Source organism: Streptomyces sp. NPDC054796, assembly GCF_053611545.1.
In genome coordinates this window covers 169,175-280,374 of sequence record NZ_JBSHAO010000003.1, presented here as the reverse complement: position 1 = coordinate 280,374, position 111,200 = coordinate 169,175, and the positions used below count along the sequence as shown (strand labels likewise).

Genomic DNA, 111,200 nt, shown 5'->3' with positions numbered 1-111,200 from the left:
CACTCCGGCCTTCTCGGGCGGTATCGCGGACATGACGGCGTTCGCCATGGCGGGCATGGACAGCGCGATGCCCGCGCCCATCACGACGAGCCCCGTCAGCAGCCCCGCGTAGCCGTCCGGCGAGGCCAGCACCGCCACACAGGCGAGCCCAGCGGCCAGCAGCCCCATCCCGGCCACGATGGTGCGCGGGGTGCCCAGTGCGGCCAGCACCCTGGCGCCGACGCCGGAGAAGTTGAGCAGCACCGTCGTCAGGGCGAGCGGTGCCGTGTGGAGACCGGCGCTGAGCGGGCCGTAGCCGAGGACGAGCTGGAGCTGCTGGGTGAGGAGATAGAGCGAGCCCGCCATCCCGAACGCGACGAGGATGCCGCCCGCGACGGCGCCGACGAAACGGCGGTCGCGGAAGAACCGCATGTCCAGCATGGGGTGTTCGACGCGCAGCTCCCAGCGCGCGAACCCGGCCAGCACCGCCGCGCCGACCAGCGCGGGCAGCAGCACCCGCGCCGAGGTCCAGCCGTGCACCGGGCCCTCGGTGATCGCGTAGACGACCCCGACCATGCCGACGGTCGACAGCACAGCGCCCACCAGATCCGGCCGCTCCCCCGCGCCGCTCCGCGACTCGGGCACCAGCCTGGCGACCGCGAACAGGCCGACGGCCACGACGGGAAGGTTGACGAGGAAGATCGCGCCCCACCAGAAGTGGTCGAGCAGCACCCCGCCGATCAGCGGCCCCGAGGCGAAGCCGAGCGAACTGACCGCGCCCCAGATGCCGATGGCCTTCGCCCGCTCGGCCTCGTCGAAGACCTGCATGACGACGGCGAGCGTCGTCGTCATCAGCAGCGCGCCGCCCACGCCCATCCCCGCGCGCGCCGCGATCAACTGGGCCGAGGACTGGGCGAGCCCGGCGGCCAGCGAGCCGACGCCGAAGAGCGCGAGCCCGGCGAGGAGCATCCGCTTGCGGCCGTAGCGGTCGGCGGCGTTGCCCGCGGTGAGCAGCAGCCCCGACTGCACCAGCGCGTACGCGCTGATCATCCACTGGGTGTCCGTCGTGGACGCGTGCAGCTCCCTGGTGAGGGAGGGCAGCGCGACGTTCAGCACCGTGTTGTCGAGCAGCACGGTGAGCTGCGCGAGACACACGACGCCGAGGATGAGCCAGCGGCGCGGGTGCGGGTGCGGATGCTTATGGGGGGACGGGTGCGGTGTGCTCGCCGCGGAGTCCGCGCGCGGTGCGTGCTGGGTCAACGGGGCTCCTCCCGTACGGCGTATAACCAAGGTGCTCTACACCGTACGGGAGCCGTGCGCGACGGAAAACCCGGTTTTCCGCCGAACGCGCGTCAGGGCCGGTCCCCCGGAGGGGCCCGGCCCTGACGTCCGACGTGTTCCGTGCGACGTGTCGGGGGCGCTCAGCTCTTCTTGGTCAGGTCGTAGAACGTGGCCTGGCCGACGGTGACCTTCTTGTAGTGCTCGGTCACCCAGGAGCTGATCTTTGACGCGGTGCCCTGGTCGCCGCCTGGGCCGCCCTGGGAGCCGCCGATGAAGTAGTGGATCTTCCCTTCGGCGACGTACTTCTTGAACTGGGCGAGGGTGGGGCTCGGGTCGCTGCCGTTGAAGCCGCCGATGGCCATCACCGGTTTTCCGGTGGCCAACTGGTAACTGGCCGCGTTCTGCGAGCCGATGGCCGCGGCTGCCCAGGTGTAGTCGTCGGCGTCCTCGCTCAGCTTGGCCTTGGCCTTGGCGCTGACGGAGGCACCGTTGAGCAGTCCGCCCATGCCGCCACCCATGCCACCGCCGCCCATGCGGCCCTCGCGGGCTCCGGCGCCGCCGGGCATGCCCTGCCCCTGCTGCCCTTGGCCCGGTCCGCCCTGCCCCTGCTGGCCCTGACCGGGCTGGCCGCCCTGGCCCGGCATCCCCTGCGGGGGCCGACCCTGCGCCTGAGCACCGCCCTGGCCCTGCTGCTGGCCCTGGCCCTTGCCCTGCTGGCCCTGCATGCCGGGCGGTCCGCCCCGCATGCCGCCGCCTCCGCCGCCTCCGGGGCCGCCGCCCATGCCGCCGGGTCCGCGGCCCGACGAGGGTCCCGCCGTGATGATCGAGCCCGTGTGCGGGGTGTCCACGGTGCTGAGCGTGTACGCGACGGGCCCCGCGACCGAGGCCGCCAGGCCCAGCGCGGCGACGCCGGCACCCACTCGACGGGGCAGCCGCGAGAGCCCCAGCAGCGCGATCGCGGCGACGGCACCGGCGACGAGCACGGTCCAGCGCAGCCACGGCAGCCAGTCGGTGGTACGCCCGAGCAGCACGTACGACCACACGGCCGTGACCGCCACCGTCAGCGCGAGCGTCCCCGAGGCGAGGAGGTGTGCGCGACGTCGCCACAGCAGCACCGCGCCCATGGCGACGAGCGCCGCGATGTAGGGGGCGAGGGCGATGTTGTAGTACTCGTGGAAGATCCCGGACATGAAGCTGAACGTCGCCGCCGTCATCAGCAGCGCTCCGCCCCACAGCAGGAACGCGGCGCGTTCGCCGTCCGTACGGGCCGCCTTGCGCGTCACCACGAGGCCCGCTGCCAGCAGGATCAGTGCCGCTGGCAGCAGCCAGGAGATCTGGCCGCCCATCGACTCGTTGAACAGCCGCCCGATGCCGGTCTCGCCCCAGCCGCCGCCACCGCCACCGCCGCCGGGACCGCCGCCCCCACCGGGGCCGCCACCGGGCGCGCCGCCGCCAACACTCCCGGTCTCGTTGCCGGTGATGCGGCCGAAGCCGTTGTAGCCGAAGGTCAGCTCCAGGAAGCTGTTGGTCTGCGAGCCGCCGATGTAGGGACGCGAGGCGGCGGGCCACAGCTCGGCCAGCGCCACCCACCAGCCGCCGCTGACCACCATCACCAGCCCCGCCAGCGCCAGTTGCCCGATGCGGCGCGGCAGCCGGGCGGGCGCGCACACCGCGTAGACGACCGCCAGCGGCGGGAGGATCAGCCACGCCTGGAGCGTCTTGGTCAAAAAGCCCAGCCCGAAGCAGAGCCCGGCGCACACCAGCCACCTGATGCGCGCGTCCTCCAGTGCCCGCTGCACGCCGTACAGCGCCGCCACCATCAGCAGGCACAGCAGCGCGTCGGGGTTGTTGAAGCGGAACATCAGTGCCGCCACCGGGGTCAGCGCCAGCAGACCGCCCGCCAGCAGACCGGCTGCCGGGCCGAAGCGGCGGCGGACGGCGGCGAACAGCACCGCCACCGCTCCCACGCCCATCAGCGCCTGGGGCACCAGGATCTGCCAGGAACCCAGCCCGAACAGCCGCACCGACAACCCCATGGGCCACAGCGCGGCCGGGGGCTTGTCCACGGTGATCGCGTTGCCCGCGTCCAGCGAGCCGAACAGGAACGCCTTCCAGCTCGCCCCGCCCGCCTGCGCGGCAGCGGAGTAGAAGGAGTTCGCGTAACCGGAGGCACCCAGCCCCCACAGATACAGCACCGCGGCGACAACGAGCAGGCCCCAGTACGCGGGCCGCTCCCAGCGGGGCCTCACCGCACGCGCGCCCGCCGCATCCGTGCCGTCTGTTCCATCCGTTCCGTCCCGGTCGGCACCGAGCGGGGGCCCGGCCGGGTGAGTGAGGGTGGTCATGCGGGGGTGCGCTCCTTGTCGATTCCGTCGGCGCGGTTTCCGTCGCCGTACGGGCTGTCGCCGTACGCGTGGTCCGTGTCCTGGCCCAGGCCCTGGTGGATGCCCTCGGCGGTGTGGCCGCTGTCCATGCCCTGCCCCTGCTCGTTCTTGGCGGAGAAGACCCAGGCGCGGAAGAGGACGAACCGCAGCACCGTCGCCGCCAGATTCGCCGCCACCAGCACCGCCAGCTCCGTCGCATGCGAAGCCCCCGGGCTCCCCGCCGACAACGCCGCCAACGACCCACTCGTCAACGCCAGCCCGATCCCGAACACCACCAGACCCTGCGCCTGATGCCGCACCACCCTTGAGCGACCCCGCACCCGGAACGTCAACCGCCGGTTCGCCGCCGTATTCACCACCGCCGACAGCAGCAACGCCAACCCGTTCGCCGCCTGCGCCCCCACCCCCAGCCGCAACAGCGAGAACAGCACCAGATACAGCAGCGTGCTCACCACACCCACCGCAGCGAATCCCACCAACTGCCGCGCCAGACCCCCCGGCACCCCCACCACCCCACGATCCCGCGGATCATCCCCGAACGGCCGCGCCAACCGCCCCAACGGCAACGCACCCGACGCCAACGCCCGCCCCACCCGCCACACACCCCGCAAGTCCTCCACCGCCGTGGCCACGATGTCCACCCGCGAATCCGGGTCATCCACCCAGTCCACCGGCACCTCATGAATCCGCAGCCCCGCCCGCTCCGCCACCACCAGCAACTCCGTGTCGAAGAACCACCCCGAATCCTCCACCAACGGCAGCAACCGCTCCGCCACCTCACCGCGCACCGCCTTGAACCCGCACTGCGCGTCCGAGAACCGCGCCGCCAGCGACCCCCGCAGAATCAGGTTGTACGAGCGCGAGATCACCTCCCGCTTCGTCCCCCGCACCACCCGCGAACTCCCCGCCAGCCGCGACCCGATCGCCACATCCGAATGCCCCGAGATCAACGGCGCCACCAACGGCAGCAGCGCGTTCAGATCCGTCGACAGATCCACATCCATATACGCCCGCACCGGCGCGTCCGAAGCCCCCCACACCGCACGCAGCGCCCGCCCCCGCCCCTTCTGCTCCAACCGCACCGACTCCACCTCGGCGAACGCCCCCGCCAGCCGACGCGCCACCTCCGGCGTCCCGTCCACACTCGCGTTGTCCGCCACCGTGATCCGGAACCCGTACGGAAAATTCCCCGACAAGAACGCGTGCAGCCGCCGCACACACGCCTCCAACCCCGCCTCCTCGTTGTAGACGGGGACGACGACGTCCAGGACCACCCGGTCCGACGAGGCGGCGGGCACATGGCGACGGGCGGGAAGCGTGCTGGTCAGCGCTCCGGCATGAGTGTCTGTTCGCATGCTCCAGAGGCTCGCGAAACGGTCTGTCAGCGCCTTGTGGCGAAGCTGTGCCCCAGCTATGAGTTCCGGCGCACGCCGTGCGCGGTGTCCGTGCCCGCGCCCATACCGGTGCCGGTGCCGGTGTCCGTGTCCGTCGCGCCCATGTCCGTCGACGCGTCCGGGCACGCGCCCGTATCCGCACCCGCGCCCGTAGCGACGACGTCGGCGCCCGTCCCGTCCCACGCCGGGAGGCCCACCGTGAACACGGTGCGGCCCGGGACGCTCTCGACCTCCACCCGCCCCCCGTGCGCACCCACCACCGCCCGCACGATCGCCAGCCCCAACCCCGTCGACCCATGCGCCCGCGAACGCGACACATCCCCCCGCGCGAACCGCTCGAACACCCGCGGCAGCATCTCCGCCGCAATCCCCGGCCCCCCATCCTCCACCTCCACCACCACCTCACCCCCCACCCGACGCACCCGCGCCCACACCACCGTCCCCACCGGCGTATGCGTCCGCGCATTCGCCAACAGATTCACCCACACCTGCTGCAACCGCCCCGCCTCACCCACCACCCACACCGGCTCCGGCGGCACATCCAACCGCCACACATGCCCCCCACCCGCAACCCGCGCATCACTCACCGCATCCACCACCAACCGCGACACATCCACCACCTCACACGACACCACCCGCCCCCCAACCCCCGCATCCAGCCGCGCCAACAACAACAAGTCCTCCACCAGACCCGACATCCGCGCCGACTCCGCCTCGATCCGCGACAACGCATGCCCCGTATCAGGCCCCACCCGCTCCCCACCCCGCCGCGTCAACTCCGCATACCCCCGAATCGACGCCAACGGCGTCCGCAACTCATGCGACGCATCCGCCACAAACCGCCGCACCCGCATCTCACTCTCCTGCCGCGCCACCAACGCCGACCCCACATGCCCCAACATCCGATTCAACGCCGCACCCACCTGCCCCACCTCAGTCCCCGGATCCGTATCCCCCTCCGGCACCCGCTCCCGCAACCGCACCTCACCCCGCGCCAACGGCAACTCCGACACCCGCGACGCCGTCTGCACCATCCGCCGCAACGGCCGCAACGCCACCCCCACCAACACCGTCCCCGCAATCCCCGCAGCCACCAACCCCGCACCCGCCACACACACCTCCACCACCAGAAGGGTGTTGATGGTGTCCTCGACGGAGGAGGTCGGCAGGCCGAGCACGAGGGTGCCGCTGCCGGTGGGCACCGCCTTCATCCGGTAGCCGCCCGCGCCGGGCACGTCGACGGTGTGCGCGCGGCCGTCGCGCGGGAACGAGGCGAGGGCCTCGGCCTGCGCGCCGGTCAGCGACTCGACGGTCACCTGGGGCCGTTCGCCCTCGTCGCTGTCCTGCTGGACGCTGATCCCGGTCTCGGTGACCTCGCCGTCGGTGACGACCGCGCCGACCGTGCCCACGGGCTGGCCGCCCAGCGCCAGGAAGCGCAGGTCGATGTCACCGGGCGGCCTCTTGTGTCCGGGCGGCCCGGGGCCCGCCGCGCGCATGCCGACGTCGGCGAGCTGCGTGTCGAGCTGGTCGTAGAGGTAGGAGTGCAGCGCGATCGTCGTCACCGCACCGATCACCGCCGCCACGACCGCGATCAGCGCCACCGACGAGACCACCAGCCGCGTCCGCAGCGAACGGCTGCGCCGCCGCGTCCGGACGTTCCGGTCACTCACCGGGCTTGATCAGGTATCCGGCGCCGCGCCGCGTGTGGATCATCGGTGAGCGGCCCGCGTCGATCTTCCGCCGCAGGTACGAGATGTACAGCTCGACGACGTTGGCCTGTCCGCCGAAGTCGTAGGACCAGACCCGGTCCAGGATCTGCGCCTTGCTCAGCACCCGGCGCGGATTGCGCATCAGGAAGCGCAGCAGCTCGAACTCCGTGGCCGTCAGCCGGATCTCCTTGCCCGCGCGCTGCACGTCGTGGCTCTCCTCGTCGAGCACGAGATCGCCGACGACCAGCAGCGACTCGTTGCGCGCCATCGCCGCGCCCGACCTGCGCAGCAGGCCGCGCAGCCGTGCGACGACCTCCTCCAGGCTGAACGGCTTGGTGACGTAGTCGTCGCCGCCCGCCGTCAGACCCGCGATCCGGTCCTCCACCGCGTCCTTGGCCGTGAGGAAGAGGACGGGCACGTCCGGGGCCTCGCGGCGCAGCCTGCCGAGGACGGTCAGGCCGTCCATGTCCGGGAGCATGACGTCCAGCACGACCGTGTCGGGCCGCCACTCGCGCGCGGCGCGCACGGCGGAGGCGCCGTCGCCCTCCGCCCGTACCTCCCAGCCCTCGTAGCGCAGCGCCATGGAGAGCAGATCCGTCAGCGACGGCTCGTCGTCCACGACGAGCACGCGCAGCGGGCTGCCGTCGGGCCGCCGCAGTTCGGTCCGCGACTCGGTGCGCGGCTCGCCGCGCGAGGAGGACGCCGCGGGGGACGTGGGGGAGGCGGAGGTCTCATGCATACGTCTCAGCGTGGGCAGCGGTGCTGAGAGCGGCCTGTGGCGAGTCTGTGAATTCACTGAGAAACGGTCCGGCTGACCGGAAAGCGCCCGGTGAGGGGCCGGCCCGGGAGCCTGCGCGGGCGCCACGGCGGGGGTCGCGGCGCGGAGGTCGCCCGGCTGGGAGCGGCGGGTTCGCGCCGTGTTCCCGTACGTCCGGGACGGTACGTATCCGGCCATGCGCCCCGCGTGGCGGCTCCCGGGGCCGCTCCACCGTGCCGAAGCGCTGGTCCGTGCCCCGCGGCCCGGGGAACCCGACCGTCCGCCTGCTCACTTCGCGCCACTGATTCAACACACAACGTTACCAAATACCGCTCCCCGGATATGCGTCCAGGCGGCGGCCCGGCAAGACTTCCGTCCGCTATCCGACACCACAAGCGGAAGGATGCACGATATGCGGAACACCCACCGCGCCACGGCCACCCGTAACCGGACCGGCAACCAGACCGGCAACCGGACCGGCAACCGGACCCGTGACCGGAGGAGACTCGGCGGGGCGGTACTCGCGCTGCTGGTCGCGGCCTCGTTCGGCCCCCTGAGCGGCACGGCACTCGCAGCGCCGGCCCCCTCGGCGGCCCCGGCCCCCTCGGAGCCGCCCACCGCCACTTCCCTCTTCGCCCCCTCGGCGCTGACCCTGACCGTCGCGCGGGGCGAGCGCGCGGAGACGACGGTGCCGCTGCGCGCTGTGACGCTCTCCTGCCGCCCGGCCGCGACGGGAACCCACCCGGCACCGGCCGCCGCCTGCGGCCAACTCCGCGCCGCCCAGGGGGACTTCGACGCACTTCCCGGCCGAGGACGTAGTGTGTGCACGAAGATCTACGACCCGGTGGTCGTGACGGCCGAGGGCGTCTGGGAGGGCGAGCGCGTGCGGTATGAGCGCACGTACGCCAACTCGTGCGTTCTGCGCTCCGAGGGCATGTCCGTCTTCTCCTTCTAGGGAGTTCCGGGTACCAAGGACGTCCCGCACGCCTCCCCGCGAGCGGGACGGGCCGTCGGTGGAGCCGCGGCCCCCAGCCGGGGGCGGCCCGGAGAGTCCCCCGCTCTCCGGGCACGTCCCCGGTCCGGACCGGAACGCCAGACGGACGACGCCAGACAGCCGCCCGCCGGCCGCCCGGCCGGAATAACGCGCCGAAACCGGAGGCTGTGCGTCCTATGGCAACGAACGATTCCAAGCCGAGCAAGGCAAGCGAGACGAGCAAGCAGAACGAGGCGACGGGAGCGCCCGGAGCAGCCGGGTCCGCCGGAGCAGCCGGAGCAGCCGGAGCCCCGGGCAAGGGCCTGGGCACCGTCGGCATCTGGAGCGGTGCCATCCGCACGGGGGACAGCCCCGAGCGGGACGCCGAGATCGCCGACGCCGTCGCGGAGCTGGACGAGCTGGGCTACGGCACCGTCTGGATCGGCGGCAGCCCGAGCGTCGGCCAGGCCCTTCCGCTGCTGGCGGCCACCAGCCGCGCCGTGATCGCTACCGGCATCCTCAACATCTGGGAGCACCCGGCGGCCGAGGTCGCCGCGCAGACGGTGGAGGCGAACGCCGCGCACGACGGCCGTTTCCTGCTCGGCATCGGCGTCAGCCACAGCATCGCCGTCCCGCAGTACGGGCGCCCGTACACCGCGATGAAGGAGTACCTGGCGGGCCTCGACGCCGCCGCGACGCCCGTGCCGAAGGAGCAGCGCGTCCTGGCGGCGCTCGGCCCGAAGATGCTGGAGCTGTCCCGCGACCGCGCCGCCGGCGCGCACCCGTACCTCGTCACGGCCGAGCACGTGGCGAAGGCCCGCGCGACGCTGGGCGAGGACGCGGCGCTGGCGCCGGAGCTGAAGGTCGTCCTGGACGACGACCTCCCCCGCGCCCGCGAGGTGGCCCGCGCCTATCTGGACCGCTACCTCCAGTTGCCCAACTACACCAAGAACCTGCTGCGGCTCGGCTTCGAGGAGGAGGACTTCGCGGGCGGCGGCAGCGACCGGCTGCTCGCGGCGGTCTTCGCGCTGGGCGACGCGGAGACGGTACGGGCGCGCGTCGACGAGTTCCACGCGGCGGGCGCCGACCACGTCGCGCTCCAGACCGTCACCGCCAACGCCTTCACCGATCTCCCGCGCGACCAGTGGCGGCTGCTGTCCGACGCGCTCGCGCTGACGTGACCTGACGCGACGTGACGTGACCGGGCGGGGGCGGGGCCGAGCAGTCGGCCCCGCCGCTCACCCCGCGAAGACGACGCTGGCGAGCAGCACATGGAACGCCGTCCCGCCCAGGATGCTCAGCCCGGCGTTCCGCTTCCACAGATGCAGCCCGACGGTGGCGGCCAGCGCCAGCAGGAGCGGCGCTCCGTAAGGCGCCGTGGTCAGCTCGGCGTCGTGCAGTGAGTAGACCGCGAGCACGACCATCACGCCGACCGGCATGTGCGCGCTGAGGTAATGGACGGCCCCCGACCCGCGCAGCGGCGCGAGCAGCGCGAACGGCAGCGCGCGCAGCGCCCAGGTGACGGCGGCGGCGACGCCCACGGCGGCCAGCAGATACGCGTCACCGTGCACGAGCGGGCCTCCCCTTGAGCAGCGCGTAACGCACCAGCAGCGCCGCGACGAACATGCCCATCGCCGCCACCAGCATCTGCCCCGGCAGCGCCACCTGCGCGAGCAGCGCGCACAGCAGCGCGAGGACGGGGGTGGGCACGTCGCGCCGCTCCCGTATGCCGTCGATGGCGAGGACGACGAAGAGCGCGGTGAGCGCGAACTCCAGGCCGACGACACCGTCGGGGATCAGCCCGCCGAGCAGCGCGCCCGCCGTCGCGCCCACGACCCAGTACGCCTGGCACAGCGCCTGGATCCACACGATGCGCCGCCCGTTCATCTCCTCCGCCGAACCGGAGGCGGTGAGCGCGTACGCCTCGTCGGTCATCCCGAACGTGCTGAACGCCTTCCCCGTCCGGCTCCGCACCCGGTGCAGGGGGAAGGACAACGCGTAGAAGACGTGCCGGAAGTTCACCAGGAACGCGGTCGCCGCGATCTGCGCCAGCGGCACGGCCGCCACGACCATGCCCACCAGCAGGAACTCCAGCGACCCCGCGTACACGAGCGCGGTGCACGCCGTCGCCCACCACCAGTCCAGGCCCGAGTGCACGACGAGCACGCCGAGCGCCACCCCGAGCGGGAAGAGCCCGAGACCGACGGAGCCGGTGTCCTTGAGCCCTTGCCGGAAGCCGGGCCGGAGGCCGGGCCGGGAGCCGGGCCGGGGGCGGTCGGCGGCCGTGCGATCAGCGGATGCCGCCTGGTCGCAGGGGGGTCCGACGTCCCCCCGTACAGATATGTCCATGGACGAAATTTTAGGTCGATTCGCGCGTAATATGGTTGCGGATCACTACCCGATATCCGCTTTACGAGCAACGGTGCGCCATGGATGACCTCGACCGCGAAATTTTGTTTCACCTCCAGCAGGACGGCCGCCTCTCCAACGTCGAGCTGGCCAAGCGCGTCGGACTGACCCCGCCCCCGTGCCTGCGCCGCGTCAAGCGGCTGGAGAACGCGGGGATCATCACGGGCTACCGCGCGCGCGTCGATCCGGTGGCGGCGGGGCGCGGCCTGGAGGTCGTCCTGGCGGTCGAGATCGGGGTCAACGACCTGCGGACGGTCGAGGAGTTCGAGACGGCGATCGAGTCATACGAGGAAGTCGTCGAGTGCCGCCGCATGTTCGGCCGCCCGGACTACTTCATCCGCGTGGCGGTCGCCGACCACGAGGCATACGAACGCTTCCTGATCACGCACATCATGGGCCTCCCCGCGGTCTCGCGGGTGGACTCCCACCTGACGATGAAGCGGCTCAAGACGGACGACTAGACGGACGAGGGGCGGACGAGGGGTCCGACGCGGCCGTGCGCCGCCGCCCGCGAAGGCGACGGCGCACGCACGCACGCACGCGGGGACTATGACGGCCAGGCCACCAGGTCGACCGTGTCGTTGAACTGCGGGGGCTCCTGGAGCTGCTGGCTGGGGAAGAGCGGACGGGTGGGGCCGTCCTCGTCGACGAGAATCCCCACCGCGCCGGTGTTGTTCACCCACGACGAGACGTTGTTGGCCGCGGTCGAACTGCTGCCGCCCGCCATCGGCAGTTGCTTCAGATCGACGTTGTAGCCCGCGCCGATGCCGTACGCGGGGCCCTTGTTGCCGTAGTCGCGGTACAGGCACAGGGTGGCGGGCGGGCACGGCTCGCTGTCACCGAGCTGGACCACGCCGGGAGGCAGGGCGGCCTGCGGAGCCGCCGCCTCCGGCTCGGCGGCGTGCGCGACCCCGGCGCTCACCGGCAGCACGGCGGCGACCACTGCCGCTGCCGCCATCACGGTCGTACGGACGAGCCTCGCGCGGCGCCTGTGAATGATCGTCATGCGTTCCTCCTGCGTCGATACGCCCCACCAGGTGCGGGACGAGAGGAGGTTCGCCACCCATTCGGCCGATTACGCGCGGTGCTCGACGTACGACTCAAAGTGAACACACTGGCCGGACGACCCCTCTTGCCCATCCAGCGCAGCCGACCAGCACCCATGTGACCTGCGCGGACGCCCGCCGCGAGGAGCGGCCGAACCCGCCCGGGACGCCCTCTTCGCCGCCCGACGCGTCCTCCCGAGGAGTGACCGCGCAGCACACCCCACGGCGCCGCCCGCAGCCCATGCGCCTACGGTGCTTCGGCGCACGGCCCCGCCCGCGTCCCCTCCGAAGCCCCCGCACGCCCCTCACCCTCCGCTTCCGCCTCCGCCTCCGGGACGACGACAACTTGGTCGGCGTCCTCGTAGACGATCCGCCCGGGCGACGACGAGACGACCCGCACGCACTCCACCCCGTGCGCGGCGAGGATCTCCAGATAGCCGTCGACGCGCGCGATCAGCTCGGTCGACGTCACCTTGAACCACGCGGTCGCGCCCGGATTCACGGCCGGGTCGTAGACGGTGGGATCGACGTGCGCCGGGTTGGTGAAACTGGCGTCGTACCAGTCGTTGTTGACCCGCCGGAACCGCTCCTGCTCCGCAGTCAGCCTCCCCTCGCGCGCCAACGTATTGACCAGCGCGAACACCCCCGGATAGTTGCTGCGCCCAGCCCGACTCGTCCCCTGAAACCGCACATACCGCCCCACACCCACGCCTCCGTCCACGCCACCGCCGCACGACCCAAAAGAGAAGGCCCCCGGGCGAACCCGGGGGCCTTCTCACTGCTGCGCGCTCGGCAGGATTCGAACCTGCAACCTTCTGATCCGTAGCTCTATGCAGATCGGTCGCAGACGGCCATACCGGTCGCAGCGAGGCCCAGGAGAGCCACCACCCGACCCTAACGGCCGCTGCGGTTGCTGTACTTCACTGCTGTACCGCAGCCGCACCGCGCATGGACCTCAGCCACAGACAGCCCGCCACGACGGCGGGGACGCTGGACGGTCAGGCGCGCGTGTGGCTCGCGGTACCGGCCACTGAGACCAGCCACGCTACAGAGTTCTCGGCGCCAGCCAGGACGAGCGGCAACCCCCTACTCAAAGCCGCGAGCCCTAAGCTTGGGAACCAGGGGGTGGGCGGAGGCCGTTGGGCTCGTGAGCTGGGCGAACATCGCGTTAGCTGGCTCATGTTGGGCGGCCTGATGAGTGCTGTCGACTGATGATCATTGACCGTTCCGGGCGGATCTGGTGCAGGAGTGGCCTCTCACACCGGCACCCTCCCCAGTGGCCTCGTGCTCTTGCGACCGAGGCATCTCGTAGTCCTTCACCCGTGCAGAACTTGCTATCGTCCTTCCATGGCGACACTGCCTTGGGACTGTGTGGTGCCTGGCATCCCGGCATCGGTCCAATCGAAGTCCGCGACCCGTACGCGGTGGAAGACTGCTGTCGCCACAGCCGCTAAGTCGCGCTGGCCTACCAGTGAGATGCCGCTTTCAGAGCCTGTGCAGGTCGTGATCACCTTCTTTCACGAAGGTGAAGCTCTGGACGTGGACAACATGCTGAAGCCGATCCAAGATGCTCTAATCGGGATTGCACTGGAAGATGACAAACATGTCACCGACGTTCGCGGCTCCAAAAGAGATCTATCTAATGCATTCATCGTGAAAGGAATGAGCCCAGCCCTGGCTGAAGGCTTCGTATCTGACGGCCCCTTCGTTCACATTAAGATTGATTTCGCGCCCGACCACAAGGAGCTGCCATGAGAGTCAGGCACATGCTCGGAGCAGTGGAGGACGCTCGCCGAAGGAAAATTTCGGAGCTTCGCAACAAGGGTTTTGAAATCTTGGAGCCTGAACAGGCATCCAAGCTTCTTGGCGTCAGTTCCAGGAGTCTTCCAGACCTGGTAGCTCGACATGACGACCAAGTCATTATTGTCGAGTTTGCACAGAGGCGCTCCCCCGCCCCCCTGCCAGATGGAGTCAAGAGCTCACTAGAAGAGTTTTCTAGTGTTGCCGAAGCCAATGACAACTGGGAGTTCGAGGTTGTTTGGATTGGCGAGTACTCTCAAGTTCCCGATGAGAGCAGCGTATATGCCCTAGCCAATCGCGCCCTGATGATTGCTAAGCATGACGAATCAGCCGGGCTCCTGTTGGCATACGCCGCCCTGGAGGGTGCAATCACGCGATTGGCTGAACGCACCCCTGAACTGCGCGATCAGGCCCGGGGCCTCCGACCTGGGCTCACCCAAGTGGCCAGCTTGGGGCTAATTGGCTCAGACGACTTTAAGAAATTGAACTCCGTGCGCCAAGCCAGGAATTCAATTGCTCACGGCATGGACGTCCCAGTATCCTATGAGATGGTCCAAGATGTAGTCTTCGCCGCTGAGCGACTCGCGGATTCTCGATATGTTTCCCCGGATCAAATGGTTGACTGGTTCTTTGAGAATTACGAAGATCCGGCCAATGGCGTTCCTTTTGAGTCGCGAGAGGGCGGGTACCAGTATATCCTTGGCGGTCCATTTGATGCGCGGGACGTACTCACCGACCAGTTCCCCGAAGCCTCAGACAGCGACATCGACCAAGCAGTAGGTGCGATTGAATCTGAGTCGCATGAATGGGTTGAGAAGGGAATCTACTGACCTGTGTGCGCTAATCAGGTCGGTGGATCTGACTTAGTCTGGAGCTGCTTTGGCGTGAGAGAACGTGGGCCTTACGCAGCGGATTGGGCAACCCTGGTCCCTACCCTCGTAGTGCCCGATCGACCCCTGCCCTTCGCAGGCTCACACCAAAGTGGCTGCTAAAAACCATGGGGCCGACCGCACCAGCCACGACGTGTCTTTACTGACTTCAAGTGGTCGCTGCTTGCTATCGCGCGGGCGGCGGGGTCGTGCCGGAGCGGGGCGGAGACAGGAGCGGCGGCGCGGGTCCGCCGGACCGCGCGCGGTGAGCGGAGCGAGCCGCCTTGAAGTCGTAGAGAAAGTTGTAACTCAGTGCTGCTGGTGGGGGTGTTGGGGCTCTGGGAAGTGGTCCGCGCAGGTTGGGAGCTTTCTGCCCTCGCGGTGGGCCAGGGGCAGGAAGAGGACCGGGCGGGCCGTCCATGTGATCGTGGTGGTGCGGTGGTGGAGCGTGAGGGTGACCGGCTGGCCCGTCGCGAGGTCGTGGAGCGCCTGGCGGTGGCCCTCGTGGAGCCAAGTCCATGCCACCTCTGCCGGTTCAGGGCCGAGGCCCGAGACGATGATGCGGAGTCCCAGGCGTATCCAGCGGACCGCCTGGTGAGGGGTGTAGGCGTCGAAGGATGCGGTGAAGGGCTCGGCCCCGTTCTCGTCGGTGCGGTGGCATTCGCACCAGTAGCCGCGCTTCATCGGCCCGGCTTGACCATCAGGACGTAGCGGGTCGTGTCCTCGAAGAGGGTCAGGGTGTAGGGGGCGCCGACGCGTAAGCGGGTCAGGACCCATTCGTGCTCGCGCTGGTCCGTCAGCCAGTGGCGTGCCGGTGCGGCTACCGCTGGGTCGAGCTGGTCGGCGACGTCCTGGACCCGGGCGCGCATCCAGCGCAGTGCCAGACGTGGGCTCCGCGCACCGTACGAGTCCAGTGGCCATGTCGGGCCGAGTGGGGTGAAGGCGTACGCCTCGCATCCGTAGACCGTGGCGAGCCGTCGTCGCCCCGTCCCTGCCGCCGTCAGCATGACGGCCTCTTGTCGGTGTCCCCGTCCTCGCGCAGTTCCGCCGTGACCGTGTAGCCGTACCGGCCATCCCCGTGCACGTGGACGTGGTGGGCCATCGCGTGGACCAGGGCGAGTCCGCGCCCCGTCGCGGCGGTGCCGTCGGGGTGCTCGACGTGTGGGGCGGATGCGGCGCCGCCCGAGTCGCTGACTGAGATGGCGATCCGGCTCGGGGAGCGGACGAGGTGGACGTGGAAGGAGTCGAAGCCGTTGCCGCTGCTGGTGTGGAGCAGGGCGTTGGAGACCAGTTCGGAGAGGATCAGGGCCGCGTCGTCCGCGCGTGGGCTGTCGCTGAGGATGTCGCGGGCCCAGCGGCGGGCGCGGGCGACTTCTTCCCGGAGACCTGGACAGGTCAGTTCCCAGATCCGCACTCTACTCATATACTCGTGCATACAAGTTCCTCCGTGCTGGTGGCCGCTATGGGTAGCAGGTGTGAGCTAGACGAGTTTGACGCCGTCGTGGGCGCGTACGGCTGGCGGGTTCGCCGCAGCCGGTGCGTCGAGTGCGTCCAGGACGCGGATCGCGTACGCCTCGTCGGCCAGCTCGGAGACCTCATCGCGCGTCGCCCAGCGCAGGGCGTAGGTCTCCTCGCCGGTCGTCGGGGCGCCGTCGACCGCTTCGCAGCGGAAGACGAGCGAGACGATCAGGCCGGTCATGTTCTTGTAGACGCCGGTGAGGGTGGCCGGAAGCGCGATCTTGAGGCCGGTCTCTTCGAGGACTTCCCGCTGAAGCGCGTCGGGGATGGTCTCCCCTGCTTCGAGGACACCGCCCGGCGGCTCCCACCTGCCGTTGTCCCTGCGCTGGATCAGCAGGGCCCGGCCGCCTTCGTCGACGATGACCCCGGCGACGCTCACCGAGTGAGGCCGCTCAACGGGCCGCTCAGCAGTGTTCACGTTCCTCGGATTCCCCTCGCTGACTAGGCTGCCCACCGTAGCAACAGCACTCAGCCTCTCGTCTAGATATCCAAAGGAGTACAGGATGGCGGCTCTCCCCTCCGGCCTGCTCGGAGCGCTCGACCCCACCAGTGATCGCGCCGTCTTCCGGCAGATCGCCGACCAGCTCCGCGAGGCCATCGACAAGGGCCGCTTCGGCGAGGGAGCCAAGCTGCCCTCCGAAGCGGAGCTGGTCGAGCACTTCGGCGTCTCGCGGATGACGGTGCGCAACTCCCTCGCCATCCTCCAGAGCGAGGGCCTGACCTCCTCCGAACACGGCAAGGGCGTCTTCGTACGGCCCCGGCCCCCGGTCCGCCGCCTCGCCTCCGACCGTTTCTCGCGCCGTCACCGCGAGCGGGGCAAGTCCGCGTTCACGGTCGAGGCGGAAACCGCGGGGGGCAAGCCCGAGGTGGACAGCCTGGAGGTCAAGGAGGTGAAGCCCAGCCCCGACATCTCCGCCCGCCTCGGCTCGGCCCGCAAAGTCCTCGCCCGCCGTCGCCGCTACCTGCTGGACAGCAAGCCCGTCGAGTTCGCCGTCTCCTACCTCCCGCTGGACATCGCACGCGGCACGCAGATCGCCGAACCCAACCCCGGCCCCGGCGGCATCTACGCCCGACTCGAAGAACTCGGCCACGACCTGGAGCACTTCGACGAGGAGATCCGCGCCCGCATGCCCGCACCCGACGAAGCGAAGTTCCTGCGCCTCGCGCCCGGCGTCCCCGTCTTCCACCTCATCCGCACCGCCTACGACACCGAGGGGCGCGCGGTGGAGGTCTGCGACACGGTGATGTCGGCCGACGCGTACGTCCTGGCCTACCAACTCCCCGCGAACTGAGGCCCGATGGACGGAACCTGGCGCGTACCGGTGGGCGGCTTCTCGGGACTTGTACGCACCGACAGGCCTACTCGTATAGACGAGTGGGCAAGTGTCATGGCACAGTTGATCTCGCTCCGGCCGAACGGCGTTGCCACTGACGTCTCTTGTATAGACGACTAGGTATCGCTGTGCGGTCGGGCTGCCCACGCACCACAGCAAGGAGAGAACGACCGTGAAGACCATCCGCGTAGAGACCTCGTCCGCGACCATCCTGCTGACCGAAGCCCCTGAGCCGAAGGTCCGCGACCGGCAGACGGGCGAGATCGCCAAGGACGTGACGAGCGGCGAAGCGCTGATGAAGGTTGGCGTCGTCTACATCGACGAAGGGGAGTCCGCTCTCATCCACGTCACCGTGCCCGAGAGCGGCGTCGCGGACGGGCTGACGCTCGGTGCCTCGGTCGCGCTGCCGGGGCTGGTCGCCCGGCCGTGGGAGTCGGTGTTCAACGGGCGGGAGCGGCACGGCATCGCCTACCGCGCCGCCGCCGTCACCCCCGGTGCCGTCCCGGCGGGGGCCTGAGCCTGTGTCGGACCTGCTGACGCTGATGGAGGTGGGCGGCCCCGTGGCCGCGCTCGGTGGCGGTGCCGCCTACCTCCGGGCCCGGCATCCGGCGGCCTACTGGTCCACGGTCGGGCTGCCGGTCTCGGTGGCCCGGCTGCTGGGCTCCTACGGCTCGGTCATGGAGGCGTGCGGGCTGACGGTTCCGCCCTCGCGGCTGCGGGCGCTGGCCGTGCACGCCACGACCCGTCGCGAGGTGCGGCCGGTTCCACCGCGTCGCGGGCTGCTGCGGCCCACTTCGACGGGGCTGCGGATGCGGTTGCGGCTCGCTCCGGGGCAGGAACCCGCCGACGTGGCCGCCTCCGCCGAACGGCTGCGGCACGCCTGGGGTGTGCATGCCGCGTACGTGGAGCCGGTGGGACCGGGGGTGGTCGAGCTGCGGCTCGTCGGCTTCGACGTGCTCCGGCGCGTACGCATGCCGCGCAAGGTGAGCGGTGGCTTTCTGCGGGTGCCGGTGGCGCTGCGGGAGGACGCGACAGCCTTCGTCCGTGATTACCGGGCGGTGCCTCATGAGCTGGTGCTGGGAGCGACGTTGTCGGGCAAGTCGATGTTCCTGCGGCACCTGGTGGCGGGGCTGGCCCGTCAGCGCGTGGCCCTGGTCGGCATCGACTGCAAACGGGGCGTGGAACTGGCCTCCTTCGCCCCACGGCTGACCGCCCTGGCGACCGACCCCGAGCAGGCGGCCGAGCTGCTGCCCGTCCTGGTGGAGGAGATGGAGCGGCGCTACGACCTCATCAAGACCCGCCAGAGGATCGCGCCCTCGACGCCGGACGAGGAGATCACTTCCGACGTGTGGGGCCTGCCGGAGAGCGAACGCCCGGTGCCGGTGGTGCTGTTCGTGGACGAGGTGGCCGAGCTGTTCCTCGTCGCCACCCGCAAGGACGAGGAGCGGCGCGACGAGATGGTGACGCACCTGATCCGGCTCGCGCAGCTCGGGCGTGCTGCCGGGATGTATCTGGAGGTGTGCGGCCAGCGGTTCGGGGCCGAGCTGGGCAAGGGCGCGACGATGCTCCGCGCACAGCTCTCCGGGCGCGTCTGCCACCGTGTCAACGACGAGCCCTCCGCGAAGATGGCACTCGGGGACATCGCTCCGGAAGCGGTCGGTGCCGCCTGTGCCATCGCGCCCGAGCTGCCGGGCCTGGCCGTGGCCGGTGACACCTCCGGCGGCTGGTCCCGCATTCGCACCCCGTACCTCTCGCTGGCCGACGCCGCCGCCGTGTGCGAGGAGACCGCGCACCTGGCGCCGGACCTGTCCGCGCTGGCCGCGTTCCGGCCCGTCGAGCGGCCGACCTCGCTCGTTAAGTCCCGGCCCGCGACCGACTGACCCCGCCCCTGATCCGGCTGGCGTGACCGCCTCGCGCCACTTCCCTACCCCCGCCATGCCCGAAACAGGAAGGAGACGCCCCGTGCGCGGTCACCTGGCCCGCGTCGACGCCGTACTCATCCAAGCCGTCATCGCCGCCGCACTGTCCTTCGCCCACCTGCACGACCTGGCCGAAGCCGCCGGACAGGACGGCTGGAAGGCATGGGCCTACCCCGTCTCCGTCGACCTGCTGTTGGTAGCCGCCTGGCGACGGCTCCGGGCCGGTCGCGACAAAACCGCGGGATGGTGCTGGTTCCTCATCGCCCTGACGGCCTCACTGGGCGCCAACGTCGCCACGGCCGGGCTGCTCGACCTGGACAACGTCCCGGACTGGCTCCGGATCGTCGTCGCGGGCTGGCCCGCACTGGCCTTCCTCGGCGGAACGCTCCTCGCCCACACGGCCAACGCCCCGGACGTGGAGACAACCGCCGACGACTCTGCCCCAGCCGAAGCGGAGCACGCCCTGTCGGAACCGGCGCCGGAACCCCTCACCACGGCATCTCCCGAGAGTCGGCCGGCATCGCCACCACCCGACTCGCCGCCCGTCCCGGCCGCACTGGTCGAGCACGCGCGCAAGGTCGCCGATGCCCACCGAGCCCGCACCGGCGCCCCCATCGACACCCCCACCCTCCGCTCCCGCCTCGGCGTCCCCGCGCCCCTGGCCGAAGCCATCGCCGCCCACCTCACCTGACCCGAACCAGCGCTCACCGCGACAACACCAGACCACGACAACGCACCCCGAAAGGAATGCTCACCATGCCCGGCCCCACCCCTGACGGCTTCGACTACCTCGACGCCGCCCACGAGATGGCCGCACAAGGCCGCCCCACCCTCGCCCGGCTGCTCGCCGAAGCCGCCGCCGACCAGACCACCGACCCCGACGAAGCCGCCCGCATCCTCCGCGACTTCCCCGGCCGCTCCCTCCGACTGGAGGACTGCTGATGCCGCTCAACCGCCGCTTCCGCCGCGTGGCCCGCATCGGCCCCGTCCAGGTCGGCACCGCCTACGACGGCCGTGGCCGCGAGAAGCACACCGCCGCCTGTACGGCCCCGCGCTGCGGCTTCTCCGCCAACTACGACTCCCGCGCCGCCGCCGAACTCGCCGCCCGCACCCACCGCTGCCCCGCCCGCTGAACATCCCGAAGGAGCACCCGTGTCCGTGAACCTGCCCCTGGTCGTCGTCCTCGGCCTCATCGCCTGGGGAGCGGTCAAGTTCCTCGGCGTCCGCGTCTGGCTCGTCGTCGTGATCACGCTCTTCGGCTTCTACCTCGCCGACACCTTCATGGCCCCCGCCATCGACTCCGGCACCCGCAACGGGGTCGATGTCGTCAACGGCACCCACGACTGACCAAGGAGGACCACAATGCTGTTCAAGCCTCAGATGCCCCCGGCCCCGGCTCAGGTCCCGGCCGCTCCCCCGAATGTCGCGGGTTCAAGTCCCGTCATTCACGACCCGGCGTCGGTCTGCTCCTGCCACCACGCCTCGGCCGTCTCCGCACCCCTCACGCGGGAGCCCTCGCGCCGCGCGCTGCCCTCTGTCAGCACCGGGGCCGTCGTCGCCGTGCTCCTGGGCGGCGTCGTCCTCACCGCGTTGCTGTCCGCCGTCGCCGTCTCGGCCATCTCCGTCGCCGTCGCGGCCGTGGTTCTACGCGTGCTCCTCAACTCCGCACACTCCTCGCACCGCCGCTAGGCGGCTACCGGGGCGGCCTCGATACCGCCAAGCATCCACCGCCCCGGTAGCCCGACCCCTCCTCGACCGAAGCCGAAAAGGAGAAGCACCATCATCGCCCGCACCAACCCGACCCCGCTCGCGGAACTCGGAAACCTCGCCGCATCCGGCTCCCTCCCCGGCCTGATACGCCAGCTCTCCACCCTGGGCGGCTGCACCCGCCCCGTACGCCTCTCCGGCCACCGCACCGAACACCGCCTCAACACCGCAACCGGCGAGATCGGCACCGCCCTGCACCACCTGGACTCGGCCGACCTTCCCGCCGGTCACCTCCTGGTCCGCTGCGGCAACCGCCGCACCACCCGCTGCCCCGCCTGCGCCGAGACCTACCGCCGCGACACCTTCCACCTCATCACCGCCGGACTACGCGGCGGCAAAGGCACCCCCGACAACGTGACGACTCACCCGCGCGTCTTCGCCACGTTCACCGCCCCCAGCTTCGGCCCCGTCCACAACCGCCCCGGCACCCGCCCCTGCCACTGCGGACGCCACCACCCGGACGGTGATCCGGTACTGGGCACCCCGCTCAACCCGGCCCGCTACGACTACGAAGCCGCCGTCCTGTGGAACGCCCACGCGGGCATGCTCTGGCGCCGCTTCACCACCTACCTACGCCGCGAGATCGCCAAGCGCGCCGGACTCACCCAACGCGCCTTCCCCGACCACGCCCGCGTCTCCTTCGCCAAAGTCGCCGAATACCAAAAGCGCGGCGCCGTCCACTTCCACGCCGTCATCCGCCTCGACGGCCCCGCAGGCGGCCACACCCCGCCCCCACGCTGGGCCACCGCCGACCTCCTGACCGACGCCATCCACGCCGCCACCCACAAGGCCCAGGTCGACGGCCCCACCCTCGACGGCCGCCCGCACCGCTTCACCTTCGGCCGCCAACTCGACATCCGCACCATCCACGGCCCCGAACTCGACGGCGGCACCGCCCTGACCGACCGCGCCGTAGCCGCCTACATCGCCAAGTACGCCACCAAGGGCGCCGAAACGGCGACGGGCACCCTGGATCGCCGTCTGCGCTTCGTCGCCGAGCTGGCGGGGATGGACCTCCCGGCGCAAGCCGAACGCCTCATCCGCACCGCCTGGGCCCTCGGCGCCCGCAAGGACCTCGCCCACCTCCGTCTACGCGCCTGGGCACACATGCTCGGCTTCCGGGGCCACTTCTCCACCAAGACCCGCCGCTACTCCACCACCCTCGGCGCCCTCCGCGAAGCCCGCGCCCAATGGCGCCGCCTCCAAGCCACCCTCGCCCGCACCGAAAACGATCAACACCCTGTGGACACCCCGAACGCCACGACCGACACCGACGAGACAACCCTCGTCCTCGCCCACTGGTCCTACACCGGCACCGGCCTCACCCCCGCCGAAGAATGGCTCTCCGCCTCCCTCGCCCCCACAGCGGAAGGAGGCAGCGCCCGATGACGACGGCCATCACACCCAAGTGGCACACCACGGCCGAGGTCGCCGCCATGCTCGGCTTCGGCCTGTCCAAGACCAAGATGCTCGTCCTCACAGGCGAAATCCGCTCCGTCAAGGTCGGCCGCAACCGCCGCATCCTCCCCGCCTGGGTCGACGAGTACGTCGAGCGCGTCGCCGCCGAAGCCGAAGCGCCCGCCGACGAACTGAGGTGGTCCGCATGAGCGGCAAGCGCGGCAACGGCGAAGGCTCCATCTACCCGTACCGCAACAACAGCTTCGCCGCCTACGTCTGGGTCACCACCCCGGACGGAAAGCGCACGCGCAAGTACGTCTACGGCAAGACCCGCACGGAGGTCCACGACAAGTGGCTCAAGCTCCACGCCGAGGCGAAGAAGGGCCCGGTCGTCACCCAGCACCGCACGGTCGCGGCCTTCCTCGACTACTGGCTTGAGTCGATCGTGAAACCGAACCTGGCTCCCCTGTCGTACGTCTCCTACGAGGGCTGCGCCCGGCTCTACATCGTCCCCCACCTGGGCACGAAGCGGCTCGACAAGCTGACCGTCCGGGACGTGCGCGAGTGGCTGACCAAGCTGGCGACCACGTGCCAGTGCTGCGCCCAGGGCAAGGACGCCAAGCGGTCCGAAGCGCGGCAGCGTTGCTGCGCCGTGGGGGAGTGCTGTGAGACGTACCCCTCGCGCCGCGTGGTCCAGGCCGCCCGTGACGCGCTCCGCGCCGCGCTGACACATGCCGTCGCAGAGGAAGAGATCTCCAAGAACGTCGCATCGCTGGTGAAGGTCCCCAAGCCTCGTCGGCGCCGCATCAAGCCCTGGTCGGTCGCCGAGGCGGGCCGGTTCCTGGCCGATGCCGCGCACCGCGACGATCACCTCTTCGCGGCCTGGGTCCTGGTGCTGTGCCTCGGTCTGCGCCGTGGCGAGGTGCTGGGCATCACGTGGGACGCCGTCGACTTCGACACGGGCGAGCTGTATGTAGATCACCAGATCCAGCGGGCGGGGCGCGAGATCCTGCACCGGGAGACCAAGACGGAGGAGTCGGACGACTTCCTGCCGCTCCCTGACTTCTGCCTCAAGGCCCTCCGGATGCGGCGTGCTCAGCAGACCGGAGACCGGAAGACTGCCGGTGATCTCTGGCAGGACTCGCACGGCCTGGTCTTCACCACGAAGTACGGCACCCCGATCGAGCCGGGCAACCTGACGCGCATGTTCGCGCTCCGGGCCCGCCGGGCCGGTCTCCGCGTGATCCCGCTGCGGAACACCCGGCACACCACCAGCGCGCTCCTGGTCGTGCTCAAGGTCCACCCGAAGGTGGCACAGCGCATCCTGCGGCATTCGCAGATCGCGATGACTATGGACGTCTACGCGGACGCGGACGACTCAGAGGTCCGGGACGCGCTCCGGCAGCTCTCGGAAGCGATCAGAGGACAGTCGACTGCCTGAGACATCGCGCGAAAGAGCCCCGTTTCGGTGACCCGAAACGGGGCTCTCGCCTGCTGTTCCTCCCGTACGCGGGCGCGTTTACACCTCGCCGGGGCCGTACCTCCGCCCCAGACTGGCCTGGCCCACAAGCAAAGCCACAAGGGCGGCCAGAGCTGGCAGAACAGTCACCACCAGTTCCGCAGGCACTCGCCAGACGACCACGACGATGACGACAACCACCGCCCACGGAACTTTCGGGGAACTTGACACGGGTTGCTGCTCAGGCGTCAGACTCATAGAGATGTTCCTTCGTGGACGTCGTATGCCCGTCAGCGCTGCAATCGGTGTACGGCCACAGCAGGGCTGGCGGGCTCCTTCGCCGCTCAGGATGTCGCCCTCGGAGGATTGCGAACCATTTGGCGAGCCCTGGCGAACCCTGGCGAATCAAGAGGGCGGGCGGTCGCGAATCATGGCGATCGCATGGCGAACTCAGAGACTGATCAGACAAGAGTTCGAAGCCGCGGTGGACGGGCATCCGCCCCGCACCGCCTGAGACGCCGTTGCTGTACTTCGCTGCTGTACGCACCCAACGCAAGAGGGCCCCGGGATAACCCGGGGCCCTCTGAGCTGCTGCGCGCTCGGCAGGATTCGAACCTGCAACCTTCTGATCCGTAGTCAGATGCTCTATCCGTTAAGCTACGAGCGCTTGCTTTCCGGCGTTTTCTTGCCGGTGCGGCGTTGCGGGAACAACATTACATGACCGGTGGCCAGAGGCGAAATCCGATTCCCGCACCCGCCCTGACCTGCGGAAACGGTCGGATCCACCGCTCCCGAGCGATCTTGCCGGCGGCCCGCTCGCGCCGCGCGCGGAAGCAGGTGCGAAGCCCGCGCACGCGAAAAAGCCCCGGCCGTCGAGGCCGGGGCTTTCGGCGATCCTGGGGATCAGAGTGCGGAGGCTCCGGGATTTGAACCCGGGATGGGGGGTCACCCCAAACCGCATTAGCAGTGCGGCGCCATAGACCAGACTAGGCGAAGCCTCCAGACACAGCCGCCCTGAAAAGCGAGGCGGTGTGTGCTGATGATGGCACAGCCCGTGGGGCTGCCTCCAATCGGCCCCCACGGTACCCGGTCGCATGTCCCCTGGGCAAAGCGGTAGCCGCGATACCGCCACCCCGCTCGGCGGCGCGTCGAGTCGCGCAACGCCACGCGCCGCCGAGCGTTAGTGGGGACAAGGGGCGCCCCCGCGTCCCGGTGGACGGATGGGACGGACGACGCGCGACCGCCGCCCGGCACGTCATCCGGCTCAGACCCAGCAGAGAAAAGAGAACGGGAGCAGACATGCCGCGCCGCTTCGGACCCGCCATCGCCCTCGCTTCGGCGGCCCTCGTCACCGGCGGCCTGGTCGCCCCGGCCGCCGCCACCCCCGGCAGCGGCGGCCCCGCCGCCCGCACCGCGCCGCCCGCCAAGGCCGACCACCTCAACTTCACCGTCAAGGACAGCGGGAACTCCGCGATGGACGGCACGTACAGCCTGGAGTGCGGTCCGACGGGCGGGGATCATCCGAACGCCCAGGGTGCCTGTGACGCGCTGGCGGCGGCGAGCGACCGGGGGGCGAATCCGTTCGAGCCGGTCGCCCCCGACACCAAGTGCACGATGATCTACGGCGGGCCCGCCTCGGCCCACATCGTGGGCACCTGGCGCGGCCGGGAGATCGACGCGCGCTTCTCGCGCGGCAACGGCTGCGAGATCCGGCGCTGGGACGCGCTCGTACCCGCGCTTCCGAAAACGCGCTGACGGCAGAGAAGACGGAAGGCGGATGTTCCGCCTCCGTCCCGCCCGCGCCCCGGTCGCCCCTCTGACCTGCCCTCCCCCGGGGGGGCGCGTTCGCAGTCACCCGTTAGCACCAGTTATCGCGAGGAAGGCGACAAGGCTCCCAAGCCCGTTGAGTACGACAAGCGCGCAGCCCCCGTCGAACCGAGCGGAAGCCGGGCGGGGGCCGGGCCGGAGGCGGGTGGAGGCCATCGTCCCGCCGTGCGGGGGGCGTTGGGGGAACGCCGGGGGGACGGGTGAGGGTTTACCGCTTCCTCCCGCACATCCGTCGCCGCGCGCACAACCGCTGCCCGTAGACTCCCCCTAGTGACACGCCCGGGGTGAGCGGCAGACTGGCAGTCGTGACCGGACCGGCAGGACCGGGCGAGGGTCACCGGCACCGTGGGTTACAGGGAGGAAACGTCGTCGTGAGCAGCAGGCCATCCCGAGGCACTGCTCGCCTCGCCGCCATACTCGACGCGCTGCCCGATGCGTTGCTCTTGGTGAACTGCAACGGCACGGTGGTGAACGCGAACACCATCGCGCTGGAGACCTTCGAGACTCCGGGCACTGCCTTGGTGGGTCGCGGGCTGCTCGATCTGCTCCCCGAGTTCGACTCGAAGCGGATTCCGGGTTCGATGCGCAGGCCGAACGAGGCCGCGGAGATCCAGGAGCGTCAGAAGCCGACCAGGATGGTCGCGCGGCGCACCGATGGCGCGGAGTTCCCGGTCGAGGTGACCAGCGCGAACCTGGAGGACGGGCGCACCCCGTACGCCTCCGCCTTCGAGGCCGCCTTCGCCGACCACGGACTCGGCCGCGGCGGCGCGGCCGGCAACACGTACACCGGCGACGAGCTGCTGATGCTCGTCGTCCGCGATCTCACCGGCACCCTGGACACCGAGGCCGAGCTGGCCCGGCAGCAGCGGCAGACCGAGATGATCCTGCGCGCCGCCTCCGAGGGCGTCGTCGGCGTGGACACGGAGGGCCGCGTCGTCCTCGTCAACCCGGCGGCGGCGCAGTTGCTCGGGCACCGCGCCACGGACCTCGGCGGCCAGGAACTGCACCCGCTGGTGCACCACTCGCGCGCCGACGGCACGCCGCTCCCGTACGAGGAGACCCCGCTCAGCGACACCCTGAAGTCAGGGCGCAAGCACCGGGTGCGGGTCGGCCAGGTGCTGTGGACGAAGGACGGGCGCCCGGTGCCCGTCGACATGACGACGGCGCCGGTGCGCGACGGCGAGCAGCTCGTCGGCGCGGTGCTGACGTTCGCCGACCGCCGCGCCTACGAGGCGCTCTCGGGCCGCCACGAGCAGCTCCTCGCCGTGCTGGACACCGCGCTGCGCGGGCCGCTCGACCAGTTGCGCGACGAGCTGACGGGCCTGGCCGCCGACCCCGCGGGGAACCTGTGGCCCGAGGCCAACCAGATCCTGCACCACCTGGCCGCGGGCTACGCGCGCATGACGACGCTCGTCGACAACGTGCTCGGCTACCAGCGGCTCGACGCGGGCCGCGAGAAGCTGCGGGTGGAGAAGGTCTCGCTGGACGCCGTGGTGGCCAGCGGGGTCGAGGGCGCGGTGGAGCTGATCGGGCCCGGCAGGGCGCAGTTCGCCGTGCACGCGCCGCCCATCGAGGCCGAGGTCGATCCGGAACGGCTCGCGACGGCCCTGGCGCACCTGGTGGCCGACGTCGCCGGCGTGGACGCGACGGGCAACGCGCCGGTCGCCGCAGCGCCCGGTGTCGATCCGACGATCGTCGTCGCGGCTGCGAAGCGCGGGAACGTCGTACGGATCGAGGTACGCGGCCCGTTCGGGGGCGGCAACCCCGTGCACGAGCCGATCGTGCGGGGCATCGTCGCGCGGCACGGCGGCGTGCTCCAGACGCACCAGGTGCCGGGTGCGGCGGGCGGCAGCGCGTATGTGCTGGAGGTTCCGGTGACCGCCGGAGGCGGCTCCGGCGGACGGGGCGGCTCGGGCGGCGGTGCGGGCGGTACGGGCGGCTCCGGGCACACCGGGGGCTCGGGCGGCACGAACGGTACGGGTCGTACGGACGGTACGGGCGGCACGAACGGCGCCGGGGACACGGGGGCCACGCCGACGGACGGTTCCGGCGCGGACGCCGCGGGCGACGGCACCGGGCAGGTCCCGGCGGCGGCCGGTGGCGGCGCGGGCGGCGAGATCCCCCGGCCGCGCGACAGTGAGACGACGGTCATGCCGGTCCCGGCCCAGCCCGTACGGGGCACCGAGGACCAGGCCACGGGCGGCACGACGCACGAGGCGGCCGGCATGGGCGGCGCCTGGACGACGAGTGGCCAGCAGGCAGGCACCGGTCAGCACGCGGGTGCGGCGCAGCAGCAGAGCGGCGGCAGCGGCGGTGGACGGCAGGCGCTCGTCGACCCGCGCACGGGCATGGCCGTGGGCGGCACGGGCGGTGGTGCGTCGACGGATGTCGTCGACGCGCCGGGGCCCGGTACGGAGACGGGCGGGGGAGCGGGCGCCGAGAGCGCGGCCGAGCCCCGTCCCACGGGGCGCAGGCGCGGGCGGCCCAGCCCCGCCGAGGAGCGGCACGACCAGGCGGCGGCGGGCGAGGCGGGCGCGCGGGGCGGCGCGCTGGCGCTGCCCGCGGGGCCGAGCGGCGGGTCGGCCGCTCCGGGGCCGCTGGACGAGGGCGACGGCTCCCACGGCGGCGCGCCCGGCACCGCGCCCGGCACCGCGATGGAGCAGTACCAGGGGGCGGGCCAGGGCTCGGGCCGCAGGGCGCGCCGCGCGCTCTCCGCTCCGGAGGACGGCGGCCAGGTCCCGGATGCCGACGGGCCGGGGCCGATGCTGCCCGAGCAGGCCCAGCCGGGCACCGGACGCCGTGGCCGTCGAGCACCGGAGGGCCAGGAGAGCGGCGCCGAGGGCGCGCTGCCCGCGCTCGGCCCCGGCGGCCAGGGCGACGGCGGCAACGACAGCGGCGGTGGCGGCGGCAGCGTCGAGCAGAGCGCGGGCGGTGGCCGCAGGGCGCGGCGGCTCGCGCGGGCGAGGGAGCGCGCGGAGGCCGCCGCGCGGGGCGAGACCGGGTACGAGGGCCAGGAAGGCGGCCAGCAGGGGCCGCAGAACGCGCCGTTCGCGATGCCGCCCGCGCAGCCGACGCCGCAGAGCGCGGGGCAGGGCCCGGCGCAGGAGCCCCAGGAGCAGCACGGGCCCTTCGCGCTGCCGCCCTCGCCCAGCGCGCCTGGCGACTCGACCTCGGCGTACCCCGCCGGTCCTCTCCCCCAGCAGGACCCGCGGCAGCAGCCGTCACGGCCCGAGCTGTCCGCCGGACCCGGAGCCGGGGCCGGAACCGAGCCCGCGTCGGCGCCCGTACAGGATTCCGGCGCGCAGGGCAGCGGCGGCGGCGAGGGGCAGTCCGCCGACCACTCCGCCGACCACTCCGTCGTCGCGGCGAGCCCGATCCTGGGCGGCGGCCCGCTGCCGCAGGAGCCCGAGCGCCCGTCGCGGCAGGGCACCGGCAGCACCGGCAGCACCGGCGGCGGTGGCGAGGCGGGCGCGTACGAGACGGGCCAGGGCCCGTGCGTGCGGACGCTCGGCCAGGGCGTGCCCTTCGCGCAGCGGCTAGCGGCCGAACAGGCAGGCCAGGCGGGACAGGCCGGGCAGCCGGGGCAGCGGGCGCAACGGCCGCAGGGCGGTGCCCGCGCGCTGCCGCCCGCGCCCGCGCCCGCCATACCGTCGACGCCCTCGACACCGGCCCAGCAGGCCGGTTCGGGCCGCCGCCGCAAGCTGGCGACGCCCCCGGACAACGGCGCCCAGCAGCCACCAGGACCCATGCCGGGCCCGATGCCCCAGCCCCAGCCGCAACCGCAACCGCAACCGCAACCTCAGCCGCACCCCCACTCCCAGCAGGCTCAGGCACAGGCGCCCGCGCGCGAGTTCGTCATAGGGGCTCCGGACGCGGGCGCGGCCGAGGGACCCGAGCCGCTCGACGGCCCTGACAGCCCCGTCGAGGTGTCCGAGGGGCGTGGGCTGGCCGTGCCGCCGCGGCCCGTCGACGACGAGCTGCCCCCGGAGCCGCTGGACAACCCGCGCCGCCTGCTCGTGTGGCCCGAGCCGGACGTCTCCACTCAGCAGGCGCTGTCGGACCGCGGCTATCGCCCCGTCATCGTGCACTCGCGCGAGGAGGTCGACGCGCAGATCGCGGCCTACCCTGCCGCCCTCTTCGTCGACCCGCTCACCGGCCCGATCACACGGACCGCGCTCCAGTCGCTGCGGACGGCGGCGGTGGCGGCCGAGGTCCCGGTGCTGGTCACGGCCGGTCTGGGCCAGGCGACCCGCGAGGCCGCCTACGGCGCCGATCCCGCCGTGCTGCTCAAGGCCCTCGCGCCGCGCGACAGCGAGCAGCACCCGCCACGCGTGCTGCTCGTGGAGGAGCACCAGGCGATCGCGGGCGCGCTGACCGCGTCGCTGGAGCGGCGCGGCATGCAGGTCGCGCACGCGCCGTCCGACGCCGACGCGGTGCCGGTCGCGGCGCAGATCCGGCCGAACCTGGTCGTGATGGACCTGATGCAGATACGGCGCCGTCGCGCGGGCATCATCGACTGGCTCCGCGTGAACGGGCTGCTGAACCGCACCCCGTTCGTCGTCTACACCTCCGCCGACATGGATCCGGCGGAACTGCCCCGGCTCGCCTCGGGAGAAACGGTGCTGTTCCTCGCGGAGCGCTCGACGAGCACGGAGGTCCAGTCGCGCATCGTGGACCTCCTCACGAAGATCGGCGCGAACTGACCCGTCGCGGAACCGGCCCGTCGCGCGGAACTGACCCGTTGCGCCACCCGCCCCAGCGGGGCCACCCGGCTCAGGAGAACGGCGCGGCTCAGGAGGGCGGCGCGGTGAGGCGGCGGGCTGCCGTGCGGACGGACTCGCGCAGCCGCTCCGTGTCGTCGTCCGCGCCCCCGACGAGGAAGCGCCGCATCTGCGGCACAGCCGTGGGCCACACGACCAGGGAGATCAGCAGGAAGACGAGATCGCGGGCCGGGATCGTCGAGCCGATGACGCCCCTGCGCTGCGCCTCGGCGAACGCCTCCACCTTGCGCCCGTAGTGCGCCTCGCGCTCCTTCTCGCGGGGGATGCCGGAGGTGCCGTACTCCAGGCCCTCCCAGAGCATGAGCCGGGCCAGTTCGGGGTGGGCCGCGTGGTAGTCGAGGAGGCGATCGATCCAGCCGCCCGGGTCCTCGGCGTCGACGGGGATGTCCGCCGCCAGCTCGATGAGACGGTGCTCCAGGACCAGCGCGAACAGCTCGGACTTGTTGCCGAAGTAGGCGTAGATGAGCTGCTTGTTCGCGCGCGCCTCGCGGGCGATCCGGTCGATGCGGGCGCCTGCGATGCCGTACGCGGCGAACTCCGCCGTGGCCGCGGCGAAGATGCGCGCCTTGGTCGCCTCGGGGTCCCGGGTTCCTGTCATGCGGGCAGCATAGCCGCACAACCAACTATTTGGTTGACAGTGCGCCGTGTCTCCTGGAAATGTTTCAACCAACAGGTTGGTTGATCATGTTGGCCAGCCGAGAGAAGGGACCGCATGCCGCCCTCGTCCACCACCCCCGCCCCCACCCCCACGGACACCTCCACCACCGTTCCCAGCTCCGCGAGCGCACCAGCGCGAGCTCCCGTCCGCGACACACGCGTACCGCCGGGGCTGCTGCTCGCCGTCATCGCGCTCTGCACCGCGGTGACCGTCGCCAACATCTACCTCGCGGCCCCGCTCCTCGGCCTCATCGCCGAGGGCTTCGGCGTGCGGGCCTCGGCGCTCGGCTGGGTGGCGGCCCTCGGACAGCTCGGCTACGCGGCCGGGCTGCTCCTCTTCGCGCCGCTCGGCGACACGGTCGACCGCCGCCGCCTCGTCGCCGCGCTCGCGCTCGCCGCCGGCGTCGCCATGACGTGCGCGGGCCTCGCGCCGGGGCTCCCCGTGCTCGGCCTCACCGTCTTCGCCGCCTCGGCCGTCACCGTCGTGCCGCAGCTCCTCGTACCGCTCGTCGCCGAGCGCGCCCCGGCCGAGCGGCGCGGGCGGCACCTCGGCGCGATCGTCGCCGGGCTGTTCACCGGGATCGTCGCGGCGCGGGTGCTGGGCGCGATGGCCGGGGACGTGTTCGGCTGGCGCGCCGTGTTCATCGGCTCCGCCGTGCTGACCGTGCTCGTCAGCCTCGGCACGGCCGCGCTGCTGCCCGCCGACGTACGGCCCCGTCGCGCGGACGGGAGCCCCGGACGCGGCGGTGCGGCGAACCCGCTGCGGGGGATGGCCCGCACGGCGCGCACCTTCGCCGGGTCGGCCGAGCTGCGGCGCGCGTGCGCGCGCCAGAGCGGGCTGTTCGGCGCGTGGAGCGCGCTGTGGACCTCGCTGGCGCTGCTGCTGACGGGCGCGCCGTACCACCTCTCGACGGGCACCGCCGGGCTGTTCGGCCTCTTCGGCCTCTCGGCCACCGCGATCGCGCCCCTCTCGGGCGGCCTGGTCGACCGCTTCGGCGCGCGACGCGTCGTCAACGCCGCTTACGTACTCGCCGCCGTCGCGCTGCCGCTCTTCTGGCTGGGCGGACAGCGGATGTGGGCGCTGTGCGCCGCGGCGCTGCTCGTGCACGCCGGGCTGGTCGCGGGGCAGGTCGCCAACCAGATGCGCGCGCTGAGCTCGACGGACTCCCCCTCGGCGGCCAACACCGGCTACATCGTCGTGGCCTTCATCAGCGCGGCAGCCGCCTCCGCGCTCGCGGGCCCGGCCTTCACCCACTTCGGCTGGACGGGCGTGTGCGCGGTCGCCCTGTGCTGGCTCGTGCTCGGGTACGTGGGCGGTGCGGGGCGCGACGGCGGCCGGGGCCGCCGGGGTGCGGTGGCCGCGTCGGGCGGCGTCACCCGGTAGGCCTGGTAAACCCGGTAAACCCGGTAAGGGGGTGGGGCCCGGTTCCGGAACCGGGCCCGCCCCCGCCGTCAAGAACGTCGCGTCACCGTGCCGGGCGTGCCGGGCCGCCGCCGGAGGCGGTGACGTGGGTGACGTCCAGATCGCCCGACGCGTACTGACTCCTGAGCACCTTCTTGTCGAACTTGCCCACGCTCGTCTTCGGCACCGACCCGATCAGCGCCCAGCGCTCCGGAAGCTGCCAGCGCGCGACGCGCTCGCCGAGGAAGGCACGCAGGTCCTCGTACGTCACGTCCCCGGCGTCCTCCTTGAGGACGACGGTCGCCAGCGGGCGCTCCCCCCACTTGTCGTCCGGCACCGCGACGACGGCCGCCTCCGCCACCGCCTCGTGCGCCATGAGCGCGTTCTCCAGCTCGACGGAGGAGATCCACTCGCCGCCCGACTTGATGACGTCCTTGGCGCGGTCGGTCAGCGTCAGATAGCCGTCCGCCGTGATCACGCCGACGTCGCCCGTACGCAGCCAGCCGTCCGGGCTGAACTTGTCCTCGGGGCGCACCGGCTCCGCGCCCGCGCCCCCGAAGTACGACCCGGCGATCCACGGCCCGCGCACCTCCAGCTCGCCAGGCGACTCCCCGTCGTGCGGCGCGAAGCCGCCGTCTGGCGCCGCCAGCCGCGCCTCGACGGACGCGGGGAAGCGGCCCTGGCTGACGCGGTACGGCCACTCCTCCTCGGGAGTGAGCCCGCCCGGCGGGTGGGAGACGGTGCCCAGTGGGGACGTCTCGGTCATCCCCCAGGCGTGGCACACCTCCACCCCGTGCTCCTCCTCGAACGCGCGCATCATCGCCTCCGGGCAGGCGGAGCCGCCGATGGTGACCGTCTTGAGGGAGGAGATGTCGCGCGGCTTGTCCGCGAGTTCGGCGAGCAGGCCCTGCCAGATGGTGGGGACGGCGGCGGCGTGCGTCGGCCTCTCCGCCTCGATCATCTCGGCGAGCGGGCCCGGCTGGAGGAAGCGGTCGGGCATCAGCATGCCCACCCCGGTCATGAACGTGGCGTGCGGCAGGCCCCACGCGTTGACGTGGAACATCGGCACCACGGGGAGCGTCGTGTCCGCGTCCGTCAGGCCCATCGACTGCGTCATGTTGACCTGCATGGCGTGCAGATAGATGGAGCGGTGCGAATAGACCACGCCCTTGGGCTCGCCCGTCGTCCCGGACGTGTAGCACATGGCGGCGGCGTCCCGTTCGTCCAGCTCGGGCCACTCGTACGTGGCGGGGCGCCCGGCGAGCAGCGCCTCGTACTCGTGCACGGCCGGACGGCACCCCTCCAGCAGCGAGGTGTCGCCCGGGCCGACCACGACGATGTGCTCGACGGGCTCCAGGCGCGGCAGCAGCGGGGCGAGCAGCGGGAGCAGTGAGCCGTTGACGAGGATCACGCGGTCGGCCGCGTGGTTCACGATCCACACCAACTGCTCCGCGGGCAGCCGCAGGTTGAGGGTGTGCAGCACCGCGCCCATGGAGGGGACGGCGAAGTACGCCTCGACGTGCTCGGCGTTGTTCCACATCAGCGTGGCCAAAACACTCCCGGGCTCAACTCCCAGCTCCTCGCGTAGCGCGTGGGCGAGCTGGGCGGCGCGGTCGCCGATCTCGGCGAAGGTGCGGCGCTGGGGTTCTGCGTCGCCGGTCCACGTAGTTACGGTCGACTGTCCATGGACGGACCGTCCGTGTTCCAGAATCCGGCTGATCGTAAGCGGTACGTCCTGCATTGTGCTTCGCACAGCGTCCTCCCTGTGGGCGCCATCGCTGCGTCGCGACGAGTGGGACGATTCTGCGCACATACCGCCTGGTATGTCACTACCTCTCGGTAGCTTTCTTGGGCGCTGGCCACGGGTCCGGCTCCCACAGCGGGTGTATCACGACCTCGTGGTTTTCAGCCCCGGGCCCGTTCCGTATCAGGGCAACGCGACGGATGAGCTTCCGCAGAATCATGTTCCGTTCGCGCGTGGAGAGCGTCGGCCACTCCTCGACCGTGCCGACGACCAGGGGCACGAAGTCCGCGCGGTCCGGTAGTGGCTCCACTTCGGGGGTGTCATCGAGTAGCTGCTGTGCCTCTGCTCTCTTGCGGCGGATGAGGTCGGCCGCTTCCTCGTACTCTCCAGGGCCGAAGTCCTCCGGCGTCGCTGCGCGTTCGGCTCGCAGTCGCGCGAGGGCCTGGCGCTGCTTGTCGATCTCCGCCTGGGCTAGGGCTCGGGCGCGGGTGTTCTTGGCTTGCTCGGCGGCAAGGTCTCGCTCTGGGGATGTGTCGGCGGGCGGAGCGGTATCGATTCCACGGGCGGCCTCGCGCGCGAGCCACGCGCGCACTTCTTCCTCGACCATGAACCGCGGAATGTGCACGCCGTCGCACGCCATGGCTCCCGACTTCGTGCGCAGGCTGCACCGGATGGCCCATCCTGGGACGTTGACGCCCTCGCGACGCGCGGTGTTCATGCTGGTACCGAGTCGACAGCCCCCACACTTGCACAACCCCGTGAGTTCGTAGATTCCGTCCCGGGATCGTGGTGCGGTGGCCTGTACTTCCTTGCGACGCTGCCGATACCGCCCCCATAGGTCGAAGTCGATCAGCTCTTCTTGCGCGCCTTGGATGAACACGCGGTTCCTGCATGTCCCATCGGTCTTGCGGCACCGGCACTCAGGGTTGTGCACGATCAGGAGACCGGCCGCGAATCCGCTGTCCATGTAGCGTGACAGCGTCTCGGTACTCCACAGGTTCCCTTGCGTGGTCCGGTGTCCGGCGCGGTTGAGTCCGCCGCACAGGACCCCGAAACCGTGCCCGTCGACGTACCCGCGGTACACGTCAGCGACAGCCGGTGCTGCGTCGTCTGGCTCGTAGCTCTCCTCTCGCAGTTTGCCTGTGGTCTGGTCGTAGCGGCGGTGCCAGGTGTACCCGAACCGCTTCCGGCCCTGCGCGGGTAGGTGGAGCTTGTATCGGCGGTGGTCGTGCGTCTCTCGCCACTGCTCCCCGGCTCGATCTGACTCGAACGCGGAAAACTCCAGGATCATGCCGCGCTGAAATCGTCCGATGGCGGTCGAGGCGTCGACAGGTTCGGTGGCCGACTCAAGCTCTCCCCCGGCTTCTTGGAGCCGGGCGAGGTTGATCGCGTTGCCGGTGCGGTCACGTCCGAAGCGGCTGTATCGCCAGACAGCGACACCGTGTGCTTCGCCAGCTTCGACGCGTTCAATACACTTCATGATCTTGCGTTTGAAGTGGCGTCCGGATACGTCGAGGTCTTCGACCCATGCAACGATGCGGCGCCCGGTACGGCGGGCCCATTGGGTGATGGCATCACGCTGTAGCTCGGGGCTGATCTTCTCTTCTTTCCACGTGGATACGCGGATGTATGCGAGCCAGGGCTCGCCGTCCTCGTCGAACGGCGAGCCCTGGAACGTGGGCTGTATCTGTCTCACTGGGCCTTTCGTTCCTCTCGGTAGGTGGCGGGCGGGTACGGGTAGATGTGGATCACGTTGCCCGCCGTCTGCTCGGGCGTCACGCGCCCACCCGGGGTGGGCGCGGTGTGCTGGTCGAGCAAACCCCGGGCGACGTGATCGAGGGCGCGCTGATATCCGGCGCGGTCGGCCTCGGCGAGTTGGTCGGCGGTGACGGTCTGCGCGCCGCGGATGATGCGAGCGATGACGAGAGGGACAGCAACGAGCGTGAGGAACAGACCTGCGCCGCTTACGTCTGTGTTGTTGCCGAGGATGCCGAGCAGGCCCGTTGTTACTCCGGCTGCGAGTAGGGCCAGGGAGAGGGCGGGCATGTAGCGGCGGGTCACTGTGCCTCCGTGCGGGTGCTATGGCTGCGCGAGGCGTCCCTCGCCGGTTTCGGGGGGTGGCGTGCGTTGCAGGGTTTCAGTCATGGAGACGAACAGCCTTCTGGCCTGGGCGTCTTCGATGCCTAGCTCGTCGGCGGCCTGCTCTGGGGTGATGCGGCGCGGTCCCCGTTCCGGGTGTTGTGCGGCGCCGAGCTGGTCGGGGGTGACGACTCCGGCCTCGATGAGAACTTGTCCGAAGGGGACGCCGAGGGTTGCCGCGATCTTCTCCAGGACTTGTGTGTCCGTGGCGCTCTCGCCCCGCAGGATGCGGGTAACCGTGGCGCGGCCAATGCCGCTTTCGTCGGCGAACTTGGTTCGCCCGCCTCCGCGGATGCCGAGGTCATAGCCGCGGCGGATGAGCTGGTCTCGGAGCCAGGTGGCGAACTCCTCGGGGGTCTTACGGGTCCTTCGTTCCATGGGTGGAACATATCGCGCGCGGGCGATCGGCGAACCGGCGGCTTCCAGCCAAGAGCACAAAACCGGCCAACCATTTGGTTACCTCCCTCCTGACCTGCGGCGATTTGTCGAACGTGTGGCCGATTGTGCGGACCCACGGGCCCCATGTCAATCCGCCATCACGGAGAGTCACCAGAGAAACCGACCAAGCGTGAACGAAAACCCATGCTAACGTTCCACTCTCGGACGATAAATGACCGCCCGAGGAAGGAACATGGCTACGTGTACGACCGCTCTCTACTGATTGAAATTGCCACTGGCATGGGCGACCGCACTCCGTCAGACCTGGCAAAACGCTTGAAGGTTGCACGGAATACCGGTTGGCGTTTGTGGCACGGACACACCGCCCCGTCGGCGACCGTCGCAGCCGCCGTGGAGCAGCACTACGGCGTTCCGGCGCGTCACCTCGTCATCCGGGCCGCAGCGTGACTGCCCCCGCCGTCGTGACTCGCGAGCAGGCGTTCGCCGCCGCCCGCGCCGTTCTCGACCGGGCCCGCGCCCGCCGCGACGCCGACCGCGCCGCCGGACGCCTCGCCCCCGAGATCGAACTCGCTCTGCGCCGTCTGGAGCACCAGCAGCGCGCCCAGCAGACCCCGGCCGCGATGCCCCGCACCGCCGCCTGACAACTGGCCCGGATGCGACCCGGACCAGCCGTACAGCACCCACAACAGAAACGCCGCCCCGAATGCGACTCGGGGCGGCGCCTGGACCCGCCCCGGATGCGACCCGGGGCGGGCCGACACGACCACCCCAGCGAAAGGCAATGGCCGTGAACCAGAAGGCTACCCGCACGCCGCGTGCTGTCCTCGCCGTTGAGGGCGCCCGCGTAGCCCGTCAGCAAGCTGTCCGCCGCGACGTGATCGCGCGGCAGCTCGACGCCATTGCGCCCGGCACCGCCCGCGTGCGCACGGTCCCGGTGCAGCTCGACGACCGGCTCGTCACGTGGGTCACCCTCGCCGACGCCGACGGCCGCCCCGTCGCGGCCGACCGGGACGCGCACCGCGCCGCCCGGGGCCTGCTGCGCCGCCTGCTCCCCTCCGCCGACTGGACGGGCCCGCTCGTCTACGACGCCATCACGGGCGAGCTGTCCGTCGACGCGCCGGAGCTGCCCGAGGAGCTGCGCGCATGATCCGCCCGCAGCTCACTGCCGACGGCCGCGCTATCCGCCTGGCTGATGACCGGCCCGACGTGCTGCTCGACGAGCTCGCCGCAGCCTTCGCCCGCGAAGCCGAGACCTTGGCCGTCCTGCTTTCGCGGCACGCCCGCGCCGTCGAGGCGTACGACGCCGCCCAGTGCAACCCGGACGCCACCGACTACGGCCGCGCCATGCTCGCCGCCGCCGCTGACGCGACCCGCGGCGCCCTGTACGGCGAGCTGTCACCACACGCGCAGCTCGACCACGTCCTCGACCCGGCCGAGGCCGTGCAGCTTGCGGACGACCTCACCGCCCGCGCTGCGCACACGCACCTGACGAAGAGGACCAGCGCATGAACGCCCTCGTTGAGAGCACGTACGAGCCCGCCCCCGTGAACACCCCCAAGGACGCCCCGCGCGTGTTCGCCGTCATCGCCGCTGTCATGAAGGACGCGATGCCCGTCGGCAAGAACCAGCGCAACGAGCAGCAGAACTACCAGTTCCGCGGCATCGACGACGTCATGTCGGCCATGGCGGGCCCGATGCGCACGCACGGTCTGTTCATCCTGCCGAGCATCGCCGAACACAGCCAGCAGCGCGACGGGAAGATGACGCGGACCCTGATCACCATGCGGTACCGGGTGTACGGGCCCGCGGGTGACTGCCTGGTCGCGGACGTGCCAGGCGAGGCGTTCGACTACGCCGACAAGAGCACCAACAAGGCCCAGTCAGCCGCACTCAAGTACCTGCTGTTCTCCCTGTTCATGCTGCCTGTGGACGGCCGCAGCATCGATGACGGGGACCGCGAGACACCCGCTCCGCCGCCGGAGCACCGCGCCGAGCAGGCCCAGCGCCAGCAGCAGCGCCGCGGGGGACAGCAGCAGGCACGGCGCAGCAAGCGAGCCGAACCGGGCCCGTGGGAGCAGCCCGCGCCCCAGCAACCGCAGCCGGACGGACCGCCGCGCGACTTCATCGCCGAGGCCGCCAAGGCGAGCGGGCCCCAGGAGTTCGCGAAGGTGCGTAAGGCCGCCGTCGCCGCGGGTGCCCCGGCCGACTACCTCGCCCGCCTCGACGCCATCGCCGCGCAGAAGCGCGCCGCCGCGCAAAGCCCCGGCCCGATCGCCGACGCTCCGGGCCGCGCGATGCAGTGGACGAAGGGCCAGCAGCGCGACGAGGTCGACGACGGGGCCGACGCTGCGGGCGAGCCCGCCAAGCAGGAGCACGCCGCCGCGCTCGACGAGATGTACGACGCCGCCCGCGACGCCGGGATCGCCGACCAGGCCGAGGCCGCCGAGGCGTTCGCCGCGCGGTTCCAGTGCCAGCCCGCCGCCGCGACCGTCGCCCAGCTCCGCGAGATGCGCGATGACCTGCTCGACGCCGTCGCCAAGGGGGACGCCGCGTGAGTACCACCGACACCACCACCGCCACCGCTGAGCAGCCCGTCGAGAACCTGCGCGAACTCGCCGCGCAGGCCGCCACGCTCGACCTGCTCGCGCAGCGCGTCGCCGCCGCGCGGAAGGCTGTACGTGCCCGACTGCAAGCCGGTCTCGACGCCGCCGAGAAGCGCGACGGCACCGAACGCATCGGCGCCACCCTGCCCAACGGCGAGCAGGTCGCGACGTTCTCACTCCGTAAGGGCGCGGTCGGGCCAGTTGTCGTCGACGAGGAAGCCCTAGCCCGATGGGTGCGCGCCACGTGGCCCGACGAGAAGTGGACCGAAACCCGCGTCGTACGGACGGTCAAACCGTGGCGCCTGGCCGAACTGCTCGCCGAGATGGACGCGGTCGGTCTCGGGCTCGGCGAGGGCGGCAAGCCGGTACCGGCACGGTGGGCCAACCCGGCGACCGGCGAGTTTCACGAGGTGCCGGGGGTGATGGTGAAGCCCACCAGCGCCCGCACGCACAGCATCACGTGGAAGAAGTCCGGTAAGTCCGCGACCGCCCACGCGTGGCGCACGGGCGCCCTCGCCGGGCAGCTCGCCGCCATCACCGCAGGCGAGGAGGGCGCCCCGTGAGCACCGAACCCGCGACCGCCCTCGACCGCGCGCGCCGCCTGCTCGACTCCCCGCTCCCGCCGCCCGTGCCCGGACAGACCGCCGTCGCCGTCGTCCCCGAGGGGCTGGCCCACGCGTTCGCCGCCCGTACGGCCGTTGTCGAGGGCGGGCACAGAGAGTGGACCGGCTACACCACCGCGTCCGGCGCCGGGCGCTTCCGGCACCAGGGTCGCGACTACACCGCCTATCAGGCTGCGTTCATCCTGCGTACCGGCCGCGAGCCGGTCGGCACCGTCCGCCCGACGTGCGACCGCCCGCGCTGCTGCGACCCGGCCCACGTCGACGACGGCGCCACCCGGCAGCGCGACCGCGCGGCCCTCGCCGCCGTCGTCGGCATGGCACACCGCCCGCCGTCCTGCGGGCACGACCTTGGCATCCACGGCCGCCACCGCGCAGACGGCCGCCGGTACTGCAACGCGTGCAACAACCCGCCGGGCGGCTGCGAGCACGGCAACCCCGCGTGCGGGGCGCTCCCGGCGCGCCCGTACCCCTGTGGCCCGCGGTGCGACGAGCACCAGCCGTCGCGTACTCACCCCTACCCCGCCGCCGCATGACCGGCCCCGGGGCGAGGGAGAGCCGACCGGCCCCTCGCCCCGGGCGCCCACCCCTGACAGGAGCAACCACCTTGCCTTGGTTCAAGGTTGACGACACCGCGCACGCGCACCCGAAGCTGTTGAAGGCCGGTAACGCCGCGCTCGGGCTGTGGATGCGCGCGGGCGCCTACGCCGCCCAGCACCTCACCGAAGGCGCCATCCCCGGCGTGGTCGCCCAGCTCTACGGCACCGCCCCGCAGGCCCGGAAGCTCACCGCATCCGGACTCTGGCACGAGCACGGCCACGCCTGCCCGCGCTGCCCGCAGCCCGCGCCGGGCGACTACGTGATGCACGACTTCCTGATCTACAACCCGACCCGCGACAAGGTCGAGGGCGACCGCGCGATGGCCGCCGAGCGACAGCAGCGGGCCCGCGAGAAGGCTGCCGAACGGCGCGACCAGAAGCGCAATCCTTCGGATTCGTCGGTGAATCCTCCGCGACTCGATGGCGATCCGTCGGCGGAAAATCTCGAATCCTCCGCGAATCAAGGCGCGTTCTGGCGCCCCGCCGCAGGTCAGGGCGAGTCGTCACAGCGTGACGGGGCGGACCCGTCACGGTCCCCCCGGCCCGACCCGGCCCCTGTACTTCCTTCGGAAGTACAGCAGCAGCACGCGCGCGCGGGACTCGTGCCCGAGCTGCACCCGCTCGCCGACGCGCTCGCCGACGCGGGGCGCGCGGTGCGCTGGGGTCTCGGACTCGGCGAACAGCGCGACGTGCACCGGCTGATGAAGGCGCACGGCGTCGCCGCGCTCGCCGAGGTCGTCGCCCGCCGTACCGCGCCCGGCGAGGAGCCGAAGCCCGCGCGGTACTGGCTCAAGGTCTGGTCGGACCCGCGCACATGGCAGCCCGCCGCCGGGGCCGACGTGATCCCGCTCGCCGCCGCGCAGCCGCGCCGCTCCCGCGCGCAGCAGGGCGCCGATCACCTCGCCGCCGCCCTCGCCCGCCGTACCGCGCAGGGGGCCGCCCAGTGAGCCCGCAGGAAGTCGCCGCGCTGCTCGCCTACGCGGCCCGCCTCGACCCGCGCCTCGCCGCGCCCAGCGAGGCCGAGGCCGAGGCGCAGCTCGACCAGTGGTGCGACCTGCTGTCGGACGTGCCCGCGACTGCCCCGCACCCCGCCGGGCGCCCGTGGGACGCCGCCAAGGTCGTACGCCACCACATCGCGACGAGCCCGTACCCGATCAAGCCGTCGGACGTGTCGGCGCCGTGGCATGCGTTCCGGCGCGACGTGCTCGGCCGCCACACCGACCCGACGCCGGTTGCCGACCCGGACAACGTCGCCGCGTGGCGCGCCGAACTGGTCGGCACCCGGCAGGCAGTCGCGACCGGGGCCGCGCCCGCGTCGACGCACCGGGAGCTGACCGGCGGGCCCGCGGCCGAGGTCGAGCAGCGCCTCGCCGCACTCGGCGAGTACGTGCCGCGCACCGTCGCACAGCAGCTCGCCCCGTTCCGGCCGCGCCGCGCCGAGCGCGAGCGCCTGGTCGCCACAGGCCGCCCGGACCCGTACGCGGTGCCGTGCGGGTACTGCCGGGCCCGCGCGGGTGAGGCGTGCCGCAACCACCGCGGCGTGCCCCGCTCGGCGCCGCACCCGTCCCGCCTCGACGACGCCCTCGCCACTCACACCGCCCGGACAGGAGCGACCGCGTGAACCGCAACAAGAAGCACCCCGAGCGGCCCACACATCGCCGCAAGGCCAGCGCGGGTGACACCACGAAGAACACCAAGGCGTACCGGGTCACGGGCTCGTGGGATACCCACCCCGACCGCCCCGCCGTCAAGACCACGCCTGACCGGCGAGCGGCGCGCCGCATCGCCCGCGACATGGCCGCACAGGGCGCGTACGTGATCGTCGAGGAACACCTCGGGTTCGGCGCGCACCGCACGCTGTACGAGGTCGACGGGCCCGCGCAGCTCGCCGAGCGCCAGGCCGCGCAGCAGGCCGCCGCCGACGAAGCCGCACGGGCTCGCCGGCTCGATGTGCAGCGCGCGGCCGAGCAGCGCCACCGCTACCGCCTCGCGGCCGAGGTCGCTACGCATGCCCGCACGCTGATGGCGCCGCCCGCCATCGTGCGGCCGGAGAACGTCCGGCGCGCCCGGCACATCACGGGGGCGCAGCGGTGACCGGGCCCGCACCGGCCGCCCTCGCCGTGGTGCGCGCCGCCCTCACCGACGCCGAGCACGCGCACGACGAGCAGCCCGAGCAGGTCGCGCAGCGCATCGTCGACGAGCTCACCGAGGCCGGTTGGAGCATCACCGCGGCCGAAGCCGAGGTCACCGCGTAGCACCCCGGGGGGCGTCCGCGGGTGACCAAGGGTGACCCATGGGCGCTATCGTCCACCCGTGGGCGGTCAATAACCGCTCACGGGTGGAACATTCAGACCGAGGTCGAGGCCCGTACGTCCCGTAGGAGGTAGATCCACGATGGCGCCCCCGCGTATCCCTGCTGCGGTCCGTTTCACCGCGAAGGTGAACACCGACGGCCCCCTCTCGCTCGTTCGCGGCGCCATCGGCCCGTGCCACCAGTGGACCGGCAGCACCAACGAGCGCGGCTACGGCACCTTCTGGCACGGCCGCACCGTCAAGGCCCACCGCTACGCCTACGAGCAGCAGGTCGGCCCGATCCCCGACGGTCTCGACATAGACCACCTCTGCCGCAACCGCGCGTGCGTCGCCCCGGGCCATCTCCGCGCCGTCACGCACCGCGAGAACATCCTCACCAGCTCCAACCACGTCGCCCGCCGCGCCGCCGTCCGCGTATGCCCGGCCGGTCACGCCTACGACGAGGCGAACACGTACGTGGCGAAGAACGGCACCCGGAAATGCCGCTCCTGCCGCCGCGCAGCGCAGCGCGCCGCCCGCGCCGCGGCCCGCGAGCAGCAGCTCGCCCCCGTCGCACCCCTCACCCCCCGCACCACCCCCGACACCCTCGAAAGGGCCGCCTGACCATGGCTGGAGAGACCCCGATCACCTTCGTTGGCAACGTTGTTGCCGACCCCGAGTTGCGATTCACGCCGTCCGGGGCCGCCGTCGCGAACTTCCGCATCGCCTCGACCCCCCGCCACTTCGACCGCCAGACGAGCGAATGGAAGGACGGCGAGCCGCTGTTCCTCGCCGTCAACGTGTGGCGTCAGCAGGCCGAGCACGTCGCCGAGTCCATCACCCGCGGCATGCGCGTGGTGGTCGTCGGCAAGCTCCAGCAACGCCAGTACGACGACAAGGAAGGCAAACGCCGGTCGTCGTACGAGATCACCGCCGACGAGATCGCACCGAGCCTGCTGCGCGCTACCGCCGTCGTCACCAAGGCCACCGGCCAGCAGGGCAACGCCCAGAGCGGCCAGCAGTCCGGCGGATGGGGACGCCAGCAGCAGCCCGCCGCCGACCCCTGGCAGACACACGGCGGATTCGGCAACGAACCCCCCTTCTGACGCTCCCCACGGCGACCGGTCGACGCCCCTCTCGCGCGCGGGAACCGGCGCCGCCCCTCCCGTACATCCCCCTCCCTGAACGGACAGACCATGACCACAGCACAGTGCCGCACCGCCGAGTCCGCCTACGGCCGCCAGTGCTTCGAGGACGACGGGCACGACGGCGAGCACGTCTACGAGCGGCCGACCCCTACAACGCTCGCCGCGATCATCAGCGCCAACGTCCGTATCCTGCGCCGCCGTCGCCGCTGGACGCAGGAGCAGGCCGGGCAGGCATGGGCCACGGTGACCGGCCGCGCCCTGACTGCACAGTCCTGGTACGCGCTGGAGCGCCCCGGAGCACGCGCATGGAACGCCGACGACATCGAGGCCGCCGCCATCCTGTTCGGTCTTGAGGTCGTGGCCCTGGTCGTGCCCCTCGACTCCTGCGCGCAGTGCGACGACCGGCCGCCCGCCGGGTTCATCTGCTCAGCGTGCGGCACCGAGGGCCCACGCAAGGAAGCCCGCTGATGGCCCGCAACATCGGCGCCGACGGCCGCGACGTGTTCCGCGCCATCATCACCAGCACGCCGCCCGGAAAGCCCCGCGCCACGTGGCACGAAGGCCCGTACACCACCCACGGCGCCGCCCGCGCCCGCGTCACCTTCTGGACCAACCACCTACGCGACGCCGATACCGGCGCGCCGTACGCGTCCGGATACGTCGAACGCGCCGTCACTCGCTGGGAACCCGTCAACGACAACGCCACCAAGGCCGCGGCCGACCGCACGGTGTTGTGCGCGCACGGATACGGGCTCCTCCGCGACTCCTGCCCCGGATGCGACGCAGCCGAGGAGAGGCCGCACACGGCCGACCCGGTCACGGTCCGGCCGAGCTGGGCGAAGCGGGCGATGCGCCGATGCCGACGCTGCGCACAGGTCCCCTCGGCCCGCATCCACAAGCAGGCAACCGGGTGAGCCTCGCCGCATGGCGCGCCCACCGCACCCGTGTGCGCGCCGACCGCGCCCTCGCCCGCCTCGCGCGCGGCGAGGGCCGCGCCTGCCCGACCGGCTGCACCACATGCCACGCCCTCACCGCACACGCACAGGAGACCCAGCGATGACCGCCCCCCGCTTCCCCCGCTCGTTCGTCCTCCGCCGCGCCGTCGACCACACCGGAGTATCCGGGGCCGGGGACGTGGCCGAAGGTGCGCTCTTCACAGACGGAACGGCCGTTGTCCGGTGGCGAGGCGGCCACGCCTCAACCGTCGTCTGGGCCAGCCTCGACGACGCTCTCGCCATCCACGGCCACAACGGCGCCACCGTCCCGGTATTCGTCGACGAAGCACCGACCGCGCAGCCCCATGTCTCCCGCCCGACCGCGAGCACCATCACCGACGACGAACTCGACGAGCTGGTCGAGCAGTGCGACTTCTTCGCCCGCGCGGCAGGCCGGGCCGAGTCCGCCCTCGACCGCATACGCGACCTCGCCCGCCAGATGCGCGCAGGCTCCCCCCAAGGCGCCGCCACCGTCTACGCCGACCGCATCGAGCAGACCCTCGACGCCCCGGAGCCAACGCCGTGACCGAACCCGCCGAGCCCCAGGTCGACACCGAGGCCCTGCGCGCCTACGTCGAGGCCATCGCCCCCGCCCTCCGCGCCACCGCCCAGGCCCTTTCCCGCGCCGCCGAGGCCGCCCGTACCGCACGCGCCGACGACTTCGCTCTCGCCCCGCCGCCCGCGCCGGACGACCGGCCCGCGTGGCAATCCCCCTACGGTCCACCCCGCCACCGCCAGCACTGACCGCCAGGAGCCGCACCCCCCATGACGACCGCCCTCGACCAGGCCCCCGCCCCGGTCGGCCGCCGCGCCGCCGTCGACCTCGCCGCCATCCGGGAGCAGTGGGGCGACCTGCTGCTCGCCGTCGAGCAGCCCCCCGCGCAGGAGTGGCCGCCCCGCGAGGCGAAAGGTTTCCTCAACCAACTCGCCCCGCACGACGACCAGCTCGACGAAGTGCCCGCCACCGCGACGATCGGCCGCGCCCCGCTCGTCCTGCGCGAGCACCCCGCCCCGCTCAACCTCGACGCCCTCGACGCCGCCCTCGCAGTCGAGCGTGAGCTGTTCGAGCTCGCCGACACCGTCGCCGCCGCCGTCCAGCGCCCGACCCGCGGCCAGGACGACGACGACCCCGCCCGTTGGCGCTTCCCCGCACCCGAGGCGCCCAGCGCCGACCCCGGATCACGCGCGTACGGGCTGCACTGGGCCGCCGTCTGGCTGGAGGGCCGCGCCCTCGACGAGATGAGCGGCGACCTGTTCGCCCCGATGCCGCTCCGCCTGCTCGACGAAGTCGCCGCCGCCGCCCGCCGCTCCCGCACGTGCGTCGAGCACGCGCTCGGCCGCGATGAGCGCACGACCACTCTCGACCGGCCGTGCCCGTGGTGCGGCGCCGAGCTGGTCGGCCGCACTCGCGCGGAAGCCGAGCCCGTGGTCACCTGCTCGACAGGCGAAGCGTGCGGCGCGCCCGTGCCGCTCGACGGCCGCCGCCGGGCGTGGCGTGGCGCCGACCTTGTCAGCCTGTACGCGGCCCTCGACCAACCCTAGTGAGCCGTCTTGTGAAGTCGGTTGTGAAGTGGGTTGTGAAGTCACCTCACGTGTGCCTACACTGGCCCCTCCGCCGGACCTCCCCGGCGGAGGCCGGACCTCACCCGGCCCACACCCACACAGGGAGACACCCCCATGGGAACCAAGCGCACCGAGACCGATTCCGTCGTCTGGGCTGCCACCCAAACGAACCGCACCCTTCACCACGCGTTCGACACCGACGGGCGCGCCCTGTGCAACCCCAGCATCCGCGCCCACACGACCAGCAACCCCCGGGCCGGAATCAGCGACTTCTACTCCCGCGAGCACATCGAGGCACAGCCCTTCTTCAAGGTGCACGACCGGTGTGTGAAGAAGCTCGCCGAGCGCCAGGCCGAAGCCGCCGAGCAGGCCGCCGCCGACCAGACGCCCCAGCCCCAGTGGCGGACCCTGAAAGGCGTTGAGACGCCTTTCCGCATCCACACCCACGACGGCACCCCGCTGCGCCGGAACGACACCCCTGCCACCGAGTCCATGACCATCACCGACATGACCTGCCGGGGCGGCGTCCGGTACGGCACCACGGCAGACGGCCACGAGGTGACGCTCTGGGGCACTGCAACCCGGTATTGGGTCACCTCGGGAGCCGAGCAGACCGCCCCGGCGCCCGAGGCCCCCCGCGCGGATGAGGTCACGATCCCGGCCGCCCTCGTCGACTACCTCGACGGAACCGGCATCGTGACCGGCGCGGACGACGCCGACCCCATGAGCAAGGCCACCCGCGAAGCGCTCGCCGCCGGACGCAGCGGCCAGGGCAACGCCCTGATCATCCGGCCGACGCTCGACGTGCTGCACGTCATCAGCGAGCACGCCGAGGCACTGCTCACGACCGACGAGGCCACCCCCGCCGAGCGGGAGGCCGCCGCGCTGTGGGTAGAGCGCGCCGGACACGCCCGCGCCCGCATCAAGGCCGAGACCGTTGCCCCGGAGATCACCCGCGCGAGCGTCGACGCCTATCTTGCCCGCACATACCCCGCCCTGGTCGCCCCCGAGCAGGCCGAGCGTCACGCCGTCGAGCACGACGGCACCGCCGCGGGCAGCACTCCCGCCGACGACGCGACAGACGCTCATGCCGCCAGCGCCGAGCCCGAGCCCGACAACGGCACGTGGCGCGGCGGCTGGATCACCGGCACCCCCAGCACGCCAACCGGTGAGGTCCTGTTCGACCTCAGCCCCGTCGACGAACAGGGCGCCTTGTTCGCCTGACCAACCGGCCCGCCCCGCACCCGCGGGGCGGGCCCCGACCCCAGCCAGGGAGCAGCACCGTATGAGCACCAACGACCAGCATCCCGAGCCCGACAACGAGCCAGCCGTCGCCCACTACGAGCGCGCCGACGCAAGCAAGTTCCCCACCACTCCAGAAGGTCAACAGGCCGCCGTCGAAGGCATGGCCGCGGCCCAGCAGTCCGACGCACTGTCTTCGGTCGAGATCAGCCGACGCGACGAAGCGGAAGCCGAACGCCCCATCGCTGAGAAGTACCGCGACCAGATGCTCGAACTGCTGGTGCAGCACGAACGGGAGGTCGTAGCCAGGCGCGCTCTTGCGGGTGACCCGAACCCGACCGACGCGGACCCCCTGGCATACGTGCATCTGATCGCCGAGGATTACGCCAAGCCCGAGACCCGGGCCGCTCTCCTTGACGAACTCGCCGACGAGCTCGACCTCGACGACGTGCGCGTGCTACGCATCGCCGGAGAAGCCGCCAAGGCCGCCACACCCCGCGTGATCATGGCTGCGGCGGACCGCGGCATGAGCCCGCCGCGCATCGCCGCCGATCTCGGCCTCACCAGCTCACGCGTGTACGAGGTCATCCGCATAGAGCGGCAGAAGCGCGTCACGGCACTGGTCGAAGCCGCGGTCGCGGCCGACGCAGACACAGGCGGCGACCCCCGCGACGCTCTCGCCCGCTACTCCGCCGCCCTCGCCGACGTACCCGAGGAGCACCGCGAGGCCGCCGAGCAGTACATCGAAACGCTCCGCGCCGCCGTCGCCCGGCATCAGGCGCAGCCCGACAGCGAGTAGCCCACGACAGCAGCGCGGGCCCGCACTGGCGACCTCACCGCCGTACGGGCCCGACTCACCACAGCAGGGAGACACCCCCGACCATGGCTGACACCAACCCTAGCCGCCGCAAGCCGCCGACCCCGCCAGCCGTCGGCCGCCCCGTGTCCGTCCGCATCCTCGACGAGGACATGCGCGACGATCTCGCCGTGCTCATGCACGCCCACGGCGAAGCCGCCGAGCCCCTGCGGAAGGCAGTGCGCCTGCTCGCCGATGCCTACCGGCGCGCGTGGGACTACACCGACGCACCCGACGGCACCGCGCCCCACATCATCGCCGTGCGCTACGCACTCCCGGACGGCACGCCCGAGACCGTGCCCGACCCGGCAGGAGCCGCCATCCCACACGTACGCGAGACCCCCATCGCCCACGCCATCTAACGCCGCGCCCCGCGCGCGAAAAGCGGCCAGCTAGAGCCAAGTTGTCCACAGCGGCGCAGTTGTCCACAGGATCACGGAAAGGCCCGCCAGCGCACCGCGCGACGCCGTATCGTCGCGTCCCAGGTGACCGACTCGTCACTCGCCGACCTCCAGCACGAAGGGAGGTGAAGCGAGCATGTCATCGAACAAGGGTTCGGCCCCGTGGGGGTTCCTTTCGTTCCTGATCAGCATCTGGCGATTACTGCTCGATCTGATCAGGCACTAGGGCACCCACACGGGTCCGTACCAACCATCACAACGGATTGAACAGCGCAACCGGGGTCGCAGTGTTCCAGCACTGCGGCCCCTTCTCCGTATCCCTCCCCAGTCGCCTGGGGACCGGAATGACGCACTTCTTCTCCGTATTCCACCCCCAGTCACCTGGGGACCCGTGTGACACGCATGACAGTGTGCATCGCGTGCACGTTAGCCCCAGGCTAGCCGAGCGCCGCCGTCCCGTGCGGGGAAGTAGCACAGTTTGTGGAACCCATGAATTCAGTCACCCCCGCGGAAGACCCTCCGAGCACCAATGGACTGCGGAAACGCCCCCAACACCAGATCCGGTCTTAGCTACTGGGGAGACCAGCGCCAGATACACGGGGAGCAAGGACGTTCGCCTAGGTGCTACTCGCAGCAGTAGCACCCCCCTCCCGCATGCGCGGGGGCGCGAAGCTCTTCCCCCACTACGAGGAGAAAGGGCCCCCGTAACGTTCCGGCCTGGTCGCGCTCGCACGCAGATGTGTCCCCCTGCCCCTTCGTGCAACCTTCCACCACACCAGAGGGTCACACGGGGCACACGTTTTCACCACAGGAGGGGGCCGCATGCCCAGGATCAAGACCCGCCGCAAGATGGGTTGGTTACTCATCGCCTTCCACTGGACGCTGATGGTGTGCACCGTCGGACTGTGGACGCCGGTCTACCTCGCGGCGCGCCGCCGACGGGTGACCGTCACGCGGGTGCCGGACGGATACGCGGGCCCAGTCCCGGGCGAGCAGGGGGCGCCCGCGTACATCCCGCCGCCGCAGCAGTACGCGCCGCCCGTGCAGCAGTCCGGCGCGTGGCCGCCGCCGCAGCATCAGCCGGGACCGTACGGCCAGCAGCAGCCCCCGTATCCCGGGCAGCCCCGCTACTAGTTGCGGGCCGTTATCGTTCCGTGATCTAATCGGCCGCGTCCCCGGCATGCCCGGAAGACGCTAACGCCCCGCCACATCCCCCGAGTGGCGGGGCGTTTCGCATGCCCGCGTGCAGGAGGTGACACCCCATGGCGCGCCCCATCACTGACACAGATCGCGCCGCGGTGCGCCGCCTGCACGCGCAGGGCAAGGCCCGCAACGTGATCGCCCGCAAGCTCAAACGCTCCCCCTCGACCGTCTCGAAGATCGCCGCCGCATTCGAGCCCCCGCTCGTCTTCGACCGCGCGGCCGAGGTCGCCGTCGCCACCGAGGTACGCCGCGCCGACCTCGCCGCCCGCCGCGCCCAGCTCGCCGAGGCACTGCACACCGACGCCGAGCGCCTACGCGCCCAGCTCTGGGAACCCACCACCTACGGCGAGTTCGCCGGACGCGACGGCGAGTGGCACGAGGCCCACCTCGACCGCCCCCGCTTCGCCGACCAGCGCGCCATCATCGCCGCCACCGGCACCGCCATTCAGCAGTCCCTCAAGCTCGCCCCCGCCCAGGGCGGCGAGGGCGTCGAACAGGTGCGGTCGATGCTGGGCGCGCTCGGCGAGGCCCTGACCCGCGCAGCCGACGACGACGCGGACGACGGGGGCGCCGACGGGGGGTGAGCCGACGTGCTCAACCTCGACCGCCTGCCCCTCTCCCGCAAGCAGTTGCGCAGCGTGGGCCAGGCCACCCGCCGTATCAACCTCTGGCACGGCAGCGTACGGAGCGGGAAGACGATCGCCTCGCTACTCGCGTTCGTCATCGCCGTCGCCACGGCGGGCCCTTCCGGACTCATCATCGTGTGCGGGCGCAGCTTGCAGACGATCGAGCGGAACGTGTTCGAGCCCTTGCAGGACGGCGCCCTGTTCGGCCCGCTCGCCAAGCACGTGCACCACACCCGCGGCGCAACCACGGCGACGATCCTCGGCCGCACCGTCCACCTGATCGGCGCCGCCGACACCCGCGCCGAGGGCAGGCTCAGAGGGTTGACGGCGCAGCTCGCATACGTCGACGAGGCCACCCTCATGCCCGAGGGTTTTTGGACGCAGCTCCTCGCCCGCCTCAGCGTTCCCGGGGCGCGCCTGTACGCGACGACGAACCCGGACTCGCCGCGCCACTGGTTGAAGGTTGGGTACCTCGACCGCGCGGCCGAACTGAACTTGCGCGCCTGGCACTTCAAGCTGTCCGACAACCCGTCGCTATCGCCCGAGTACGTCGCCGACCTCTCCGCCGAGCACGTCGGTCTGTGGCGCCGCCGGATGATCGACGGCGCGTGGTGTGTCGCTGAGGGCGCCATCTACGACATGTGGGCCGAGGCGCGGCACGTCGTCGACGAGCTGCCGGAGATGCGCCGCTACTGGGCGGGCGTCGACTACGGCACCACCAACGCAACCAGCGTGATCCTGCTCGGCCTCGGCGTCGACGACCGGCTGTACGCGTGCGCGGAGTGGCGCCACGACAGCAAGAGCACGCACCGGCAGATGACCGATGCTCAGTACAGCGCCGCCGTCCGCGCCTGGCTGCATCGTCAGGAAGTGACGCCCGAGTGGCTGTTCATCGACCCGAGCGCCGCGAGCTTCATCACGCAGATGTGGGCCGACGGCGCCGAGGGCATCGCCCGCGCCTCCAACGAGGTTACGGACGGAATCCGCTCCGTCTCTTCGCTGCTCGCCGCCGACCGCCTTCTCGTGCACCGCAGTTGCGAGGGGCTGCTCGACGAACTGCCCGCCTACTGCTGGGACCCCAAGGCGACCGAACGCGGCGAAGACAAGCCGCTGAAAGTGGACGACCACTCAGCCGACGCACTGCGCTACGTCGTCCACAGCACGGCGCACGAGTGGCGGCAACTGCTCACCAATACAACCGGGAACGCGGAACCTTGATCGTCTTACCTGATTCCCACCTATTGATGACCCATGTGCAACGCGCCCACGTGTACGGACTGAGAACGCCCAGCAGCAACACAGGTAGCGCCGAGAACTGTTGCCACCCAGGCAACCGCCACCCATTCACCTGTTCCCATAACACTACGGTGCCAGCCAGCAACATGAAGAGGACTGAGCAGCGTCGACGAAAGCGGGCAAGGGCCACGTACTTGCTCCAACGCTTCTGATCATTGGCAGCTTGGACTGCTTCCGCGTCCAAGATCTCGCGTTGTCGCTGCTCCCAGCGACGCCGCACCTCCTGCGATTCCGGGCTGATGGGTGTGCCACCGAGCACTACGTCGCCGTGCACGGGTCCCGTCTGCACGGCATGTCCCCCGACGCATCCACTCAACTCATTACGCGTGAACGGCTCTTCGCTCATGGGGCGGAAGATACGCCAGGCGCGCGACTGATCACCATCGGAGGAACCATGCCCCTCCCTGAGTCTGGCGCCCCGTGGCCGCCGCCGCAGTGGGCCGAGGTCTACCGCGAGATCGCCGTCGACGACGCTTGGTACAGCGGCGACCGGCGCCGCCTCGCCAAGGTCTACGGCCACCACCAGGAGCACGCCGAGCGGCGCCGCCTGTGGGGGCGCAAGTCCGTCGACCACCACCCGCGGCGTGACAACCGGCTGCACATACCCCTGCCCGGCGATATCGCCTCCACAAGCGCCGACCTGCTGTTCGCGGACATGCCCGCCATCGCCGTCGACGACAAGACCACACAGGCCCGCCTCGACGTGCTGCTCGACGAGTGCCGCGTGCAGCAGGTGATGCTGTCGGCCACCGAGCAGGCTGCCGCCCTCTCCGGCATCTACCTGCGCGCCACGTGGGACCGCGAACTTGCGCCCCGGCCCATCCTCGAAGCGGTGCAGCCCGACGCGGCCGTACCCGAGTTCCGGTTCGGGATGCTCAGGGCCGTGACGTTCTGGCGCGAGCTGGACAGCGGCGACGCGCACACCGTCTTCCGGCACTTCGAGCGGAACGAGCCTGGCTCTGTCGTGCACGCCCTCTACCGGGGCACCGCCGACAACGTCGGCAGGCCGGTGCCGCTCACCGAACACGCCGACACGGCCACGCTCGTGCCGTCTCTCAGCGAGGACGGCGTCAGCATCGCCACCGGCATACGCGATCTGACGGCCGCCTACGTGCCCAACATGCTGCCCAACCGGCGGCACCGCGGGGCGCCCCTCGGCCGCTCGGACTTCGCGGCCCCGGTGTACGACCAGTTCGACGCGCTCGACGAGACGTGGACAAGCTGGATGCGCGACATCCGCCTCGCCCGCGCACGGCTCATCGTTCCGGACGGCTACCTACGCGACCACGGTCCCGGCCACGGCGCCAGCTTCGACGACGACCGCGAGGTGTGGCACTCCCTGAAGATGCCGCCCAACGACGGCGCGGGGATCACGATCAACCAGTTCGCCATCCGAGTTGAGGAGCACCACCGAACCGCCGAAGCGCTCATGCGGCAAGCCGCCCAGTCCGCCGGGTACTCCGCCCAGAGCTTCGGTCTCGACGGAGGCGGGCAGCCCATCACCGCGACCGAGTCGGACAGCCGCGACGCACGGTCGATGGTGACGCGGAAGAAGAAGACTGGCTATGTCCGACACCCGCTCGCCGACATGCTGCACGTCATGTTGCAGCTCGACGTGCAGCACTTCGGCGCGAAGATCACCCCGGAGCGCCCGAAGGTCGAGTTCGGCGACGGCGTCGCCGAATCCGAGCAGACCACCGCGACCACGCTCGACCTGCTCAACCGCGCAGGCGCGGTAAGCACCGCCACCAAGGTCAAGATCCTGCACCCGGAGTGGGACGACACCGCCGTACGGGCCGAGGTCGCCGCGATCCTCGCAGAGACCGGCGCGGGCGCACCCGACCCCGTCGGCACGTACCCCATGTGACGGGCTACTCGGCACGGAAGAGGATGCGCAAGACGCGCTCGGCGCGCTCCCTCCGCTCCGTGTCCCGCCCCAGCATCACGACCGCGATCAGCCCGACAACAACCAGGCACAACATGCCGACGGCGACTCGCACCGCGAGATTCAGTGTCACGCGGGCACCCTTGCCCAGCCGACGACTTGCCCGCTACGTGACACGGGATTATCACCGCAGGTCAGAGCGGGTGGTGTGTGATGTACTCCACACGAAGGGGGTACGTCCGTGCCGATCCATCCGGGCATGGTCGAGCCCTTGGCCGAGCGCACGCGGGACCTGTACGCGGACGCCGAGCGGCGGCTCTTTGAGTTGATCGCGCGGCAGCTCGCCGCCGGGCTGGAGGCGCCCGGGTGGGCCGAGCGGAAGCTCGCCGCCGTGCAGCAGCTCCGTCGCGCGTCTCAGGCCGTCGTCGACCAGCTCGGTACCGCCGTGGACCTCGAAGTGTTCGAGGTGGTCGCCGAGGCGTACAACGTCGGGCACCGCTCCGCCGTCGCGGAGCTGGGGGCGCTCGACGACGACGGCCGCCGCCTGGTCGACGAGATCGCCCCGCAGGCGCAGGCCGTCGACCGGATCGCGGCCGAGACCGTCGACCGGATCACCTCGACGCATCGCAGCATCCTGCGCGCCATCGTCGACGGGTTCCGCGCCGTCGTCTCTGAAGTGGTCGCCGCGGTCTCTCTGGGCACGGCCACCCGCAGGCAGGCCACGGCTGACGCGATGCGCCGCTTCGCGGACCGGGGCATCACCAGCTTCCGCGACCGCTCCGGCCGACGCTGGCAACTCACGTCGTACGCGGAGATGGCCGTACGGACGGCGACGGCGCGCGCGGCGACCGAGGCGCACACGCGCACGCTGGCCGAGGCGGGTATCGATCTCGTCGTCGTCAGCGACTCCCCGCGCGAGTGCCCCCTTTGCCGCCCGTGGGAAGGCAAGGTGCTCACGCTCGACGGGCCTCCCGGCGCCCGTACGGTCGAGGTCGAGCACGCCGTCGACGACGGCCGCATGGTGTCGGTGCGTGTCGCCGGATCGCTCGATGAAGCGCGCCGTGCTGGCCTCCAGCATCCGAACTGCCGTCACAGCACCAGCGCGTACACGCCCGGTCTGACGCGCGCCGAGCCGGCTCGTAGCGACCCTGCCGGGTACGAGGCCGGACAGCGGCAGCGCGCCATCGAACGGAACATCCGCAAGCACAAGAACCGTGAGGCCGCCGCCCCGACGCCCGAGGCCAAGCGCGCCGCCCGCGCGAAGGTGCGGCAGTGGCAGGCCGCCATGCGCGACCACCTCGCCGCGCACCCGGACCTTCGCCGCCTGCCTGCCCGCGAGCAGCCCGGCGCCTCCAACCTTCCGCCGAGCCGGACCGAGGCCACCGCGGAGCAGGTCGAGGCCGCCCGTACGTGGTCCGGTGACGAGCAGTCCATACGGGAGATGAGCGACGACCAGCTCGCCGCCGCCGTCCGCTCCGGCATCCTCGATGAGCGGGCCCTCGCCCGCGTCGAGGCCGAGCTCGACCGGCGCGACCTCGCCGCCCGCCTGCCGGGTGTGCGGCCGGAGCTGGTCGGCCTGTCCGACGCCGACCTCGCCGCCCGCGCGCGTGACGCCGACCCGGCAATGCTCGCGCTGCTCGCCGCCGAGGCCGCGCGCCGCGACCTGCTCGCGCGGCTGTTCCCCGGCGGGCATCTGCTCGGCGAGCTGTCCGACGTGTCTGACGACGAGCTCGCATGGGCCATGTCCTACGCCAACGAGGACGAGCTCGCCCGCATCGCCGCCGAGATGGACCGCCGCGACGGCGTACCGCTCCCGGCCCCGTCGGACACGGGCGACGCAGTGCTCGACCTGCTCGCCGACCGGAACGCGCTCGCTGCTGCGATGGCACCCGCGCCCGACCCGGAAGGGTGGGGAGCATGGGCCGCAGACGCCGAGCCGTCCGACACGTCCGACGGTCCGACGCACGACACGTCCGACGAGCAGCGGCGTCTGACACGGCGTGAGGCGCGGGCGCTGTACGACGAGTACGTGTACGCGCAGTACCTCGCCGCCGAGGACGATTGCCGCGGCTACCTACTCAACAAGAAGGCGCAGGCCGCCGGAGTCGACCCCGTGTCGCTGTTCTCTGGGCCCGCGCGCATCGCGTACGCGCGCGCTTCCGAGGAACTGCGCCGCTGGTGGAGCGAGCACGGCAGAATGACTCAAGCCGAGTTCGTCGAGCAGGCCACCGGCCAGCCCCAGCGCTGGGCCGCGTCCGCCCGCTACAACGACGCCAAGGAACAGCAGCGGAGGTAGCTCGTGGGCACACGTGAAGAGATCGCCCGCGCCGTGACCGACGGCCGCGACGCAGGCCGCCGCGGCGACCGGCCGACCGCCTGCCCGCACCCGCGTGACTCCCTGCTGCGGCGAGCGTGGATTCGCGGCTACGCCGAGACGCGACCGCTCAGCACACAGACACGCCCGGCGCGCCAGTTATAGGAACGGTCGGCAGTCTCTAACTCCTGCTCCTTAAGAGCGGAGCTCAAAGTACACAGTTGCCACGAAAGAGATGACGGCCATAGGCGCGCCGAAGATGCTGGCGAGTTCTGCCAGCCGTCTGCGGAGGGGTTCGGCGTCGTTCTGACCCCCCGGCCCTGCTCTCCGAGGAAGCCCCTGCACTGACACAACAACCAGGGCGACAAACGATCCTGTGAGAAGTACGAGGCTGGGAATGAGAGCCCAGTGCAGCCCGAGAAACAAAGCAATCAACGTGCTGACGGTCCCACAGATGACGTTGGCGATCATCTTGAGCACTCGGGCATTTCGCTCTGTCACGTTGAATCTTGCCCGTATCGACAGCACGGTCGCCATAAAAAGCAACAATACGCACAGAGCGAACATCTCATCATCATTCTTCGGCATGTGTTCCCCCCTTCACTCAGTGCCCAACACGTTCAGGACATGCCCAGGTTGAACAGGGCTCACTCGACGATGGAAGCCCACTGCATTGCCCACGGGCCCGCCAGGAGCAGGCCCTTTTACATGCCTCAATACCCGCCAGGAGCGGGTTCGATCGCACCAGGAGTGCACGCCATGAGCGACGACAACAGCGCCCCGGGCCAGCAGCAGGGCGCACCGGCAGGTGAGGGCGGGCAGGGCCCGACCGGCACTGCGCCGAAGCCGACCCCGCCCGCGGCGCCGCCGACCGGCGAGGGACAGCAGCAGGGCGAGGACACGGCCGCGCAGGTCGCGCGCCTCGAATCCGAGCTCGCCGCCGCCCGCGCCGAGGCGGGCAAGTCCCGCATTACGGCGAAGCAGAAGGCCGCCGACGAGGCGCGCCAGGAGCTCGCCGACAAGCTGCTCGGCATTCTCGACCCGAGCAAGGCCGGGCAGCAGGCAACGCCCGAGGAGCTGACGCAGCAGCTCAGCACCGCGCAGGAGCAGGCAAGGTCGACCGCTGTCGAGCTCGCCGTGTACCGCACCGCGCGGGAGGCCGGGGGCGACCCCGACGCGCTGCTCGACTCCCGCCAGTTCGCCGACGCCGTCGCCGAGCTCGACCCGACCGACACGGCCGCCGTGCGCGCCGCCGTCGAGGCCGCCGTCGCCGCGAACCCGAAGCTCGCCGCCCAGCCCGCCGGGCCGCCGCGCGGGGGCGCCGAGTTCGGCGGGCCCCCGTCGCAGGGGGTCACCGCCGCCCAGTTCGCCGCCATGGACTACGCCCAGCGCGCCGAGCTGTTCCAGAGCGCACCCGACACATACCGGCGCCTCGCCGCTTCCTGATCCCGGCACCCGCCGCCGGGCATCCCACCCCGCCCGGCGCCGCGCCGGAGAGAAGGAGTACCCGTCATGGCCGAGACCAAGGCCGCGAACCTGATCGTCCCCGAGGTGTGGGCCGACATGGCACAGGCCCGGTTCACCGGCGCCGTGCGCGTCGGCGGATCGTCCGCCGTCCTCACCGACAACACCCTCGTGGGGCAGCCCGGGGACACGATCAACTTCCCGAAGTGGGGCGCGCTCGGCGAGCTCGACGAGCTAACCGAGGCCGTCGCCATGGGCACGTCCGTGATGGGCCAGAGCAGCAGCTCGGCCACTATCAAGGAAGCCGGTAAGGGTGTGGAGATCTCGGACAAGGCAATGCTGACCGCGCTCGGCGACCCGCGCGGCGAGGCACAGCGTCAGTTCGGCATCCTCGCCGCCCGCAAGGTCGACGCGGACCTCATCAAGCAGGCCGCGGCCGACGAGACCGCGCAGGGAGGCGGCAAGCCCTACGAGTACGCCGCGACCGAGACGGCCCTCTCGTGGAAGGTGATCAACCACGCCGCGGGCATGTTCGGCGACGAGTTCGACCCTTCCGACTTCGCGGGCGTCTTCATCAACAGCTCTCAGCGCACGCAGGTGTGGGACGACCCGCAGTTCACGGACGCGTCCAAGCTCGGGACCTCCATCCCTGTGACTACGGGCACGATCGGCGCCCTGGCCGGTATCCCGGTCATCGTCACGGACCGGGTGACTGCGGGCCGCTTCCTGATGCTCAAGACCAACAGCCTCGGCCTGCTCTACAAGCGGGCCCCGATCGTCGAGACCGACCGCGACATCCTCAAGCGCACGACCGTGATCACTACGAACATGCACTACGCGGTGAAGCGGCTCGACGACAAGGGCGTGTGCGTCGGCACCCTCGCCACCGAGGAGGGCGGCGCGTGATGATGCTCCGTCGCTACCACCAGGGCATGCCGTCCGGCCCCACGCCCGATACCACGCCGCCCGAGTCCGACGGCACGTCGGACACTTCGCCAGACGCCCCGCAGCCCAAGACCGCGGGGCGTTCGCGTTCCCGCAGCAAGACCACGGAAGAGGGGTGAGCGGTGCCCCGGATCTACGCCACCCCCGAACAGCTCACGGCGTGGACCGGGGACCCGGCACCGCCGGATGCCGAGCGGCTGCTTGCGCGTGCCAGCGAAGACGTGGACGACGCGCTACTCGCCGCCGTCTACGCCTCGGACGCCACGGGCATGCCCACACACTCCGACACCCGGCAGGCCCTCGCCGACGCCGTGTGCGCGCAGGTCGAGTACCAGCAGGCGACCGGGGACGACGGCACGGGCGCGGCTGGCCGATGGGACTCCGTCAGCATCGGCCCCGTGTCCCTATCCGGCCGCAAGGACGGCCCGACGGCCGCGGGCGACGTGGACCTCGCCCCCCGCGCGCACCGCGCGCTACGGCGGGCCGGACTGCTGCCGGGGGTGATCTGGTGACCCGCGTCCCCAGATGGCTGCTCCGCCACCGGATCACATTCGAGCCGTACCTCGGCGACAGCGCGTACGGCCAGAAGTACGGGCCGCCGGTCGAGGACGTGCCCGCCCTGGTCGGAGAAAAGATCCGGCTTGTCCGCGACCGCGAGGGCCGACAGGTCACGAGCACCGCACAGATCATCGCCGAGCCCGGCCTCGACTGTCCGGCGGAGTCGCGGATCACCCTCCCCGACGGCCGGATCACCAAGGCGATAGCCGTCGCCCACCACACCGCGCCGGGACTGCCGGTGCCGCAGTGCACGGAGGTGAGCGCCGAGTGACGCAGCGCTCCCGCCTCAGATGGAACGGACAGGCCGCCATGCGCGGCACCCGTGCCGGGGCCGTGCGAGGTCTGCGGATCGCCGCCGAGCACGTACTCACCGAGTCGCGGAAGGTCGTCCCGATCGAAGAGGCCACCCTCGAACGGAGCGGCGTCGCGACGGTCGACGAGTCGCAGCTCACGGCCGCCGTGGCGTACGACACGGCGTATGCGATCAGGCAACACGAGGAGCTGAATTACCGGCACGACGCCGGTCGGACGGCGAAGTACCTCGAACGCCCCCTCACAGAGCAGGCCGACGCGGTCGCCGAGATCATCGCCGCGGAGCTGCGGAGGTCGCTCCGTGGCTGACCTCGACCCGCTCGACGGCGTCGCCCGCCTGCTCGCCGCGCGCGGCCTGGTCACCTACGACCCGGGCGGCACGACCGGTGATCTGTTCGTCGAGACCATGCCGCCCGCCCCCGATGCCGCGGTCGCCCTTTGGCTGTACGACGGCGGCGCCCAGGACGCCCGCAACCCCGACGACGTGTACCGCCTACAGGTGCGCGTGCGGGGCGGGCCCGATCCGCGCGTCTCCCGCCGCCGCTGCACCGCCATCTACGGCGAGTTGAACGGTCTGACCGACACCGAGCTCGCCGACGGTACGTGGCTCATCCTCGCCGCCGCGCGCGGCACCCCCGCCCCCATGGGGCCCGATTCCTCCGGCCGACACGAACACGTCGTGAACTTCGACCTGTCCGTGTGGACCCCCACCATCCACCGCCCCGAATAGGAGGCACCCCATGGCCGGTCGGCCCATCTCCGCCCGCGACTGGATATTCGAGGTCGAGGACCACGCCACCCCCGGTACGTGGCTGACGATCGGACGGCTCACGTCCTGGAACGTCAACCCGAGCGAGAACGAAGAGACGGCGGACACGACGACGTTCGACAGCGAAGGGCACTACGAGCAGGACGTCATGCAGCGTGGCGCCACCCTCAGTATCGAGGGCAAGTATGCCGCGAACAGCGGCGTGCAGGACCCGGGGCAGGCGTACATCGACGACGTGTGGACCTACCGTCTCGGCGAGGAGTCCAGAGGACAGGTCCGCTACCGGCACAAGAGCCAGACGTCATGGGCCGTGTGGGAGTGCACCGTCAGCCCCGGGGAGCGCGGCGGCGAGACGAACGACAAGGTGTCGTGGTCCGCGAGTTTCACCCGATGCGGCCCGCCGACCAGCGAAGCCGTGACCCCGGCGCCTGGTGTGACCGCTCTTGCCAGCAAGAGCAGCAAGACCATGGGGGAGCGTGAGGCCGCGTGAGCGAGTACGACCAGGAGCTGGACGAGCAGGGCGTCGAGATCGCCGACTTCGACGCGTTCTTCGCCGAGCAGGCCGAGCCGGAGAAGCCCGGTATCCCGCTGCGGCTGTACGGCCGCACCTACACCCTGCCCGGCAGCCTGCCCGCGCTGTTCACGCTCCAGCTCCAGCGCGTGCAGAACAGCGCCCGCCCCGAGGACGTACGGCGCCTGCTGTCGAGCCTGTTCGGCCCGGACGCGGTCGACGAGTGGAGCGAGCGCGGCATGTCCGACCGGCACCTCGGCATCGTTCTTCTGTGGGGCACGGCCAATGTCGCCGAGCCCGGCAGCGTCAGCATGGAGCGCGCGGCCGAGCTGTACGACGAGCGCAAGCAGGCCAAGGCCGCGCAGGGAAAAGCCAAGCCGCGGCCGACCACAGCCAAGCCGAAGAGCAAGGCCAAGGCGAAGGCGAAGCCGCGGACTTCTGGCACGCGGTCCTGATCCACTGGCGTGCGGTCGAGGCTGATCTCGCCGCCGTCTACGGCACCACCGCCGAACAACTCGCCACGGTGAGCACGCGGCGCCTGCTGGTGCTGCTCTCTGGGCTTCCTGCCGAGTCCCGGTTCGCCACTGCGTGGCGCCGTACACCCCGCACGGTCACTGACCCGGACGAGATCGCCCGTCTGACTGGGGTCTGACCAGCACAACAACCACAACTGCATAGCGCGCGGCCCGCCGGGCGGTGAGGGGGTGCCCCCTTGCTCACCATCGGCGAGCTGGTCGGCTTCATCGACCTCGACGACTCCGGGGCACAGCGGGGCGTCGACCGGACCGAGGCTGCTCTCGCCGCTCTACAGCGGGGCACCGACGGGCGGTTGCGCGACATGCGCGGCCGGTTCGTCGCGGAGGGCGCGGCCATGGGCGCCGCGCTCGGTGTCGGCGTCGGGGGTGGCGCGGAGCGTGCGGGCGCCGGTTTGGCCGGTATCGGCCCGCTGCTCGGCGTCGCCAAGACGGCCACGCTCGCCCTGTCGGCCTCGGCCCTGGTGGCTGGGGGCGCGCTCGCCGCCGTGCCGCTGGCCGTGATCGGCCTCGGCGCGGCCGTTCTCAAAGAGAACGCGCAGGTCAAGTCAGCCTTTTCTGACCTGTCGGAGCACATCAAGAGCGAGGCAGCCGAGCTCGCCGAGCCCATGGTCGGGCCGCTGGTCGACGCCGCCGAACAGCTCGGCAGCGCGTTCGACAGCCTCGCTCCGCAGATCGGGCAGCTTTTCGAGGGCGCCGCGCCGCTGGTCGTTCCGCTGGCAACGGGCCTCGGCAACCTCGCCGCGGGCGTCCTGCCGGGCCTGGTCGCCGCGGTCGAGGCCGCTGCGCCCGTGGTCGACGCCCTGGCAACGGGCCTCGGCGACCTCGGCGAGGGCCTGGGCGGGTTCTTCGAGGGGGTCGCCGCCGGAGCAGGCGGCGCGGCCGAAGGGCTGGGCGGGCTGCTCGGCGCGGTCGGCACGATCCTGCCCGCGCTCGGACTGCTGGTCGGCGCCCTCGCCGCGGCGGGGGGCCCGGTGCTGGCCGCACTGGCGGGCGCGCTCGGCCCGGTCATCGCGCAACTTGCGGGCGCGCTCGGCCCCGCGCTGGCCGCACTCGGCCCGCCCCTGGCGACGCTGGTCGGCGCGCTCGGCGAGGGCCTGGCGCCGGTCGCCGCCGCGCTCGGCCCCATCCTCGCCGCCGCCGCGTCGGCGTTCGGCGAGCTGGTCGGCGCCCTGGCGCCACTCCTGCCCGTCCTCGGCACCCTGGTCGCCGCGGTCCTGCCCGCGCTGACACCGCTGCTCGACGCGGTGCGCACGGTGATAGCCGCTGTGACCCCGGTGGTCATGGTGCTGGTGTCCGCCCTGGCGGGCGCACTGGCGCCGGTCCTGGCGCTGCTGCCTGCGCTCGTCGGGCCCATCGCCGATGTGCTGGCGCGGCTGGCGCTGGCAGTCCTGCCTATCCTCTCGGCGCTGATCGCCGCCCTCGCACCGGTGATCGGCGTACTCGCACAGGCGTTCGGTAAGATCCTTGTTGCCCTGACTCCGCTGATCGTCGCCCTCGGCGATCTGCTGATCGGCGCGCTCGGCGCGCTGATGCCGATCATCGAGCCGATTATCGGCGTGGTCGGCACGCTCGCGGGCATCCTGGCGTCCGGTCTGGCCGCGGTGCTCTCCGGCGTCGTCGTCCCGATCATCCGGGCGCTGGTCGCGCTGCTGACCGGCGATTTCGACCAGGCGTGGGAGCTGGCGAAGCAGGCCGTATCGCGAGCTGGCGAGCTGATCGCCAAGGCTGTGACCAAGCTCGGTGAGTGGGTCGGCAAGGGCATCTCTGCTGCGGTCGACTGGATCACCAGCCTGCCCGGTAGGGCGTATGACGCCCTCGAACCGCTCGGCACGAAGCTGATCGTGCAGGGGACACAAGCTCTTTTCCGGTTCCGCGCCGCCGTCATCGCCAAGGGGCTGGAAGCCGTGGCGTGGATGCGGGGGCTTCCCGCCCGCCTCGCCTCCGCGCTCGGCAACCTGGGCAACCTGCTGGTCGGCAAGGGTAAGGACATCGTCCGCGGCCTGTGGTCCGGCATCCGTTCCATGGGCGCGTGGCTGCGCTCGACGCTCACCTCGTGGGCGAAAGAGCTCATCCCCGGACCGATCGCGAAGGCGCTCGGGATCGCCTCACCCTCGCGCGTCATGGCGCAACAGGTTGGCAGGTGGATTCCCGCCGGACTGGTCAAGGGCATTGAGGGCGGCGCGGCGGCACTGGACCGCACCATGCGGGACCTGGTGACCCCGCCCGCCGTACCCGCCATGACACCCGCCACGGCGGGCGCGTACGGGACGCCGTACGGCACGGCGTCGTCCGGCGCGACGGTTCACGTCGAGCACTGGCACGCGGCCGAGAACGGCACCCCCGACGACAACGCCAAGGCGTTGGCGTGGCTGGCCAAGGCAAGGGGGTGAGCTGGTGCCGCCCGGCGACAAGGTCACCAAGCCCGGTCATGTCCAGTACGGCGACTTCCTGTTCGGCCCCGGCACCCCCTACCGGTGGCAGTCCATCACCGGATGGGAAGAGCTACCGGCCCTGGACTCCGGCACGGTGCTGCGCCCTGCCGCGCACGGCGCGATACCGGGCCTGCTGCTCGCGCAGGCGCGCACAATCGGCCTCGACGGGCTGATCATGCGCGCCCCGCGGGCGACCATCGGCGCCGTGGTTGGCGCCCTGAACCGCGCCACCGTTCCGACCATCGACGAGCTGCCGCTCGTCGCGTGGCTCGACGAGCGCGGGCCCCTGCTCGTCCACGCCCGTGCGGTGCGCCGCGCAATCCCCGCCGGGCTCGGCTACCGCGTCGGCACCATCGCCGGGGCCGCGGTCGAGTTCGAGGCCACCGACCCGCGCAGGTACGAGCTGGTCGAGCGGACCGCTACGGCCTCCCTGCCCGCGCCCGAACCGGGTCTCGTGTGGCCGCTGGTGTGGCCGTTGGACTTCGGGCAGCCCGGCGAGTCCGGCGCGATGACCGTCATCAACGCGGGCGACGCCGAGACACACCCCCTGGTCACGTTCCGGGGGCCGATGGAACGGCCCTCGCTTACGAACATCGGCAACGGCGACGCCCTCGAATACGACCTCCCGCTGACCGTCGACGACGTACTGATCGTCGACACCCTCGCGGGCACGGCCACCCTCAACGGCACCGCCTCGCGGCTGTTCGCTGCGACGCCCCGCTCGGTGCCCGAGCAGACATTCACCTTTCCCCCCGGCGAGACGGCTCTCGTCCTGCGCGCGACCGGCACCCCCGGCGCGTCCGTGACCGTCCGGTACCGCTCGGCCTTCTGGTAAGGAGTACCCCCGCATGACCGTGCGCGCTGCATGGCTGCTGCCCCAGGGGCAGACCCGCGAGGACACCCGTGTGACCCCCGTGGGCACGATGGTGCCCGAGGGGCCGCTCACGACCCGCGGCGGCGTCATCCCCGGCGGGGCGCCGCTCGCCGCGACCCCGGCCGGGGCGATGGCGGTACAGATCGGCGTCGGCCGCGCCACCGTGCAGGGCACGACGGCGCAGGGTCCGTACCCGGTGGTCGTCGACGCTCCCGAGACGCTGACGCTCGGCGACGGTGACGCCCTCGACCGCATCGACACCGTGATCGTGCGCATCTACGACGGCATGTACGACGTGGAGGGGCAGACCCTTGCCGCGATCGAGGTCGTGCGGGGAACCGCGGCCGGGGCGCCGTCGGCGCCCGTGCTGCCCCCGGCCTCGTTGCCGCTGTGGGACGTGCGGGTACGGGCGGGCGCCTCGGCCGCCACCGGCGGTATCGCCTGGGCATCGGCCCTGACCGACCGGCGCCGCTGGACGGTCGCCGTCGGCGGCATCGTGCCGCGCGGCGGCCCCTCGACGTGGGCGGGGGCGTATGACGGCCAGTACCGCGACAACGGCGGCGTACTGGAGCGCTGGTCATCCGAGACGGGCGCATGGGTCACCTACCGGCCCCCGGAGTTGCCCGCGCAGACCACCGAGAGCGGGTTCTCGACCGCCACCGGGTGGACGCTGAACGACTTCAACGCCCGCCGCCGCAACGGCACCGTGACCTTCTCCGTCTACCTGCGCCGCTCCGGGGGCCCGCTCAGCGACAAGACGAACCTCCCCGACACCTTCGTCGGCACCTTGCCCGGTGGCTGGCGGCCCCCCTTCACCGTCGAGGCCCTGGCGACCGACGGCTACGGGGACGGCGCGGTACGCGTCGAGGCCGACGGCCAGCTCTACCTACGGACATGGTCACCCGCCCTGGTGCTGGCGACCGACAACAACATGCGGGTGAGCGCCACCTACGTGCAGTGAGGCGAGGGGGCGGCGATGATCCCCACCCCCCGCACCACGTACCGGGTCCTCTTCTGCGACCTGATGACCGACCGACTCATCGACTCCCTGCCGGTCACGGGCGTGCAGCTCGACGACTACATCGGCAAGACGGGATCGCTCCGCGCCACCGTGCCCGTGCCGAACCGCGAGCTTGCCGAGCGGGCGCGGCGCGCACTCACCCCGGGCCGTACCGGCGTGTGGGTCGAGCGCGGGCCCGACCTGTGGTGGGGCGGCATCCTGTGGACTCTGTCCCTCGCCTCCGACCAGCGCGGGTTCCTCGGCGCACAGATCCAGGCCGGGAGCTGGGAAAGCTACCTCTACCGCCGGTTGCTGCACGACGACTACACCGCGACCGGCCGCGATCAGTTCGACATCGTGCGCGACCTGCTCAACTACGTGCAGGCCGTGCCCGGCGGCGACCTCGGCATCAGCGCGGACGCGCACCCATCGGGCGTGCTCCGCGACCGTACGTATTCCCGGTACGACCTCCCCGCCATCGGCGACCTGCTCGACGACCTCGCCGCGAGCGAGGGCGGGTTCGAGTGGCGTATCGCGAGCTTCCGGGACGGCGAGCGGCGCCGCGTGCGACAGCTCCAGCTCGGGGCCCCGGTGCTGAGCGCGGGCGCCGTCGACGTGGTGCTCGACCACCCCGGCCCCGTCCTGTCCTACACGTGGCCCGCTGACGCGACCAGCATGGCGACCGCGTGGCGCTCCCGCGGCGCGAGCATCAACCGCAACCAGACCGAAGACAGCGTTCCCCTGCTCTCCCCGCGGCTGGTGGCCGAGCAGGACATCGCCGACGGGTGGCCGCGGCTGGATGGCACGTCGGACTACACGACCGTAGAGGAACAGGGCACGCTCGACGCGTACGCGCGCGCCGACCTCGCCGCCGCCCGACGCCCGCAGCAGATACCCGAGGTCGAGGTACTGCTCGGCGGCATCATCACCCCGGCCCTGATCGGCGCCACCGTGCGCGTGCGCATCCGCGACCTGTGGCACCCGACCGCGCTCGACCAGCGGTACCGCGTCGTCGGCATGTCCATCACCCCGCCCGAGCGTGGCCGCCCCGAGACGGCGCGCCTGTACCTGGAGGTGCCCGAAGCATGACCGCCGTTCCCCGTGATCTGCTCGACCGCATCGCCAAGCTCGAACGCGAGGTGCGGACCTTGCGAGGCCGGTCGCAGATCCGGCCCGCGCTCGACTCCGTTCTCGGCGGCGACGTGGTGATCGGCGAGGGCGGACAGCTCGTCGCCAAGACCCCCGACGGGACGCATACGTTCACCGTCGGCCAGACCCGCGAGGGCGATTGGGGCGTCGGCCTGGGCCGCGCGGACGGCTCCCGGGCCGTCACTGTGGGAGACGAGGTCAGCGCATCAGGCCAGATGGTGCGCATGTTCAGCCGCGACGCCGACGTGATCGTGATGGACGACGCGCACGCCGACGGCTATCTCGGCCGACCGTGGGTGCCCATCCCCATGACCGGCGCCGTACCCATGTCGTCGAGCTCCTGGTCGTCCGCGCTCGTCGGGCAGTGGCGCGTACAACACGCTGTGCTCGTCGCTACGTTCTCGCTCCACGCCCCCGCGGGCACCACGTGCGAGGCGCGGCTCGTCATGGGCACGGGCGACACCCCGCAGCAGCTCGGCCCCACCCTCACCGCCACAGGCGGCGCGGAGGAGTTCACCACCCTCCGTGTCCTGCCCGGCGAGCACGGCCAGGCGCACGGCGTCGTCACGCTGCTGCGCCTCCAGACCCGCCGCACCTCCGGCACCGGCACCGGCAACCTCTGGTGCACGGGCCTGTGGGGCGACCACACCACGTCGGCCGCCGAGGCCGCATGACCCCCGAAAGGGCCTCCGCTTTGGCACCGCTCCCCGAGTCCATCCCTACCGTCCGCGTCACCGGCCGCTACTTGCTCCCCGACGGCACCCCCTTGAAGGGTCAGCTCATCTTCCGCGCGCCCGCGCTGCTGACGTTCGGTGCGGCCGACGTGATGCTCGCCGGGCCCGTCGTCGCCCAGCTCGACGCCACGGGCGCCGCCGCCGTGGTGCTCCCCGCCACCGACGCCCCGGGCATGGACCCCGTCGGCTGGACGTACACCGTCACCGAGCAGCTATCCGGCGTGCCGAGCAACCGCTCGTACTCGCTGCTGCTGCCGCGCGATCGCCCCGAGGTCGACCTCGCGGACGTGGCGCCGACCGACCCGGGCAAGCCCAACTACGTCCGCGGGCAGTCCGCGTACGAGCTGGCAGTCGTCGAGGGGTTCGAGGGCACTCCGGTGCAGTGGCTCGACTCTCTCATCGGGCCGCCCGGACCCGCCGGCTCGGTCGGGCCCGCCGGACCGCAGGGCGACCCGGGCCCCGTCGGACCGCAGGGCCCAAAGGGCGACCCGGGCGATGGCAGCGTGAACAGCGTCAACGGCGACTTTGGCCCCGACATCGTGCTCGACGCGGACGACGTGCACGCCGTGCCCGACACCGCGCCGGGCGCCCCTGGCGGCGTCGCCCAGCTCGATGCCGACGGGCGCCTCGTCCCGGCCCAGCGACCCGCCTACACCGCGGCCGACGTGGACGCCGTCCCCGCCGACCAGCTCGGCGCCCCCGGCGGCGTCGCCACCCTCGACGACACAGGCAAGATTCCGCCCGCGCAGCTCCCCGCGAGCAGCAGCTCGGACACCTACAACGTCCGCAGCTTCGGTGCGCGGGGCGACGGCGTCGCTGACGACGCACCCGCGTTCCGCGCGGCTCTGCTCGCCGCGGGCGCCGCCGGGGGCGGCACCGTCCGAATCCCCGTCGGCGTCTACCTCATGAACAGCCCCGCGGGTGAGTGGCCCGCGCCGTGCCTGTACGTCCGCGAGGGCGTCACCATCGCCGCCGACAACGGCGCCATCGTCCGCCGCGGCCTGTCCCTCTCGGCGCGGATGGTGCAGAACTTCGACGGCGCCGAGACCCGCCCCGGGTACACCGGGCACGGCCGCATCCGGATCACGGGCGGCACCTGGGACGGCAACGCCCCGGACAAGGTCGGCAGCGGGAACATGTTCGCGTTCGCCCACGCCGAGGGAATCACGATCGATCACGTGCGCGTCATCGATCAGCCCAGCAATCACGCTGTCGAGCTGAACGCGATCAGCAACGCCACGGTGGCTCACTGCCAGTTCGAGGGCTGCGTACCGAAAATCGACTCGCCGCAGACCACCGAGGCGATCCAGATCGACGCCGCGCTCGGCGCGGAAGGACTCGAAGGCGGCTTGCCGTACGACGGCACGCACTCGCGGGATATCACCGTGACTGGCTGCTACACCGGCCCGTCAGCAGCGTGCGGGCCCTGGGGTCTGCTCGTCGGCTCACACGCCAGCGACACCGCCAGCGTCTACCGGCGCATCTCCGTCATCGGCAACACCGTTGCCGACAGCCTCTCCTACGGCATCCGGGCCTATGACTGGTACGACTCCGTCATCGCCAACAACCGAATCGGCGGGTCGAACAGGAGCGGCTACCGGGCCGGGGTCATGGTCACGTCCGGCAAGAGCAAAAGCGACGGCGTGCTGATCACAGGCAATGTCCTGAACAACGTCGGGGGCCCGGGATACGGCGCGATCCAGATCGAGACGCACTCCGGTGCCACGCAGGCCGGGGGCTGCATCATCTCCAACAACATCGTCAGCGGGTACAGCGGTGACGGCATCAAGTCCGATGGCGACGCCACACAGATCACCGGGAATTTCATCCGCGCCGCCAACGCAGGCGCAACGCTCGGCATCAACGTGCCGAGCGGCGGGTCACACGCCAACGTGTCGCTGAACCGGGTCACCGGCGGGCGCGGCGCGTCCGTACCGTCCGGAACGATCGTCTACGGCAACGACCCCGTCATCACCCCTGCCGCCGCGTAGGCAGCCCGAACACCGCACGCCCCGGCACCGCGCCGCGGGCGTTTTCTCATGCCCAGGAGGCATCCCCTATGACCGTTCGCGGCATCGACGTGTCGTCGTACCAGTCCACGGGCTACAGCACAAAGGATCTCGATTTCGTCATCGTCAAGGCCACCGAAGGCACGTCGTACATCAACCCCAAGCAGGTCGCGCAGGCGAAGCGCGCCCGCGAGGCCGGGCTCGTCGTCGGCTTCTACCACTTCCTTCGCGGCTCCAGCGGCATGAAGGAACAGGCCCGGTACTTCGTCGAGAAGTGCGCCAGCCTGCACGGCGACATGCTGTTCGCGGACTGGGAAGACCCGTCCGTCTCCTGCGCGGAGAAGGACCAGTTCCTCGCCGAGGTCAAGAGGCTGCGCGGGAAGACCCACCGCGTCGGGCTGTACTGCAATGTGGATTACTGGACCCGCCGCGACACCACCAGCAACGCGGGCGACGCGCTGTGGATCGCGCAATACAACGGCAAGCCGGGAAAGCCCAGCGTCAAGCACGCGTGGCGCTTCCACCAGTACACCGACAACCCCATCGACAAGAACGTCGGCGACTTCAAGGACCGGGCCGCGCTGCGCAAGTGGGCCGACAAGGACGGCACCGCACCGAAGCCGTACACCCCGCCCGCCTTCCCGACCGGTCTCGCTCCCGGCAAGGCCAAGCCGTCCGCGAAGCCCCTCCAGCGCGCGGCGAAGGCCGCCGGGTTCATGGCCGCGGGCGTCAAGGAGTCCGACAACTACGGCCCCGCGACTCAGAAGGCCGTCGCCGCCTTCCACAACGCGCATCCGGAGTACCGCGCCGAAGGCAAGAGCTACGACTCGGCCATCGGCCCGAAGGGCTGGGCCAAGCTGCACCGCCTCGCCTACGGCCGATAGTCCCCGGGCCCACGTCCGCCGCTGGCCCGTTTCCCACTTCCCCCAGAGAGGTTCACCCCCCATGTCCCCCGCCACCAAGCGCACCGTCCGCACCATCATTCAGACCACCGTGGCTATCGCCGTCGCTCTGCCCGCGATCGTCTCTGCGTCTGGCATCCCCGAGTCCCTGCCGTGGGTCGTCGGGGCTCTCGCCGTCGCGGGCGGCCTCGCCCGCGTCATGGCGCTGCCCCAGGTCGAGGCCCTGCTCGACCGCGTCGGCCTCGGCCTCGACGACGGGAGCGACACCGCCCGATGACCTCGCCGCCCCCCACTGATCCGGCTTCCGTGACGCTCGAACTGGAGCGGTTGCGGAGGTCGGTCGAGGTCGGGTTCGCCAAGACCGACGGCGCGCTCGCGCTGCTCGTCCAGCGAAGTGATCAGAGCGAGAAGCAGCTCGCCGATCATGACGCCCGCCTCGCCTCACTGGAGCGGGCGCGCTGGCCCCTGCCGAGCATCGCCGCCCTGGTCGCCGTCATCGGCCTCGCCCTCACCCTGTGGCAGCTCGCCGCCCGCTGATGGCGCCGCCCGTCATCGTCCGCCGTGGCATTCTGCCCGTGTGACTACGCCGAAGTACCGAGAGATCGAAAGCACCATCAGGGCCCGTATCGCTGATGGCACGTACCCGCCCGGCTCGGCCCTTCCTGCTGAGGAAACTCTCGCTGCGGAGTTCGGTGTCACGCGCCCGACCGTGCGCGCTGGCCTCGCGGAGCTCCGCGCGACTGACGCCGTAGCCGTGCTCGCCGGTCGTGGGATGTTCGTGCGCGACCCCGAGCTCACCGCGCTACGGCGTGAGCGCGATGTGGCCTGGGCCATGGCTGGCCGTGAGGCCGACCGTGCCGAGCAGGCAGAGGCCACCGTTCGCCGCGCGCTCGACCTCGCCGGGTCCCTGGAGGTCGAGGGACACCCCGATATCGCAGCCCGCATCCGCAGCACACTGGAACCGTAGACACAGCGACGCCCCCCCGCCCGGCTACGGCCGGACGGGGGGCTTCTTGCCGTTGGCGCGGTTACGCCGCGGCGGTCAGCTCGCGGGCCCGCTCGTTGAAGTCGGCGACCAGCCGATCAGTTCCGAAGGGCTGCATCCGCCGCTGTAGATCCTGCACAGCCTCTACGGCGCGCGACGACTTGACCTGTTTGGCCAGCGACAGCGTGCGCATACCGGCCGCGTACGCCGATTCGAGGTCTTTGCGTTGCAAATAAGAAACAGACAAGGCCGCCTGTGACATCGCTCCGCGCCGGGCCCGCCGCTGCTTCTTGGCGTGGTCGATGGAGCGGCGCGCGTGCTCCTCCGCCGCCGAGGAGTCGCCCAGGTCCCGGAAGGTGTTCGCGTGCTCGCCGTGCAGGTACGCAGGGTCGATGAACTCGGCCCACGCCTGTTCGCTCTCCTCCCGCACGACCTCGTAAGCCTTCTCGGACTGCACGACCGCGTGTGCGGCGGCCACCTTCTCGCCGAGCTGCGCGAGCGCGCGCGCCTCCAGACACCACAGGTCCGCGAGGCAGGCCGGAGACTGGGTCCGCGACAGTCCATGGCGCCCCGCCTGAGCGAGCCGCCGACCCTCGGCAGGGTCGCCGAGCAGCGTCGCTTGATCGGCCATGCCCGCGAGCACGTGGGCGCCGAGCGCCGGGTTGTGCGACTCCTCGGCGAGCCTGAGCGACTGAATCAAGTACCGCTGCGCGGTCCCTTGCTTTCCTGCGTCGTAGGACATCCAGCCGAGCAAGTACGTCTGCTCGGCCGCAGCACCACACAGCGCCCGCCGAACTTCGTCGGTGTGAGTCCGGCGCAACAGCGGATAAACGTGCTGAGTCATGTACTCGGCCAGCACCAGCCGACCGGACCCGCCGCCCTGGAAGATGTCCATCTGTTGGAACGTCTCGAACATGTTCTTCACGGCGGTCACATCTTCCAACCGCACGCGGGGGCCCGGTTCCGGCTCCTGGTCGAGGGTGTTCATCAACCAGTCGCGCGAGGGCCCTACACCAGCAACGGCCGCGAACGGTGCGGCTGAAAGGAACTTGCGTCGATCCACGTCAGCTCTCCCCAGGTCTGCGACGACTTCCACGGTAGCCGCGTACGAGGAGTTGTACACGAGCGCGGCATCCGCCCCGCCGCTTTCACCGAGCCCGAGATCGTACGTTGTGACCCGGAACCCGAAGTGATCCGAGAAGACCGCCGCGAGGATGTCGGGGAGCGGCGCACGCGGTCGCTCACCTTGGAGCCAGAACCGAACCCGCGTCGTACCCGGTGAAATGTGGGGCTGGTTCCACTGCGTCGCCTTGGATTTCACCCGCCGCGCCAGTTCTCCGCGGCTCATCCGAGACCGGTCTAGCCACTGTTCGAGCTTGTCGTTCGGCGCCTTCATGCTCACAACCTTCTACGACGGGGGGTAGTGGAAACGACACCCTTCGACACCCCCCTCGACGGTACCCGCATTTGCGCCCCGGCTGTTGCCTAGTTACACGAACCGAACCGGTACCGGGGAGGCCAGCAAATGACTGATGCGGAACGGGACGCCCGGACCAACTCGCAGGCACACACGGCAGCTCGGGCAGTCGGCGGCGCCGCCCCCTTACCGCGCCGCGCGCAAGGCGCGACCCTGCCCCACCGCGAGCAGGTCGTCGCGTGGTACCGCACCCCCGACAGCACGACGGACGCGCGCCCCGCCCCGCCGTGCGCGAGTAAGGCGGCCCGCACCACTAGCGGCAGTTCGCCCACGCCCCCTCGTCAGTCGGCCGAGCACGCGCATTCGTGCGCGGAGCCCTCGCCGGACGCGCGAGACAGGAGCGAGCACCCATGACCACCCCCAGCGGCACCCCGGCCCCTCAGCCTCCGACTACCTACCGCGTCGGCGTCTACGTGGTCGACACCGGGCGCGGGCGCGTCGGCCGCGTCATGGACAACACGGGCAGGTACCTCCAACTCCGCCCACCCGGCGGGGGTCGGGAATGGGACTGCCCACCCGTCCGCGCGCGCCTGGCCACCGAGAAGGAGCGCCGCAACGCGGGCGTCGTCGCACAAGACACCCCGAAGGGAACCGCCACATGATCCGCTGTCTGAAACGCCGCGTCATGACCACATGCGGTATCGCCGGTCCGGCCTTACTGCTCGGCGTCAGTGTCGGCATGGGCTTCGTCCTCGCTACCGCCTGGGCGAGCAGATAAAGACTCCCGCCGTGTCGGCGAGGCCAACGCATCCCCCGCGGCTCCCCCGCGGCGGCCCCGACACGGGCGGGAAGCCCCGGCCCAGGTGGCGTCAACCTGGGAACAGCGCGCCACCTGGGCCGGGCACCTCAGTGCCACCCCATGGCGACCGAATCGGGCCAGGGTCGCACCCATCCACCCGTAAGAAGAGGACCATATGGCCAAGGGCAAAGGTAAGGGCAAGGACACCATCGCCGCCGCGCGCGCCGGGCTGAGCCGCGAACGCCCCAAGTCCGAAGGCGACCAAGGCAAGCTCGCGGATCGTCGCGTACGCACCCACACACCAGGCACCAAGGACAAGAAGGGGGACAAGTGACCATCCCTGCCGTTACCGCGATCCGCTCGGTTGAGCTGGAGATCACCGGCACGTGCAACGAACGCTGCCTCCACTGCTGCACCAGCAGCAGCCCGCAGGCGTCCCCCGGATCGATGACCCGCAAGGACTGGTCCCAGGTCATCGAGGACGTAGCCGCCCTCGGCATTCCGACCGTTCAGTTCATCGGCGGTGAACCGACCCTCTCTCCATACCTCCCCCGCTTCGTCGACCAGGCCCTCGCCGCCGGTCTCGCCGTCGAGGTGTACTCGAACCTCACGCACGTCCGGCCGTCCCTGTGGCGCACGTTCGATCAGACCGGGGTGAGCCTCGGTGTCTCCTACTACAGCGACGACCGGGCCCAGCACGAGACGATCACGCGCACTCGAAGCCTCGACCGCATCCGCGCCAACATCACCGAAGCCGTCCAGCGCGGCATCCCGATACGCGCGGGCATCGTCCGAGTGCTGGAGGGGCAGCGCGTCGAGCAGGCCGCGGCCGAACTGCGCCGGTTAGGCGTCGATCAGATCCGCATGGACCGCACCCGCAAAGTGGGACGCGCCGCCGACGCCCTCGCCGAGCCGAGCGTCGACGAGCTGTGCGGGCACTGCTTCCGGCACCGCGTCGCCGTCTCCCCCGACGGTGACGTGTACGGCTGCATCCTGAGCCGTTTCCTCCCTGCCGGGAACGTCCGCGAGACCCCGCTCGCCGACATCCTCACCAGCGACGCATGGGCCGAGATCGAAGCCACCATTCCCGCACCCCACGGGGCCTGCCCTCCGGACGATTCAGGCGACTGCGACCCCGCCAACACCGTCGCCTGCCCGCCTGCCTACGGCGTTGCCCCCGCCCTCAACCCCCGTGGAGTCCTCGCGTGATCTGGGAACGTAGAGCCGCCGAACTCGCCGACATCGTCACCACGCGCGGCTCACGCTGGCGCCGCCCCGTGGCTGCCACGCCCCGGCACCCGTTCGCACCGAACTGGTGGGACCGCACCGACACAGGCGAGGGGTGGGTACTGCGCCACGGCGCCGACGACGACCACATGTGGGCCGATGCCGCCTACAGCGACACGTCCCTCATCACACGCGTAGGTCCCCTCCACGCCGACCACGCCAAGCCCGATGATCAGCCCACCGGGCGCCCGACCTCCTCGGCCACGCTCCCGAGCCTCCTCGTCCGCATGGCCCAGCTCGCGCGCCTCGCTGACACAAGCGATCTGCTGGAAGTGGGGACCGGGTCCGGCTACGGCGCCGCGCTTGCTGCCCACCGGCTCGGCAGCGGGCGCGTGACGAGCGTGGATGTCGACCCGTACCTCGTCGACGCGGCCCGCGCCCGGCTGGACGCGATCGGTCTTCACCCCACCCTTGAAGCCGTCGACGCCACCAGCTCACTCCCCGGCACCTTCGACCGGATCATCGCCACCGTGTCCGTGCGTCCCGTGCCTGCCTGCTGGCTGGCCGCCCTGCGCACCGGGGGCCGACTCGTCACCACCCTCACCGGAACCTCTCTGCTGGTCACCGCCGACAAGCGGGAGGACGGTAGCGCGGTCGGACGCGTCGAATGGGAGCGGGCCGGGTTCATGCCGACCCGCCACGGCGAGGACTACCCGCCCGGCCTCGCCGCCCAGCTCGCCTCTGCCCGCGAGCGCGACGACGGCGAGGTGATGACCGGGCCGTACCCCGTCGTCGACGTGGCCAACGCGTGGGACTTGTCTTCCATGCTCGACTTGAGCGCGCCCGGGATCGAGCACGAGTACCACGAGGAAGGCGACACCCGGATCGCGGTCATGGCGCACGCCGACGGCTCATGGGCACGCGCCGTCGGCAACGGGAGCGAGCGGCCGACCGTGCACCAGGGCGGCCCGCGCCCGCTGTGGGACTTGCTCGACGACATCCGCGGATACTGGCTCACCAACGGCGAGCTACCCGTACGCGGGGCACGGGTGCACATCTCCCCAGACGGAACAATGATCCTCGCCCGCGGGAAGTGGCGCACCAAGCTGAGCTGATCAAGACCCGCTGAGTACGACAGCGCCCCCGGCAGTCGGACTGCCGGGGGCGCTGCTTGCGCGTTGTTGCAGGTCACACCGCGAGTGTTTTAGCCATGCTGTTCCACATGAGGGTTCCGACGCGGTCGTCGCGGGCGACGCCGAGTTCGTCGCGCAGTGCGTGCGCGAGCTGGGCCGCGCGGTCGCCGATCTCCGCGAACGAGCGCCGGTGCGGGCCCGGGGCGCCTTCGCCGGTCCAGGTCGTGACCTGCGAGCGGCCGTGGACCGTCGAGCCGTGGCGCAGGATGCGCGAGATGGTCAGCGGTACGTCCTGCATCGTGCTCAGCACCGGGGCCTCCCGAGGTATGCGGATGCGGAGGGCTCGTTACTGATGCGTAACGAGCCCATCTGCCGGAAGCCTGCCACCGACCGCCCGGTATGTCACGGGGTTGACACCCCCTGAACGTCCCCTCTTGAACAACCCTCCCCTTCACAGGGGGCGCTCTGCCGGTGCCCCTTGGGCTTTCGTGCGCGGCTGCGGACCGGCGGGTGGGTTGTGCCCACCCGTCCCGCGCGACACCCCCGTGAAGCGGCAACCCACCGTTCCCTTCCGCACCCCGCGAAGGGGACGTCAGGCCGCTGTCAGGTGGTCGTCCGTGAGGGTGTCGGAGGCCAGTTGGGGGTCCTCGCGGAGCTTCGCCAGTGCGCGCGACACCGCGCTCTTCACCGTCCCCACGGACACACCGAGCACCGCGGCCGTCTGCACCTCGCTCAGATCCTCGTAATAGCGCAGCACCACCATCGCCCGCTGCCGAGCTGGAAGCTTCAGCACAGCGCGCCACATCGCGTCCCGCAGCGCCTGCTGTTCCGCCGGGTCGGGGCCGGGCAGCGGTTCGGGCTCGGGCAGTTCCTCGCAGGAGAACTCGTCGACCCTGCGCTTGCGCCACTGCGACGTACGCGTGTTGAGCAGTGCGCGCCGCACATAGCCGTCCAGCGCGCGGTGGTCCGCTATCCGCTCCCACGCCAGGTACGTCTTGGTGAGCGCGGTCTGGAGCAGGTCTTCCGCGTCGCGCGGGTCGGCCGTGAGCGAGCGGGCGGTGCGCAGCAGCACCGGCCCGCGCGCCCGCACGTACGACGTGAACGTCAGAGGCGTCACGGTCGACGAGGTGGTCCGGGCGGTCCGGACAGTCCCAGGCGTGGTCATGGCTCAACGCTAGAAGCGGGGGCGCCCTCCGGGGATCGCCCGGAGGTCCCGATGGCGCCTCCGCCTCTGGGCGTACGGCGGCCTCCGCCTACACCTCCTGAAGGTGGAGACCGTACGGCTCAGGCATCAGGGTGCGTCAGGGATCACCCCTGCCTCATTCCACGATGGCCACCGGCGCGTCGACGAGGTTGCGGTCGATGTGCAGCGTCCGGCCGCCGTGCTTGCGCTTCACGTTGCCCTCGAACTGGTGGATGCGACGGTGCGGCTGCCACGCCTCACGGTTCATCCGGGACTCGCCGTCCACCGAGGCCGGTACGTTCCAGCGCGCGAACCACATCGCGGCGGGCAGGTCGCCGTGCCCGGCGGCGCGGGCCTGTTCGAGGTGGGCGATCCCGGAGTTCGCGCTGCTGTAGAAGCCGGGCAGATAGCCCGCGCCGCTCACCGCGCGGTTCCATCCCTTGATGAAGCGCAGGGTGGTGTCGGCGCAGCGTGTGTTGCCCCGGTCGTACGCCTCCATGTCGAGGTAGAGGGCGCTGCGGGGCTTCATCCCGAGGGCCTGGGCCTTGCTGACCGCGTCCTGGCCCTCCTTCGCGCCGCGCGCGTAGGGCTCGTGGTGGCTCATGGCCGCCTTGCGCTTGTGCTTGGAGCCGACGCAGGGGGCCTGTGAGCCGACGTACGTCGGGATGAGGTTCCAGCCCATGCGGCTGACCTGCTCCACCCATGCCCTGGTGAGGTTCGGCTGCGAGCAGCCCCGGCCGTGGCCGCCGAAGTAGATGCCCACGGCGCGGTACGGGGAGGACTGCCGCCAGGCGTTCATGGTGGCGACCGAGGGTGCCTGGCAGGTGTCGAAGCCCTGGCCCTCGAAGACGCGGGCGCCCATGGCGCGGGGGTCGCCGGTCGTGCCCTGGGTGGCTGGGCGGTGCGCTCTGCCCAGCGCGGCGTCGGCCGCGTCCGTACGGGCGACGCTCCCCGCGGCGGTTCCGGCGCCGTTGCGGGGCGCGGTGAGGCCGTCGGCGGCCGGTCCGGTTCCCTGGCCCTGACCCGGCACGCTCTGGGGCTGGCCCAGCACGCCCTGGCCCTGACCCGGTACACCTTGGCCCTGGCCCTGACCGGGCACGCCCTGGGGCTGGCCCAGACCCGGCATGCCGCCCTGCGACTGGCCCGGCAAGCCCGGGGGCAGGCCCTGCCCGGCGGACCCCTGGGGCCCCGGGGAGGCCGCGGAACCCGGGGAGACCGGGGAACCCGGGGCGCCCGGGTAGGAGCCGGTTACGGGATCTGGCCCCACGCCCTGGTCACCGTCGGACGGAGCGGCGACGGGAGCGGTGGACGCCGCCGGTGCGACTCCCGCGGCGAACAGCGAGGCAAGCGTCGCCACCAGGACAACCAACCGTCGGATGATGTGATTTTTCTGGCGCATAGGGCGAGTGAAGAAGCTGCCCCGCGCTCCGTGGCTCAGGCTCGCCCTGCGCCGCGCCGGATTCAGCCGTCTGCCACGCCCCGGCGCGCCCGAAGGCTACGGAAGCCACCCGTACGGCGCAGTCCCGTACGGCACAGCCGCCACGCTCAGCCGTCCGCCGTGAGGACGAGCCCCGACGTCGGCACGCCCGTCCCCGCCGTCACCAGCGCGCGGCTCGCGCCCTCGACCTGGTTGACCGACGTGCCGCGGATCTGGCGCACGGCCTCGGCGATGCCGTTCATGCCGTGCAGATACGCCTCCCCCAGTTGCCCGCCGTGCGTGTTGAGCGGCAGCGCCCCCGCGGCGGTGAAGTCGGCGCCCTCGCCGGGCGCGCAGAAGCCGAACTCCTCCAGCTGCATCAGCACGAAGGGCGTGAAGTGGTCGTAGAGGATGCCCACGTCCATGTCGGCGGGCCCGAGCCCGCTGCCGCGCCAGAGCTGGCGGGCGACGACACCCATCTCCGGGAGCCCGGTCAGCCCGTCGCGGTAGAAGCTGGTCATCTGCTCCTGCCGCCGCGCCGCGCCCTGTGCCGCCGCCGCGATCACGGCGGGCGCGGCGCGCAGGTCCCTGGCCCGCTCGGGCGTGGTGACGACGACGGCCTGGCCGCCGTCGGTCTCCTGGCAGCAGTCGAGCAGCCGCAGCGGTTCGACGATCCAGCGCGAGGCGGCGTGGTCGGCGAGGGTGATGGGCTTGCCGTGGAAGTAGGCGGCCGGGTTGGCGGCGGCGTAGCGGCGGTCCGTCACGGCCACGTGCCCGAACGCCTCCGGGGTCAGGCCGTACGTGTGGAGGTAGCGCTGGGCCGCCATCGCCACCCACGAGGCGGGGGTCAGCAGCCCGGACGGCAGGTTCCAGCCGAGCGCGGCGCCCTCGGCCGACGCCTCGCGGTGCTGGACGCCGGAGCCGAAGCGGCGGCCCGAGCGCTCGTTGAACGCGCGGTAGCAGACGACGACCTCGGCGACGCCCGAGGCGACAGCGAGCGCCGCCTGCTGGACGGTGGCGCAGGCCGCGCCGCCGCCGTAGTGGACCCGCGAGAAGAAGGTCAGCTCGCCGATGCCCGCTGCCTGGGCGACCGTGATCTCGGGGCTGGTGTCCATGGTGAAGGTGACCATGCCGTCGACGTCGCCCGGCGCGAGTCCGGCGTCGTCGAGTGCCGCGCGTACGGCCTCGACGGCGAGCTTCAGCTCGCTGCGGCCCGAGTCCTTGGAGAACTCGGTGGCGCCGATGCCCGCGATCGCCGCGCGTCCGCCGAGGGTGTCCGGTGCGCTCCGGCTCATGCCGGGCTCACCGCCCCGTCGCCGACGGTGACCGTGACGGTGCCCGTGACGTGGGGGCCGAGCCGGTTTCTGCCGGTGACCGCGATCTCGACGGTGCCGGTGCCTCCGGTGTCGCCGGTGTCTCCGGTGTCTCCGGCTCCACCGTCCATGCCGCTGTTCACGCCGGTGACCTCGCCGGTCAGTTCCATCTCGTCGCCGGGGTAGTTGGGCACGCCGAGCCGGATGGCGACCTTGCGCAGCCGGGCGCGGGGGCCCGCCCATTCGGTGACGTAGCGGCCGACCAGCCCGTTCGTCGTGAGGATGTTCATGAAGATGTCCGGCGAGCCCTTCTCGCGCGCGGCCTCGGCGTCGTGGTGCACGTCCTGGAAGTCCCGCGAGGCGACGGCCCCGGAGACGATCAGGGTGCGGGTGACGGGGATACGGAGCGGAGGCAGCGCGTCCCCTACGCGTATGCGTACGCGGGGCGAGTGCTGGTCCCGGTGCTGGTTCTGATGCGTCACATGTCCTCCGTAACGGTCTCCGACGCGATCGACCGGCCCAGTTCGGCGAGCAGTTCCGGGGGCGACCCGAGATACGCGTCGAGCTGCCGCCCCCACAGGAAGTGCCGGTGCACGGGGTGTTCGACGTCGGCGCCGACGCCCCCGTGCAGATGCTGGCCCGTGTGCACGACGCGCCGCCCCGCCTCGGCGGCCCACCACGCGGCGGTCAGCGCGTGCGTCTGTGCCGTCAGCCCCTCGTCCCTGCGCCAGGCGGCCTCGTAGGTGGTGAGCCGGATCGCCTCGACGTCCATATACGCGTCGGCGGCGCGCAGTTGCACGGCCTGCTTCGTCGCGAGGGGCCGCCCGAACTGTTCGCGCTCCGAGACGTACGCGACGGCCCGCGCCAGCGAACCCGCGCAGACCCCGGCCTGGAGCGCGGCGAAGGCGGTACGGGCGAGGGCGAGCGTGTCGGCGTACGGGCCGGAGTGCGGGGGAGGGGGCACGTCCGGGCCGCGTGGCCCGAGGGGTTCGGCCGGGGAGTCCGCCAGGGTGAGGCGGCCCGCGCGCCAGGGCGCGGTCGTGTCGACGGGCTCGACGGCGCCCGCGTCGCCGAGGTCATCGGCGTCGAGGAGATACAGCCCGGTTCCACCGCCCTCCGCAGCCGCCGGGACGAGGACGTGCGTGGCGTCCTGGAGCCACGGCACGAGGGGAACGACGCCGGTCAGCGTGCCGTCGGCGCCCGCCCGTACGCCCCCGGACGCGCCGCGCGGGAACGCGCCCGCGACCACCGCAGCACCGGCACGGAGCGCGGGCAGCAGCCTGGCGCGCTGTGCGTCGCTGCCGTGCCTGGCGACCGGCAGCAGCCCGAAGGCGCAGCTCGCGGCGAAGGGGACCTGAGCCGTCGTCCGCCCCTGCTCCTCCAGCATCAGCGCGAGCCCCAGCAGCCCCGTCTCCTCGACGGCCTCCGGCAGACCGGCGGCGCACAGGGCCTTCCACAGCTCCGCGTCCGTTGCCGTGCCCAGCGAGGCGAGCCGCTCGGGCGTCGAGAGCCCGGCGAAGATGTCGGCGGCCAGATCGCGGGCCGCGCACTGCTCCTCGGACGGCGTGAAGTCCATCAGCCCTCCCCTTCCGCTTCCTCTTCCTCTTCCTCGCGGACCCGGAAGAAGGGGAGTTCCAGCTCCTCGTCGACGCGCCGGAACTCCAGCTCGGCCGCCATCCCGATCCGCACCTTGTCGTACGGCACCCCCGTCACCCCGCCGAGCACGCGCACCCCCTCCACCAGCTCCACGAGGGCGACCGCGTACGGCGGGTCGAAGGCGGGGAAGGGCGGGTGGTGCATCACGACGTACGAGAAGACCGTGCCCCTGCCCGACGCCTCCACCGTCGACCAGTCCTGCGAGCCGCAGGCGTTGCAGCCGGGGAGCCAGGGGAAGCGGAGGGCCGCGCAGGCGTCGCAGCGCTGGATGAGGAGCTGGTGGCGGGCGACACCCTCCCAGAAACCGGCGTTGTCCCGGTTCACGACCGGGCGCGGACGCCGCGCCTCCGCCTTCTTTTCCGGCTTCGCCGAAGTCCGCTTCGCCGGGGCGTACTTGAGGATGCGGAACCGGTGGGTGCCCGCCGGTTCGCCGTCGGCGCGGATGTCCATGCGGGTCGTCACGAAGTAGCCGGTGCCGAGCTTGGTGGTCTTACGGGGCGAGACGGACTCGATGACGGCGTCGAAGGTGACCTCCTCACCGGGGCGCAGAGGCCGCGCGTACTCCTGCTCGCAGTCGGTCGCGACGACCGAGGTGCAGCCCGCCTCGTCCAGCGTGCGCAGCAGCTCGTCGTACGGGCCGGAACGCTCTTCTCCCCCGGAGAGACCGGCCATCGTCCAGACCTGGAGCATGGTCGCGGGCGCCGACCCGTCGGGCGGTACGGGGTGGCCCGTCGCCTCGCACCAGTGCCGGATCATGGGCGCGTTGACGGGGTCCCCGCCCTGGCCGCCGACGGCCGCCGGGCTGCCCTCGTACGCGCGCAGCCGCGCGTACAGCGGGTCCGGAGGCTCCGGCCGGCCCTCGTCGGCGACGGCGCCCTCCGTCGACGGCTCCTCTGCGCGAGCGCTCACCGCTTCCCCCTCCGCATCCCGAGCCGCGCCGTCGCGACGATCTCGCGCTGGACCTCGCTGACGCCGCCGCCGAAGGTGTTGATCTGCGCGGCCCTGTTCATGCGCTCCAGCTCGCCGTCGTCCAGCGCTCCAGGCGACCCCGCCCGGATCAGCCCGGCGTCACCCGCCACCTCCTGGCACAGGGCGTAGACGGCGACGGTGCTCTCCGTACCGGCGAACTTCACGCCGCTCGCGTCGCCGGGGCGCAGCGTGCCCGCGCCCACGTCGCCGACGAGCCGCCAGTTGAGCAGCCGCGTCGCGGCGAGCCGCGCGTGTGCCTCGGCCAGCCGCGTCTGTACCCACGGCTCGTGCACCGCGCCCGTCTCCCGCGCGTGGGCCACCGTGCGCGCGTAGTGGTCCTCGGCCTGCATGCCGAGTGCGGCGAGGGCGACGCGCTCATGGTTGAGCTGGTTGGTGATGAGGCTCCAGCCCTGGTTCTCCTCGCCGACGAGGTGGTCGGCGGGGACGCGGACGCCGTCGTAGTACGTCGCCGTCGTCGTCAGCCCGCCCACGGTCTCGATCGGGGTCCAGGAGAAGCCGGGCGCGTCCGTGGGCACGAGGATCAGCGAGATCCCCTCGTGCTTCGGCGCCTCGGGGTCGGTGCGGCAGGCGAGCCAGATCCAGTCCGCGTGCTGCGCGTTGCTGGTGAAGACCTTGCCGCCGTCGATGCGCCAGCCGCCGCCCGTGCCGTCGCCATCGCCGTCGTCCACGCGGACGGCGCGCGTGCGCAGCGAGGCGAGGTCGGTGCCCGCGCCCGGCTCGGTGTAGCCGATCGCGAAGACCGCGTCGCCGCTGAGGATGCGGGGCAGGAAGCGGGCCTTCTGCTCCTCGGTCCCGTACCGCATGAGCGTCGGCCCGACGGTGTTGAGCGTGACCATGGAGACAGGGGCGCCCGCGCGGTGCGCCTCGTCGAAGAAGACGAACTGCTCGTCGGCGCCGCGCCCTTGGCCCCCGTACTCCCGCGGCCAGCCGATGCCCAGCAGCCCGTCGGCGCCGATGCGGCGCAGCAGGCGCCGCTGGAGATCCGGGTCGCCGGGGAGCGCGGCGCGGACGTCCGGCGGTAGTAGCTCGCGGAAGTAGGAGCGCAGCCGCGCGCGCAGGCCCGACTGCCGCTCGGTGGGAGCGAGATGCATTTTCTGACTGTCCGTCAGATTGCTGTGCGCTGTCAATACGCGGGATCACGGGGCCAAGGGGTCCGGGGTCCGGGGTCCGGGGTCCGGGGTCCGGGGTCCGGGGTCCGGGGTCGGGGGTCGGGGGCGAGGCCGGGGCCAAGGTCCGGGCGCACACGAGTGCGCGCCCGCGCCTGGTCCGTACGTTCCACACGTACGGGCCATGACGCGGGCGCGCGACCTCAACCCTGCCCCATGAACGCCTGGCTCCTACAAGGAGCCACTAGTCAGCCGTTGCCTGGCTCACCACCACACATTCGTGAAGGTGACGTTGGTGCTGGTGTTGTCCTGGTCGACGACGTTGCCGTTGCCGTTGACATTGGCGTTGTTGGCCTGGTTCGTGTTGGCGCCGTTGCCCTGCGCACCCTGGGTGTTGGCGATCGAGTTCGATCCGTTGCCCGCGATCGAGCCGGTGTCGGCAGTTGCCGCTCCCGCGGCCCCGCTCATGAGGGCGAAGGCCAGCGGCACAGAAGCAGCAGCGGCAACGAAGCGGGCGGTACGGATGCGTGCCATGTTCATTCCTCCGGAACCATTAAGTCCTGTGGTCTGCAAGGCAGTTGGCCCTCCGCCTCGCAGTCTCGCTACGACGTCGCGGAACCAGAGTTGCCCACCGAACCCCCGGCGAACCAGCACGAGACGGCGGTTTCGCTCGCAAGCGTGACGATCTGTCGATAAACCCGCCCCACCACCCCAGACCCCCAGCTCACGCCCTTTCCGCGCCGCACGGGCCTTGCGGCGCAAGAGAGTAAGCGTTCCGGCAGATTTTCAGCCAAACTCATTTCTCCCGCCCCACGGCGCGTTCCGGCCGCCCTGGCCACTTCCGGATGCCGAACTTCCGTACGAAACTGCCCTTATGGGCACTCCCGTACTGGCCCACGCCCTCGCCGCGGCATCCCGCGGTCTCGCCGTCATTCCCCTCTCGCGCGCCAAGCTGCCCGCGCTGCGCTCGCCGCACCGGCCGGACGGGCATGGCGCCCCTGCCGACGTCGGCGTCGATGCCGGTGCTGGTTCCGGTTCCGATTCCGGTGCCGGTGCTGGTGCCGGTGCCGACGCGGAGGAGCGGCGGTTTCCCTGCCAGGGCGAGTGCGGGCTGCCGGGGCACGGCGTGTACGACGCCAGCACCGACCCCGACACCATCCGCGCCCTGTTCGCCGCCGCGCCCTGGGCCACCGGCTACGGCATCGCGTGCGGACGCCCGCCCCTGTACCTCATCGGCCTCGACCTCGACGTCAAGCACGGCACCGACCCCCTCGCGGCCCTGGACCGGCTGACCGAGACCCACGGGTTCACCGTCCCGGAGACCACGACGGTGCTCACGCCCAGCGGCGGCCGGCACCTGTGGCTGCGCGGCTCGGCCGGCGCTACGGTGCCGAACTCGGCGGGGCGCGTGGCGCCGGGTATCGACGTACGAGGGCTCGGCGGGTACCTCGTCGGGCCCGGCTCGGTGACGGTACGCGGTACGTACCGGCTGGCCCCCGGCTCCCTCACCCGGGCCCCCGCACCGGCACCGCCCGCGCTGCTGGACCTGCTCGCTCCCCCACCGCCCGCCGCGCGCCCGCCCCGCACCACGCACGACGTCGGCGACACGGCTCTGGTCCACTTCGTGCGTGGCGCGGCGGTGGGCCAGCGCAACGCGCGCCTCTTCTGGGCCGCCTGCCGCGCCTACGAGTCGGGGCGCGGCGACGCGCTCTCGGCCGCCTTGACCGAGGCGGCCGTCGCGACGGGCCTGCCCGAACGTGAGGCCCTCGCGACGATCGCCTCCGCGTCACGCCGCGCGGCGCGGTTCACGTCGAGCCCGTGACGGGGCTCCGGGGTTCGGGGGTGGGGGCGAGGTCGGGGGCGGACCCGGAGCTGACGCCGGAACCGGAACCGGAGCCAGCGTCGGCCCCCGTCACGGGACCGGAACCGGGGGCGGTGTCGCGTCGGCCCGTACGGATCGCGCCGATACCGGCGATGACGACGCACACGACGCCGACCGCGGAGGCCGCACCCGGCACCTGACCCAGCGCGACGAGGCCGACGGCGAGGGCGATGGCCGGTTCCAGGCTCATCAGGGTGCCGAAGGCGGTGGTCGTCAGCCCGCGAAGGGCGAGGAACTCCAGGCTGAACGGGAGCACGGGGTGGAGCACGGCCAGCCCCAGCCCGGTGAGGATCAACGGCCAGGTCAGCGCCCCTGCCAGCTCGCCCGGCCCGGCCACGAACGTGGCGACCAGCGCCGCCACGGGCATCGAGACCGCCAGTCCCTTCAGCCCGGTCACCTGGTCGCCGACGCGCTGGGTCAGCAGGATGTACCCCGCCCAGCAGGCCGCGGCGGCGAGCGCGAACCCGACGCCCACGGGGTCGATGCCCCCGTGCCACGGCTCGGTGAGCAGCACCACCCCGACGGCGGCCAGCAGCGCCCACGCCCTGCGCCCGCGTCCACGCCCGCGTCCGCCCCCCGCACCGAGCATGGAGACGGCCAGCGGCCCCAGGAACTCCAGCGCGCTCGCCGTCCCCAGCGGAATACGGGCCACCGCGAGCATGAACAGCAGCATCAGCCCGCCCGTCACCACGCCGAGTGCCACGCACGCCAGCAGCCCGCGACGGGTGAAAGCGGAGGGCCCGGGCCGCACCAGTACCAGCAGCAGCACACCGGCCCACGCGAGGCGCAGCCACGCGGCGCCCAGCGGACCGAGCTGGTCGAAGAGCTGCACCGAGACGGCGAGCCCGAGCTGGATGCACGCCATGGACGCGACGGCCATGAGGGCGCCGCTGCCGGGCCCGGACGAGGCGAAGACGGGACGAGGCCCCGAGGCCAGAGGTTCGGATCCCGGGGGAGGGGAGGAGGACGAGGTCATGGCCCCGAGTAGACGATCTGCGAACCGTCCCTGTCCACGTGCCGATCGTGGACGGTCCGTCCATGATTGCTTAACAATGAGGGGATGGAAACGCGCCGTCTGGAGCTGCTGGCCGAACTGTCCCGGCTCGGCTCGATGCGTGCCGTCGCCGATGTGCTCCGCACCACCACGTCGACGGTCTCCCAGCAGCTCGCCGCCCTGTCCCGCGAGACGGGCACGGCGCTGACGGAGCCCGACGGGCGCGGGGTGCGGCTGACGCCCGCGGGCCGTCGGCTGGCCGAGCACGCGGTGACGATCCTGGCGGCGGTCGAGGCCGCCCGCCTCGACCTCGGCCCCGGCGCGGAGCCCAACGGCACGCTGCGGATCGCCGGGTTCAGCACGGCCATCCGTACGCATCTGCTGCCCGTCGTCGCCGAGCTGGCGGTGAGCCATCCGCAGGTGCGGGTCCTCATCCGCGAGCACGAGCCCCCCGAGGCGCTCGCTGTGCTGGCCGCCGACGAGGCGGACCTCGCGCTCACCTACGACTACAACCTCGCGCCCGCGCCCGCCGACGCCACCGTGAAGTCGACGCCGCTGTGGACGGCGGCATGGGGCCTGGGCGTCCCCGCGCACACGCCGTCTCCGTCACCGTCGCCGTCTCCGTCGGAGAGCGCGGTGGACGTCTTCGCCCGCTTCCGCGCACAGGACTGGATCGTCAACTCCCGCAACACGGCGGACGAGACCGTGGTCCGCACGATCGCGTCCATGGCCGGGTTCGACCCCCGTGTGACGCACCGGGCCGACAGCCTCGACCTGGTCCAGGACATGATCGCCGCTGGCCTCGGCGTCGGCCTCCTCCCCACCGACCACACGGACCGCGCGCCGTCCCCCAACGTCCGCCTCCTCCCCCTGACCGCCCCGCACGTCGAACTGCGCGCCTACGCCGTCACCCGCCACGGCCGCCTCGACTGGCCGCCCCTCGCCCTGGTCACGACCCGCCTCACGCCCGGGTGACGGGCTCGTCTGGATCGGCCCAGGGCGCTGACGGTGTGCCGTCGGGTTCCAGCCCGTACGGCCACAGCCTCCGCCACTTGCCCTCCGCCGGAGCACCGGTGTGCAGCGCGGCCCGGAGATCGGCCGAGTAGAGGTCCCCGGCGTCGGCGGCCCGGAGCGCGAGTCCGGCGGCGCCTTCCTCGTCCCCGTTCTCCTCGCACCGTCGGATGAGCCAGCTCAGCGACGAGATGTCACCGGCGCGCGCGGCCTCGTGAAGGAACCCCAGCGCGCGCTCCCCGCCCCCGGACGTCGGCCACAGTTCGACGATCCGGGCCAGGGCCCGCGCCTCCCCGGTGTCGGCCGCCTCCCACAGGCACCGCTCGGCACCCTCCTCGTCGCCAGCCGCCACGCGCATGTCCGCGAGTTCGACGAGCGCCTGGGCCTCCCCGGCCTCGGCCGCCTCCCGCAGACACCGCTCCGCGCCCTCCGCGTCCCCCGCCTCCGCGTACAGTTCGGCGACCCGGAGCAGAGCATGTGCGGCACCGGCGTCGGCGACCCGGCGCAGATAACGCTCCGCGCCCGCCATGTCGCCCGCGTCGACGCGCGTCTCCGCGAGCCCGATGAGGCCGTAGCAGGGATCGGGGTCCTCCACCCGCCGGAGGTACCGCTCCGCGCCCTCCGTGTCCCCCGCTGTCACACACAGGTCGGCGAGACTGATCAGCGCGTGACTGTCACCGGCCTCGGCGGCCTCCCGCAGATACCGTTTCCGTCCCGCCTCGTCACCGGCTTCGGCGCGGAGGTCGGCGAGCCACAACAGCGGCGCAATGCCACCGATCTGACGGGCGACCACCTCCGCTCCCGCCTCGTCCCCCGCCGCCGCGTGCATCTCGGCGAGCCGCATCAGCGCCACGAGGTCCCGGCCGCTGATCGCCTCGCGCAGGTAACGGAAGGCGGTGCGCCTGTCCCCCTGCTCCCCGTGCAGATCGGCGAGCCGGGTCCACGCCCGGCTGTCACCGGCCTCGGCCGCCTCCCGCAGGAGCCGGCGCACGGCCTGCTCGCCCCCGTCCTCCGCGTCCGCCCCACCTACCCCACCCGCCCCACTCTCCGCGTCCTCCGCGTACAGGTCGGCGAGCTGGATCATGGCCCGCGTATCGCCGGAGTCCGCGGCCCGTCGCAGTGCCCGTACCGCCCCCGTCCTGTCTCCCACCCTCAAGCGCAGATCGGCGAGCCGCATGAGGGGCGGGGTCTCGTCGGTCCGCCGGGCCACCTGGTACCAGAGCCGCTCGGCACACCGGATACGGAGGCGGTCCCCTGCGGCCTCCGCGAGACGTGTGAGGTCCTCGGGACGCGTGAGATGCCGTACGGCGGCCTCCCAGAAGGACGCCGGGGGACAGAACCGGCGGCGTACGGCGTGCCCGTGCTGTTCGAGGTAGTCGGCCAGCCGGTACGTCGACGGCCCGCCGTCACACATCGACGGGGCGGCAGCGCCCTGTCCGACGGATCGCGGGCGTATCCCACGCAGGGGTGCGACGTTGCCGTGCACGGCCTCCGTCATCTCGGCGAGCGCCCGCGCCAGCCAGTCGGCGGTGAGGGTGTCGTACTCGTCGTCGCTGAGATAGTCCGTCGCCGCGTCCTCCAGGAACCGGACGGGCAGGTGCAGTCCGACCCCGAGACGGCGCGCGTCCATCGCCGCGTGCAGGAGGGCGCGGGCTGGCGGGGAGGCGGAGTCGTAGCGGCGCAGCAACTCGGGCGCCCCGGCCAGGAACTGCGTCAGCCGACCGTCGCGCACATGCTCCAGCGCGTGGGCGAGCTGGCGGTCGCCGTCGGTCGCCAGCGCGTGCGCTTCCGTGGTGGCGGACGCGTCGAAACTGTCGGGCAGCGCGATCAGCCGCCCGGCCAGCACCTCCCTCACCTGCGAGAACTGGTCGGGCGCGCCGGGCCTGGGCAACTTGCTGAACTCGGCGGCGTACGCGGGCCACAGCGTGCCCAGTACCAGCACCGGGGCCCGGCGCGCGTCGGCGAGCAGCGTACGGAGGGCCGCCGCGATACGTTCCCCGACGCCCGCGTCGGCCCCGAGATAGTGCTGCGCCTCGTTCAGCCACACGACGGTGCGCGGACCGACGCGTTCCAGGTCGGCGAGGGCTGCTGCGGCGCGGGTGGGGTCGAACGGGTGCCACAGCCGCCAGCCGCGTCGGGCGAGCGACTGCACAGCCTCCCAGCAGGCGCGGGTCTTGCCCGTCGACGAGGACCCGACGAGCACCGCCAACTGGCTGCGCCCCTCCGCTGCCGCCGCGACGAACCGGGCGAGTTCCGCGTCGTGCGGCCTCGGCACGTAGGCGGGCAGCGCGACACCGACACGCGCTCCCCGCGTCCCAGGCGCGAAGCCTGTACCGCCCGGGGTCCCCGAGGCCCCCGGGGCCTCCATAGCGGGGTGAACCTCCAGGTCGTGGGGGTCCCAGTCGGCGATCGGCCGCCCCGGGCCCGCCGCGCCGCGCCCCTCGGCCGCGACGGAGAGGAGCTCCAGCAGCGGGTGGACGTCGAGCCCGAGAGCGCCCGCCAACGCGCCCACGGTCAGCGCGCTGGGCGCGGGCGCGGAGTGGCTCAGCGCCTGGCTGACGGTGGTGCGGCCCAGCGAGGCACGGCGCGCGAGTTCAGTCTGGTTCAGGCCCCGCGCGGCCCGGCCCCTCTCCAACCGGGCGCGCAGCTCGACGAGCGCGGCCACCGCCCCCGGTAACTCGTCCGTCCCCACACCCATCCGTCCCCCCCGCGGCACCGCGCCGTTCCGGTCCGACTGTTCACCGGTGCTCATCTTCGACCGCCCGCACCACGTCGAACACCGACTCCGCCAGATTCGGCCCCCAGACCACCACGCCCACCCACCGCGCCGAACGGGAACCCACACCATGTCCGACCGCCTCGCCCTGCTCCTCCTCGCCTGCACCCTGGCCACAGTGATCGCCACCCTGACGGCAGCCGCCGCCGGCTACCTCGCCCGCCGCGACCACGCCACCTACCCCACCGCCCTGACCCACGCGGCCCTCGCCTTCACCACCACCCTCGCCCTCACCACAACCCTGACCACCACCCTGACCCTCCTGCTCCCCGGCTGAGGCCCCCGCCTCACCCCGCCCTACCGCACGCAGAAGGGGTGCCCCGATTCGGGGCACCCCTTCTGACGTGCGGTGATGCTGACGTCGTCAGCTACGCGGAGGCGGTGGGATTTGAACCCACGGTGACGGGTTACGCCACGACGGTTTTCAAGACCGTTCCCTTCGGCCGCTCGGGCACACCTCCCCGCGCCACCCCCGTCAGGGGCAGCGCCCGACCAGGGTAGCGGCTCGGTGAGGAGGAGCGGACCGGTGGCCCGTATCCGGTGGCGAGAGGCGTGGCGGCCGGGTCGCCCGCTCAGGGGGAGCCCCGGCCGTCATGCGCCGTTGCCGTGGGACGGCCATCGGCCGACGTGCCCGGTCAGGGGCCCTACACAGGCCCGGTCACCAGGTCAGGAGGCGGTCGTGGCCTGAGGTCAGGGTGCCGGAGGAGAGGATGATGTCGAGGTGGTGGTTCGTGCTGCGTGCCCCGTCGGACTCCGCGGTCTCGGGCAGCTCCGCGCCCAGGCCGATGTGGATACCGAAGTGGCGCTCGGTCCAGTGGTACGCCGCCTCGTGCGCCCGCGCCGCCGCGATCACCGCGCGGGACTGGCCGACTCCGAGTTCGCCGACCTGCCGCAGCCCCGGCAGCCTCGTGAGAGCCTCCTCGAGGTCTGCACAGAGCGGTTTCCTGTTGCCGGCCACGCCGACGATCTGGCCCTTGTCGAACGTCAGCGTCAGATCTCCCGGCCGTACGGCCCCGTACTTGCGGCCGAACGGGACCGTGCCGATCACCCAGCCCTCGACGGCGAGTTCGCCGTCCGCTGACCGGGGGAGGCAGGCGACTTCCCCGCTGGGCAGTACGTAGTCGTCCGCTTCGAGACCGCTGTACGAGACCCATTCGCTGCCCGAGCAGTCGAAGACGACTCGGCTGGAGGGCTTCGTGGAGTCCTCGGAACCCTTCGGACCCGGTTGTTCCGGTCCCTGATAGACCAGTTCCGAACTGCCCTGAAGCGCTTCCTGGATATCGTTGCAGCGTTCCAGAACGGCGTGCGGGTCCTCCGCGAACAGGGCGGCGAAATTCTCGTCCCATACGTCGACGAGGAGCTTCAGCCGCGTGACCCGCCAGTCGGCGAAGTGCTCCATCGTGTCCTTGTATTCAGGGAAACGACGGGCCACTGTCGCCCGCTTCACATGGAAGCCGAGGAAGCCGACGTCGGGAGTGTTCTTGTAGCGGAGTGCGATTTCCTCTGCCTTCTCGGGAGGTGTTTCCCCCAAGACAATCGTTTCCGTGGAATCCAGCCGCTCCCGGACCGCCTCGGCGATCCGCTCCTGCGCGGCCGGTTCGTGAACGATGACCCAGTGCGTGATCGAGCGCGGGAGGTAGGCGATGAGATGATCCACCGCCTGGCCCCACGCTTCTGAGGTGCCGGTCAGCATCCGCTGGGCTCGGCTACACCCACTTGACTTCTTCGGTCCATATGACGTCGGGCCGGCCGTCGTGCCGCACCTTGGGTTTCGGCGGACCGTCGGTCATGAATTCCGTCAGATCGAGGTCGGGCATGACCGTGTCGACGGGGAGTTGGGAGTCGCGTTCGGCCTGTTCGGGGGTTGCGAGAGTTCTCACTCTTGTCCCTCCTGTCCTGTTGGACTCAACAGTTCTCAAGGCTGCCGCCCTCCTCGAAACCTGTCAACACCACCTTGTTTCACGGGAGTTGGTGAGCACGGGATTTCCGCCAGGGCGCCCGGCCAGGTGCCGGGAAGGGAAGTGCGGGCGCGCGAGCAGGCCCCGCTTCCGCCCCGCCCCCAAGCAGGGGCGGGGCGGAAGCGGCGGCGCGACGCGGTGTGCGGCGATCCGCTAGTCGTCGCCCTTCTTCGAACCGAGCGTGACGTCCACCGTGTGCTCCTGGCCACCGCGCTTGTAGGTCAGCTTGACCGTCTCGCCCGGCTCGTGGGTCCAGATGGTGCCGATCAGCGTCGGGCCGCTGTCTATGACCGTGTCGTTCAGCTTGGTGATCACATCGCCGGACTTCAGACCGGCCTTGTCCGCGGGGCCGCCCTCGGGGATGGCGGCGGAGCCGCCCTCGCCCTGATCGGCGATCGTCGCGCCGTCGCCGCTCTCGCTCAGCTCGACCGTGGCACCGATGACCGGATAGACGGGCTCGCCGGTCTTGAGGAGCTGGCCCGCGACGCGCTGTGCCTGGTTCACGGGGATGGCGAAGCCCAGGCCGATGCTGCCGGACTGCGACTCGCCGCCCATGCCGCCCCCGCCGCCGCTGGGCTGAATGGCGGAGTTGACGCCGATGACCGCGCCCTCCGCGTTCAGCAGCGGGCCACCGGAGTTGCCGGGGTTGATGGACGCGTCCGTCTGGATGGCGCTCATGTACGACGCGCTGCTGCTCTGGCCGTCGCTGGAGGCCACGGGGCGGTTCTTGGCGCTGACGATGCCCGTCGTGACCGTGCCGGAGAGGCCGAAGGGGGCGCCGATGGCGATCGTGGCATCGCCGACCTGCACCTCGTTGGACTTGCCGAGCGGCAGCGGGTTCAGCTTGCGGTCGTCCGCGTTCTTGAGCTTGAGGACCGCGATGTCATAGCCCTGGGCCTTGCCCACGACCTCGGCCGAATACTTCTTGCCGTCGGAGAACGTCGCCGTCAGCTTGCCGCCGTTTGCCGCGCTGGCCACCACGTGGTTGTTGGTGAGGATGTGGCCCTGCTTGTCGTAGACGAAGCCGGTGCCCGTGCCCTCCTCGCTGCTGCCCGCGGCGTTGATCGTCACGACGCTGGGCAGCGCCTTGGAGGCTATGCCGGCGACGGACTTCGGGGAGCGGTTGAGCGTCTTCGGATCCGAGTCCGAGGAGATGGTGGTGGAACCCCCGCCGTCACCACGCTCCGCCGCCACGAAGCCGAGGCCGCCGCCGATGCCGCCCGCGACGAGCGCCACCGCGATGGCCGCGGCGATCAGACCGCCGGAGCGCCGCTTCCTGCCCGGATCGGGCGCGGGCGGGGCCGCCCACGGGTTGTGCGGGTCACCAGGGCCGCCGGGCCCACCCGGACCGCCGGGGCCTCCAGGGCCGGGCCCTCCTGGACCACCTGGACCACCCGGACCGCCTCCGTACGGCGGCATGCCGCTGCCCGCGCCCCACTGCGCGGTGTCCCCGACGCCGGGCGCGCCAGGCGCTCCGGGCGAGCCGGGAACGGGCGGCGGCGGCGCGTGCCCCATCGGCGCGGCCGGGGGCTGCTGGGGAGGGGGAGGCGTGGCGTCTGGCTCGGGCTTGCTCATGACGGGGCCGCCCTGCCCCGCACCGTCCGCGACGGTGGGCGCGGAGGCGGGGAGCGGAGGCGTGCCGGGCGCGGCATCCGCACGTGCGGCGCCGGTACCGCCCGTGCCGCCGCTGCCGCCCGTGCCGCCGGAGGACTCGGCGGGGCCCGGAGCCGCCGACGCCTGGGCGGCGGCCCCCTGGAGGTCGGTCGTCCTCTCTGTCCTCTCTTCGGAATCCCTGTCCGGCACCGCAGGGGGCGTGGGTGTCGGCCCCGCCGCCGGTGTGACGGCAGCTCCCTCGTTCTCGGTGCTCACAACTCTCTCCTCAGGTACACGACATCGCAGGGACGGAGGTTCATGTATTCGGGTATCCGTACACAGCCTTTCCCATGGCGTGTCAGACGGGCGTAAGTCGTCGCGCGCCTGTGGACTGTCATCCTTTACGCCACACGTACTGAGCGCATCCGCAGCGGGCCCACGGGGCAGCCATCCGGGTCCCGGTGGCACGATAACCCGGTGAGCTATGAGATCCGCCCGGGGTCACGGGCCTCTCCTTCCCGCCCGATCTCCGTCATCGCGCACCGCGGCGCGTCCGACGAGGCACCGGAACACACCCTCGCCGCCTACCGCAAGGCGATCGAAGAGGGCGCGGACGCGCTGGAGTGCGACGTACGGCTCACCGCCGACGGCCATCTCGTCTGTGTGCACGACCGCCGTGTGAACCGGGTGTCCAACGGCCGGGGCGCCGTATCGGCGCTGGAGCTGGCCGAGTTGGCCGCGCTCGACTTCGGCTCCTGGAAGGGCGGCCCCGGCACCGATCAGTACGAGTCCCCGGACAGCGAGGACTCCGAGCGCACCTCCGTACTGACGCTGGAGCGGCTGCTGCGGCTCGTGGCCGAGGCGCCGCGCCCGGTGGGGCTGGCGATCGAGACGAAGCACCCGACGCGCTGGGCGGGCCACGTCGAGGAGCGGCTGCTGGCGCTGCTGGCGCGCTCGCCCGTGACCTCGCCCGTACGGATCATGAGCTTTTCCGCCCGCTCCCTGCACCGGGTGCGATCGGCGGCGCCGCACATTCCGACCGTGTTCCTGATGCAACTGCTGCTGCCGCGGCACAGGGACGGCAGCCTGCCGCCCGGGGTGCGGATCGCCGGGCCCAGCATCCGCATCCTGCGCGCGCACCCGGAGTACGTGGAACGCGCGCACCGCGCGGGCAACGAGGTGCACGTGTGGACGGTGAACGAGCCGGGGGACGTGGAGCTGTGCGTACGGCTCGGCGTGGACGCGGTGATCACCAACCGTCCGCAGCAGGTGCTGGCCCAGCTCACCGAGGCCGGCGCCCGGGACCCGGGCTGAGCCCGCGCCGCGGGCGTATGCGTGAGCGCGGAATTCCCGGGCACTTTCCGCACGTGACCCCATGTGCCGCGAAGAGTTTCATCCCGCACTCACCTGGAGTGCACCGGCGCATTCGCTCCGTATTCGATCGTTGCGAATGCGTCAAGAGACTATGGATGGCCGGTTTCCGATCCACTTCGTGGGGGCATTCATCCCACTGGCGTGGGGCAAAGGAGGTCTCGGGGGTGGCGTTGGTGGTGGCACAGGAGGTGCCTACTTCGTCGACCATGGCCGTGCTCCATGGTCCGGCGGGTGTGGGAGCGGCGCGGCGCAGAATGCGCGAGGAACTGCTCGCGAGCGGTGCGCCGGATCCGGTCGTGGAAGACGCGGTGCTCATTCTTTCCGAACTGCTCAGCAATGCGTGCCGGCACGCACGGCCGCTGAGCGAGGACCAGTGCATCCGCGCGGCCTGGAGCCGCGACACAAAGGGCGAACTCACCGTCTCCGTCACGGATGGTGGCGGCCCGACCCGACCACTTCCAGCCACTCCGTCGGTGACGGCGCGTGGCGGCAGGGGCCTCGCCATCATCACGGCCCTCGCCCGTGACTGGGGTGTCGACGAAGAGGTCCACGAACTGCCCGACGGCATGGGCGACGGCGACGAGGCCAAGGGCGTGACCGTCTGGGCCGTGCTGGCCTCCGAGAACGGGTTCGGCGACGGCTACGACAGCAGCAACGGCAACGGCTTCGCTGACAGTCTCGGGTTCGACCTGGCCTCGATCGACGAGCTGCGCTAGGGCAGCACCGGGCGAGCCACACCGGGAGCGACGGTCGCGCCGTGTCCACGCGCGCGCCGTCGCTCACCGTCGCCCGTACCGCGCACCCTCCCGGCGCGAATCCCCCTCTCCGACGCGCCCCGCCCCAACCGGCGCGGCCTCGTGCGGCCCCGCGCGGACACGGTGCGTGCGCACAGCCCCGCCCTACCCCTCCCCCTCGGGCCCCGGCGCCCGGTCCCCGACACGTCCTGCCGGAGTACCGGAGGGCTCAGCGGCTAGGCTCGCGGCGACACTTCGAACCGTCCGTCCGCAGACCTGGAGAACCGCACGCCATGGCCAAGAAGCGCCGACCGCAGACCAAGGCAGCGACGCCGCAGCTCGTCGACGGGGAGGTGCCCGTCGTCGGCGCGCGCGAGCCGTGTCCGTGCGGCTCGGGCCGCCGTTACAAGGCGTGTCACGGGCGGGCAGCGGCCCACGCCGTGACCGAACTTGTCCACCGCCCCTTCGAGGGGCTTCCCGGCGAGGCCGACTGGGTGGCGCTGCGCGAGCTGGTGCCCGCCGCGACGGTGGAACTGACCCTCAAGGACGGGCTGCCGGAGGGCGTGCCCGTGGTGAAGCTGGCTACGGTGCTGCCCATGGCGTGGCCCGCGCTGCGCCGTGACAACGGCGAGGTCCTGCTCGGCCTCCAGAACGACACGGCGTCCGGCGACATCAGCCGCGACCTCGCCGACACCCTTCAGCGCGCGCTGGCCGCCGAGCCGGGTTCGCCCGTCGACACGGGGCGCCCCGCGCCGGACGGGCCGCGGCTCCAGGACCTTCTGGACTTGGAGGCTCCGTTCACGCCCGAGGTGCACAGCGGCTTCGAGTTCTGGGTGGAGGACGCCGAGCAGGCGGCCACGGGGGAGGTCGCGGCCTCTCTGGAGCGTGCCAATTCAGCCGCCATCCCGACGGCCCGGCTGAGCGGCGTCGAGGGGGCCTACTGGTGCGAGACGCCGGAGAAGAATCATCTGCGCTGGGTGATGACGCACCCCGAGGAGCGGCTTCTCGACGCCCTCGCGCGGCTGCACGCGGCGGGCGGCTCTTCGCTGGGAGAGGACACCCGGCTGGTCGGTTCGTTCCGCGCGCACGGCCTCACGGTGCCCGTCTGGGACCTCCCCAGCTCCATGACCTCGGAAGACTGCGAGAAGCCCGCGGCGGCGTTCGCGGAGAGGCTGGCCGAGGCGCTCGAGTCGAAGGCCCCGCTGACCGCCGACGAGCGCAAGGCGCGCAGCGGGCTCGCCAACCGTCAGGTCACTCTGAGCTGACGAGGAATTGAGAGTTCCGCAACGGTCCTGCGGAGAAAATGTGACCGTGACTCGCGTCACATTGGGGTCCGAACTGCCCATACTCACAGGTAAATCGGCGTCCGGATCTGCGCGATCGAATTTGCGAACAGCCGATCTCTTGTTACCTTTTTAGGAGCCCGGTCGCTGGTGCATCCCCCGTCGCCAGCGACCGGGTTCTTTGCTGCCCGGAACCCGGTTCGTGGTTCAACTTCCTTACGGCGCCGATGAGTTGCTCCCGGAGCGCAGCAGCAGCCGCTCTCCGTCGGGCGAGCCGATCTCCAGCACCGCCGAGTACGCCGGACCCCCGCCTTCCCGACCACGCTTCCCCGCGCGCTCCGCGCCCCTCGCGTCGCGCACCTTCTCGCGCGTCCGTTCACGGGGGGTCTCGCAGATGCCGGGCTCGTCGGAAGCTCCGTCCAGTTCGCAGGGCACCTGGACGGAGCTTCCGTCGGGCCGCATGAGCGTGAGCACTCCGCTGAGGGGCCCGTTGGTGGCGTTCCTGTAGTACGAGCGGGCCCAGATCTCATCGCCCTCGGAGACGACACAGGTCTGGGCCTCCACGCCGTCGGGCGAGGCGAGTTCGGGCCCGCACTCCGACACCGTCTCCCCTCCCGCGCTCTCCCCCGCACCGTCCATGTCCCCTCCGGGCCGCTGAGCGCCTCCCTGAGCGCCCCGCGCACCATCGGGCTCCGCACCGTGCGCGGGCGTACGCGGCGACGAGAGGGACGCGGGGGAGGCCTCCGGGGGCGACGACGGGGGAGTGGACGCCTCGGGGTCGCCGGGGGACGACGCCCCCGAGGACGGCGCGGGGCCCGCCGTCGCCGCCGCGAGGGGCAGCGCTGCGGCGAGCGCCACCGTGCTCGCCAGCGCGATCAGACGGAGGCGCGCGCCACGCTGCTGGCTGGCGCACTGCTGCGACTCATGCATGACGGGACCCACCTGCGACTCACGGGGACGGACGACGGAAACGCCCGGGACGAAGCGGCCAGCCACGGAGAGGGCCGGGAACGCGGGGACGGTAGGACGAAGATATCGGGGCAGACGGGGCCACTCCGGACGGCGAACGCCCGTTTCCCGTACAAGACCGGTCCGCTCCAACCCGTACGAGTGAAGGGCCCGCGCCGTCGGCGCGAGCCCTTCACTTCCCGTGTCGCGTAGGCGACGTGCCCGCGAGGGCCGTCACCCGCTCACGACGCCGTACTTGACGACGTCACACCTCACGACGCCGCACGCGGCGCTCAGTACGCGAGCCTGCTGCCCGTGTCCGGAGCCGTCGCGCTCGCCTCGACGAGCACGTCGAGCAGGGTCTCCATCCGCGGCAGCCACGGAGCACCGCCGCCCGCCGTGCCGCCCGCACGGCGTTCAGCGCGTCCTGCCGCGCGCCCGGCGCGCGGGCTTTCGGGCTCCCGCTCCCAGCGGACCTGACCGGCACCCGTGGGCGAGGGGGGCAGTGCGACATAGCCGCCCTCGCCGTGGAAGCGCAGCGAACTGGGCACCCAGTCGTGCGCGTAGAGCAGTTCGCCCAGTTCCTCCAGTTCGTACGGCTCGACCAGGAACGAGAAGCGGGTCAGCGTCGCGGCGACGGGGCCGACGCGCACCCCCAGCCGGTCGAAGTCCGCCAGGGCCTGGGCCCCCGCCGCCGCGGGAAGGCTGAGCGCGCACGGCGCGCTGCCGCCCGTGGCCAGGATCAGGGGGGCCATGGGCCGGTTGGTCCACCACCAGCGCACCATGCGCGCGTCGGTCGTCGCCGCCAGCAGTACCGGGTCGAAGGGGTGGGCACCCGGGACCGCGCACTCGGGGTCGGGACAGGAACAGGCCGGTGCCGGCACCGGTGCCGGGGAGGTCGCGGGACCGCCTTCCGGGAGGTCCTGTTCGGACTGGCGTTTGGACGGGGCAGGGGACGGGGAGGACGGGAGGGCCGCGCCAGGGACGACGGGCCAGTGCCACTGGGTGGCACAGGTGAGCGCCGCGTTGCGCAGCGTTGACCGGGTCATGCGTCGCCTTCCGAGGATCTCGCGCATATGCGCTCGTTCCTTTCCGTAAACGCCAAGGGGTCGTCTCGTCAGAGATCGTCTAGCCCATCACACCACGTAGATCTTCAGTGACTGCGCGTAGAGAACAGCGCATCATGCCGTAGGCCGAGCGTGGAACATGGCGGGGGGTGGCGTGCGCCTGGCGCTTGCGCTCCGTACCGCCACTCGTGCGTGGTGCTGCTTGAACTGCGCCTGTCCTGCGTGATGCTTTCCCGCCAGTACGGGGGTGGGTCGTGGCCACCGCATCTATAGACGCTGAGTGTTCCCACCGGGTTCCGTACCCGCGACAGCCGCGCCAACCCTCCCGACCAGCAGCCTCAAGAGACGTTGGTGCGTGTGGGTTTGCGGAATGACCCCCAGTCGACAGCAAATATCGCTTCACAGGGTCTGTTTTCCGCCAACCTCGAACACTACCGGCCTGCCCGCGTGAAGTCATCGGCGTCACATGGACACCATCGGCCTCGTAAGGACAATGCTGGACATCCCGACATCCAGCCGTGTACATCTGGAACCATTGATAGCGGAGCAGCATGACATGGGGGTTTGCGATGCTATTGAGAGAAATGAACTGCTGTGAAAGCCCGGGCGCATGAGCCCCCCGAGGCCACCGAAAGTGGCCGGAATCCAACCCGCCATTTCTCCGCCGTCGCAGACTGCGCCCGCTCCGGGCGGCCCCCCTGTGGAGCCCCTCGCCGCCGCTCAGGACCGCATGGCCGAGTCCCTCACCGATCTGACGTCGCTCCACGAACTCACCGAACGGCTCGCGCGCACCGCGACCCTCGATGACGCGCTCCACGAAGTGCTCCGCGCCGGAGCCGCCCTGGTCGGGGCGCGGCGCGGGATGATCGCACTCGAGGCGTCGGAGCGCACGGGGCCCGAGCGCACCGTCGGACTCGGTCTCGGACGCGCCGACCTCGGCCACATCGAGACCGTCCCGCGCGGCTCCGCCTCCCACGCCCGCCTCCTCGACGGGCTCCCCGATGACCTCCCCGCCATGCCGGGCGGCTCCACGCGCACCGCCTCCGGAACCGTCGCCGGTATGCACCGTCGCACGGGACACGCACCGCGCACTCCCGGCACGCACACCCCCGGCGCCGACGGTTCCGTATCCGCACCCGCGTCCGTATCCGCACCCGCGTCCGCGTCCACGTCGGCCCCCGTCGCCCCGGACCCCGGAACCGGGCAGGCGCCAAGCCCCGAGATCGTCCACCCCGACATCGCCGCGGACGGCGCGCTCGACCCCCGTCACCGCGAGGTCGCCGCGCGCCTCGGGTGCGCCGCGAGCTACGCCGTCCCCCTCGCCACCGGGCTCGCGGGCCGCATCGCCGCCGCCGTCTGGCTCTACGACGAGCCCGCGCGCCCCACGGACCGGCAGCGCCACCTCCTCGGCCGCTATCTGCGGCAGGCGGCCGAACACCTGGCCCACCACCTCGACCTGGACCGCGCCCGCCACGACGTGGCCGCGCTGCGCGAGGAGCTGCTGCCCAGCAGGCTCCCGCGCGTGCCCGGCGTGCGGCTGGCCGTGCGGCACAGGAGCGGTCCGCGCGGCGGCGGCGACTGGTACGACGCGCTGCCGCTGCCCGAGGGCGCCCTCGGGCTCGCCGTCGGCGGGGTCAGCGGGAGCGGGCCCGGCGCGATGGCGGCGATGGCCAGGCTGCGGGCCTCCCTGCGCGCGTACGCGGTGATGGAGGGCGAGGATCCCGTCGCGGTCCTCTCCGATCTGGAGCTGCTGCTGCGGCTGACGGAGCCGGCGCGCTCGGCGACGGCGCTGTTCGCGTACGCGGAACCCGCCTCCCGCAAGGTCACCGTCGCCGGGGCCGGGCACTGTCCGCCGCTGCTCGTGGGGCCCGCGCGCACGGAGTTCGTGGAGACCACGCTCTCGGCGCCGCTGGGCATGCTCGCCTGCTGGGAGGCGCCCAGCGCCGAGCTGTTCCCACGCGAGGGCGAGACGCTGCTCCTCTACAGCGACGGGCTGCTGCACCGCACGGGCGCCCCCATGGACCGGGCCCTCGCCCGGCTGCACGCGGCCGTCGCCTGCGCGCCTCCCGTGGTGCGGACGGAGCCGGAGGCGCTGACCGAGCACGTGCTGCGCACGGTGCTGCCCGACGGGCTCGCCGACCAGGAGGACCACCCGGAGGACGTCGTCCTGCTGGCCGCCCGATTCTGACCCCGCTGACCCCGCTGCCCCTCGCTGCCCCTCGCTGGCCCCCACTGCCCTCGTTGCCCCACTGTCCCCCCGCTGCCCCCATTGACCCGCCGCGCCGTTCTCTGCCGGAAACGTCACAGGTGCGCGGCCCTGGACCAGCCTCCGCTCGCCCATACGATGGAAGGCGGTCTTACACCATCCAGAGGAGGCAGACGTGGCGGACGCCGCCGACGAACAGGCGATCAAGCAGCGGAAGAATGGCCTGTACTCGGGCGTCTCGGACGAGCTGGCCGAGAACATGAAGACCGGCTGGGCCGACACGGAGCTGCGTGACCTGGAGCCCGTGCCCCAGGCGGAGCGCACAGCCGAGCGCCGCGCCCGCCTCTCCGAGCGCTTTCCCGGCGAGCGGCTGGTGGTCCCGTCAGGCAACCTCAAGACGCGTTCCAACGACACGGAGTACGCCTTCCGCTCCGCCGTCGAGTACGCCTACCTCACCGGTGACCAGACCGAGGACGGCGTCCTCGTCATGGAGCCCGCCGAGCGGGGCGGCCACGACGCCACGCTCTACCTCCTCCCCCGCTCCGACCGCGAGAACGGCGAGTTCTGGCTCGACGGCCAGGGCGAGCTGTGGGTCGGCCGCCGCAACAGCCTCGGCGAGGCGTCGCAGCTCTACGGGATGCCCTGCGAGGACGTCCGCACCGTCGCCGACGTGCTGCGCGCCGCCACCGGGCCCGTCCGCGTCGTGCGCGGCCACGACGCGGGGGTCGAGGCGGCGCTCACGGACAAGGTCACGGCGGAGCGCGACGAGGAGCTGCGGGTCTTCCTCTCCGAGCTGCGGCTGGTCAAGGACGCGTTTGAGATCGGCGAGCTCCAGAAGGCGTGCGATTCCACCGCGCGCGGCTTCGAGGACGTCGTGAAGGTCCTGGACCGGGCCGAGGCCACCTCGGAGCGGTACATCGAGGGAACGTTCTTCCTGCGCGCCCGCGTCGAGGGCAACGACATCGGCTACGGCTCCATCTGCGCCGCCGGCCCGCACGCCACCACCCTGCACTGGGTGCGCAACGACGGCCCGGTCCGCTCGGGCGACCTGCTCCTGCTGGACGCGGGCGTGGAGACCCACACCCTCTACACCGCCGACGTCACCCGCACGCTCCCCGTCAACGGCCGCTTCAACAGCCTCCAGCGCAAGATCTACGACGCGGTGTACGAGGCCCAGGAGGCGGGCATCGCCGCGGTGCGCCCCGGCGCCGCGTATCTGGACTTCCACCACGCGGCACAGCGTGTCCTCGCGACGAAGCTGGTCGAGTGGGGTCTGCTGGAGTACGACGTCGAGAAGGTCCTGGAGCTGGGCCTCCAGCGCCGCTGGACCCTGCACGGGACGGGCCACATGCTCGGCATGGACGTGCACGACTGCGCCGCCGCCCGCCGCGAGACCTACGCGGACGGCACCCTGGAGCCGGGCATGTGCCTGACGGTGGAGCCCGGCCTGTACTTCCAGGCCGACGACCTCACCGTCCCCGAGGAGTACCGCGGCATCGGCGTCCGCATCGAGGACGACATCCTCGTGACGGAGGACGGCAACCGCAATCTGTCGGCCGCGCTGCCGCGCACCAGCGCCGACGTCGAGGACTGGATGGCGCGGCTGCGGGCATGAGCCGCGCGCACGGGCGGTGAGGCGCCGCTCCCGGCCCGGTCGATCCGGCCCGGTCGATCCGGACCGGTCGATCCGGACCGGTCGATCCGGACCGGTCGGTCCGGCCCCGAGAGGGGCGGGGCCCCGGCTTCGATAAGGAGGGGCCCGGGAGCGGGGCTTTGCGTAGCCTGAAGGCGTCTGTCACGGACAAGGAAAAGAGCACACGTTGGTCACCCGGTTCCGGCCCGGACTGCTGTCCGCGTTCCCCTTCCTTGCCATGGCCGTCATCGTCGTCGCCGACATGACGGCGGGCCCCGGAGTCGGGCTGACGCCGATGATGGCGCTGGGCCCCGCCTTCGCCGGGCTGATCGGCGGCAAGCGGCGCACCGCCGTGATCGGCGTCGTCGCGCTCGGCCTCTCCTTCGCCCTCATCGTCTACAACGGCCAGGTCGGCGAGCGCCGCGGCTACGCCACGCTGATCTCCGTCGCCGGTGTCGCGGTGGCCGGTCTGGTCGCCACCGCGATGCGGCAGCGGCGCGAGGCCGAGCTGGCCAGCGTCCGGTCCATCGCGGAGGTCGCGCAGCGGGTGCTGCTGCGGCCCGTGCCGCGCAGCGCCGGGCATCTGCGGGCCGCCGTCTCCTACACCTCGGCGGTGGCCGAGGCGCGCATCGGCGGGGACCTGTACGAGGTGGTGACCTCCCCGGCCGGGGTGCGGGTCATCGTCGGCGACGTGCAGGGCAAGGGCCTGGAGGCGGTGGAGACGGCGGCCGTCGTGCTCAACGCCTTCCGGGAGGCCGCCTACGACGAACCCGACCTCGCCACCGTCGGCGACCGCCTGGAACGGGCGCTGGACCGGCATCTGCTGGGGGAGAAGTTCGTGACGGCCGTCCTGGCCGAGGTCCGCGAGCGCGACCGCGCCGTGCTGCTCAACTACGGGCACCCGGCGCCCCTGGTGATACGGCCCGACGGCACCGTCCACTACGCCGAACCGCCGGACCGCGCCCTGCCGCTCGGCCTCGGCATCCACGGCGCTCCCGCGCCGCAACCGCACCGGGTGCCGTTCGTCCCCGGCGACCAGTTGCTCTTCTACACGGACGGCGTCAGCGAGGCCCGCGACCGCGGCAACACGTTCTATCCGCTGGAGCGCCGCTCCGAGCTGCTCAAGGACCCCGATCCGGAGGCGGCGCTGGACGCCGTGCGCCAGGATCTGGAGTCGCACGTCGGGGCGCCGCTGCACGACGACGCGGCGATGCTGTTGCTGCGCTACCGGGACCAGTGAGGGGACGGGGGCGTCGCGGACACGGGAACGGGAGCAGGGGGCGGGGGGCGGGGGGCGGGTGCTCAGGACGCCTTCAGCAGCGCGCCCGCGTCCTCGACACCCCGGCCGCCGCGCCACTTGAGCGTCTTGTCGAAGCTGACGACCGCGCCGCCACCGCAGTCCGCGTGGTCGCGGAAGCGGACGTGGTCGGCCAGGGATTCGATGAGGAAGAGCCCCCGGCCGTCCTCCGCGTCCACGGCGGCGCGGTCCGGGGGCCCGGGTTTCCCCGATTTCCCGCGACGGCCGAATCCAGGGCCGGTGTCCGCCACCTCGATGCGGCAGCGGTCGCCGTCGAGATAGGCGGTGACGCGGTACGCGTCGTCAGGGCGCTCGCCCGTGCGGCCCGGCTCGCCGCCGCAGGGTTCGACGCCGGGTCCGTCGGCGCCGGACCGGTCCGCGCCCGACTCGCCCGTACCGTGCTCGACCGCGTTGGCGCACGCCTCGGTGAGGGCGAGTGACAGGTCGTAGGAGATCTCCGGATCGACCCCCGCCGTCTCCATCGCGCCCAGCAGCAGCCTCCGGGCGAGCGGCACACTTGCCGCCTCGCGCCTCAGCTGGAGGGACCACCACATGCTCATGTCCCGACCTCCCAGGCCACGGCTCGACGGTTGGCCACGAGGCCGCCCCGGCCATACCGATACGTATTGCCGCGCCCGGCCCGCGCTACGCCCGTCGTCGGCGTGATGCCGCTCATTCGGACGAGGCTCTGAACCCACATGAGCGGCAGATCGCCACGGGAGCACCTTCGTACCCTTCGTACCCTGCCGGGTCCACGGCGGCACTCCGGTGAGATGATGGCGCCGCCATGACTGCCGGGGCGGATCTCAGACTGCTGCGGGCCGCGGTGTTCACCGCGGTCTGCGTCGCGCTGTCCGCCGCCGGGCACGTCCTCGTCGGCGGGCGCGTTGTCCCCCTCTGGTCGCTGGGCCTCGGCTGCGCCGTCGTCTTCGCCGTGGCCGCGCCGCTCGCCGGGCGCGAGCGGTCGCTGCCCGGCATCGCGGCGCTTCTGGCGGTGGGACAGCTCGCGCTGCACACCCTCTTCGCCTGCGGTCGGCAGCCCGTCCCCCGTGCTTCTTCCGGCAGCGGGGGCGCCGGGAGCGACGGCGGTGTGGTGGCGCTGGCGGAGAAGCTGCTGTGCAACGAGCACGCCGCCGGTTCCCTGAGCGAGTCCGAGGCACGGCGCGTCGTCTCCGACGCCGGGCTGTCCGCGGGGCATCTGACGCAGCAGGCCGGGCAGGCGGGCGCCTCGGGCGCCGCGCACCTGGGGCACGCGGGGCACGCCGGGCACGGCGGCGCCGAAGCGGCGGGCAGCGCGCTGTCGGCCGGGCCGGCTGTCGGCACCCCGCTGGAGTGCCTGCGCGACGCGGCGCGCGCCGCGCTCTCCCTGCTCGACGGCCCCATGCTGCTGGGCCATCTGCTCGCCGCGCTCGCGCTCGGCTGGCTGCTGCGCCGCGGTGAGGCCGCGCTGTGGCGGCTGGTCAGGCTCTCCGCCGAGTCGGCGGTGCCCGCGGCGGCGCGGCTGCTGCCCGTAAGGGCGCTGCGTACGGCGCTCGCCTGGGTACGGGCACTGCGCGCCGGGCTGCTTCCCCAGGCCCCGGCGTGGGCGCGCGCGGAGGGGGAGCGGGACGAGAGCGCGCCCGCTTCGGCGCTCCTCCAGCACTCCGTGCACCGGCGCGGGCCGCCGCGCACGGCGGATGTGTTCGCGCTCGCGGCCTGACGCACGACGCACCGCGCCCCAGCTCTCAGCTCCAGCTCCCGTACGGGTCACCGGAACGGACCGGAACGAGACAGGAGGGGAGGAGCGGACCGGGCGGGTGGCCGTGCGCGCCCGGACGCGCCGCGCCCCTGTGTCCCTTTCCTTCCCACCCCTCGCGTACCGCCGCGTGCCCGCCTCCGCGTGTGCCCGCGTACGCGTACGCGTCCGTCGACTTCAGTCCGCGGACCACGACCGGTCCGCCCTGCCCTGTCGGGAGCACCCACAGATGAAGACCTCACGCCGCGACGTCGCGGCCGTCGGCGCCCTCGCCGTCTCAGCGCTCGCCGCCGTCGTCCTGTGCGCCGGACCCGCGTCCGCGCACGTCAGCGTCGATCCGCAGGAGGCCGAGCAAGGCGGCTTCGGCACCGTCAACTTCAAGGTGCCCAACGAGCGCGACAACGCCTCGACCACCAAGCTCGAAGTCACCCTCCCCACCGACCACCCGCTCGCCTCGGTCATGCCGCAGCCGGTGCCGGGCTGGGACGTGGACGTCACCAAGTCCAAGCTGGACAAGCCGATCGAGATGCACGGCGAGAAGATCACGGAGGCCGTCACCAAGGTGACCTGGACCGGCGGGAAGATCGAGCCCGGCCAGTTCCAGCAGTTCCCCGTCTCCCTCGGACAGCTCCCGGAGGACGAGGACCAGCTCGTCTTCAAGGCGCTCCAGACGTACGACAACAAGGAGGTCGTGCGCTGGATCGAGGAGCCGGAGGAGGGGCAGCCCGAGCCCGAGAACCCGGCGCCCGTCCTCAAGCTGACGCCCGCCGCCGAGGACGAGGACGGCCACGGCGACAGCGGAGACGACGGCAAGCACGCGGACGACGAGGAGTCGGTCGCCGCCTCCGGTGACGACGCGAGCGGTACGGACACGACGGCGCGCGTGCTCGGCGTCGTCGGGATCGTCGTCGGTGTCGCGGGCGTCGCCTTCGGCGTGCTCGCCGGACGCAGGCGCTCCGCGTGACCGGACGCGTCGGAACCGCAGCCGGGACCAAAACCGGAACTCCAACCGGAACCGGGACGGTGACCACGGGGCCGTAGCCAGCCGCCCCGTACCGCCCGCACCCCAGGGAAAGCCAAGACCCCCATGCGCAAGCGCACCACCCACACGACCGGCACGCGGCGCGGCCCGCGGGCCCTCGCCGCCGCCACCGCGGCCTGCGCCGCCGCCGTGCTCGTCCTCGCGGGCTGCGGCTCCTCGGACGACGGCTCGAAGGACCCGGCCGCCGAAGGACCCGCCGCCTCCGTCGAGCCGCAGAAGAAGGGCGGCGTCGTGCTCGACCGCCCCTTCGAGAAGCCGGACCTCACCCTCACCGACACCAAGGGCGAGGAGTACGACCTGATCGAGAAGACCAAGGGCAAGCCCGTGCTGCTGTACTTCGGCTACACGCACTGCCCCGACGTCTGCCCGCTGACGATGAGCAACATCGCCATCGCCAAGTCGAAACTGCCGAAGGACGAGCAGAAGAAGCTCCAGGTCGTCTTCGTCACCTCCGACCCCGAGCGCGACACCCCGAAGGAACTCGGCCGCTGGCTGCGCGCCCAGGACCCGTCGTTCACCGGCCTGACCGGCGACTTCGACACCATCCAGGCGGGCGCGCGCGGCCTCGGCATCAACATCGACCCCGCGTACAAGAAGAAGAACGGCGACATCGTCTCGACGCACGGCGCGCAGGTGGTGGCCTTCTCGCCCAAGGACGACAAGGCCCACGTCCTCTACACCGAGGGCAACACCTCGCCGGAGATCCTGGAGAAGGAGCTTCCGAAGATCATCAAGGGGCAGAACCCGTGAGCACCGCAGACCCCGTGACCCCCGTACGCCGCCTCCCCGCCCTCGCGGGCGCGAGCGCCCTCGCGCTCACCCTCGCCCTCGCCCTCACGGGCTGCGCGGCGGAAGCGAAACCGGAACTGAAGGTCAGCGGCGCCTATATGCCGCAGCCCGTCACCGACACCATGGCGGGCGGCTTCCTCACCGTCACCAACAGCGGCGACGAGGCCGACAAGCTGACCTCCGTCAGCAGCGACGTCGCAAAGGAAGCCGAGATCCACCGCACCGTCGGGCAGAAGATGGAGCGGGTGAAGTCGCTGAAGGTGCCCGCGAACGGCGAGCTGAGGCTCGGCAGGGGCGGGAACCATCTGATGTTCCTCGGCCTCGAACACAAGCCGGCCAAGGGCGAGAAGGTGTCCGTGACGCTGCGCTTCGAGAAGTCCGGTGCCATGAAGGTCTCGGTGCCCGTCGAGTCCACGAACTACGTGCCGGACGGGACCACCGGGAAGTCCAGCGGGGAATCCAGCGGGAAATGAGGGACTGACGCGTGCTGCTCACCGACACCCGCTCCGGCCACCCGTACCCTCCGGGCTCCCCGTCCCGGGGGCGGCGGACACGCCGGGCCGCCGTGCTGCTCGCCCTGCTGCTCGGCGTGCTCCTGAGCCTGCCCGTGGCGCTCGGCACCGCCACGCCCGCCTCGGCGCACGCCGCGCTCACGGGCAGCAGCCCGGCCGAGGGCTCCGTCGTGGACAGCGCGCCCGAAGAGGTCACGCTGAGCTTCTCCGAGGGCGTCGCGATGTCCGACGGCTCGATCCGCGTGCTGGACCCGCGCGGCAAGCGGGTCGACGAGGGCACCGTGCGCGACCTGGGCGGCGCCGACGACGCGGGCGGCGGCTCGGGGGGCAGCACCGTCAAGCGCGGCGTCGGGCTCAAGTCCGGGCTGCCGGACGGCACGTTCACCGTCGCCTGGCAGGCCGTCTCCGCCGACAGCCACCCCGTCTCCGGCGCGTTCACCTTCTCCATCGGCGCCCCCTCAGAGACCACCGCCGCCGTGCCCGAGCAGAACGCGGACGCCGGGGGCGGCACGGTGGGGGTGCTGCACGGGATCGGGCGCTACGCCGCCTACGCGGGCTTCGTGCTGCTCATCGGCGGCGCCGCCTTCGTCCTGGCGTGCTGGCCGCGCGGCGCGACGGTGCGGCCCGTGCAGCGGCTCGTGCTCACGGGCTGGGTGACGCTGACGGCGGCCACGCTGCTGATGCTGTTCCTGCGCACCCCTTATACGGGGTCGGGGGAGCTGGCGGACGCGCTCGACCTGGGCGGACTGCGCGACGCCGTCGGGACGAAGCCGGGAGCGGCGCTGGTCTCGCGGCTGCTGCTGCTCGGGGCCTCGGCGCTGTTCGTCTCGGTGCTGTTCGGGGCCTACGCGCGTGACCGGGACAGCTCCTCGCGGCGTGACCTCGTCTTCGGTCTCGGCCTGGGCGGCACGGTGGTGGCCGCCGGTCTCGGCGCGACGTGGGCCATGGCCGAGCACGCCTCCACCGGGATCCAGACGGGTCTGGCCATGCCCGTCGACGTGGTCCACCTCCTCGCGGTGGCCACCTGGCTGGGCGGGCTCGCCGCGCTGCTGGCCGCCCTCTACTGGGGTCCGCCGATCGAGCGCGCCGCCGTGCTGCGCTTCTCGCGGCTCGCGTTCTGGAGCGTGACGGTGCTCGCCGCGACGGGGCTCTACCAGTCCTGGCGCCAGGTCGGTTCCTGGAGCGCGCTGACCGGTACGTCGTACGGGCAGCTCCTGATCGTCAAGGTGGGCCTCGTGGCGCTGCTGGTCGGCATCGCCTGGATATCGCGGCGGTGGACGGCGAGGCTGGGGTCCTCGCAGGGGCGGGAGCCCGAGCGGGAGCGGACCGAGCCCGAGCCCGAACCGGAGCCCGAACCGGAGCCCGAACCCGCCGACCCGAAGCGCGCCGCGCAACTCGCCCGTCAGCGCACCGCCATGGACGCCGCCCGCCGCAAGAAGACGCGCGACGCCGACCCCGTACACGCGGGCCTGCGCCGCTCGGTCCTCGTCGAGGCGGGCATCGCCGTCGTGCTGCTCGCCGTGACGACGGTGCTGACGGGCACGGAGCCGGGCCGTACGGAAGAGGCGGCGCGCGCGGCGGGCAACGGCTCGGCGGGGGCACCGGCCGAGCGCGGCGGACCCGTCGAACTCGACGTACCGTTCGACACGGGCGGCGAGCGCGGCAAGGGCACCGCCTCACTCCAGCTCGACCCAGGCCGTACGGGCGACAACACCCTCCACCTCCTCACCACCGACCCGGAGGGGACGCCCCTGTCCGTCCCCGAGGTGAAGGTCTCCCTCACGCTGCCCGCCAAGGACATCGGCCCGATCCCCGTCACCCTGGAACCGGTGGCGGGCGAGAACGGCCACTGGGCCGCCACCGGGGTCCAGTTGCCCATGGCGGGGCGCTGGAAGGTGGCCGTGACCGTCCGTACGTCGGACATCGACCAGGTGACCGAGAACAGGACGGTGAGGGTGGGATGAGCCGGACGCGTACGTTCCGCACCGCCCGCACCGCCCGGACCGCCAGGCCCACCCGCACCGCCAGGGCCACCCGGACCGCCACACGCCCGGCGCCCACCGAACCCCTTACCGCTCCCCGTACCGACCCGCACCCGAAGGCCCGCACCTCATGACCCAGCACGACCACGAACCGCTCGAACCCCGCACCGTCTCCCGCCGCCGCCTGCTGGGCACCGTCGGCGCGGCGGGCGCGGCGGGGCTGGCGGTCGGCGCGACCGGCGGCGCGGTCGCGAGCGCCGCCGTACGGGACGAGCCGCCCACGGCCCTGACCTCGCTCGGCGCCACCCGGGTGCCGTTCCACGGCACCCACCAGGCGGGCATCCTCACCCCGCAGCAGGCACACGGCCATCTCGC

120 protein-coding genes, 3 tRNA genes and 1 pseudogene (2 of these 124 running past the window's edge) are annotated in these 111,200 nt (G+C 71.9%); 83 read left to right on the top strand and 41 right to left on the bottom strand.

Features of this window, described 5'->3' with window-relative positions; all coding sequences use genetic code 11:
* The 5 genes from ACWGJ2_RS04610 to ACWGJ2_RS04590 all read right to left on the bottom strand — a co-directional run.
* Positions 1-1,146 carry the 5' portion of an MFS transporter gene (locus ACWGJ2_RS04610; RefSeq protein ID WP_453344478.1) on the bottom strand. It extends 306 nt beyond the left edge of the window, so 1,146 of the gene's 1,452 nt are visible here — the first part of the coding sequence; it begins with the start codon at positions 1,144-1,146; the stop codon falls past the left edge of the window.
* A 254-nt stretch (positions 1,147-1,400) separates the two neighbouring features.
* Complete coding sequence (locus tag ACWGJ2_RS04605; protein ID WP_453344463.1) at positions 1,401-3,605, bottom strand: ArnT family glycosyltransferase; 2,205 nt, start codon at positions 3,603-3,605, stop codon at positions 1,401-1,403.
* The gene (locus ACWGJ2_RS04600) at positions 3,602-4,999 is read right to left on the bottom strand and encodes a glycosyltransferase (protein ID WP_453344462.1); all 1,398 of its coding nucleotides are present in this window, start codon (positions 4,997-4,999) and stop codon (positions 3,602-3,604) included. Before ACWGJ2_RS04600 ends, ACWGJ2_RS04605 begins: the two co-directional genes overlap by 4 nt.
* A gap of 56 nt (positions 5,000-5,055) precedes the next feature.
* Positions 5,056-6,639 carry a sensor histidine kinase gene (locus tag ACWGJ2_RS04595; protein ID WP_453344461.1) on the bottom strand — a complete coding sequence of 528 codons (1,584 nt, stop codon included), beginning with the start codon at positions 6,637-6,639 and terminating at the stop codon, positions 5,056-5,058.
* A gap of 61 nt (positions 6,640-6,700) precedes the next feature.
* Entirely contained in the window at positions 6,701-7,486 is a 786-nt protein-coding gene (locus ACWGJ2_RS04590) for a response regulator transcription factor (RefSeq protein ID WP_453344460.1), read from the bottom strand.
* A 430-nt stretch (positions 7,487-7,916) separates the two neighbouring features.
* Between ACWGJ2_RS04590 and ACWGJ2_RS04585 the strand changes: the two genes are divergently transcribed.
* Both ACWGJ2_RS04585 and ACWGJ2_RS04580 read left to right on the top strand, forming a co-directional pair.
* Entirely contained in the window at positions 7,917-8,459 is a 543-nt protein-coding gene (locus tag ACWGJ2_RS04585; RefSeq protein ID WP_453344459.1) for a subtilase-type protease inhibitor, read from the top strand.
* 215 nt (positions 8,460-8,674) lie between these two features.
* The gene (locus ACWGJ2_RS04580) at positions 8,675-9,658 is read left to right on the top strand and encodes an LLM class F420-dependent oxidoreductase (protein WP_453344458.1); all 984 of its coding nucleotides are present in this window, start codon (positions 8,675-8,677) and stop codon (positions 9,656-9,658) included.
* Between the two features lie 57 nt (positions 9,659-9,715).
* On the opposite strand, the gene ACWGJ2_RS04575 is transcribed toward ACWGJ2_RS04580, so the two are convergent.
* Positions 9,716-10,048: a branched-chain amino acid transporter permease gene (locus ACWGJ2_RS04575; protein WP_453344457.1), complete on the bottom strand. Its 333-nt coding sequence runs from the start codon at positions 10,046-10,048 to the stop codon at positions 9,716-9,718.
* Positions 10,038-10,826 (bottom strand): AzlC family ABC transporter permease, encoded by a 789-nt coding sequence (locus tag ACWGJ2_RS04570; protein ID WP_453344456.1) that lies wholly within the window; start codon positions 10,824-10,826, stop codon positions 10,038-10,040. The genes ACWGJ2_RS04575 and ACWGJ2_RS04570 overlap by 11 nt, the downstream gene beginning before the upstream one ends.
* Before the next feature lie 80 nt (positions 10,827-10,906).
* On the opposite strand from ACWGJ2_RS04570, the gene ACWGJ2_RS04565 reads away from it, so the two are divergent.
* Positions 10,907-11,347: an Lrp/AsnC family transcriptional regulator gene (locus tag ACWGJ2_RS04565; RefSeq protein WP_453344455.1), complete on the top strand. Its 441-nt coding sequence runs from the start codon at positions 10,907-10,909 to the stop codon at positions 11,345-11,347.
* An 86-nt stretch (positions 11,348-11,433) separates the two neighbouring features.
* Here the strand turns inward: ACWGJ2_RS04565 and ACWGJ2_RS04560 are convergent, their stop codons facing one another.
* Positions 11,434-11,892 (bottom strand): peptidase inhibitor family I36 protein, encoded by a 459-nt coding sequence (locus ACWGJ2_RS04560; RefSeq protein ID WP_453344454.1) that lies wholly within the window; start codon positions 11,890-11,892, stop codon positions 11,434-11,436.
* Between the two features lie 287 nt (positions 11,893-12,179).
* Positions 12,180-12,575, bottom strand: coding sequence for a hypothetical protein (locus ACWGJ2_RS04555; protein ID WP_453344453.1), 396 nt, complete (start codon positions 12,573-12,575; stop codon positions 12,180-12,182).
* Positions 12,576-13,279: 704 nt separating this feature from the next.
* Between ACWGJ2_RS04555 and ACWGJ2_RS04550 the strand changes: the two genes are divergently transcribed.
* Both ACWGJ2_RS04550 and ACWGJ2_RS04545 read left to right on the top strand, forming a co-directional pair.
* A complete protein-coding gene (locus ACWGJ2_RS04550; RefSeq protein ID WP_453344452.1) occupies positions 13,280-13,687 on the top strand; it encodes a RusA family crossover junction endodeoxyribonuclease in 408 nt (135 codons plus the stop codon).
* Complete coding sequence (locus ACWGJ2_RS04545) at positions 13,684-14,562, top strand: hypothetical protein (RefSeq protein WP_453344451.1); 879 nt, start codon at positions 13,684-13,686, stop codon at positions 14,560-14,562. The genes ACWGJ2_RS04550 and ACWGJ2_RS04545 overlap by 4 nt, the downstream gene beginning before the upstream one ends.
* Before the next feature lie 348 nt (positions 14,563-14,910).
* Here the strand turns inward: ACWGJ2_RS04545 and ACWGJ2_RS04540 are convergent, their stop codons facing one another.
* The 4 genes from ACWGJ2_RS04540 to ACWGJ2_RS04525 are packed head-to-tail and all read right to left on the bottom strand — an operon-like array spanning position 14,911 to position 16,498.
* Positions 14,911-15,285 (bottom strand): hypothetical protein, encoded by a 375-nt coding sequence (locus ACWGJ2_RS04540; RefSeq protein ID WP_453344450.1) that lies wholly within the window; start codon positions 15,283-15,285, stop codon positions 14,911-14,913.
* Positions 15,282-15,608: a hypothetical protein gene (locus tag ACWGJ2_RS04535; RefSeq protein WP_453344449.1), complete on the bottom strand. Its 327-nt coding sequence runs from the start codon at positions 15,606-15,608 to the stop codon at positions 15,282-15,284. Before ACWGJ2_RS04535 ends, ACWGJ2_RS04540 begins: the two co-directional genes overlap by 4 nt.
* Positions 15,602-16,036, bottom strand: a complete 435-nt coding sequence (locus ACWGJ2_RS04530; RefSeq protein WP_453344448.1) for an ATP-binding protein — start codon at positions 16,034-16,036, stop codon at positions 15,602-15,604. The genes ACWGJ2_RS04535 and ACWGJ2_RS04530 overlap by 7 nt, the downstream gene beginning before the upstream one ends.
* A 45-nt stretch (positions 16,037-16,081) precedes the next feature.
* The gene (locus tag ACWGJ2_RS04525; RefSeq protein WP_453344447.1) at positions 16,082-16,498 is read right to left on the bottom strand and encodes an NUDIX hydrolase; all 417 of its coding nucleotides are present in this window, start codon (positions 16,496-16,498) and stop codon (positions 16,082-16,084) included.
* A 124-nt stretch (positions 16,499-16,622) separates the two neighbouring features.
* On the opposite strand from ACWGJ2_RS04525, the gene ACWGJ2_RS04520 reads away from it, so the two are divergent.
* From ACWGJ2_RS04520 to ACWGJ2_RS04470, 11 genes are all read left to right on the top strand, one after another.
* Positions 16,623-17,411, top strand: coding sequence for a GntR family transcriptional regulator (locus ACWGJ2_RS04520; protein ID WP_453344446.1), 789 nt, complete (start codon positions 16,623-16,625; stop codon positions 17,409-17,411).
* 214 nt (positions 17,412-17,625) lie between these two features.
* The gene (locus ACWGJ2_RS04515) at positions 17,626-17,970 is read left to right on the top strand and encodes an SCO3933 family regulatory protein (protein ID WP_453344445.1); all 345 of its coding nucleotides are present in this window, start codon (positions 17,626-17,628) and stop codon (positions 17,968-17,970) included.
* Positions 17,971-17,974: 4 nt separating this feature from the next.
* Positions 17,975-19,333 carry an FtsK/SpoIIIE domain-containing protein gene (locus ACWGJ2_RS04510; protein ID WP_453344444.1) on the top strand — a complete coding sequence of 453 codons (1,359 nt, stop codon included), beginning with the start codon at positions 17,975-17,977 and terminating at the stop codon, positions 19,331-19,333.
* 82 nt (positions 19,334-19,415) lie between these two features.
* Positions 19,416-20,063: a DUF2637 domain-containing protein gene (locus ACWGJ2_RS04505; RefSeq protein ID WP_453344443.1), complete on the top strand. Its 648-nt coding sequence runs from the start codon at positions 19,416-19,418 to the stop codon at positions 20,061-20,063.
* 65 nt (positions 20,064-20,128) lie between these two features.
* A complete protein-coding gene (locus tag ACWGJ2_RS04500) occupies positions 20,129-20,314 on the top strand; it encodes a hypothetical protein (protein ID WP_453344442.1) in 186 nt (61 codons plus the stop codon).
* Positions 20,314-20,505 (top strand): mobile element transfer protein, encoded by a 192-nt coding sequence (locus tag ACWGJ2_RS04495; protein WP_453344441.1) that lies wholly within the window; start codon positions 20,314-20,316, stop codon positions 20,503-20,505. Before ACWGJ2_RS04500 ends, ACWGJ2_RS04495 begins: the two co-directional genes overlap by 1 nt.
* 19 nt (positions 20,506-20,524) lie before the next feature.
* Positions 20,525-20,719, top strand: coding sequence for a hypothetical protein (locus tag ACWGJ2_RS04490; protein WP_453344440.1), 195 nt, complete (start codon positions 20,525-20,527; stop codon positions 20,717-20,719).
* Between the two features lie 15 nt (positions 20,720-20,734).
* A complete protein-coding gene (locus ACWGJ2_RS04485; protein ID WP_453344439.1) occupies positions 20,735-21,061 on the top strand; it encodes a hypothetical protein in 327 nt (108 codons plus the stop codon).
* Between the two features lie 93 nt (positions 21,062-21,154).
* The gene (locus ACWGJ2_RS04480; protein WP_453344477.1) at positions 21,155-22,528 is read left to right on the top strand and encodes a replication initiator; all 1,374 of its coding nucleotides are present in this window, start codon (positions 21,155-21,157) and stop codon (positions 22,526-22,528) included.
* A complete protein-coding gene (locus tag ACWGJ2_RS04475; protein ID WP_453344438.1) occupies positions 22,525-22,746 on the top strand; it encodes an excisionase family DNA-binding protein in 222 nt (73 codons plus the stop codon). Before ACWGJ2_RS04480 ends, ACWGJ2_RS04475 begins: the two co-directional genes overlap by 4 nt.
* Positions 22,743-23,978 (top strand): site-specific integrase, encoded by a 1,236-nt coding sequence (locus ACWGJ2_RS04470; RefSeq protein ID WP_453344437.1) that lies wholly within the window; start codon positions 22,743-22,745, stop codon positions 23,976-23,978. The genes ACWGJ2_RS04475 and ACWGJ2_RS04470 overlap by 4 nt, the downstream gene beginning before the upstream one ends.
* A gap of 612 nt (positions 23,979-24,590) precedes the next feature.
* On the opposite strand, the gene ACWGJ2_RS04465 is transcribed toward ACWGJ2_RS04470, so the two are convergent.
* Positions 24,591-24,663: transfer RNA gene (locus ACWGJ2_RS04465), tRNA-Arg, on the bottom strand.
* A 244-nt stretch (positions 24,664-24,907) separates the two neighbouring features.
* Positions 24,908-24,997, bottom strand: a tRNA-Ser gene (locus ACWGJ2_RS04460).
* Between the two features lie 298 nt (positions 24,998-25,295).
* On the opposite strand from ACWGJ2_RS04460, the gene ACWGJ2_RS04455 reads away from it, so the two are divergent.
* Both ACWGJ2_RS04455 and ACWGJ2_RS04450 read left to right on the top strand, forming a co-directional pair.
* On the top strand, positions 25,296-25,751 hold the full coding sequence (locus ACWGJ2_RS04455; protein ID WP_453344436.1) for an SSI family serine proteinase inhibitor: 456 nt from the start codon (positions 25,296-25,298) through the stop codon (positions 25,749-25,751).
* A 443-nt stretch (positions 25,752-26,194) separates the two neighbouring features.
* Positions 26,195-30,526: a PAS domain-containing protein gene (locus ACWGJ2_RS04450; protein WP_453344435.1), complete on the top strand. Its 4,332-nt coding sequence runs from the start codon at positions 26,195-26,197 to the stop codon at positions 30,524-30,526.
* Positions 30,527-30,614: 88 nt separating this feature from the next.
* Here the strand turns inward: ACWGJ2_RS04450 and ACWGJ2_RS04445 are convergent, their stop codons facing one another.
* Complete coding sequence (locus tag ACWGJ2_RS04445) at positions 30,615-31,202, bottom strand: TetR family transcriptional regulator (RefSeq protein ID WP_453344434.1); 588 nt, start codon at positions 31,200-31,202, stop codon at positions 30,615-30,617.
* A gap of 114 nt (positions 31,203-31,316) precedes the next feature.
* Between ACWGJ2_RS04445 and ACWGJ2_RS04440 the strand changes: the two genes are divergently transcribed.
* On the top strand, positions 31,317-32,645 hold the full coding sequence (locus tag ACWGJ2_RS04440) for an MFS transporter (protein WP_453344433.1): 1,329 nt from the start codon (positions 31,317-31,319) through the stop codon (positions 32,643-32,645).
* An 82-nt stretch (positions 32,646-32,727) separates the two neighbouring features.
* Here the strand turns inward: ACWGJ2_RS04440 and ACWGJ2_RS04435 are convergent, their stop codons facing one another.
* The 4 genes from ACWGJ2_RS04435 to ACWGJ2_RS04420 all read right to left on the bottom strand — a co-directional run bounded on the left by ACWGJ2_RS04435 (position 32,728) and on the right by ACWGJ2_RS04420 (position 36,924).
* A complete protein-coding gene (locus ACWGJ2_RS04435; RefSeq protein ID WP_453344432.1) occupies positions 32,728-34,416 on the bottom strand; it encodes a long-chain fatty acid--CoA ligase in 1,689 nt (562 codons plus the stop codon).
* A gap of 76 nt (positions 34,417-34,492) precedes the next feature.
* Entirely contained in the window at positions 34,493-36,103 is a 1,611-nt protein-coding gene (locus ACWGJ2_RS04430; protein ID WP_453344431.1) for a recombinase family protein, read from the bottom strand.
* Positions 36,100-36,468, bottom strand: a complete 369-nt coding sequence (locus ACWGJ2_RS04425) for a hypothetical protein (protein ID WP_453344430.1) — start codon at positions 36,466-36,468, stop codon at positions 36,100-36,102. Before ACWGJ2_RS04425 ends, ACWGJ2_RS04430 begins: the two co-directional genes overlap by 4 nt.
* Positions 36,469-36,486: 18 nt before the next feature.
* The gene (locus tag ACWGJ2_RS04420; protein ID WP_453344429.1) at positions 36,487-36,924 is read right to left on the bottom strand and encodes a helix-turn-helix domain-containing protein; all 438 of its coding nucleotides are present in this window, start codon (positions 36,922-36,924) and stop codon (positions 36,487-36,489) included.
* 482 nt (positions 36,925-37,406) lie between these two features.
* On the opposite strand from ACWGJ2_RS04420, the gene ACWGJ2_RS04415 reads away from it, so the two are divergent.
* The 25 genes from ACWGJ2_RS04415 to ACWGJ2_RS04295 all read left to right on the top strand — a co-directional run bounded on the left by ACWGJ2_RS04415 (position 37,407) and on the right by ACWGJ2_RS04295 (position 54,256).
* The gene (locus tag ACWGJ2_RS04415; RefSeq protein ID WP_453344428.1) at positions 37,407-37,586 is read left to right on the top strand and encodes a hypothetical protein; all 180 of its coding nucleotides are present in this window, start codon (positions 37,407-37,409) and stop codon (positions 37,584-37,586) included.
* Between the two features lie 146 nt (positions 37,587-37,732).
* Positions 37,733-38,092, top strand: coding sequence for a hypothetical protein (locus ACWGJ2_RS04410; RefSeq protein ID WP_453344427.1), 360 nt, complete (start codon positions 37,733-37,735; stop codon positions 38,090-38,092).
* Positions 38,089-38,454 carry a hypothetical protein gene (locus ACWGJ2_RS04405; RefSeq protein ID WP_453344426.1) on the top strand — a complete coding sequence of 122 codons (366 nt, stop codon included), beginning with the start codon at positions 38,089-38,091 and terminating at the stop codon, positions 38,452-38,454. The genes ACWGJ2_RS04410 and ACWGJ2_RS04405 overlap by 4 nt, the downstream gene beginning before the upstream one ends.
* On the top strand, positions 38,451-39,500 hold the full coding sequence (locus ACWGJ2_RS04400; RefSeq protein WP_453344425.1) for an ERF family protein: 1,050 nt from the start codon (positions 38,451-38,453) through the stop codon (positions 39,498-39,500). The genes ACWGJ2_RS04405 and ACWGJ2_RS04400 overlap by 4 nt, the downstream gene beginning before the upstream one ends.
* Positions 39,497-40,111, top strand: coding sequence for a hypothetical protein (locus tag ACWGJ2_RS04395; RefSeq protein WP_453344424.1), 615 nt, complete (start codon positions 39,497-39,499; stop codon positions 40,109-40,111). Before ACWGJ2_RS04400 ends, ACWGJ2_RS04395 begins: the two co-directional genes overlap by 4 nt.
* A complete protein-coding gene (locus ACWGJ2_RS04390; RefSeq protein ID WP_453344423.1) occupies positions 40,108-40,704 on the top strand; it encodes a hypothetical protein in 597 nt (198 codons plus the stop codon). Before ACWGJ2_RS04395 ends, ACWGJ2_RS04390 begins: the two co-directional genes overlap by 4 nt.
* A 71-nt stretch (positions 40,705-40,775) precedes the next feature.
* Positions 40,776-41,714 carry a mucin-2 gene (locus tag ACWGJ2_RS04385; RefSeq protein WP_453344422.1) on the top strand — a complete coding sequence of 313 codons (939 nt, stop codon included), beginning with the start codon at positions 40,776-40,778 and terminating at the stop codon, positions 41,712-41,714.
* On the top strand, positions 41,711-42,388 hold the full coding sequence (locus ACWGJ2_RS04380) for a zinc finger domain-containing protein (RefSeq protein WP_453344421.1): 678 nt from the start codon (positions 41,711-41,713) through the stop codon (positions 42,386-42,388). Before ACWGJ2_RS04385 ends, ACWGJ2_RS04380 begins: the two co-directional genes overlap by 4 nt.
* The gene (locus ACWGJ2_RS04375) at positions 42,385-42,861 is read left to right on the top strand and encodes a hypothetical protein (protein ID WP_453344420.1); all 477 of its coding nucleotides are present in this window, start codon (positions 42,385-42,387) and stop codon (positions 42,859-42,861) included. The genes ACWGJ2_RS04380 and ACWGJ2_RS04375 overlap by 4 nt, the downstream gene beginning before the upstream one ends.
* A complete protein-coding gene (locus ACWGJ2_RS04370) occupies positions 42,858-43,022 on the top strand; it encodes a hypothetical protein (protein ID WP_453344419.1) in 165 nt (54 codons plus the stop codon). Before ACWGJ2_RS04375 ends, ACWGJ2_RS04370 begins: the two co-directional genes overlap by 4 nt.
* 139 nt (positions 43,023-43,161) lie before the next feature.
* Positions 43,162-43,683: an HNH endonuclease signature motif containing protein gene (locus ACWGJ2_RS04365; protein ID WP_453344418.1), complete on the top strand. Its 522-nt coding sequence runs from the start codon at positions 43,162-43,164 to the stop codon at positions 43,681-43,683.
* Between the two features lie 2 nt (positions 43,684-43,685).
* Positions 43,686-44,165 (top strand): single-stranded DNA-binding protein, encoded by a 480-nt coding sequence (locus ACWGJ2_RS04360; RefSeq protein ID WP_453344417.1) that lies wholly within the window; start codon positions 43,686-43,688, stop codon positions 44,163-44,165.
* A 90-nt stretch (positions 44,166-44,255) separates the two neighbouring features.
* Positions 44,256-44,675 (top strand): hypothetical protein, encoded by a 420-nt coding sequence (locus ACWGJ2_RS04355; RefSeq protein ID WP_453344416.1) that lies wholly within the window; start codon positions 44,256-44,258, stop codon positions 44,673-44,675.
* Positions 44,675-45,121: a hypothetical protein gene (locus ACWGJ2_RS04350; protein WP_453344415.1), complete on the top strand. Its 447-nt coding sequence runs from the start codon at positions 44,675-44,677 to the stop codon at positions 45,119-45,121. Before ACWGJ2_RS04355 ends, ACWGJ2_RS04350 begins: the two co-directional genes overlap by 1 nt.
* Positions 45,118-45,267 (top strand): hypothetical protein, encoded by a 150-nt coding sequence (locus ACWGJ2_RS04345; protein ID WP_453344414.1) that lies wholly within the window; start codon positions 45,118-45,120, stop codon positions 45,265-45,267. The genes ACWGJ2_RS04350 and ACWGJ2_RS04345 overlap by 4 nt, the downstream gene beginning before the upstream one ends.
* Positions 45,264-45,728 (top strand): hypothetical protein, encoded by a 465-nt coding sequence (locus tag ACWGJ2_RS04340; RefSeq protein ID WP_453344413.1) that lies wholly within the window; start codon positions 45,264-45,266, stop codon positions 45,726-45,728. The genes ACWGJ2_RS04345 and ACWGJ2_RS04340 overlap by 4 nt, the downstream gene beginning before the upstream one ends.
* Positions 45,725-45,946: a hypothetical protein gene (locus ACWGJ2_RS04335; protein WP_453344412.1), complete on the top strand. Its 222-nt coding sequence runs from the start codon at positions 45,725-45,727 to the stop codon at positions 45,944-45,946. Before ACWGJ2_RS04340 ends, ACWGJ2_RS04335 begins: the two co-directional genes overlap by 4 nt.
* Before the next feature lie 21 nt (positions 45,947-45,967).
* A complete protein-coding gene (locus ACWGJ2_RS04330) occupies positions 45,968-46,744 on the top strand; it encodes a hypothetical protein (protein ID WP_453344411.1) in 777 nt (258 codons plus the stop codon).
* A gap of 135 nt (positions 46,745-46,879) precedes the next feature.
* Positions 46,880-47,989 (top strand): hypothetical protein, encoded by a 1,110-nt coding sequence (locus tag ACWGJ2_RS04325; RefSeq protein ID WP_453344410.1) that lies wholly within the window; start codon positions 46,880-46,882, stop codon positions 47,987-47,989.
* 61 nt (positions 47,990-48,050) lie between these two features.
* Positions 48,051-48,806, top strand: coding sequence for a hypothetical protein (locus ACWGJ2_RS04320; protein ID WP_453344409.1), 756 nt, complete (start codon positions 48,051-48,053; stop codon positions 48,804-48,806).
* An 83-nt stretch (positions 48,807-48,889) separates the two neighbouring features.
* Positions 48,890-49,225: a hypothetical protein gene (locus ACWGJ2_RS04315; protein WP_453344408.1), complete on the top strand. Its 336-nt coding sequence runs from the start codon at positions 48,890-48,892 to the stop codon at positions 49,223-49,225.
* An 861-nt stretch (positions 49,226-50,086) separates the two neighbouring features.
* Positions 50,087-50,398 carry a hypothetical protein gene (locus ACWGJ2_RS04310; protein ID WP_453344407.1) on the top strand — a complete coding sequence of 104 codons (312 nt, stop codon included), beginning with the start codon at positions 50,087-50,089 and terminating at the stop codon, positions 50,396-50,398.
* Positions 50,399-50,526: 128 nt separating this feature from the next.
* On the top strand, positions 50,527-51,051 hold the full coding sequence (locus ACWGJ2_RS04305; protein ID WP_453344406.1) for a helix-turn-helix domain-containing protein: 525 nt from the start codon (positions 50,527-50,529) through the stop codon (positions 51,049-51,051).
* A gap of 6 nt (positions 51,052-51,057) precedes the next feature.
* Entirely contained in the window at positions 51,058-52,311 is a 1,254-nt protein-coding gene (locus ACWGJ2_RS04300) for a PBSX family phage terminase large subunit (protein WP_453344405.1), read from the top strand.
* A 472-nt stretch (positions 52,312-52,783) separates the two neighbouring features.
* Positions 52,784-54,256: a phage capsid protein gene (locus tag ACWGJ2_RS04295; RefSeq protein ID WP_453344404.1), complete on the top strand. Its 1,473-nt coding sequence runs from the start codon at positions 52,784-52,786 to the stop codon at positions 54,254-54,256.
* Between the two features lie 4 nt (positions 54,257-54,260).
* Here the strand turns inward: ACWGJ2_RS04295 and ACWGJ2_RS04290 are convergent, their stop codons facing one another.
* Positions 54,261-54,407, bottom strand: a complete 147-nt coding sequence (locus ACWGJ2_RS04290; RefSeq protein WP_453344403.1) for a hypothetical protein — start codon at positions 54,405-54,407, stop codon at positions 54,261-54,263.
* 108 nt (positions 54,408-54,515) lie between these two features.
* Here ACWGJ2_RS04290 and ACWGJ2_RS04285 point away from each other — a divergent pair, with 108 nt between their 5' ends.
* Positions 54,516-56,570, top strand: a complete 2,055-nt coding sequence (locus tag ACWGJ2_RS04285) for a phage minor capsid protein (RefSeq protein ID WP_453344402.1) — start codon at positions 54,516-54,518, stop codon at positions 56,568-56,570.
* Between the two features lie 3 nt (positions 56,571-56,573).
* Entirely contained in the window at positions 56,574-56,753 is a 180-nt protein-coding gene (locus tag ACWGJ2_RS04280; protein ID WP_453344401.1) for an Rmf/CrpP fold protein, read from the top strand.
* Between the two features lie 30 nt (positions 56,754-56,783).
* Here the strand turns inward: ACWGJ2_RS04280 and ACWGJ2_RS04275 are convergent, their stop codons facing one another.
* Positions 56,784-57,176, bottom strand: a complete 393-nt coding sequence (locus ACWGJ2_RS04275; protein ID WP_453344400.1) for a hypothetical protein — start codon at positions 57,174-57,176, stop codon at positions 56,784-56,786.
* 171 nt (positions 57,177-57,347) lie between these two features.
* Here ACWGJ2_RS04275 and ACWGJ2_RS04270 point away from each other — a divergent pair, with 171 nt between their 5' ends.
* From ACWGJ2_RS04270 to ACWGJ2_RS04185, 18 genes are all read left to right on the top strand, one after another.
* A complete protein-coding gene (locus ACWGJ2_RS04270) occupies positions 57,348-58,034 on the top strand; it encodes a hypothetical protein (protein ID WP_453344399.1) in 687 nt (228 codons plus the stop codon).
* A gap of 66 nt (positions 58,035-58,100) precedes the next feature.
* The gene (locus ACWGJ2_RS04265; RefSeq protein WP_453344398.1) at positions 58,101-58,958 is read left to right on the top strand and encodes a N4-gp56 family major capsid protein; all 858 of its coding nucleotides are present in this window, start codon (positions 58,101-58,103) and stop codon (positions 58,956-58,958) included.
* 161 nt (positions 58,959-59,119) lie between these two features.
* Positions 59,120-59,509: a hypothetical protein gene (locus ACWGJ2_RS04260; protein ID WP_453344397.1), complete on the top strand. Its 390-nt coding sequence runs from the start codon at positions 59,120-59,122 to the stop codon at positions 59,507-59,509.
* Positions 59,506-59,826 (top strand): hypothetical protein, encoded by a 321-nt coding sequence (locus ACWGJ2_RS04255; protein ID WP_453344396.1) that lies wholly within the window; start codon positions 59,506-59,508, stop codon positions 59,824-59,826. The genes ACWGJ2_RS04260 and ACWGJ2_RS04255 overlap by 4 nt, the downstream gene beginning before the upstream one ends.
* Entirely contained in the window at positions 59,823-60,176 is a 354-nt protein-coding gene (locus tag ACWGJ2_RS04250) for a hypothetical protein (protein WP_453344395.1), read from the top strand. Before ACWGJ2_RS04255 ends, ACWGJ2_RS04250 begins: the two co-directional genes overlap by 4 nt.
* On the top strand, positions 60,169-60,597 hold the full coding sequence (locus tag ACWGJ2_RS04245; protein ID WP_453344394.1) for a minor capsid protein: 429 nt from the start codon (positions 60,169-60,171) through the stop codon (positions 60,595-60,597). Before ACWGJ2_RS04250 ends, ACWGJ2_RS04245 begins: the two co-directional genes overlap by 8 nt.
* 10 nt (positions 60,598-60,607) lie before the next feature.
* Positions 60,608-61,126: a phage tail tube protein gene (locus tag ACWGJ2_RS04240; protein WP_453344393.1), complete on the top strand. Its 519-nt coding sequence runs from the start codon at positions 60,608-60,610 to the stop codon at positions 61,124-61,126.
* Complete coding sequence (locus tag ACWGJ2_RS04235) at positions 61,123-61,602, top strand: hypothetical protein (RefSeq protein ID WP_453344392.1); 480 nt, start codon at positions 61,123-61,125, stop codon at positions 61,600-61,602. Before ACWGJ2_RS04240 ends, ACWGJ2_RS04235 begins: the two co-directional genes overlap by 4 nt.
* Positions 61,603-61,859: 257 nt before the next feature.
* Positions 61,860-64,073 (top strand): phage tail protein, encoded by a 2,214-nt coding sequence (locus tag ACWGJ2_RS04230; protein WP_453344391.1) that lies wholly within the window; start codon positions 61,860-61,862, stop codon positions 64,071-64,073.
* 4 nt (positions 64,074-64,077) lie between these two features.
* Positions 64,078-64,950, top strand: coding sequence for a phage distal tail protein (locus ACWGJ2_RS04225; RefSeq protein WP_453344390.1), 873 nt, complete (start codon positions 64,078-64,080; stop codon positions 64,948-64,950).
* A 13-nt stretch (positions 64,951-64,963) separates the two neighbouring features.
* The gene (locus ACWGJ2_RS04220; protein ID WP_453344389.1) at positions 64,964-65,950 is read left to right on the top strand and encodes a hypothetical protein; all 987 of its coding nucleotides are present in this window, start codon (positions 64,964-64,966) and stop codon (positions 65,948-65,950) included.
* A gap of 15 nt (positions 65,951-65,965) precedes the next feature.
* Positions 65,966-67,078: a hypothetical protein gene (locus ACWGJ2_RS04215; protein ID WP_453344388.1), complete on the top strand. Its 1,113-nt coding sequence runs from the start codon at positions 65,966-65,968 to the stop codon at positions 67,076-67,078.
* Positions 67,075-67,812, top strand: a complete 738-nt coding sequence (locus ACWGJ2_RS04210) for a hypothetical protein (RefSeq protein WP_453344387.1) — start codon at positions 67,075-67,077, stop codon at positions 67,810-67,812. The genes ACWGJ2_RS04215 and ACWGJ2_RS04210 overlap by 4 nt, the downstream gene beginning before the upstream one ends.
* Positions 67,809-69,863, top strand: coding sequence for a glycosyl hydrolase family 28-related protein (locus ACWGJ2_RS04205; RefSeq protein WP_453344386.1), 2,055 nt, complete (start codon positions 67,809-67,811; stop codon positions 69,861-69,863). The genes ACWGJ2_RS04210 and ACWGJ2_RS04205 overlap by 4 nt, the downstream gene beginning before the upstream one ends.
* Before the next feature lie 68 nt (positions 69,864-69,931).
* The gene (locus ACWGJ2_RS04200) at positions 69,932-70,765 is read left to right on the top strand and encodes a glycoside hydrolase family 25 protein (protein WP_453344385.1); all 834 of its coding nucleotides are present in this window, start codon (positions 69,932-69,934) and stop codon (positions 70,763-70,765) included.
* Between the two features lie 61 nt (positions 70,766-70,826).
* Positions 70,827-71,060, top strand: coding sequence for a hypothetical protein (locus tag ACWGJ2_RS04195; RefSeq protein ID WP_453344384.1), 234 nt, complete (start codon positions 70,827-70,829; stop codon positions 71,058-71,060).
* Positions 71,057-71,320, top strand: a complete 264-nt coding sequence (locus ACWGJ2_RS04190; RefSeq protein ID WP_453344383.1) for a hypothetical protein — start codon at positions 71,057-71,059, stop codon at positions 71,318-71,320. Before ACWGJ2_RS04195 ends, ACWGJ2_RS04190 begins: the two co-directional genes overlap by 4 nt.
* A gap of 40 nt (positions 71,321-71,360) precedes the next feature.
* Positions 71,361-71,750: a winged helix-turn-helix domain-containing protein gene (locus tag ACWGJ2_RS04185; protein WP_453344382.1), complete on the top strand. Its 390-nt coding sequence runs from the start codon at positions 71,361-71,363 to the stop codon at positions 71,748-71,750.
* Between the two features lie 61 nt (positions 71,751-71,811).
* Here ACWGJ2_RS04185 and ACWGJ2_RS04180 read toward each other — a convergent pair whose 3' ends face one another.
* Positions 71,812-73,164, bottom strand: a complete 1,353-nt coding sequence (locus ACWGJ2_RS04180; protein ID WP_453344381.1) for a transcriptional regulator — start codon at positions 73,162-73,164, stop codon at positions 71,812-71,814.
* A gap of 431 nt (positions 73,165-73,595) precedes the next feature.
* On the opposite strand from ACWGJ2_RS04180, the gene ACWGJ2_RS04175 reads away from it, so the two are divergent.
* The 4 genes from ACWGJ2_RS04175 to ACWGJ2_RS04160 all read left to right on the top strand — a co-directional run bounded on the left by ACWGJ2_RS04175 (position 73,596) and on the right by ACWGJ2_RS04160 (position 76,326).
* Positions 73,596-73,847: a hypothetical protein gene (locus tag ACWGJ2_RS04175; RefSeq protein ID WP_453344380.1), complete on the top strand. Its 252-nt coding sequence runs from the start codon at positions 73,596-73,598 to the stop codon at positions 73,845-73,847.
* A gap of 312 nt (positions 73,848-74,159) precedes the next feature.
* Positions 74,160-74,318: a hypothetical protein gene (locus ACWGJ2_RS04170; protein WP_453344379.1), complete on the top strand. Its 159-nt coding sequence runs from the start codon at positions 74,160-74,162 to the stop codon at positions 74,316-74,318.
* The gene (locus tag ACWGJ2_RS04165; protein ID WP_453344378.1) at positions 74,315-75,193 is read left to right on the top strand and encodes a radical SAM protein; all 879 of its coding nucleotides are present in this window, start codon (positions 74,315-74,317) and stop codon (positions 75,191-75,193) included. Before ACWGJ2_RS04170 ends, ACWGJ2_RS04165 begins: the two co-directional genes overlap by 4 nt.
* Positions 75,190-76,326 (top strand): methyltransferase domain-containing protein, encoded by a 1,137-nt coding sequence (locus ACWGJ2_RS04160; RefSeq protein ID WP_453344377.1) that lies wholly within the window; start codon positions 75,190-75,192, stop codon positions 76,324-76,326. The genes ACWGJ2_RS04165 and ACWGJ2_RS04160 overlap by 4 nt, the downstream gene beginning before the upstream one ends.
* A 97-nt stretch (positions 76,327-76,423) precedes the next feature.
* Here ACWGJ2_RS04160 and ACWGJ2_RS04155 read toward each other — a convergent pair.
* From ACWGJ2_RS04155 to ACWGJ2_RS04115, 9 genes and pseudogenes are all read right to left on the bottom strand, one after another.
* Positions 76,424-76,654: pseudogene (locus ACWGJ2_RS04155) on the bottom strand (fatty acid--CoA ligase); the annotation flags it as partial.
* Positions 76,655-76,936: 282 nt separating this feature from the next.
* Positions 76,937-77,509, bottom strand: a complete 573-nt coding sequence (locus tag ACWGJ2_RS04150; protein WP_453344376.1) for a SigE family RNA polymerase sigma factor — start codon at positions 77,507-77,509, stop codon at positions 76,937-76,939.
* 154 nt (positions 77,510-77,663) lie between these two features.
* Positions 77,664-78,926, bottom strand: coding sequence for a glycoside hydrolase domain-containing protein (locus ACWGJ2_RS04145; RefSeq protein ID WP_453344375.1), 1,263 nt, complete (start codon positions 78,924-78,926; stop codon positions 77,664-77,666).
* Positions 78,927-79,072: 146 nt separating this feature from the next.
* Positions 79,073-80,239 carry a lipid-transfer protein gene (locus ACWGJ2_RS04140; RefSeq protein ID WP_453344374.1) on the bottom strand — a complete coding sequence of 389 codons (1,167 nt, stop codon included), beginning with the start codon at positions 80,237-80,239 and terminating at the stop codon, positions 79,073-79,075.
* Entirely contained in the window at positions 80,236-80,739 is a 504-nt protein-coding gene (locus tag ACWGJ2_RS04135) for a MaoC family dehydratase (protein ID WP_453344373.1), read from the bottom strand. The genes ACWGJ2_RS04140 and ACWGJ2_RS04135 overlap by 4 nt, the downstream gene beginning before the upstream one ends.
* The gene (locus ACWGJ2_RS04130) at positions 80,736-81,833 is read right to left on the bottom strand and encodes an acyl-CoA dehydrogenase family protein (protein ID WP_453344372.1); all 1,098 of its coding nucleotides are present in this window, start codon (positions 81,831-81,833) and stop codon (positions 80,736-80,738) included. The genes ACWGJ2_RS04135 and ACWGJ2_RS04130 overlap by 4 nt, the downstream gene beginning before the upstream one ends.
* A complete protein-coding gene (locus tag ACWGJ2_RS04125; RefSeq protein WP_453344371.1) occupies positions 81,833-82,822 on the bottom strand; it encodes a bifunctional MaoC family dehydratase N-terminal/OB-fold nucleic acid binding domain-containing protein in 990 nt (329 codons plus the stop codon). Before ACWGJ2_RS04125 ends, ACWGJ2_RS04130 begins: the two co-directional genes overlap by 1 nt.
* Positions 82,819-83,994 (bottom strand): acyl-CoA dehydrogenase family protein, encoded by a 1,176-nt coding sequence (locus tag ACWGJ2_RS04120; protein ID WP_453344370.1) that lies wholly within the window; start codon positions 83,992-83,994, stop codon positions 82,819-82,821. Before ACWGJ2_RS04120 ends, ACWGJ2_RS04125 begins: the two co-directional genes overlap by 4 nt.
* Before the next feature lie 279 nt (positions 83,995-84,273).
* Positions 84,274-84,543, bottom strand: coding sequence for a hypothetical protein (locus ACWGJ2_RS04115; RefSeq protein WP_453344369.1), 270 nt, complete (start codon positions 84,541-84,543; stop codon positions 84,274-84,276).
* A 340-nt stretch (positions 84,544-84,883) separates the two neighbouring features.
* On the opposite strand from ACWGJ2_RS04115, the gene ACWGJ2_RS04110 reads away from it, so the two are divergent.
* Positions 84,884-85,831 (top strand): bifunctional DNA primase/polymerase, encoded by a 948-nt coding sequence (locus ACWGJ2_RS04110; RefSeq protein WP_453344368.1) that lies wholly within the window; start codon positions 84,884-84,886, stop codon positions 85,829-85,831.
* Here ACWGJ2_RS04110 and ACWGJ2_RS04105 read toward each other — a convergent pair.
* The gene (locus tag ACWGJ2_RS04105; protein WP_453344367.1) at positions 85,815-86,867 is read right to left on the bottom strand and encodes an EamA family transporter; all 1,053 of its coding nucleotides are present in this window, start codon (positions 86,865-86,867) and stop codon (positions 85,815-85,817) included. The genes ACWGJ2_RS04110 and ACWGJ2_RS04105 overlap by 17 nt on opposite strands.
* Before the next feature lie 84 nt (positions 86,868-86,951).
* On the opposite strand from ACWGJ2_RS04105, the gene ACWGJ2_RS04100 reads away from it, so the two are divergent.
* Positions 86,952-87,860, top strand: coding sequence for a LysR family transcriptional regulator (locus tag ACWGJ2_RS04100; RefSeq protein WP_453344366.1), 909 nt, complete (start codon positions 86,952-86,954; stop codon positions 87,858-87,860).
* On the opposite strand, the gene ACWGJ2_RS04095 is transcribed toward ACWGJ2_RS04100, so the two are convergent.
* Positions 87,847-90,594, bottom strand: a complete 2,748-nt coding sequence (locus ACWGJ2_RS04095; protein ID WP_453344365.1) for a transcriptional regulator — start codon at positions 90,592-90,594, stop codon at positions 87,847-87,849. The genes ACWGJ2_RS04100 and ACWGJ2_RS04095 overlap by 14 nt on opposite strands.
* A 148-nt stretch (positions 90,595-90,742) precedes the next feature.
* Between ACWGJ2_RS04095 and ACWGJ2_RS04090 the strand changes: the two genes are divergently transcribed.
* The gene (locus tag ACWGJ2_RS04090; protein ID WP_453344364.1) at positions 90,743-90,949 is read left to right on the top strand and encodes a hypothetical protein; all 207 of its coding nucleotides are present in this window, start codon (positions 90,743-90,745) and stop codon (positions 90,947-90,949) included.
* Positions 90,950-91,045: 96 nt separating this feature from the next.
* On the opposite strand, the gene ACWGJ2_RS04085 is transcribed toward ACWGJ2_RS04090, so the two are convergent.
* The 4 genes from ACWGJ2_RS04085 to ACWGJ2_RS04070 all read right to left on the bottom strand — a co-directional run bounded on the left by ACWGJ2_RS04085 (position 91,046) and on the right by ACWGJ2_RS04070 (position 94,499).
* A tRNA-Ser gene (locus tag ACWGJ2_RS04085) sits at positions 91,046-91,133 on the bottom strand.
* A gap of 197 nt (positions 91,134-91,330) precedes the next feature.
* Positions 91,331-92,329, bottom strand: coding sequence for a hypothetical protein (locus tag ACWGJ2_RS04080; RefSeq protein ID WP_453344363.1), 999 nt, complete (start codon positions 92,327-92,329; stop codon positions 91,331-91,333).
* Between the two features lie 49 nt (positions 92,330-92,378).
* The gene (locus ACWGJ2_RS04075) at positions 92,379-92,552 is read right to left on the bottom strand and encodes a hypothetical protein (RefSeq protein ID WP_453344362.1); all 174 of its coding nucleotides are present in this window, start codon (positions 92,550-92,552) and stop codon (positions 92,379-92,381) included.
* Between the two features lie 231 nt (positions 92,553-92,783).
* A complete protein-coding gene (locus ACWGJ2_RS04070) occupies positions 92,784-94,499 on the bottom strand; it encodes a S1C family serine protease (protein ID WP_453344361.1) in 1,716 nt (571 codons plus the stop codon).
* Positions 94,500-94,700: 201 nt separating this feature from the next.
* Between ACWGJ2_RS04070 and ACWGJ2_RS04065 the strand changes: the two genes are divergently transcribed.
* The 3 genes from ACWGJ2_RS04065 to ACWGJ2_RS04055 all read left to right on the top strand — a co-directional run bounded on the left by ACWGJ2_RS04065 (position 94,701) and on the right by ACWGJ2_RS04055 (position 97,596).
* Entirely contained in the window at positions 94,701-95,537 is an 837-nt protein-coding gene (locus tag ACWGJ2_RS04065) for a glycerophosphodiester phosphodiesterase (RefSeq protein ID WP_453344360.1), read from the top strand.
* Positions 95,538-95,803: 266 nt separating this feature from the next.
* A complete protein-coding gene (locus ACWGJ2_RS04060; protein WP_453344359.1) occupies positions 95,804-96,313 on the top strand; it encodes an ATP-binding protein in 510 nt (169 codons plus the stop codon).
* A gap of 311 nt (positions 96,314-96,624) precedes the next feature.
* Complete coding sequence (locus tag ACWGJ2_RS04055; RefSeq protein WP_453344358.1) at positions 96,625-97,596, top strand: DUF5926 family protein; 972 nt, start codon at positions 96,625-96,627, stop codon at positions 97,594-97,596.
* A gap of 234 nt (positions 97,597-97,830) precedes the next feature.
* On the opposite strand, the gene ACWGJ2_RS04050 is transcribed toward ACWGJ2_RS04055, so the two are convergent.
* Positions 97,831-98,544, bottom strand: a complete 714-nt coding sequence (locus tag ACWGJ2_RS04050) for a hypothetical protein (RefSeq protein ID WP_453344357.1) — start codon at positions 98,542-98,544, stop codon at positions 97,831-97,833.
* Positions 98,545-98,855: 311 nt separating this feature from the next.
* Complete coding sequence (locus ACWGJ2_RS04045) at positions 98,856-99,638, bottom strand: bifunctional DNA primase/polymerase (protein WP_453344356.1); 783 nt, start codon at positions 99,636-99,638, stop codon at positions 98,856-98,858.
* A 721-nt stretch (positions 99,639-100,359) separates the two neighbouring features.
* On the opposite strand from ACWGJ2_RS04045, the gene ACWGJ2_RS04040 reads away from it, so the two are divergent.
* The 3 genes from ACWGJ2_RS04040 (at position 100,360) to ACWGJ2_RS04030 (ending at position 104,708) form a co-directional block, all read left to right on the top strand.
* Positions 100,360-101,817, top strand: a complete 1,458-nt coding sequence (locus tag ACWGJ2_RS04040; RefSeq protein WP_453344355.1) for a PP2C family protein-serine/threonine phosphatase — start codon at positions 100,360-100,362, stop codon at positions 101,815-101,817.
* A 193-nt stretch (positions 101,818-102,010) separates the two neighbouring features.
* On the top strand, positions 102,011-103,450 hold the full coding sequence (locus ACWGJ2_RS04035) for an aminopeptidase P family protein (RefSeq protein ID WP_453344354.1): 1,440 nt from the start codon (positions 102,011-102,013) through the stop codon (positions 103,448-103,450).
* 256 nt (positions 103,451-103,706) lie between these two features.
* Positions 103,707-104,708 carry a PP2C family protein-serine/threonine phosphatase gene (locus tag ACWGJ2_RS04030; RefSeq protein ID WP_453344476.1) on the top strand — a complete coding sequence of 334 codons (1,002 nt, stop codon included), beginning with the start codon at positions 103,707-103,709 and terminating at the stop codon, positions 104,706-104,708.
* A 62-nt stretch (positions 104,709-104,770) separates the two neighbouring features.
* Here ACWGJ2_RS04030 and ACWGJ2_RS04025 read toward each other — a convergent pair whose 3' ends face one another.
* Entirely contained in the window at positions 104,771-105,325 is a 555-nt protein-coding gene (locus ACWGJ2_RS04025; protein ID WP_453344353.1) for an ATP-binding protein, read from the bottom strand.
* A gap of 227 nt (positions 105,326-105,552) precedes the next feature.
* On the opposite strand from ACWGJ2_RS04025, the gene ACWGJ2_RS04020 reads away from it, so the two are divergent.
* From ACWGJ2_RS04020 to efeB, 6 genes are all read left to right on the top strand, one after another.
* The gene (locus ACWGJ2_RS04020; RefSeq protein WP_453344352.1) at positions 105,553-106,464 is read left to right on the top strand and encodes a hypothetical protein; all 912 of its coding nucleotides are present in this window, start codon (positions 105,553-105,555) and stop codon (positions 106,462-106,464) included.
* A gap of 265 nt (positions 106,465-106,729) precedes the next feature.
* The gene (locus ACWGJ2_RS04015; protein ID WP_453344351.1) at positions 106,730-107,464 is read left to right on the top strand and encodes a YcnI family copper-binding membrane protein; all 735 of its coding nucleotides are present in this window, start codon (positions 106,730-106,732) and stop codon (positions 107,462-107,464) included.
* 123 nt (positions 107,465-107,587) lie between these two features.
* On the top strand, positions 107,588-108,292 hold the full coding sequence (locus tag ACWGJ2_RS04010) for an SCO family protein (RefSeq protein WP_453344350.1): 705 nt from the start codon (positions 107,588-107,590) through the stop codon (positions 108,290-108,292).
* Positions 108,289-108,804, top strand: a complete 516-nt coding sequence (locus ACWGJ2_RS04005) for a copper chaperone PCu(A)C (protein WP_453344349.1) — start codon at positions 108,289-108,291, stop codon at positions 108,802-108,804. The genes ACWGJ2_RS04010 and ACWGJ2_RS04005 overlap by 4 nt, the downstream gene beginning before the upstream one ends.
* Positions 108,805-108,815: 11 nt before the next feature.
* Complete coding sequence (locus tag ACWGJ2_RS04000; protein WP_453344348.1) at positions 108,816-110,807, top strand: copper resistance protein CopC; 1,992 nt, start codon at positions 108,816-108,818, stop codon at positions 110,805-110,807.
* Positions 110,808-110,955: 148 nt separating this feature from the next.
* Positions 110,956-111,200, top strand: partial view of an iron uptake transporter deferrochelatase/peroxidase subunit gene (gene efeB, locus ACWGJ2_RS03995; RefSeq protein WP_453344347.1) — the start only. It continues 1,015 nt past the right edge of the window; only the first 245 of its 1,260 coding nucleotides appear in the window; it begins with the start codon at positions 110,956-110,958; its stop codon lies off the right edge, out of view.

Bases quoted from the DNA above. Each gene is read 5' to 3' on its own strand.
- ACWGJ2_RS04565 (WP_453344455.1), top strand. From the start codon at position 10,907: ATGGATGACCTCGACCGCGAAATTTTGTTTCACCTCCAGCAGGACGGC.
- ACWGJ2_RS04020 (WP_453344352.1), top strand. From the start codon at position 105,553: ATGACTGCCGGGGCGGATCTCAGACTGCTGCGGGCCGCGGTGTTCACC.
- ACWGJ2_RS04455 (WP_453344436.1), top strand. From the start codon at position 25,296: ATGCCGCGCCGCTTCGGACCCGCCATCGCCCTCGCTTCGGCGGCCCTC.
- ACWGJ2_RS04550 (WP_453344452.1), top strand. From the start codon at position 13,280: ATGGCGACACTGCCTTGGGACTGTGTGGTGCCTGGCATCCCGGCATCG.
- ACWGJ2_RS04310 (WP_453344407.1), top strand. From the start codon at position 50,087: ATGCCCAGGATCAAGACCCGCCGCAAGATGGGTTGGTTACTCATCGCC.
- ACWGJ2_RS04360 (WP_453344417.1), top strand. From the start codon at position 43,686: ATGGCTGGAGAGACCCCGATCACCTTCGTTGGCAACGTTGTTGCCGAC.
- ACWGJ2_RS04175 (WP_453344380.1), top strand. From the start codon at position 73,596: ATGACCACCCCCAGCGGCACCCCGGCCCCTCAGCCTCCGACTACCTAC.
- ACWGJ2_RS04025 (WP_453344353.1), bottom strand. From the start codon at position 105,325: ATGAGCATGTGGTGGTCCCTCCAGCTGAGGCGCGAGGCGGCAAGTGTG.
- ACWGJ2_RS04180 (WP_453344381.1), bottom strand. From the start codon at position 73,164: ATGAAGGCGCCGAACGACAAGCTCGAACAGTGGCTAGACCGGTCTCGG.
- ACWGJ2_RS04240 (WP_453344393.1), top strand. From the start codon at position 60,608: ATGGCCGGTCGGCCCATCTCCGCCCGCGACTGGATATTCGAGGTCGAG.
- ACWGJ2_RS04060 (WP_453344359.1), top strand. From the start codon at position 95,804: ATGGCCGTGCTCCATGGTCCGGCGGGTGTGGGAGCGGCGCGGCGCAGA.
- ACWGJ2_RS04095 (WP_453344365.1), bottom strand. From the start codon at position 90,594: ATGGGTGTGGGGACGGACGAGTTACCGGGGGCGGTGGCCGCGCTCGTC.
- ACWGJ2_RS04110 (WP_453344368.1), top strand. From the start codon at position 84,884: ATGGGCACTCCCGTACTGGCCCACGCCCTCGCCGCGGCATCCCGCGGT.
- ACWGJ2_RS04145 (WP_453344375.1), bottom strand. From the start codon at position 78,926: ATGCGCCAGAAAAATCACATCATCCGACGGTTGGTTGTCCTGGTGGCG.
- ACWGJ2_RS04535 (WP_453344449.1), bottom strand. From the start codon at position 15,608: ATGCTGACGGCGGCAGGGACGGGGCGACGACGGCTCGCCACGGTCTAC.
- ACWGJ2_RS04520 (WP_453344446.1), top strand. From the start codon at position 16,623: ATGGCGGCTCTCCCCTCCGGCCTGCTCGGAGCGCTCGACCCCACCAGT.
- ACWGJ2_RS04440 (WP_453344433.1), top strand. From the start codon at position 31,317: ATGCCGCCCTCGTCCACCACCCCCGCCCCCACCCCCACGGACACCTCC.
- ACWGJ2_RS04045 (WP_453344356.1), bottom strand. From the start codon at position 99,638: ATGCGCGAGATCCTCGGAAGGCGACGCATGACCCGGTCAACGCTGCGC.
- ACWGJ2_RS04355 (WP_453344416.1), top strand. From the start codon at position 44,256: ATGACCACAGCACAGTGCCGCACCGCCGAGTCCGCCTACGGCCGCCAG.
- ACWGJ2_RS04340 (WP_453344413.1), top strand. From the start codon at position 45,264: ATGACCGCCCCCCGCTTCCCCCGCTCGTTCGTCCTCCGCCGCGCCGTC.
- ACWGJ2_RS04330 (WP_453344411.1), top strand. From the start codon at position 45,968: ATGACGACCGCCCTCGACCAGGCCCCCGCCCCGGTCGGCCGCCGCGCC.
- ACWGJ2_RS04445 (WP_453344434.1), bottom strand. From the start codon at position 31,202: ATGACAGGAACCCGGGACCCCGAGGCGACCAAGGCGCGCATCTTCGCC.
- ACWGJ2_RS04030 (WP_453344476.1), top strand. From the start codon at position 103,707: ATGGCCGTCATCGTCGTCGCCGACATGACGGCGGGCCCCGGAGTCGGG.
- ACWGJ2_RS04530 (WP_453344448.1), bottom strand. From the start codon at position 16,036: ATGCACGAGTATATGAGTAGAGTGCGGATCTGGGAACTGACCTGTCCA.
- ACWGJ2_RS04400 (WP_453344425.1), top strand. From the start codon at position 38,451: ATGAACGCCCTCGTTGAGAGCACGTACGAGCCCGCCCCCGTGAACACC.
- ACWGJ2_RS04475 (WP_453344438.1), top strand. From the start codon at position 22,525: ATGACGACGGCCATCACACCCAAGTGGCACACCACGGCCGAGGTCGCC.
- ACWGJ2_RS04015 (WP_453344351.1), top strand. From the start codon at position 106,730: ATGAAGACCTCACGCCGCGACGTCGCGGCCGTCGGCGCCCTCGCCGTC.
- ACWGJ2_RS04010 (WP_453344350.1), top strand. From the start codon at position 107,588: ATGCGCAAGCGCACCACCCACACGACCGGCACGCGGCGCGGCCCGCGG.
- ACWGJ2_RS04190 (WP_453344383.1), top strand. From the start codon at position 71,057: ATGACCTCGCCGCCCCCCACTGATCCGGCTTCCGTGACGCTCGAACTG.
- ACWGJ2_RS04325 (WP_453344410.1), top strand. From the start codon at position 46,880: ATGGGAACCAAGCGCACCGAGACCGATTCCGTCGTCTGGGCTGCCACC.
- ACWGJ2_RS04350 (WP_453344415.1), top strand. From the start codon at position 44,675: ATGGCCCGCAACATCGGCGCCGACGGCCGCGACGTGTTCCGCGCCATC.
- ACWGJ2_RS04210 (WP_453344387.1), top strand. From the start codon at position 67,075: ATGACCGCCGTTCCCCGTGATCTGCTCGACCGCATCGCCAAGCTCGAA.
- ACWGJ2_RS04365 (WP_453344418.1), top strand. From the start codon at position 43,162: ATGGCGCCCCCGCGTATCCCTGCTGCGGTCCGTTTCACCGCGAAGGTG.
- ACWGJ2_RS04405 (WP_453344426.1), top strand. From the start codon at position 38,089: ATGATCCGCCCGCAGCTCACTGCCGACGGCCGCGCTATCCGCCTGGCT.
- ACWGJ2_RS04215 (WP_453344388.1), top strand. From the start codon at position 65,966: ATGATCCCCACCCCCCGCACCACGTACCGGGTCCTCTTCTGCGACCTG.
- ACWGJ2_RS04265 (WP_453344398.1), top strand. From the start codon at position 58,101: ATGGCCGAGACCAAGGCCGCGAACCTGATCGTCCCCGAGGTGTGGGCC.
- ACWGJ2_RS04420 (WP_453344429.1), bottom strand. From the start codon at position 36,924: ATGGAACGAAGGACCCGTAAGACCCCCGAGGAGTTCGCCACCTGGCTC.
- ACWGJ2_RS04275 (WP_453344400.1), bottom strand. From the start codon at position 57,176: ATGCCGAAGAATGATGATGAGATGTTCGCTCTGTGCGTATTGTTGCTT.
- ACWGJ2_RS04200 (WP_453344385.1), top strand. From the start codon at position 69,932: ATGACCGTTCGCGGCATCGACGTGTCGTCGTACCAGTCCACGGGCTAC.
- ACWGJ2_RS04220 (WP_453344389.1), top strand. From the start codon at position 64,964: ATGACCGTGCGCGCTGCATGGCTGCTGCCCCAGGGGCAGACCCGCGAG.
- ACWGJ2_RS04120 (WP_453344370.1), bottom strand. From the start codon at position 83,994: ATGCATCTCGCTCCCACCGAGCGGCAGTCGGGCCTGCGCGCGCGGCTG.
- ACWGJ2_RS04305 (WP_453344406.1), top strand. From the start codon at position 50,527: ATGGCGCGCCCCATCACTGACACAGATCGCGCCGCGGTGCGCCGCCTG.
- ACWGJ2_RS04540 (WP_453344450.1), bottom strand. From the start codon at position 15,285: ATGAAGCGCGGCTACTGGTGCGAATGCCACCGCACCGACGAGAACGGG.
- ACWGJ2_RS04270 (WP_453344399.1), top strand. From the start codon at position 57,348: ATGAGCGACGACAACAGCGCCCCGGGCCAGCAGCAGGGCGCACCGGCA.
- ACWGJ2_RS04195 (WP_453344384.1), top strand. From the start codon at position 70,827: ATGTCCCCCGCCACCAAGCGCACCGTCCGCACCATCATTCAGACCACC.
- ACWGJ2_RS04140 (WP_453344374.1), bottom strand. From the start codon at position 80,239: ATGAGCCGGAGCGCACCGGACACCCTCGGCGGACGCGCGGCGATCGCG.
- ACWGJ2_RS04050 (WP_453344357.1), bottom strand. From the start codon at position 98,544: ATGCATGAGTCGCAGCAGTGCGCCAGCCAGCAGCGTGGCGCGCGCCTC.
- ACWGJ2_RS04585 (WP_453344459.1), top strand. From the start codon at position 7,917: ATGCGGAACACCCACCGCGCCACGGCCACCCGTAACCGGACCGGCAAC.
- ACWGJ2_RS04100 (WP_453344366.1), top strand. From the start codon at position 86,952: ATGGAAACGCGCCGTCTGGAGCTGCTGGCCGAACTGTCCCGGCTCGGC.
- ACWGJ2_RS04485 (WP_453344439.1), top strand. From the start codon at position 20,735: ATGCTGTTCAAGCCTCAGATGCCCCCGGCCCCGGCTCAGGTCCCGGCC.
- ACWGJ2_RS04090 (WP_453344364.1), top strand. From the start codon at position 90,743: ATGTCCGACCGCCTCGCCCTGCTCCTCCTCGCCTGCACCCTGGCCACA.
- ACWGJ2_RS04545 (WP_453344451.1), top strand. From the start codon at position 13,684: ATGAGAGTCAGGCACATGCTCGGAGCAGTGGAGGACGCTCGCCGAAGG.
- ACWGJ2_RS04320 (WP_453344409.1), top strand. From the start codon at position 48,051: ATGAGCACCAACGACCAGCATCCCGAGCCCGACAACGAGCCAGCCGTC.
- ACWGJ2_RS04295 (WP_453344404.1), top strand. From the start codon at position 52,784: ATGCCCCTCCCTGAGTCTGGCGCCCCGTGGCCGCCGCCGCAGTGGGCC.
- ACWGJ2_RS04150 (WP_453344376.1), bottom strand. From the start codon at position 77,509: ATGACCACGCCTGGGACTGTCCGGACCGCCCGGACCACCTCGTCGACC.
- ACWGJ2_RS04470 (WP_453344437.1), top strand. From the start codon at position 22,743: ATGAGCGGCAAGCGCGGCAACGGCGAAGGCTCCATCTACCCGTACCGC.
- ACWGJ2_RS04315 (WP_453344408.1), top strand. From the start codon at position 48,890: ATGGCTGACACCAACCCTAGCCGCCGCAAGCCGCCGACCCCGCCAGCC.
- ACWGJ2_RS04570 (WP_453344456.1), bottom strand. From the start codon at position 10,826: ATGGACATATCTGTACGGGGGGACGTCGGACCCCCCTGCGACCAGGCG.
- ACWGJ2_RS04205 (WP_453344386.1), top strand. From the start codon at position 67,809: ATGACCCCCGAAAGGGCCTCCGCTTTGGCACCGCTCCCCGAGTCCATC.
- ACWGJ2_RS04600 (WP_453344462.1), bottom strand. From the start codon at position 4,999: ATGCGAACAGACACTCATGCCGGAGCGCTGACCAGCACGCTTCCCGCC.
- ACWGJ2_RS04605 (WP_453344463.1), bottom strand. From the start codon at position 3,605: ATGACCACCCTCACTCACCCGGCCGGGCCCCCGCTCGGTGCCGACCGG.
- ACWGJ2_RS04560 (WP_453344454.1), bottom strand. From the start codon at position 11,892: ATGACGATCATTCACAGGCGCCGCGCGAGGCTCGTCCGTACGACCGTG.
- ACWGJ2_RS04580 (WP_453344458.1), top strand. From the start codon at position 8,675: ATGGCAACGAACGATTCCAAGCCGAGCAAGGCAAGCGAGACGAGCAAG.
- ACWGJ2_RS04105 (WP_453344367.1), bottom strand. From the start codon at position 86,867: ATGACCTCGTCCTCCTCCCCTCCCCCGGGATCCGAACCTCTGGCCTCG.
- ACWGJ2_RS04170 (WP_453344379.1), top strand. From the start codon at position 74,160: ATGGCCAAGGGCAAAGGTAAGGGCAAGGACACCATCGCCGCCGCGCGC.
- ACWGJ2_RS04055 (WP_453344358.1), top strand. From the start codon at position 96,625: ATGGCCAAGAAGCGCCGACCGCAGACCAAGGCAGCGACGCCGCAGCTC.
- ACWGJ2_RS04130 (WP_453344372.1), bottom strand. From the start codon at position 81,833: ATGGACTTCACGCCGTCCGAGGAGCAGTGCGCGGCCCGCGATCTGGCC.
- ACWGJ2_RS04500 (WP_453344442.1), top strand. From the start codon at position 20,129: ATGCCCGGCCCCACCCCTGACGGCTTCGACTACCTCGACGCCGCCCAC.
- ACWGJ2_RS04040 (WP_453344355.1), top strand. From the start codon at position 100,360: ATGGCCGAGTCCCTCACCGATCTGACGTCGCTCCACGAACTCACCGAA.
- ACWGJ2_RS04495 (WP_453344441.1), top strand. From the start codon at position 20,314: ATGCCGCTCAACCGCCGCTTCCGCCGCGTGGCCCGCATCGGCCCCGTC.
- ACWGJ2_RS04115 (WP_453344369.1), bottom strand. From the start codon at position 84,543: ATGGCACGCATCCGTACCGCCCGCTTCGTTGCCGCTGCTGCTTCTGTG.
- ACWGJ2_RS04590 (WP_453344460.1), bottom strand. From the start codon at position 7,486: ATGCATGAGACCTCCGCCTCCCCCACGTCCCCCGCGGCGTCCTCCTCG.